The sequence below is a fragment of the Nonomuraea sp. NPDC049758 genome, assembly GCF_040674635.1.
Taxonomy (GTDB): Bacteria; Actinomycetota; Actinomycetes; order Streptosporangiales; family Streptosporangiaceae; genus Nonomuraea.
The window spans coordinates 54409-166105 of sequence record NZ_JBFAMZ010000005.1 but is presented as its reverse complement, the minus strand read 5'-3'; the positions used below and the strand labels follow the sequence as shown (position 1 = coordinate 166105).

At 71.4% G+C, this 111697-nt stretch carries 105 protein-coding genes and 1 tRNA gene (2 of these 106 running past the window's edge); 63 read left to right on the top strand and 43 right to left on the bottom strand.

All coding sequences use genetic code 11. The features are described 5' to 3' along the window. From AB0J46_RS15070 to AB0J46_RS15060, 3 genes are all read right to left on the bottom strand, one after another. Positions 1–1583, bottom strand: partial view of a trypsin-like peptidase domain-containing protein gene (locus AB0J46_RS15070; RefSeq protein ID WP_364331346.1) — the 5' portion only. The gene continues 40 nt to the left of window position 1, outside the view; only the first 1583 of its 1623 coding nucleotides appear in the window; it begins with the start codon at positions 1581–1583; its stop codon lies off the left edge, out of view. A 91-nt stretch (positions 1584–1674) separates the two neighbouring features. Then, positions 1675–2676 (bottom strand): non-homologous end-joining DNA ligase, encoded by a 1002-nt coding sequence (gene ligD / locus AB0J46_RS15065; RefSeq protein ID WP_352358387.1) that lies wholly within the window; start codon positions 2674–2676, stop codon positions 1675–1677. Between the two features lie 48 nt (positions 2677–2724). After that, entirely contained in the window at positions 2725–2919 is a 195-nt protein-coding gene (locus tag AB0J46_RS15060; protein WP_352358385.1) for a hypothetical protein, read from the bottom strand. A 367-nt stretch (positions 2920–3286) separates the two neighbouring features. On the opposite strand from AB0J46_RS15060, the gene hisD reads away from it, so the two are divergent. From hisD to hisF, 9 genes are read left to right on the top strand one after another with little or no spacing between them, the layout of a single operon-like run. Then, positions 3287–4603 carry a histidinol dehydrogenase gene (gene hisD, locus AB0J46_RS15055; RefSeq protein WP_364331342.1) on the top strand — a complete coding sequence of 439 codons (1317 nt, stop codon included), beginning with the start codon at positions 3287–3289 and terminating at the stop codon, positions 4601–4603. Then, positions 4600–5685 carry a histidinol-phosphate transaminase gene (locus AB0J46_RS15050; RefSeq protein WP_364331339.1) on the top strand — a complete coding sequence of 362 codons (1086 nt, stop codon included), beginning with the start codon at positions 4600–4602 and terminating at the stop codon, positions 5683–5685. The genes hisD and AB0J46_RS15050 overlap by 4 nt, the downstream gene beginning before the upstream one ends. Next, positions 5682–6275, top strand: a complete 594-nt coding sequence (hisB, locus tag AB0J46_RS15045) for an imidazoleglycerol-phosphate dehydratase HisB (RefSeq protein ID WP_352326348.1) — start codon at positions 5682–5684, stop codon at positions 6273–6275. Before AB0J46_RS15050 ends, hisB begins: the two co-directional genes overlap by 4 nt. Next, positions 6272–6427 (top strand): hypothetical protein, encoded by a 156-nt coding sequence (locus AB0J46_RS15040; protein WP_358293892.1) that lies wholly within the window; start codon positions 6272–6274, stop codon positions 6425–6427. Before hisB ends, AB0J46_RS15040 begins: the two co-directional genes overlap by 4 nt. After that, positions 6424–7059, top strand: coding sequence for an imidazole glycerol phosphate synthase subunit HisH (gene hisH, locus AB0J46_RS15035; RefSeq protein ID WP_364331334.1), 636 nt, complete (start codon positions 6424–6426; stop codon positions 7057–7059). The genes AB0J46_RS15040 and hisH overlap by 4 nt, the downstream gene beginning before the upstream one ends. Beyond that, positions 7056–7385, top strand: a complete 330-nt coding sequence (locus tag AB0J46_RS15030) for a hypothetical protein (protein WP_364331331.1) — start codon at positions 7056–7058, stop codon at positions 7383–7385. Before hisH ends, AB0J46_RS15030 begins: the two co-directional genes overlap by 4 nt. After that, on the top strand, positions 7386–8108 hold the full coding sequence (gene priA, locus AB0J46_RS15025; RefSeq protein WP_352326353.1) for a bifunctional 1-(5-phosphoribosyl)-5-((5-phosphoribosylamino)methylideneamino)imidazole-4-carboxamide isomerase/phosphoribosylanthranilate isomerase PriA: 723 nt from the start codon (positions 7386–7388) through the stop codon (positions 8106–8108). It abuts the gene before it with no gap. Positions 8109–8140: 32 nt separating this feature from the next. Beyond that, a complete protein-coding gene (locus AB0J46_RS15020; RefSeq protein WP_352326354.1) occupies positions 8141–8530 on the top strand; it encodes a Rid family hydrolase in 390 nt (129 codons plus the stop codon). Further along, a complete protein-coding gene (gene hisF, locus AB0J46_RS15015) occupies positions 8527–9288 on the top strand; it encodes an imidazole glycerol phosphate synthase subunit HisF (RefSeq protein WP_364331327.1) in 762 nt (253 codons plus the stop codon). Before AB0J46_RS15020 ends, hisF begins: the two co-directional genes overlap by 4 nt. Before the next feature lie 58 nt (positions 9289–9346). On the opposite strand, the gene AB0J46_RS15010 is transcribed toward hisF, so the two are convergent. The 3 genes from AB0J46_RS15010 to AB0J46_RS15000 all read right to left on the bottom strand — a co-directional run bounded on the left by AB0J46_RS15010 (position 9347) and on the right by AB0J46_RS15000 (position 11752). After that, complete coding sequence (locus AB0J46_RS15010) at positions 9347–10708, bottom strand: glutamine synthetase family protein (RefSeq protein WP_364331324.1); 1362 nt, start codon at positions 10706–10708, stop codon at positions 9347–9349. Between the two features lie 62 nt (positions 10709–10770). After that, on the bottom strand, positions 10771–10932 hold the full coding sequence (locus tag AB0J46_RS15005) for a hypothetical protein (RefSeq protein WP_185844438.1): 162 nt from the start codon (positions 10930–10932) through the stop codon (positions 10771–10773). 163 nt (positions 10933–11095) lie between these two features. Beyond that, complete coding sequence (locus tag AB0J46_RS15000; RefSeq protein WP_364331321.1) at positions 11096–11752, bottom strand: TIGR03085 family metal-binding protein; 657 nt, start codon at positions 11750–11752, stop codon at positions 11096–11098. 117 nt (positions 11753–11869) lie between these two features. Between AB0J46_RS15000 and AB0J46_RS14995 the strand changes: the two genes are divergently transcribed. Then, a complete protein-coding gene (locus AB0J46_RS14995) occupies positions 11870–13672 on the top strand; it encodes an ABC transporter ATP-binding protein (RefSeq protein ID WP_364332232.1) in 1803 nt (600 codons plus the stop codon). After that, positions 13669–15447, top strand: coding sequence for an ABC transporter ATP-binding protein (locus AB0J46_RS14990; protein ID WP_364331318.1), 1779 nt, complete (start codon positions 13669–13671; stop codon positions 15445–15447). Before AB0J46_RS14995 ends, AB0J46_RS14990 begins: the two co-directional genes overlap by 4 nt. A 10-nt stretch (positions 15448–15457) precedes the next feature. On the opposite strand, the gene AB0J46_RS14985 is transcribed toward AB0J46_RS14990, so the two are convergent. Together AB0J46_RS14985 and AB0J46_RS14980 are read right to left on the bottom strand one after the other, a co-directional pair. Next, a complete protein-coding gene (locus tag AB0J46_RS14985) occupies positions 15458–15847 on the bottom strand; it encodes an ATP-binding protein (protein WP_352326361.1) in 390 nt (129 codons plus the stop codon). After that, positions 15840–16676 carry an MEDS domain-containing protein gene (locus tag AB0J46_RS14980; protein WP_364331315.1) on the bottom strand — a complete coding sequence of 279 codons (837 nt, stop codon included), beginning with the start codon at positions 16674–16676 and terminating at the stop codon, positions 15840–15842. Before AB0J46_RS14980 ends, AB0J46_RS14985 begins: the two co-directional genes overlap by 8 nt. 133 nt (positions 16677–16809) lie before the next feature. On the opposite strand from AB0J46_RS14980, the gene AB0J46_RS14975 reads away from it, so the two are divergent. The 9 genes from AB0J46_RS14975 to trpA all read left to right on the top strand — a co-directional run bounded on the left by AB0J46_RS14975 (position 16810) and on the right by trpA (position 23259). Next, a complete protein-coding gene (locus tag AB0J46_RS14975) occupies positions 16810–17193 on the top strand; it encodes an STAS domain-containing protein (RefSeq protein ID WP_364331312.1) in 384 nt (127 codons plus the stop codon). Positions 17194–17201: 8 nt separating this feature from the next. Beyond that, the gene (gene hisI, locus AB0J46_RS14970) at positions 17202–17537 is read left to right on the top strand and encodes a phosphoribosyl-AMP cyclohydrolase (RefSeq protein WP_364331309.1); all 336 of its coding nucleotides are present in this window, start codon (positions 17202–17204) and stop codon (positions 17535–17537) included. A gap of 10 nt (positions 17538–17547) precedes the next feature. Next, complete coding sequence (locus tag AB0J46_RS14965; protein ID WP_364331306.1) at positions 17548–18207, top strand: TIGR02234 family membrane protein; 660 nt, start codon at positions 17548–17550, stop codon at positions 18205–18207. A gap of 98 nt (positions 18208–18305) precedes the next feature. Next, positions 18306–19007, top strand: a complete 702-nt coding sequence (locus AB0J46_RS14960) for a DUF4190 domain-containing protein (protein WP_364331303.1) — start codon at positions 18306–18308, stop codon at positions 19005–19007. Positions 19008–19151: 144 nt separating this feature from the next. After that, the gene (locus tag AB0J46_RS14955) at positions 19152–19724 is read left to right on the top strand and encodes a CD225/dispanin family protein (protein WP_357968152.1); all 573 of its coding nucleotides are present in this window, start codon (positions 19152–19154) and stop codon (positions 19722–19724) included. 20 nt (positions 19725–19744) lie between these two features. Continuing rightward, positions 19745–20176, top strand: a complete 432-nt coding sequence (locus AB0J46_RS14950) for a DUF2752 domain-containing protein (protein WP_364331300.1) — start codon at positions 19745–19747, stop codon at positions 20174–20176. 119 nt (positions 20177–20295) lie between these two features. Continuing rightward, the gene (trpC, locus tag AB0J46_RS14945; RefSeq protein WP_125630391.1) at positions 20296–21135 is read left to right on the top strand and encodes an indole-3-glycerol phosphate synthase TrpC; all 840 of its coding nucleotides are present in this window, start codon (positions 20296–20298) and stop codon (positions 21133–21135) included. A 38-nt stretch (positions 21136–21173) separates the two neighbouring features. Continuing rightward, positions 21174–22379: a tryptophan synthase subunit beta gene (gene trpB, locus AB0J46_RS14940; protein WP_358294292.1), complete on the top strand. Its 1206-nt coding sequence runs from the start codon at positions 21174–21176 to the stop codon at positions 22377–22379. Positions 22380–22464: 85 nt separating this feature from the next. Beyond that, positions 22465–23259: a tryptophan synthase subunit alpha gene (gene trpA / locus AB0J46_RS14935; RefSeq protein ID WP_352331346.1), complete on the top strand. Its 795-nt coding sequence runs from the start codon at positions 22465–22467 to the stop codon at positions 23257–23259. A 127-nt stretch (positions 23260–23386) separates the two neighbouring features. Here trpA and AB0J46_RS14930 read toward each other — a convergent pair whose 3' ends face one another. Beyond that, positions 23387–25114: a beta-galactosidase family protein gene (locus AB0J46_RS14930; RefSeq protein ID WP_364331296.1), complete on the bottom strand. Its 1728-nt coding sequence runs from the start codon at positions 25112–25114 to the stop codon at positions 23387–23389. A 106-nt stretch (positions 25115–25220) separates the two neighbouring features. On the opposite strand from AB0J46_RS14930, the gene AB0J46_RS14925 reads away from it, so the two are divergent. From AB0J46_RS14925 to AB0J46_RS14895, 7 genes are all read left to right on the top strand, one after another. Beyond that, positions 25221–26060, top strand: a complete 840-nt coding sequence (locus AB0J46_RS14925) for an AraC family transcriptional regulator (protein ID WP_364331293.1) — start codon at positions 25221–25223, stop codon at positions 26058–26060. A 144-nt stretch (positions 26061–26204) separates the two neighbouring features. Then, the gene (locus AB0J46_RS14920) at positions 26205–26714 is read left to right on the top strand and encodes a MauE/DoxX family redox-associated membrane protein (protein ID WP_364331290.1); all 510 of its coding nucleotides are present in this window, start codon (positions 26205–26207) and stop codon (positions 26712–26714) included. After that, a complete protein-coding gene (locus AB0J46_RS14915; protein WP_364331287.1) occupies positions 26686–27450 on the top strand; it encodes a thioredoxin domain-containing protein in 765 nt (254 codons plus the stop codon). Before AB0J46_RS14920 ends, AB0J46_RS14915 begins: the two co-directional genes overlap by 29 nt. Positions 27451–27477: 27 nt before the next feature. After that, positions 27478–28485, top strand: coding sequence for a prolipoprotein diacylglyceryl transferase (lgt, locus tag AB0J46_RS14910; RefSeq protein WP_364331284.1), 1008 nt, complete (start codon positions 27478–27480; stop codon positions 28483–28485). Next, positions 28482–29186 (top strand): VIT1/CCC1 transporter family protein, encoded by a 705-nt coding sequence (locus tag AB0J46_RS14905; protein ID WP_364331281.1) that lies wholly within the window; start codon positions 28482–28484, stop codon positions 29184–29186. Before lgt ends, AB0J46_RS14905 begins: the two co-directional genes overlap by 4 nt. Positions 29187–30208: 1022 nt before the next feature. Further along, the gene (locus AB0J46_RS14900) at positions 30209–31216 is read left to right on the top strand and encodes a hypothetical protein (protein ID WP_364331278.1); all 1008 of its coding nucleotides are present in this window, start codon (positions 30209–30211) and stop codon (positions 31214–31216) included. Positions 31217–31295: 79 nt separating this feature from the next. After that, positions 31296–31886 (top strand): hypothetical protein, encoded by a 591-nt coding sequence (locus AB0J46_RS14895; protein ID WP_364331275.1) that lies wholly within the window; start codon positions 31296–31298, stop codon positions 31884–31886. A gap of 134 nt (positions 31887–32020) precedes the next feature. Here AB0J46_RS14895 and AB0J46_RS14890 read toward each other — a convergent pair whose 3' ends face one another. After that, positions 32021–33562, bottom strand: a complete 1542-nt coding sequence (locus AB0J46_RS14890) for a bis-aminopropyl spermidine synthase family protein (protein WP_364331272.1) — start codon at positions 33560–33562, stop codon at positions 32021–32023. A 313-nt stretch (positions 33563–33875) separates the two neighbouring features. Between AB0J46_RS14890 and gltB the strand changes: the two genes are divergently transcribed. From gltB to pyk, 7 genes are all read left to right on the top strand, one after another. After that, complete coding sequence (gltB, locus tag AB0J46_RS14885; protein ID WP_364331269.1) at positions 33876–38381, top strand: glutamate synthase large subunit; 4506 nt, start codon at positions 33876–33878, stop codon at positions 38379–38381. A gap of 13 nt (positions 38382–38394) precedes the next feature. Further along, complete coding sequence (locus tag AB0J46_RS14880; protein WP_364331266.1) at positions 38395–39873, top strand: glutamate synthase subunit beta; 1479 nt, start codon at positions 38395–38397, stop codon at positions 39871–39873. A 102-nt stretch (positions 39874–39975) separates the two neighbouring features. Further along, positions 39976–40557 carry a helix-turn-helix domain-containing protein gene (locus tag AB0J46_RS14875; RefSeq protein ID WP_364331263.1) on the top strand — a complete coding sequence of 194 codons (582 nt, stop codon included), beginning with the start codon at positions 39976–39978 and terminating at the stop codon, positions 40555–40557. 90 nt (positions 40558–40647) lie between these two features. After that, complete coding sequence (locus tag AB0J46_RS14870) at positions 40648–42093, top strand: MDR family MFS transporter (protein ID WP_364331260.1); 1446 nt, start codon at positions 40648–40650, stop codon at positions 42091–42093. Positions 42094–42233: 140 nt separating this feature from the next. Next, positions 42234–43940, top strand: coding sequence for a S8 family serine peptidase (locus AB0J46_RS14865; RefSeq protein ID WP_364331257.1), 1707 nt, complete (start codon positions 42234–42236; stop codon positions 43938–43940). Beyond that, positions 43937–44287, top strand: a complete 351-nt coding sequence (locus AB0J46_RS14860; RefSeq protein ID WP_364331254.1) for a DUF2784 domain-containing protein — start codon at positions 43937–43939, stop codon at positions 44285–44287. Before AB0J46_RS14865 ends, AB0J46_RS14860 begins: the two co-directional genes overlap by 4 nt. Positions 44288–44322: 35 nt before the next feature. Further along, the gene (gene pyk, locus AB0J46_RS14855; protein WP_352327603.1) at positions 44323–45753 is read left to right on the top strand and encodes a pyruvate kinase; all 1431 of its coding nucleotides are present in this window, start codon (positions 44323–44325) and stop codon (positions 45751–45753) included. A 103-nt stretch (positions 45754–45856) separates the two neighbouring features. Here the strand turns inward: pyk and dapD are convergent, their stop codons facing one another. Both dapD and AB0J46_RS14845 read right to left on the bottom strand, forming a co-directional pair. Next, the gene (dapD, locus tag AB0J46_RS14850) at positions 45857–46819 is read right to left on the bottom strand and encodes a 2,3,4,5-tetrahydropyridine-2,6-dicarboxylate N-succinyltransferase (RefSeq protein ID WP_364331251.1); all 963 of its coding nucleotides are present in this window, start codon (positions 46817–46819) and stop codon (positions 45857–45859) included. 24 nt (positions 46820–46843) lie between these two features. Further along, the gene (locus tag AB0J46_RS14845; protein ID WP_364331248.1) at positions 46844–47266 is read right to left on the bottom strand and encodes a pyridoxamine 5'-phosphate oxidase family protein; all 423 of its coding nucleotides are present in this window, start codon (positions 47264–47266) and stop codon (positions 46844–46846) included. A 232-nt stretch (positions 47267–47498) separates the two neighbouring features. On the opposite strand from AB0J46_RS14845, the gene AB0J46_RS14840 reads away from it, so the two are divergent. After that, complete coding sequence (locus AB0J46_RS14840) at positions 47499–48092, top strand: TIGR03086 family metal-binding protein (RefSeq protein WP_364331245.1); 594 nt, start codon at positions 47499–47501, stop codon at positions 48090–48092. A 98-nt stretch (positions 48093–48190) separates the two neighbouring features. On the opposite strand, the gene AB0J46_RS14835 is transcribed toward AB0J46_RS14840, so the two are convergent. Beyond that, positions 48191–48263: transfer RNA gene (locus AB0J46_RS14835), tRNA-Leu, on the bottom strand. A gap of 89 nt (positions 48264–48352) precedes the next feature. Between AB0J46_RS14835 and AB0J46_RS14830 the strand changes: the two genes are divergently transcribed. From AB0J46_RS14830 to AB0J46_RS14820, 3 genes are all read left to right on the top strand, one after another. Further along, entirely contained in the window at positions 48353–48937 is a 585-nt protein-coding gene (locus tag AB0J46_RS14830) for a response regulator (RefSeq protein ID WP_352327599.1), read from the top strand. 151 nt (positions 48938–49088) lie between these two features. Next, positions 49089–50381, top strand: coding sequence for an ABC transporter substrate-binding protein (locus AB0J46_RS14825; protein ID WP_364331242.1), 1293 nt, complete (start codon positions 49089–49091; stop codon positions 50379–50381). A 254-nt stretch (positions 50382–50635) separates the two neighbouring features. Next, positions 50636–51943, top strand: a complete 1308-nt coding sequence (locus AB0J46_RS14820) for an ABC transporter substrate-binding protein (protein ID WP_364331239.1) — start codon at positions 50636–50638, stop codon at positions 51941–51943. A gap of 3 nt (positions 51944–51946) precedes the next feature. On the opposite strand, the gene AB0J46_RS14815 is transcribed toward AB0J46_RS14820, so the two are convergent. Next, positions 51947–52615, bottom strand: a complete 669-nt coding sequence (locus tag AB0J46_RS14815; protein ID WP_364331236.1) for a hypothetical protein — start codon at positions 52613–52615, stop codon at positions 51947–51949. A 370-nt stretch (positions 52616–52985) separates the two neighbouring features. Here AB0J46_RS14815 and AB0J46_RS14810 point away from each other — a divergent pair, with 370 nt between their 5' ends. Continuing rightward, on the top strand, positions 52986–54281 hold the full coding sequence (locus AB0J46_RS14810; RefSeq protein WP_364331233.1) for an ABC transporter substrate-binding protein: 1296 nt from the start codon (positions 52986–52988) through the stop codon (positions 54279–54281). Positions 54282–54337: 56 nt separating this feature from the next. Here AB0J46_RS14810 and AB0J46_RS14805 read toward each other — a convergent pair whose 3' ends face one another. From AB0J46_RS14805 to AB0J46_RS14780, 6 genes are all read right to left on the bottom strand, one after another. Then, on the bottom strand, positions 54338–54739 hold the full coding sequence (locus AB0J46_RS14805) for a hypothetical protein (protein WP_364331230.1): 402 nt from the start codon (positions 54737–54739) through the stop codon (positions 54338–54340). Between the two features lie 59 nt (positions 54740–54798). Next, positions 54799–55596 (bottom strand): ABC transporter ATP-binding protein, encoded by a 798-nt coding sequence (locus AB0J46_RS14800; RefSeq protein ID WP_358293829.1) that lies wholly within the window; start codon positions 55594–55596, stop codon positions 54799–54801. Beyond that, positions 55593–56531 carry an ABC transporter ATP-binding protein gene (locus tag AB0J46_RS14795; RefSeq protein ID WP_358293827.1) on the bottom strand — a complete coding sequence of 313 codons (939 nt, stop codon included), beginning with the start codon at positions 56529–56531 and terminating at the stop codon, positions 55593–55595. Before AB0J46_RS14795 ends, AB0J46_RS14800 begins: the two co-directional genes overlap by 4 nt. Beyond that, a complete protein-coding gene (locus tag AB0J46_RS14790; RefSeq protein WP_352358296.1) occupies positions 56521–57519 on the bottom strand; it encodes a branched-chain amino acid ABC transporter permease in 999 nt (332 codons plus the stop codon). Before AB0J46_RS14790 ends, AB0J46_RS14795 begins: the two co-directional genes overlap by 11 nt. Before the next feature lie 16 nt (positions 57520–57535). After that, positions 57536–58693 (bottom strand): branched-chain amino acid ABC transporter permease, encoded by a 1158-nt coding sequence (locus AB0J46_RS14785; RefSeq protein ID WP_364331225.1) that lies wholly within the window; start codon positions 58691–58693, stop codon positions 57536–57538. 519 nt (positions 58694–59212) lie between these two features. Continuing rightward, positions 59213–59614, bottom strand: coding sequence for a hotdog fold thioesterase (locus tag AB0J46_RS14780; RefSeq protein WP_352328462.1), 402 nt, complete (start codon positions 59612–59614; stop codon positions 59213–59215). A gap of 80 nt (positions 59615–59694) precedes the next feature. Here AB0J46_RS14780 and polA point away from each other — a divergent pair, with 80 nt between their 5' ends. The 3 genes from polA (at position 59695) to rpsA (ending at position 65276) form a co-directional block, all read left to right on the top strand. Then, positions 59695–62385 carry a DNA polymerase I gene (gene polA, locus AB0J46_RS14775; protein WP_364331222.1) on the top strand — a complete coding sequence of 897 codons (2691 nt, stop codon included), beginning with the start codon at positions 59695–59697 and terminating at the stop codon, positions 62383–62385. A gap of 161 nt (positions 62386–62546) precedes the next feature. After that, the gene (locus AB0J46_RS14770) at positions 62547–63602 is read left to right on the top strand and encodes a polysaccharide deacetylase family protein (protein ID WP_364331219.1); all 1056 of its coding nucleotides are present in this window, start codon (positions 62547–62549) and stop codon (positions 63600–63602) included. A gap of 192 nt (positions 63603–63794) precedes the next feature. Then, on the top strand, positions 63795–65276 hold the full coding sequence (gene rpsA, locus AB0J46_RS14765) for a 30S ribosomal protein S1 (protein WP_352358288.1): 1482 nt from the start codon (positions 63795–63797) through the stop codon (positions 65274–65276). A 415-nt stretch (positions 65277–65691) separates the two neighbouring features. Here the strand turns inward: rpsA and AB0J46_RS14760 are convergent, their stop codons facing one another. Next, on the bottom strand, positions 65692–66474 hold the full coding sequence (locus tag AB0J46_RS14760) for an SDR family oxidoreductase (protein WP_364331216.1): 783 nt from the start codon (positions 66472–66474) through the stop codon (positions 65692–65694). Positions 66475–66571: 97 nt separating this feature from the next. After that, the gene (locus AB0J46_RS14755) at positions 66572–67312 is read right to left on the bottom strand and encodes an SDR family oxidoreductase (protein WP_364331213.1); all 741 of its coding nucleotides are present in this window, start codon (positions 67310–67312) and stop codon (positions 66572–66574) included. Positions 67313–67434: 122 nt separating this feature from the next. Between AB0J46_RS14755 and AB0J46_RS14750 the strand changes: the two genes are divergently transcribed. Further along, positions 67435–68034 (top strand): TetR/AcrR family transcriptional regulator, encoded by a 600-nt coding sequence (locus tag AB0J46_RS14750; RefSeq protein ID WP_364331210.1) that lies wholly within the window; start codon positions 67435–67437, stop codon positions 68032–68034. A gap of 179 nt (positions 68035–68213) precedes the next feature. Here AB0J46_RS14750 and AB0J46_RS14745 read toward each other — a convergent pair whose 3' ends face one another. Beyond that, a complete protein-coding gene (locus AB0J46_RS14745; RefSeq protein WP_358293814.1) occupies positions 68214–68420 on the bottom strand; it encodes a 4-oxalocrotonate tautomerase family protein in 207 nt (68 codons plus the stop codon). Between the two features lie 278 nt (positions 68421–68698). Then, positions 68699–69433, bottom strand: coding sequence for an SDR family oxidoreductase (locus AB0J46_RS14740; RefSeq protein ID WP_364331206.1), 735 nt, complete (start codon positions 69431–69433; stop codon positions 68699–68701). 111 nt (positions 69434–69544) lie between these two features. Between AB0J46_RS14740 and AB0J46_RS14735 the strand changes: the two genes are divergently transcribed. From AB0J46_RS14735 to AB0J46_RS14725, 3 genes are all read left to right on the top strand, one after another. Continuing rightward, positions 69545–70249: a TetR/AcrR family transcriptional regulator gene (locus tag AB0J46_RS14735; protein ID WP_364331204.1), complete on the top strand. Its 705-nt coding sequence runs from the start codon at positions 69545–69547 to the stop codon at positions 70247–70249. 660 nt (positions 70250–70909) lie between these two features. Then, positions 70910–72907 carry an alpha/beta hydrolase gene (locus AB0J46_RS14730; RefSeq protein WP_364331202.1) on the top strand — a complete coding sequence of 666 codons (1998 nt, stop codon included), beginning with the start codon at positions 70910–70912 and terminating at the stop codon, positions 72905–72907. Positions 72908–73004: 97 nt separating this feature from the next. After that, a complete protein-coding gene (locus AB0J46_RS14725; protein WP_364331199.1) occupies positions 73005–73460 on the top strand; it encodes a GNAT family N-acetyltransferase in 456 nt (151 codons plus the stop codon). Positions 73461–73994: 534 nt separating this feature from the next. Here the strand turns inward: AB0J46_RS14725 and AB0J46_RS14720 are convergent. Beyond that, positions 73995–74567: a TetR family transcriptional regulator gene (locus AB0J46_RS14720; protein ID WP_364331196.1), complete on the bottom strand. Its 573-nt coding sequence runs from the start codon at positions 74565–74567 to the stop codon at positions 73995–73997. Positions 74568–74639: 72 nt separating this feature from the next. On the opposite strand from AB0J46_RS14720, the gene AB0J46_RS14715 reads away from it, so the two are divergent. From AB0J46_RS14715 to coaE, 3 genes are read left to right on the top strand one after another with little or no spacing between them, the layout of a single operon-like run. Beyond that, positions 74640–75212 carry a dihydrofolate reductase family protein gene (locus tag AB0J46_RS14715; RefSeq protein WP_364331193.1) on the top strand — a complete coding sequence of 191 codons (573 nt, stop codon included), beginning with the start codon at positions 74640–74642 and terminating at the stop codon, positions 75210–75212. A 24-nt stretch (positions 75213–75236) separates the two neighbouring features. Continuing rightward, positions 75237–75395, top strand: coding sequence for a hypothetical protein (locus tag AB0J46_RS14710; protein ID WP_358293803.1), 159 nt, complete (start codon positions 75237–75239; stop codon positions 75393–75395). A gap of 48 nt (positions 75396–75443) precedes the next feature. After that, positions 75444–76046, top strand: a complete 603-nt coding sequence (gene coaE / locus AB0J46_RS14705) for a dephospho-CoA kinase (protein WP_364331190.1) — start codon at positions 75444–75446, stop codon at positions 76044–76046. Between the two features lie 14 nt (positions 76047–76060). Here the strand turns inward: coaE and AB0J46_RS14700 are convergent, their stop codons facing one another. Next, positions 76061–81655 carry a TIR domain-containing protein gene (locus tag AB0J46_RS14700; protein WP_364331187.1) on the bottom strand — a complete coding sequence of 1865 codons (5595 nt, stop codon included), beginning with the start codon at positions 81653–81655 and terminating at the stop codon, positions 76061–76063. A gap of 75 nt (positions 81656–81730) precedes the next feature. Here AB0J46_RS14700 and AB0J46_RS14695 point away from each other — a divergent pair, with 75 nt between their 5' ends. Then, positions 81731–82885: an SLC13 family permease gene (locus AB0J46_RS14695; protein ID WP_364331184.1), complete on the top strand. Its 1155-nt coding sequence runs from the start codon at positions 81731–81733 to the stop codon at positions 82883–82885. A 12-nt stretch (positions 82886–82897) separates the two neighbouring features. On the opposite strand, the gene AB0J46_RS14690 is transcribed toward AB0J46_RS14695, so the two are convergent. Genes AB0J46_RS14690 through AB0J46_RS14680 form a run of 3 tightly spaced genes read right to left on the bottom strand, consistent with a single transcriptional unit; the run spans position 82898 to position 85406 of the window. Continuing rightward, positions 82898–83677: an inositol monophosphatase family protein gene (locus AB0J46_RS14690; RefSeq protein ID WP_364331181.1), complete on the bottom strand. Its 780-nt coding sequence runs from the start codon at positions 83675–83677 to the stop codon at positions 82898–82900. A gap of 34 nt (positions 83678–83711) precedes the next feature. Then, on the bottom strand, positions 83712–84332 hold the full coding sequence (locus tag AB0J46_RS14685; protein ID WP_358293794.1) for a hypothetical protein: 621 nt from the start codon (positions 84330–84332) through the stop codon (positions 83712–83714). Positions 84333–84341: 9 nt separating this feature from the next. After that, a complete protein-coding gene (locus AB0J46_RS14680; protein WP_364331178.1) occupies positions 84342–85406 on the bottom strand; it encodes a hypothetical protein in 1065 nt (354 codons plus the stop codon). A gap of 180 nt (positions 85407–85586) precedes the next feature. On the opposite strand from AB0J46_RS14680, the gene AB0J46_RS14675 reads away from it, so the two are divergent. Next, the gene (locus AB0J46_RS14675) at positions 85587–86471 is read left to right on the top strand and encodes a PIG-L family deacetylase (RefSeq protein ID WP_364331175.1); all 885 of its coding nucleotides are present in this window, start codon (positions 85587–85589) and stop codon (positions 86469–86471) included. Between the two features lie 34 nt (positions 86472–86505). Here the strand turns inward: AB0J46_RS14675 and AB0J46_RS14670 are convergent, their stop codons facing one another. Genes AB0J46_RS14670 through AB0J46_RS14660 form a run of 3 tightly spaced genes read right to left on the bottom strand, consistent with a single transcriptional unit; the run spans position 86506 to position 90144 of the window. Next, positions 86506–87279, bottom strand: coding sequence for a sporulation protein (locus AB0J46_RS14670; protein WP_364331172.1), 774 nt, complete (start codon positions 87277–87279; stop codon positions 86506–86508). Between the two features lie 10 nt (positions 87280–87289). Then, positions 87290–88531, bottom strand: a complete 1242-nt coding sequence (locus tag AB0J46_RS14665) for an SPFH domain-containing protein (protein WP_364331169.1) — start codon at positions 88529–88531, stop codon at positions 87290–87292. After that, complete coding sequence (locus AB0J46_RS14660; protein ID WP_364331166.1) at positions 88528–90144, bottom strand: SPFH domain-containing protein; 1617 nt, start codon at positions 90142–90144, stop codon at positions 88528–88530. Before AB0J46_RS14660 ends, AB0J46_RS14665 begins: the two co-directional genes overlap by 4 nt. Before the next feature lie 140 nt (positions 90145–90284). On the opposite strand from AB0J46_RS14660, the gene AB0J46_RS14655 reads away from it, so the two are divergent. The 4 genes from AB0J46_RS14655 to AB0J46_RS14640 all read left to right on the top strand — a co-directional run bounded on the left by AB0J46_RS14655 (position 90285) and on the right by AB0J46_RS14640 (position 94614). Then, on the top strand, positions 90285–90518 hold the full coding sequence (locus tag AB0J46_RS14655) for a helix-turn-helix transcriptional regulator (protein WP_364331163.1): 234 nt from the start codon (positions 90285–90287) through the stop codon (positions 90516–90518). Between the two features lie 35 nt (positions 90519–90553). Then, positions 90554–92662: an excinuclease ABC subunit UvrB gene (uvrB, locus tag AB0J46_RS14650; RefSeq protein ID WP_364331160.1), complete on the top strand. Its 2109-nt coding sequence runs from the start codon at positions 90554–90556 to the stop codon at positions 92660–92662. A gap of 183 nt (positions 92663–92845) precedes the next feature. Next, positions 92846–93469, top strand: a complete 624-nt coding sequence (locus tag AB0J46_RS14645) for a PepSY domain-containing protein (protein ID WP_364331157.1) — start codon at positions 92846–92848, stop codon at positions 93467–93469. 200 nt (positions 93470–93669) lie between these two features. Beyond that, a complete protein-coding gene (locus tag AB0J46_RS14640; RefSeq protein WP_364331154.1) occupies positions 93670–94614 on the top strand; it encodes a COX15/CtaA family protein in 945 nt (314 codons plus the stop codon). Between the two features lie 57 nt (positions 94615–94671). Here the strand turns inward: AB0J46_RS14640 and AB0J46_RS14635 are convergent, their stop codons facing one another. Continuing rightward, positions 94672–95544, bottom strand: a complete 873-nt coding sequence (locus tag AB0J46_RS14635) for an RIO1 family regulatory kinase/ATPase (RefSeq protein ID WP_364331151.1) — start codon at positions 95542–95544, stop codon at positions 94672–94674. Positions 95545–95793: 249 nt separating this feature from the next. Between AB0J46_RS14635 and AB0J46_RS14630 the strand changes: the two genes are divergently transcribed. Continuing rightward, positions 95794–96351, top strand: coding sequence for a hypothetical protein (locus tag AB0J46_RS14630; protein WP_364331148.1), 558 nt, complete (start codon positions 95794–95796; stop codon positions 96349–96351). Between the two features lie 34 nt (positions 96352–96385). On the opposite strand, the gene AB0J46_RS14625 is transcribed toward AB0J46_RS14630, so the two are convergent. Next, positions 96386–96709, bottom strand: coding sequence for a transcriptional regulator (locus tag AB0J46_RS14625; protein WP_358293772.1), 324 nt, complete (start codon positions 96707–96709; stop codon positions 96386–96388). Further along, on the bottom strand, positions 96709–97182 hold the full coding sequence (locus tag AB0J46_RS14620; protein WP_364331144.1) for a hypothetical protein: 474 nt from the start codon (positions 97180–97182) through the stop codon (positions 96709–96711). The genes AB0J46_RS14625 and AB0J46_RS14620 overlap by 1 nt, the downstream gene beginning before the upstream one ends. A 175-nt stretch (positions 97183–97357) precedes the next feature. Between AB0J46_RS14620 and AB0J46_RS14615 the strand changes: the two genes are divergently transcribed. Continuing rightward, a complete protein-coding gene (locus tag AB0J46_RS14615) occupies positions 97358–98869 on the top strand; it encodes a hypothetical protein (protein ID WP_364331141.1) in 1512 nt (503 codons plus the stop codon). An 87-nt stretch (positions 98870–98956) separates the two neighbouring features. Further along, positions 98957–99520, top strand: a complete 564-nt coding sequence (locus AB0J46_RS14610) for a dihydrofolate reductase family protein (protein WP_364331138.1) — start codon at positions 98957–98959, stop codon at positions 99518–99520. A gap of 72 nt (positions 99521–99592) precedes the next feature. Here the strand turns inward: AB0J46_RS14610 and AB0J46_RS14605 are convergent, their stop codons facing one another. Both AB0J46_RS14605 and AB0J46_RS14600 read right to left on the bottom strand, forming a co-directional pair. Continuing rightward, a complete protein-coding gene (locus AB0J46_RS14605; protein WP_364331135.1) occupies positions 99593–100168 on the bottom strand; it encodes a Uma2 family endonuclease in 576 nt (191 codons plus the stop codon). 53 nt (positions 100169–100221) lie between these two features. Continuing rightward, the gene (locus AB0J46_RS14600) at positions 100222–100827 is read right to left on the bottom strand and encodes a hypothetical protein (protein ID WP_364331132.1); all 606 of its coding nucleotides are present in this window, start codon (positions 100825–100827) and stop codon (positions 100222–100224) included. A 161-nt stretch (positions 100828–100988) separates the two neighbouring features. Between AB0J46_RS14600 and AB0J46_RS14595 the strand changes: the two genes are divergently transcribed. Genes AB0J46_RS14595 through AB0J46_RS14585 form a run of 3 tightly spaced genes read left to right on the top strand, consistent with a single transcriptional unit; the run spans position 100989 to position 103491 of the window. Beyond that, positions 100989–101786 (top strand): glucose 1-dehydrogenase, encoded by a 798-nt coding sequence (locus AB0J46_RS14595; RefSeq protein WP_364331129.1) that lies wholly within the window; start codon positions 100989–100991, stop codon positions 101784–101786. Further along, positions 101776–102684: an alpha/beta hydrolase gene (locus tag AB0J46_RS14590; protein WP_364331126.1), complete on the top strand. Its 909-nt coding sequence runs from the start codon at positions 101776–101778 to the stop codon at positions 102682–102684. Before AB0J46_RS14595 ends, AB0J46_RS14590 begins: the two co-directional genes overlap by 11 nt. A 12-nt stretch (positions 102685–102696) precedes the next feature. Next, positions 102697–103491 carry an alpha/beta hydrolase gene (locus tag AB0J46_RS14585; protein WP_364331123.1) on the top strand — a complete coding sequence of 265 codons (795 nt, stop codon included), beginning with the start codon at positions 102697–102699 and terminating at the stop codon, positions 103489–103491. Between the two features lie 92 nt (positions 103492–103583). Here AB0J46_RS14585 and AB0J46_RS14580 read toward each other — a convergent pair whose 3' ends face one another. From AB0J46_RS14580 to AB0J46_RS14570, 3 genes are read right to left on the bottom strand one after another with little or no spacing between them, the layout of a single operon-like run. Further along, positions 103584–104720 carry a ScyD/ScyE family protein gene (locus AB0J46_RS14580; protein ID WP_364331120.1) on the bottom strand — a complete coding sequence of 379 codons (1137 nt, stop codon included), beginning with the start codon at positions 104718–104720 and terminating at the stop codon, positions 103584–103586. 60 nt (positions 104721–104780) lie between these two features. Continuing rightward, positions 104781–105386: a DUF4126 domain-containing protein gene (locus AB0J46_RS14575; RefSeq protein WP_364331117.1), complete on the bottom strand. Its 606-nt coding sequence runs from the start codon at positions 105384–105386 to the stop codon at positions 104781–104783. A gap of 4 nt (positions 105387–105390) precedes the next feature. Beyond that, entirely contained in the window at positions 105391–106296 is a 906-nt protein-coding gene (locus tag AB0J46_RS14570; RefSeq protein ID WP_364331114.1) for a phosphotransferase, read from the bottom strand. 68 nt (positions 106297–106364) lie between these two features. On the opposite strand from AB0J46_RS14570, the gene AB0J46_RS14565 reads away from it, so the two are divergent. After that, the gene (locus AB0J46_RS14565) at positions 106365–108743 is read left to right on the top strand and encodes an FAD-dependent oxidoreductase (RefSeq protein WP_364331111.1); all 2379 of its coding nucleotides are present in this window, start codon (positions 106365–106367) and stop codon (positions 108741–108743) included. Here AB0J46_RS14565 and AB0J46_RS14560 read toward each other — a convergent pair. The 3 genes from AB0J46_RS14560 to AB0J46_RS14550 all read right to left on the bottom strand — a co-directional run bounded on the left by AB0J46_RS14560 (position 108700) and on the right by AB0J46_RS14550 (position 111363). Then, a complete protein-coding gene (locus AB0J46_RS14560) occupies positions 108700–109479 on the bottom strand; it encodes a GntR family transcriptional regulator (protein ID WP_364331108.1) in 780 nt (259 codons plus the stop codon). The two genes, AB0J46_RS14565 and AB0J46_RS14560, sit on opposite strands and share 44 nt — an antisense overlap. A gap of 35 nt (positions 109480–109514) precedes the next feature. Continuing rightward, positions 109515–110633: a nitronate monooxygenase family protein gene (locus tag AB0J46_RS14555; protein ID WP_364331105.1), complete on the bottom strand. Its 1119-nt coding sequence runs from the start codon at positions 110631–110633 to the stop codon at positions 109515–109517. Positions 110634–110700: 67 nt separating this feature from the next. Next, entirely contained in the window at positions 110701–111363 is a 663-nt protein-coding gene (locus AB0J46_RS14550) for a DapH/DapD/GlmU-related protein (RefSeq protein ID WP_364331102.1), read from the bottom strand. Positions 111364–111494: 131 nt separating this feature from the next. On the opposite strand from AB0J46_RS14550, the gene AB0J46_RS14545 reads away from it, so the two are divergent. Next, positions 111495–111697 carry the start of a CTP synthase gene (locus AB0J46_RS14545; RefSeq protein ID WP_364331099.1) on the top strand. 1462 nt of this gene lie beyond the right edge of the window, so 203 of the gene's 1665 nt are visible here — the first part of the coding sequence; its start codon is at positions 111495–111497; the stop codon falls past the right edge of the window.

Sequence of the window (111697 nt, the reverse complement as noted above, 5' to 3'; positions counted from 1 at the left end):
TCGCGCTGGGCGGGGTCGAGGCGGGTGGAGGTGACGTGCATGGTGACCGGCAGGGCGGCGTCCGCGTCGCGGCCGACGGAGAGCTTGGCGGAGATGCGGACCGGCCGGCCGGGGTGGATGACGTCGATCACGCATTCGGCCCGGTGGTCGCCGTGGCGGCAGGTGGCGCCGTCGACGGAGGTCAGGGTGGCGCCGGTCGGGAGCGTGAGGGTGACGGGCACCTGGGCGGCGGCCATGAGCCCGCGCATGGTGACGGTCGCGGTGACGGTGGCGGTGCCGCCGCGGCGGACGGGCGCGCCGGGACCGGCGGCGTCGAGGGAGAGGGAGTCGTAGACGCCTTTGGGGTCGGCCTGGCCGACGATCGCGCCGTAGCCCTCCGCGTTGAGCGCGGTGGCGACGGAGTTGCCGTCGGGCTCGCCGTCCTCCTTGCCCGCCGACAGCACGCCGACCAGGTCGTCGCTGCCGCGGACGACCCATGGCCCGCCGCTGTGGCCCTTGGCCAGGTGGCAGTTGTAGGTCTCCATCCGTCCGGCCGGGTCGCCGGTGCCGGCCAGCCGGGCGGCGAGCATGTCGCCGGTGGTGTTCTCGCCGCGGGCCTGCTGGGTGCGGCCGAGGCACCAGAGCTGGTCGCGGCCGTCGTAGGGGCGGCGGCCGAGCACGCCGGGGTAGCCGGTGGTGGCGATGGTGAAGCGGCCGCCCTCGTTGCGCAGGGGGGTGAAGGCGCCGACGGTGTCCTGCAGGGTGCGCTTCCGGCCGCCGACCTCGACGAGCGCGACGTCGTAGACGGAGTTCCAGTCGCCGCCGGTGCGTCCGGTGTAGGCGTCGGGCTTCCAGGCGCGCCGTCCGCCCCATCTGCCGTACGGCTCGCGCTGCGCTGCGGTGGCGGCGCGGCCGTCGTAGGCGGGGACGAAGGCGAAGTTGGTGTGCCAGGTGCCGGACGCGGAGCCGTCGGGGCTGCTGTAGACGCAGTGGGCGGCCGTGATGACCAGCAGCCTGCTGGCCGAGCGGACGACGGAGGCGCTGCAGGAGTCGTCGCGGCCGGTGGCGTTGACGAAGAACAGGCGTCCGGTGGCGCGGCTGTTGCCGTCGGCGGTGTACGGCCGGCGCACGGGGGCGTAGCCGTTGGCGTCGCCACCGGGGGTGAGCCGTTTGGCGCCGGGCACGCTGCGCCGCTCGGCCGCGCTGTTCTGGGCCGCGCTGTTCTGAGCGGCGCTGTGGTCGGCGGCGCTCTGGGCGGCCGTGTCGTGGCCGGTCGTGCTGGGGGGGAGGGCGAGGGCCTTGGCCTTGGCCTGTTTGCCGGGCGTCCAGTAGCGGGCGGCGCGTCCCGGGCGCATGAGCGGCGACGACGCGGCGCCCGGACTGCGGTCCCGGCTCTGCACAGGGCTCTGGGCAGGGCTCTGAGGGCTCTGGGCAGGGCGCTGTGCGGGCCTCTGGGCGGGGCGCTGTGCGGCGGAGGCCTTGAGCGGCGGCGGTTCGGCGGTGGCGGGCGCGGTGACGAGGGCCGTGGCGGGCGCGGTGGTGAGTGCGGTGGCGAGTGAGACGCCGGCGAGCGCGGCCAGCGTGGTGACCAGGGTCTTCGACACGATGTCCCCTTGGGCGGTCCGAAGCGATTTCGATCACTGTAAGTCATGACTTCATCGCTTAACGTGACGCAACGGGACGTGTCGCGCCCGGTCAGCCCGCCGCGGCGTCCCCCGGGGCGAGGAACTCGGCGGTGCTCGCCTCGCCGGGTTCGCGGTCGGGGCGCAGGCCGCGCCAGGAGGGGTGGCGCAGGCGGCCGTCGCCGGTGACCTCGGCGTACTGGACCTCGCCGACGACGCGGGGCTCGACCCAGTGCGCGTGGCGGGCGTGCTCGCGCGGGACGGGCTCGTCGAAGGGCGGGCCGGGGCGTTCCAGGGGCGTGAGGAGGTCCTGGAGGTCGCGCAGCATCTGCTGGGTGAAGCCGGTGCCGACGTGCCCGACGTAGAGCAGGCGGCCGCGCGGGTCGTAGGCGCCGAGCAGCAGCGAGCCGATCATGCCGGACCTTCGTCCGCCGCCGGGGTGCCAGCCGCCGATGACGACCTCGGCGGCGCTGACGTTCTTGACCTTGGTCCATTCGCCGCTGCGCCGGCCGGGCCGGTAGGGGGAGCCGAGCCGCTTGCAGACGATGCCTTCGAGCCCGAGCTGGCGGGAGGAGTCGAAGGCGCGGTCGGCGTGGTCGGCGAACCACACGGGCACCTCCCAGCGGAAGCCGGGGCGCAGGGTGTCCTCCAGCAGCTCGCGGCGCTCGCGGTAGGGGCGGCCGATCACGCTGTCGGCGTCGAGGTGCAGGATGTCGAAGGCCATGAACGTCACCGGCACCGCCCGGGTGAGCTCGGCGACGGTGGCGGGGTTGCGCTGGTGCATGCGGGGCTGGAGGGCGGCGAAGCTGGGGCGTCCGGTCTCGTCGAAGGCGACGATCTCGCCGTCGATCACGGCCGCGTGCCGGCCGGTGGAGCCGGCCATGAGCTGCAGCTCGGGGTAGGCGGGGGTGATGTCCTTGTTGTTACGGGACATCAGGCGGACCGAGCCGCCCTCGACGTAGGCGAGTGCGCGTACGCCGTCCCACTTCATCTCCACGGCCCAGCCCTCGCCCTGGACGGAGGTCAGGGTGCCCAGCTGGGCCATCATCGGCGCGTAGGCCGGCAGCCCCACCATGGATCATGCCGTACCCCGGGGGGTTGCTCGACAGTGGCGGGCCGGGGTCTACAAATGGTCAAGCGGGGTGTCTTCCACCAGTTCGCCGAGGTCCACACCGTGTTCGTCCAGTTCGGACACCGTCTTGCAGTAGCCGCGCAGGTACGTCCGGCCGTTGACGCGGTGGGAGACGCGCAGCAGTGGACGATCATCGAGGATGATCGCCTCCACCAGGATGCCGCCGGGGGCTCGCCACTGTCCCATGCCGCCCAGGGTAGGCGAGTGGACATAATGGACATGTAATGCGAAAGGCGTTACGAACCGCCTACGCCGCGCCGAGCGGGGCAAACAGCCTCAAGGTTATTTTTAACTCACCGAGAGTTTTCTTTGCCGCAGGGTGTTAGACGCCTGCCGGGCCGGGCAGAAGGGGGCCAGGCCATTCCCCCGGCCGTGACCGCGCCCCCGTGGCGGCCACGGCCACTCGGCCCCGGCTTGGCCCGGTCCGGGGCTCCGGCGGCCGCGAGCGCGGTGTCGGCGAACGCCGCGCTCGCGGCCCCCGTAACGCGTCCGGCCTGCGTCCCGCATTCTGGACAGAAGCGGATCCGGGGTCCGGACTCCGTAGACTGTCAGGGTGATTTCCCGTATTGACATGCGCGGTTCCCTTCCTGCGGACCTGCGCGACGTGCTGCCCCGCGCCGAGCTCGACGTCGAGGCCGCCCTGGAGAAGGTGCGGCCCATCTGCGACGACGTGCGCCATCGCGGGGCGGCAGCCGTACGGGAGCTGACCGCCAGGTTCGACGGTGTCGAGATCGCCTCCGCCCGCGTCCCCGTCGACGTCGTCCGGCGGGCGCTCGACGAGCTCGACCCCCGGGTCAGGGCCGCGCTGGAGGAGTCGATCAGGCGGGCCCGGCTGGTCCACCGCGACCAGCGCCGCTCCGACGTCACCACGCAGGTCGTGCCCGGCGGCACGGTGACCGAGCGCTGGGTGCCGGTCGATCGCGTGGGCCTCTACGTGCCCGGCGGCCGTGCCGTCTATCCCTCCAGCGTGGTCATGAACGTCGTCCCGGCCCAGGAGGCGGGCGTCGCCTCGCTGGCCGTCACCAGCCCGGCCCAGAAGGAGTTCGGCGGGCTGCCCCACCCCACCATCCTGGCCGCGTGCGCGCTGCTCGGCGTCGACGAGGTCTACTCCGTGGGCGGGGCGCAGGCCGTGGCCATGTTCGCCTACGGCACCGAGGAGTGCCCGCCCGCGACCATGGTGACCGGCCCCGGCAACATCTGGGTCGCCGCCGCCAAGCGCCTGCTCAAGGGCCGCATCGGCATCGACTCCGAGGCCGGCCCCACCGAGATCGCCATCCTGGCCGACGAGACCGCCGACCCGGTGCACGTCGCCGCCGACCTGATCAGCCAGGCCGAGCACGACACGATCGCCGCCGCCGTCCTGGTCACCACCAGCCTTGAGCTGGCCGAGGCGGTCGAGAAGGAGCTGCCGGGCCAGGTCTCGGCCACCCGCCACTCCGAGCGCATCACCGAGGCGCTGGGCGGCCGGCAGTCGGGCATCGTGCTGGTCTCCTCGATCGACGACGGCATCAAGGTCGTCGACGCGTACGCGGCCGAGCACCTGGAGATCCACACCGCCGGCGCGGCCGAGGTCGCGGCCCGGATCCGCAACGCCGGGGCGATCTTCGTCGGCCCCTACGCGCCGGTCTCGCTCGGCGACTACCTCGCCGGGTCCAACCACGTGCTGCCCACCGGCGGCTGCGCCTGCCACTCCAGCGGCCTTTCCGTGCAGTCGTTCCTGCGCGGCATCCACGTCGTGGACTACACCCGCGAGGCGCTGGCCGGCGCGGCGGCTCATGTGTCGGTGCTGGCCGACGCCGAAGACCTGCCGGCGCACGGCGCCGCGATCCGCGCCCGCTTCGACTGGCGAGTCCCCACGGAGTCAGAGTGAACCCCGCCGATGTGACCCTCGACGACCTGCCGATCCGCGACGACCTGAAGGGCCGCTCGCCCTACGGCGCGCCGCAGATCGACGTGCCGGTCCGGCTCAACACCAACGAGAACCCCTATCCGCCCTCGCCCGCGCTGGTCGCCGACCTGGCGCAGGCCGTCGCCGCGAACGCGGGCGAGCTCAACCGCTACCCCGACCGCGACGCCACCGGGCTGCGCGCCGACCTGGCCGCCTACCTGGGCCACGGGCTGAGCCCCGAGCAGGTGTGGGCGGCCAACGGCTCCAACGAGGTGCTCCAGCAGATCCTGCAGGCCTTCGGCGGCCACGGGCGCACCGCCATCGGGTTCGAGCCGTCGTACTCGATGCACCCGATCCTCACCACCGGCACCAGCACCGAGTGGATCAGCGCCGTCCGCGAGGACGACTTCTCCCTCGACCCCGGCAAGGCCGTCGCGGCGATCGAGGAGCACCGGCCCGACATCGTCTTCCTGGCCTCGCCCAACAACCCGACCGGCACCGCGCAGCCGCTGTCGACGATCGAGGCCGTGCTGGCCGCCGCGCCGGGCGTGGTGGTGATCGACGAGGCCTACGCCGAGTTCGCCCGCCAGGGCACTCCGTCGGCGCTCACGCTGCTGCCGCGGCACCCGAGGCTGATCGTCACCCGCACGATGTCCAAGGCGTTCGCCATGGCCGGCACCCGCCTCGGCTACCTGGCCGCGCACCCGGCCGTGGTGCAGGCGCTGCTGCTGGTGCGGCTGCCGTACCACCTGTCCACGCTCACCCAGACGGCCGCGCGGGTCGCGCTGCGCCACCGCGCCGAGCTGCTCGGCACGGTCGACGCGCTGCGCGCCGAGCGCGACGCCACGGTCGCCTGGCTGCGCGGCAAGGGGCTGTCGGTGGCCGACTCCGACGCCAACTTCGTGCTGTTCGGACGGTTCCCCGACCGGCGCGAGGTGTGGGAGGGGCTGCTGGCACGCGGTGTGCTCATCCGCGAGGTGGGCCCGCCAGAATGGCTGCGTGTGTCGATCGGCACCGGCGAGGAGATGGCGGCCTTCCGCGCCGCGATGGAGGAGGTTCTGTGAGTCGCGTAGGGCGCGTGGAGCGGGCAACGAAGGAGACCTCGGTCCTGGTCGAGGTGGGCCTCGACGGCACCGGCCTGGTCGACGTCTCGACCGGGGTGGGCTTCTTCGACCACATGCTGGCCCAGCTCGGCAAGCACGGTCTGTTCGACCTGACCGTCAAGACCGAGGGCGACCTGCACATCGACTCCCACCACACGATCGAGGACACTGCGCTGGCGCTGGGCGCGGCCTTCCGCCAGGCGCTGGGCGACAAGTCCGGCATCCGGCGGTTCGGCAGCGCGTCGTGCCCGCTGGACGAGTCGCTGGCCCAGGTCACGGTCGACCTGTCCGGGCGGCCGTACCTCGTGCACACCGAGCCCGCGGGCATGGCCCCGATGATCGGCCCCGACTACGACACGACGATGACCCGGCACATCCTGGAGTCCCTGGTGGCCCAGGCGGCCATCTGCCTGCACGTGCACGTGCCGTACGGGCGCAACGCCCATCACATCGTCGAGGCCCAGTTCAAGGCGCTGGCCAGGGCGATGCGCGAGGCGTCCGAGCTCGACCCGCGCGCCTCGGGCGTGCCGAGCACCAAGGGTGTGCTGTGACCGACAACCTCATCGCGGGCGTCATGGTGTTCCTCGGGCTGTTCCTCGGCGGCGGCGTGTTCTCGCTGGCCAAGCAGGGTCTCAAGGTGGGCGCCGCGGTCTGCGCGCTCGGCGCGGCGATGGCGATCACGGCGGGGGTGTTGTGGTGGTGAGCAAGAACATCGTGGTGCTCGACTACGGCTCGGGCAACCTGCGCTCGGCCGAGCGGGCCCTGGCCAGGGTGGGCGCGGACGTCACCGTGACCGCCGACTTCGACGCGGCGCTCAATGCCGACGGGCTGGTCGTGCCGGGCGTCGGCGCGTTCGCGGCCTGCATGGCCGGGCTCAAGGGCGTGCACGGCGACCGGGTCATCGGCCGCCGCCTGGCCGGCGGGCGTCCGGTGCTGGGCATCTGCGTCGGCATGCAGATCCTGTTCGCGCGGGGCGTCGAGCACGGCGTCGAGACCGAGGGCTGCGGCGAGTGGCCGGGCACGGTCGAGCGGCTGGAGGCGCCCGTGCTGCCGCACATGGGGTGGAACACGGTCAAGGCGCCCGCTGACAGCGTGCTGTTCGCCGGGCTCGACGCCGACACCCGCTTCTACTTCGTGCACTCCTACGGCGTGCGCGAGTGGGAGCTGCAGCCGGCCGACCCCGGTTTCGCCGCGCCCGTGGTGACCTGGGCCGAGCACGGCGTGCCGTTCGTGGCCGCCGCCGAGAACGGCCCGCTCATGGCCACCCAGTTCCACCCGGAGAAGTCCGGCGACGCCGGAGCCGCCCTGCTGAGGAACTGGCTAGAGACGGTATGAGCAAGGAGCGGGCGCGCCGGCGGGCCGAGCGGGAGGCCGAGCGGGCGCGCGCGATCCGGCTCAACGAGGAGCGGCAGGCACGGCGCGCCCGGCGCCGCGCCCTGACCGCCCGTCTGATCCCGCGCCCGGTCAGGTTCGCCCGGCAGGGCGGCCTGATCGCCCGCCGCCATCGCGCCCAGAACGTCGCGGTGGCGCTCGGCTTCCTGATCGTGCAGGCGATCGTGTGGCTGGTCTGGGGCTCGCCCGCGGTGAGCCTCGCCGTGTTCGTCTTCTCCCTGCTGCTCGCACCTGTTGTCGTGACCCTCGCTTTCGACCGGAGGACCTGAATGTCGCTCGTATTGCTTCCCGCCGTGGACGTCGCCGATGGCCAGGCCGTACGCCTCGTCCAGGGTGAGGCCGGGACCGAGACCGGCTTCGGCGAGCCGCTCGCCGCGGCGCTGGCCTGGCAGGAGGCGGGCGCCGAGTGGATCCATCTGGTCGACCTCGACGCCGCGTTCGGCAGGGGCTCCAACAAGGAGCTGATCAGCGAGGTGATCGGCAAGCTCGACGTCAAGGTGGAGCTGTCCGGCGGCATCCGCGACGACGAGTCGCTGGCCGCCGCCCTGGCCACCGGCTGCCGCCGGGTCAACATCGGCACCGCCGCCCTGGAGAACCCCGACTGGTGCCGGAAGATCATCGCCGAGCACGGCGACCGGATCGCGGTGGGCCTCGACGTGCGCGGCACCACGCTGGCCGCCCGCGGCTGGACGAAGGAGGGCGGCGACCTGTGGGAGGTGCTCGACCGCCTGGAGGCCGACGGCTGCCCCCGCTACGTCGTCACCGACGTGACCAAGGACGGCATGCTGCAGGGGCCCAACCTCGACCTCTACCGGCGGATCTGCGCACACACCGACAAGCCCGTGATCGCCAGTGGCGGCGTGTCCAGTCTTGACGACCTGGTGGCACTGGCTTCTCTCGTCCCGGACGGAGTGGAGGGAGCCATCGTGGGCAGGGCCCTGTACGCTCACGCGTTCACTCTTGAGGACGCGCTGGCCGCGGTACGCGTTTAGCTTCGCCGGGAGGGGGCGGAATGAGCGTCAGCATGGAAAGCACCGGTCCGAGGGTGTTCTCGGGCGGCATCTGGGAGGAGAAGTACGGGTACGCCCGCGCGGTGGTCGTGGGCGAGCGCGTGATCGTCTCCGGGTGCACGGCCACGATCGACGGCGAGGTGCGCCACGTCGGCGACGCCTACCGGCAGAGCCTGACCGCCATCGACATCGCGCTGGACGCCGTCGAGGTCGGCGGCCTGACCCGCGAGGACGTCGTCATGGTCCGCTACTACGTGGTGGAGCAGCGCCACTTCGACCTCGTCGGCCGGGCCATCTACGAAGTCTTCGGGCACGTGCGGCCCGCCTGCACAGGAGTGAGGGTCGCCGGGCTGGTCGACCCTCGAATGCTGGTCGAGATCGAAATCGAGGCACTGCGAGCATGACCGTAGCGGTAAGAGTGATCCCCTGTCTCGACGTCGACGCCGGGCGGGTCGTCAAGGGCGTCAAGTTCGAGAACATGCGCGACGCGGGAGATCCGGTCGAGCTGGCCAGGCGCTACGACGAGGAGGGCGCCGACGAGCTGACCTTCCTCGACATCACCGCCTCGTCGGGCGAGCGGGAGACCATGCTCGACGTGGTGCGCAGGACCGCCGAGCAGGTGTTCATCCCGCTCACCGTGGGCGGCGGCGTGCGCGCGGTCGACGACGTCAACCGGCTGCTGCGGGCGGGGGCCGACAAGGTGTCCCTGAACACCGCGGCCATCGCCAGGCCCGAGTTGCTGACCGAGGCGTCGCGGCGGTTCGGCGCGCAGTGCGTGGTGCTGTCGGTCGACGCCCGCCGGGCGCCGGGCATGCCCAGCGGGTTCGAGGTGACCACCCACGGCGGCCGGCGCGGCGCCGGCATCGACGCGGTGGAGTGGTCGGCGCGCGGCGAGGAGCTGGGCGTCGGCGAGATCCTGCTCAACTCCATGGACGGCGACGGCACCCTCGACGGCTACGACCTGGAGCTGCTGCACGCGGTGCGCGCGGCGGTGCGGGTGCCGGTGATCGCCAGCGGCGGCGCCGGCCGGCTGGAGGACTTCCCGCCGGCGATCGAGGCCGGGGCCGACGCCGTGCTGGCCGCCAGCGTGTTCCACTTCGGCACGCTGAAGATCGGCGACGTCAAGGAGACGCTGCGGATGGCGGGCCACCCGGTCCGCTGAGGCCACTTGGTCCGCTGAGCCCGCCTGCCGGCCCCGCCCGCGCGGGGCCGGCAGGCGGTCAGAACACCCGCATGTGGTGGAAGAGCTCGTAGGAGGCGTCCTTGGCGGCGAACGCGGCCGCCTCCGAACGTTTGACCGCCAGGTACGCGCTGCGCCGCAACGGCCCGAGCGCCTCCATGAGCACCTCGTCGGCCTCCAGCGCGTCGAGCGCCTCCTCCAGGGAGCCGGGCAGGCGGGGATAGCGGTCCGGCACGGTGTCGGGATCGATGTCCACGGCCTCGCCCGGGTCGAGCTTGCGGCGGATGCCGTCGAGCCCCGCGTGGATGACCGCGCCGAGCGACAGGTACGGGTTGGCCGAGGAGTCCGACGGCTTCAGCTCCAGGTTCGGCTCGCCGCTCTCGCCCAGCGGCGAGCACACGCGCACGGCCGCCTCCCGGTTGTCGGGGCCGTAGACCGCGTACGCGCTGGACCACGTGCGAGGTGAGAGCCGGCGGAAGCTGTTGACGCTGCCGCAGGTCAGGGCGGTCAGGCCGGGCAGGTGGGCGATCAGGCCGCCGATGAAGTGCGCGCGTTCCTGGCCGTCCTCGGCGAACAGGTTCCGGGTGTCGCGCCACAGCGACAGGTGCAGGTGGGCGCCGTTGCCGGCCTGGTCGGCCAGGGGCTTGGGGGCCAGCGAGGCCCACATCGACATGCGCATCGCCACGCCGCGCACGGTCTCCCGGTAGAGCACGTGGTTGTCGGCGGCGCGCAGCGGGGGCGCGTGGTGCACCGACAGCTCCTGCTGGCCGGGGCCGAGCTCGGGGTGGTAGTGCTCGACGCGCAGGCCCTGGGTCTCCAGCGCGCGGATGAGCCTGATCGTGTAGTCGTGCGCGGTGTCGAAGCCCGTGCCGGCGTAGCAGAGAGAGTCGTCGAGCGGCACCAGCCGGTCGGGGCCGCCATTGACGTCGGGCAGGCGGCGGCCGAGCGTGAACTCGGGCTCGAAGGCCGCCTCGATCCGGTAGCCGTCGGCGGCCAGCTCCGCGACGGCGTCCTTGAGGAACGTGCGGGCGCAGGCCTCCCACGGTGAGCCGTCGGGCCGCCGCAGGTCCGACAGCATCGCGGCGGCGCCCGGTGCATGGGGCAACGGGACGAACGTGGCCGGGTCGGGGACAATGCGAACCTCGCCCACCGGACCCAGGTGCTCGACCTCCTGAAGCTGGTCGAGCATGTTCATCGCCATCATGGCCACCGTGTGCCCGATGCCCGAGTTGAGCCGTTCGGCCAACCGGGACCGGGACGCCGCCTTGCCACGGACCACGCCACCGTGGTCGGCGTACAGGAAACGGATCAGCTCGATGCCCTCAAGCTCTGCCCGTTCGAGGACGCGCCGGGCCTGCGGATCGAGCTGATTGATCTTGTTGCCGCTGGGGCGATCTCTCATCCTGCCTGCGTAACACGATCTGTCAGCGCGTGGAAGCACCTAGCGCGGACAGAACGCGAACATCAGGTCAGAACATTCGTAAAGAAGACCGCCAATTGGTTGGCTCCTTGGACAATTCCGTCAAACACGCCGTTGACCGCGGCCGCCGCCTGGGCCGGCCGGGTGAACAGGTAGAAGACCACGAACGCCACCAGAACGTACGTAGCCACCTTCTTGACCTGCATGGGGGGCCTCCTGCAGTCCATTCCCAGCCGTATATACCCGGATCTGGGCGATCACGGTCATCTTCTGTGAAGATGTCCAAGATCCTAACCGGGGGGCTTCTTTCCTGTGCCATCGTACGGGCTGGAGGTTTAAGACGAGGGGTTTCTGGGCCGAGGGTTTCGGTCAGAATCCGAGCCGGGCTTCGGTTGCCCGGCTCACCGCCGCGTCGTCGCCGGTCAGCTCCACCCGGGCGTGCTCCTGCCGGCCGAAGCAGAACAGCAGCAGCTCCTGGGCCGTGCCGGTGACCTGAACCTTGGCGCCTTCCCGAGCCCCGCCGAGCGCCACCCCGCCGCCTGCCGCCCCGCCTGCCGTCCCGCCTCCTGTGCGGCGCAGCACCAGGCGCACCGGCGAGCGGCGCAGCATGATCCGGGCGCCCGCCGACACCCGCTTCCAGATGAGCTCGTCGAGGTCGGCCGGCAGCTCGCGCGGCTCCCATCCGGGCTGCGCGCGGCGCACGTCCTCGTGGTGGACGAAGAACTCCAGCGTGTTGACCGCCTTGTCCAGGAAGGGCAGCAGCCCGTAGACGCCGCCCGGCCGGCGCACGATGCCCACCAGCTCGGGGTAGGGGTGCCGGGCCTTCAGGCCGTTCTGGACCGAGGCGGTGTAGCCCGCCAGCGCGCTGATCCCGATGCCGCCCATGGCGTCCGGCCGGCGCTCGCGCAGCACGAGGTGGGCGGCCAGGTCGTAGGTGGTCCACCCCGCGCACAACGTGGGCGCGTCGGGGCCGAGCCGGTCGAACAGGTCGCAGAGCGCGGTGCGTTCGCCACGAGCGTGAGTCACCCGATCAAGCCTACCTGTGGGAATAAGGAGACGACCGGCCGTGATAGGGACATAGATAGAAATATCGACGTTTGAAGGGAAAAATATCGAGTGGCGAGCAAGGTCACCTCGGCCGTCATGCGTCAAGGACTGCGGGTCCTTGGGGTGGCCATTCGCACGGAGAGAGCCGTGTTCGCGATGGCCGCGCTGGCCAGCGCGGTCTACGGCGGCATGACCGTCGCCTCGGCCTGGGCACTGGGCTGGGCGACGCAGAACGTGGTGCTGCCCGCCTTCGACCAGGGCCGGACCTCCACCGGCGCCATGTGGACCGGCGCGCTGCTGATCATCGGCACCGCGCTGCTCAAGGCGATCGGCGTGGCGGGGCGGCGCATCCTGGCCGGCGTCGTGCAGTACCGCATGCAGGCCAGGTCACGCAGGGACGTGACCAAGCAGTACCTGCGGCTGCCACTGTCCTGGCACCACCGGCACCCGACCGGGCAGCTGCTGTCCAACGCCAGCGCCGACGCCGAGGCCGCCTGGGCGCCGCTCGCGCCGCTGCCGATGGCCGTCGGCGTGCTGGTCATGCTGTTCACCGCGGCCGTCGCCATGCTGTTCACCGACCTCGTGCTCGCGCTGGTGGGCTTCCTGATCTTCCCGGCCATCGCCGTGCTGAACCTGGTCTACCAGCGCAGGCTCAGCCCCCTGGCCACCCGCGCCCAGCAGCTGCGCGCCGAGGTGAGCGAGATCGCGCACGAGAGCTTCGACGGCGCGCTGGTCATCAAGACCCTCGGCCGCGAGGAGCTGGAGACCGACCGCTTCCGCCGCCGCGCCCACGAGCTGCGCGACGCCAACATCGCCGTCGGCCGGGTGCGCGGGCTGTTCGACCCCATGCTGGAGGCGCTGCCCACGATCGGCGTGCTCGCCGTGCTGGGGGTCGGCGCGCTGCGCCTGTCCACCGGCTCGATCGACTCCGGCGACCTGGTGCAGGTCGCCTACCTGTTCACGCTGCTGGCCTTCCCGATCAGGGCGCTGGGCTGGGTGCTGGCCGAGCTGCCGCGCAGCGTCGTCGGCTGGCAGCGGGTGCAGGCCGTGCTCGACGCCGAGGGCTCCATGGACTACGGCGACACGTCCGTGGCCTCGTCCGGGCCCGCCGAGCTGAAGGTGGCCGGCGTGTCCTACGCCTACGACCAGGCCGAGGTGCTGCACGACGTCACCTTCGACGTGCCGCCCGGCCGGACCGTGGCCCTGGTGGGGCCGACCGGGTCGGGCAAGTCGACGCTGGTCCAGCTGCTGGTCCGGCTCGTCGACCCCGGCTCCGGGCAGGTGCTGCTCGACGGCGTCGACGTGCGCGACCTGCCCTACGGCGCCATCGCCGGCTCGGCCGCGCTGGTGCCGCAGCAGACGTTCCTGTTCGACGACACCGTACGCGGCAACGTCGCGCTCGGCCTGGACGCCGGCGACGAGGACGTGTGGGCGGCGCTGCGCCTGGCCCAGGCCGACGGCTTCGTCGGCCGCCTGGGCGACGGGCTCGACACCCGCGTCGGCGAGCGCGGCGCGTCGCTGTCCGGCGGCCAGCGCCAGCGCATCGCGCTGGCCCGCGCGGTGGTCCGCCGCCCGCGCCTGCTCATCCTCGACGACGCCACCTCCAGCGTGGACCCCCAGGTCGAGGCCAAGATCCTGCACGGGCTGCGGGACACCGCGGAGGCCACGACCGTCGTGGTCGTCGCCTACCGGATGGCCACCATCGCCCTGGCCGACGAGGTGGTCTACCTCGACCACGGCCGGGTCGAGGACCGCGGGACCCACGAGGAGCTGCTCGTGCGCTGTCCCGGATACCGCAACCTGGTGACCGCCTACGAGCGCGAGGAGGCCGAACGGGCCGCCATCGACCTGTCGCCGGCCCCGGACGCCGAAGAGGAAGAGGAAGAGGTCAGCGCATGAGCGAGGCGCTCCAGGGCAACGTCGAGCGGTCGGCGCTGGCCACCATCTGGCACGGCCTGTCGCTCACCCCCGAGTTCCGCAAGGGGCTGGCCGGCACCCTCGGGCTGGCCGTCGTGGCGACCATCGGCAAGATCATCGTGCCGATCGCGGTGCAGCAGACGATCGACACCGGCATCAAGAGCGGCACGCCGGACCTGCCGTACATCACCCGGGCCGTCCTGGTGTGCGCCGCGGCCGTGCTGCTGACCGCGCTGGCCGGCTACATCATGAACGTGCGCCTGTACAAGGCCACCGAGTCCTCGCTGGCCAGCCTGCGGGTGCGCGGGTTCCGGCACGTGCACGACCTGTCGGTGCTCACCCAGAACAGCGAGCGGCGCGGCGCGCTGGTCTCGCGGGTCACCAACGACATCGACCAGATCAGCACGTTCATGCAGTGGGGCGGGCTGATGATCATCGTGGCGTTCGGCCAGCTCTTCGTGGCCAGCGTGCTCATGCTGGTCTACTCCTGGCAGCTCACGCTGCTGGTGTGGGTGTGCTTCGTGCCGCTGATGATCGCGCTGCCGCGGTTCCAGCGGCTGTTGTCGCGGGCGTACACGACCGTGCGCGAGCGGACCGGCGACATGCTCGCCGCGGTCAGCGAGTCCGTCGTCGGCGCCGCCGTCATCAGGGCCTACGCCTCCGAGCGGCGTACCGCGGACCGCATCGACAAGGCCGTGGACGCCAACAGGACCGCGCAGATCAAGGCGCAGACCATCGTCGGCTTCGTCTTCCCGCTGACCGAGATCGTCGCCGCGCTGGCCATCGCCGGGATCGTGCTGCTCGGCGTCCGGCTCGGCGTGTCCGGCGACATCACCGCGGGCAAGCTGGTGGCCTTCCTCTTCCTGGTCACGCTGTTCGTCTCGCCGCTGCAGACCGCCACCGAGGTGCTGAACGAGGCCCAGAACGCGGTGGCCGGCTACCGCCGCATCCTGGGCGTCCTGGACACCCCGCCGGACGTCGCCGACCCCGGCGAGAAGGGCGTGCGGCTGCCCAGGGGCCCGATCTCGGTGGCCTTCGAGAACGTGCACTTCTCCTACCCGGGCGGCCCGCCCGTGCTGCGCGAGATCTCGCTGGAGATCCCGCCGCGCTCGCGCGTCGCCGTCGTCGGCGAGACCGGGTCGGGCAAGACCACGTTCGCCAAACTGCTGACCCGGCTCATGGACCCGGTCGGCGGCCGCGTCACGGTGGACGGCCACGACCTGCGCGACGTGCGCTTCTCCTCCCTGCGCGAACGCATCGTCATGGTCCCCCAGGACGGCTTCCTGTTCGACGGCACCCTGGAGGACAACGTCCGGTACGGCAGGCCGCCGGCCACCCGCGAGGAGATCCAGCTCGCGATGACCGAGCTGGGCCTGGCCGACTGGGTCGAGGGCCTGCCCGCGGGCCTGGACACGCCCGTCGGCCAGCGCGGGGAGTCGCTGTCGGCGGGCGAGCGCCAGCTCGTCGCCCTGGCCCGCGCCTACCTCGCCGACCCCGACCTGCTGCTGCTGGACGAGGCCACCTCGGCCGTCGACCCGGCCACCGAGGTGCGCCTGGCCCGCGCGCTGGAGGGCGTCACCAGGGGCCGCACGGCCGTCTCGATCGCCCACCGGCTCTCGACGGCGGAGAACGCCGACGAGGTGCTGGTGTTCGACGCCGGCCGCCTGGTGCAGCGCGGCCCGCACGCCGAGCTGGTCACCCAGCCCGGCGTCTACGCCGATCTGCACGCCTCCTGGGTCTCGGCGGCGCACTCCTGAGCGCGCGTTCCTAGTCGAGGGCGGCGGCGAACGTCACGCTCGTGCCCGCCGGGCCGGACACGATCGTGATGTGGTCGCACAACATCCGGGTCAGCCACAGCCCCCGCCCGCGGAACTCCAGTCCCGCGGGCGGGCGCGCCTCGCCCATCCAGCCGGGCGGCAGCCCCGGGCCCTGGTCGGTGACCTCGCACCACAGCCGTCCCTCGCCCGACCACAACCGCAGCCGCCCCTGGCCGCCGCCGTGCAGGACCGCGTTGGTGGTGACCTCGTTGACCGCCAGCACGAAGTCCTCCAGCCGCCGGCCGCTCAGGCCCTCGTAGGCGGCCTGCTCGGCCACGGCCCTGCGCAGGAACGTGATGCGCCCGCGCGCGAAGGTCGCGCGCAGCACCTGCCTACCCATCGCCCACCCGGCGGACGACGACGTGCGTGTCGGCCCTGACCAGCCGGAGCACCCGGGCCACCCGCTCGGCGCAGACGACCACGGTCGAGCCGTAGGGCCTGGCCGCGGCCGTGACGGTCAGCAGCCGCGCCGATCCTGCGTCGATGAAGTCGAGGTGGGAGGCGTCGATCACGACCTGCCCCGGCTCCTTCTGCAGCGGCGACAACACCGAGCCGAACGCCGGCCTGTTGGTCAGGTCGACGTCGCCCCACACTCGCAGCCCCGGCGGCGAGGAGGTGCTGGCGAAGCGCAGCAGCGCCTGCTCGGGCGCGATGGGGTGCACCGCGGTGGCCCGCTCGATGGCGTCGAGAGGGAACAGCTCGCGGTCGTACTGGCACACCGCGGCCAGCCAGCGCTCGCCGAACAGCTCGTTGGCGGTGGCCTCGAACGCCGCCTGGGCCTGCGCGTCGCGCGCTCCCCAGGAGGCGTCGATCAGCGCGTAGACGCCGTGCTGGCCGTGCCTGCGCGCCCGGTGGTGGGCGTCGGCCAGGGCGTGCAGCAGGCGGTCGGGGTCGAGGCGGCCGTCGGTGAAGTGCGTGTCGGCGCAGGACAGGATCTCCACCTGCCCGGCCGCCTCGGCGTCGTCGAACCCCGGGACGAGCGGCGCCAGCCAGCCCCGGGCGCGCTCAGGGGTCTCCGCATGGGTGATGATCACCACCTTGGTCCGGCGGCGCAGCCCGTTGAGTGTGAACTGCCTGGTCGTCGTCATGCGCTCCCGCTCGCCCTCGAACGGCAGGCAGACGTGGTCCCCCAGATCCGGGTCGAGGACCGAGCCCGCGACGTGCACCACGATGTGTCCTCCCTAGCACGCGTCGCCTAGAAATTACCGTGATGCCCGCGATCACGTAGCGCGTTCTCGGCAAAACACACCGTCACCCGTTCCCGCCGGTGTACGTTTTCGGCGGGGCCGCCCAGGAAGGGTCATGAAAGGCATGGGCGTGGACGTACTGGAGACGACGTACAGCAGGCACGGGGACATCGTGGTGGTCGCCCTCGCGGGCGAGGTCGACGTGGACAACGTCGCCCGGGTCAGGAGGTGCCTCGACGAGGCGATGGCGGCCGACGGCACGCGGCTGGTGGTCGACCTGACCGGGCTGACCTTCATCGACACCACCGGGCTCGGGGTCCTGGTGCGCCAGCTCGCCGCGTTGCGCGACAGGGACGGCACGATGGCGCTGGTGGCCTCCGACGGCCAGGTGCTGCGGCGGCTGCGCAGGACGAACCTGGCGGCCCTGTTCCCCATCCATGACACCTTGTCGCAGGCGCTGGCCCAGCCGGAGGCGGGAGCACGGGGGAGGGCTGGTTGAATGGCACCATGTCCCTCGACCCCGAGATCGCCGCACGGCTGAAGCGCAACGCGGACGGCCTCGTGCCCGCCATCGCCCAGCAGCACGACACCGGCGAAGTGCTCATGATGGCCTGGATGAACGACGAGGCGCTGCACCTCACGCTCACCACCGGCCGGGCCACCTACTGGTCGCGCAGCCGCGACCGGCTGTGGGTCAAGGGCGACACCTCCGGGCACGTCCAGCACGTCAAGAGCGTGGCCCTCGACTGCGACGGCGACACCGTCCTGCTCAAGGTCGACCAGGTCGGCGCCGCGTGCCACACCGGCGACCGCACCTGCTTCGACGCCGGTCTGCTCGGTTAGCGCTCACGGCATGACGTCTGGTGAGGTTTCCGGCAAGGGCTCGGGGAACGGGCGGCGCGAGTTGTGGGCGTGGCTGGCGCTGACCGTCCTGGGCAGCTGCCTGGTGCTGCTGGCGGCCGGTCAGGTCTGGGTGCGGGTGCTCGGCGCGCAGGCCGCCGACGCGGTCGCGCCGACCGGCGGCGACCTGAGCCCCGTGCTGTCGCCGCTGGCGCTGGCGGGGCTGGCGGGCGTGGTGGCCGTGCTGGCCACCAAGGGCGCCGGGCGCCGGGTCGTCGGCGCGCTGGTCGCGCTCTGCGGCGCGGGCGCGGCGGCGGGCACGTGGGCGGGGCTGGCCTCGGCCACCGTGACCGGCTGGCTGCGCGAGCACAACGCGGTCCGCGCGGTGGCCGGCCTGCCCTGGGAGCCGGTGCCGGGCTGGCCGGTGGTGGCCGGGCTCGGCGCGTTGCTGCTCCTGGCCGGCGGCGTGCTGGCCGCGGTGCGCGGCGGCAGGTGGGCGGGCATGTCGTCGCGCTACGACAGGGCCGCTGACGCGACGGACGAGCGGGCGGGAGACGGGGCGGGCGTGGTCGCGGCCACGGCCCGCAGGGGTCATGAGGACCGCGAGTTGTGGGACGCCCTCGACCGCGGCGACGACCCGACGGAGTCCCCGGAGCCCCGCTGGGGTCGGTAGTTACGAAATCTCCACGGTTCTGAACCTCTGTCTGCTTGGCAAACGTTTTCTCAATAAGCTGCCGTTGCAACTCGCCAAAAGACAAGAGGAGCCAGCTCATGAGCTACGGGGACCAGGGCGGCAGCGGGGGCCACGGCGCGCAGCCCCCCGGCGGAGGTTACGGCCAGCAGCCGCCCACCGGCGGCGGCTACGGCCAGGGCCCGGCCTACGGCCAGCAGCCCCAGAGCGGCGGCTACGGCCAGCAGCCCCAGCACGGCGGGGGGTACGGCCAGCAGCCCCAGAGCGGTGGCGGTTACGGTCAGCAGCCGCAGAGCGGCGGGGGCTACAACCAGCAGCCGCCCAGCGGCGGCGGTTACGGCTACAACCAGCAGCCCCCGAGCTACCCCCAGGAGCCTTTGGGGTACGGCCAGCAGCCGCAGCCCCCGAGCGGCGGCTACGCCCAGCCGGGCTACGGTCAGCAGAACTACGGTCAGCAGGGCTACGGCCAGCCCGGCTACGGCCAGTACGGCGCCCCGCAGCAGCCCCGCTCCACCAACGGCATGGCGGTGGCCTCGCTCATCCTGGGCATCGTCGGCCTGGTCACCTGCGGCGCGACCAGCATCGTCGGCGTCGTCCTCGGCCACATCGCGCTCAACCGCATCAAGCGCACGGGGGAGGAGGGGCAGGGCATGGCGATGGGCGGCCTGGTGACCTCCTACATCATGGTCGTGCTGTTCGTGCTGTTCTGGATCTTCTTCGGCGGGTTCTGGCTGACCCTGATCGGCATCGGCTCGGCGGCCTCCGTCAGCGACTACTCGTGAACGGGCGGGGCGCAGCGTGACGCCCCGCTTGCGGTGTGATTACGAATTGTCCGCAACGTGGGCGTTAGTCCACGTAGGGAATGCTTTATCGCTAGGCTGCCGCGCGCAACTCGCTTCACGCTGACGACATGAGGAGTCACGAGCATGAGTTACGGAAACCAGGGCGACGGCGGTTACGGCGCCCAGCCGCCCGGCGGCGGTTACGGGCAGCAGCCGCCGAGCGGTGGTGGCGGCTACGGCCAGCAGCCGCCCAGCGGCGGCGGTTACGGTGGCGGCTACGGCCAGCAGCCCCCGAGTGGCGGCGGCTATGGTGAGCAGCCCCCCGGTGGCGGCTACGGCCAGCAGCCCCCGAGCGGTGGCGGCTACGGCCAGCCCCCTGGCGGCGGTTACGGGCAGCCGCCCGGTGGCTACCCCGGTGGCGGTTACGGCCCCGGTGGCGGCGGCACCCCGCCGGACAACCAGCTGGTCCCGGCGATCCTCACCACCCTGTTCTGCTGCCTGCCCCTCGGCATCGTGGCGATCGTGAAGTCGTCGCAGGTCAACTCCAAGTGGCAGGTCGGCGACATCCAGGGCGCCATGCAGGCCGCCGAGGAGGCCAAGACCTGGTGGAAGCGCAGCCTGATCTTCGGCGCCATCGCCATCGTCCTGCTCATCATCTTCTACGTGGTGGTGTTCGTGCTGCTCGCCGCCTCGACGAGCAGCTACGGCTCGTACTGACGGACTGGGATACTGACGGCATGGACATCGCAACAACCGGGCGGCGGGGGACGGGGCGGCTGAAGGGCCTGCTCGCGCCGCTCGGTGTTGCGGCCGCTACGGGGGCCGTGTTCGGCGTGGTCGGCGTGGTCGACCCCAACCAGCCCGGCCACTACCCGACCTGCCCGTTCCTGTGGGTCACCGGCCTCTACTGCCCGGGCTGCGGCACGCTGCGCACGATCCACGCGCTGGCCCACCTCGACCCGCTGGCCGCCCTGGGGCTCAATCCGCTGGCCGTCGCCATGATCCCGTTCCTGCTGTTCTGGTGGGGCCGGTGGGTCGTGCGGGCGTGGCAGGGCAGGCCGCGGCGCACCACGTTGGCCCATCCGGCGTGGCTGTGGGCCTTCCTCGGGGTCGTGATGGTCTACTGGGTCGTCCGAAACCTCCCCTTCGGGGCGTTCCTCGCGCCGTAGTACGGGCCCTGTGGCGAGGTGACCCCGGTGGGGCCGATACCATCGCAGGACAAGGCCGAGAGCGGACGCGAGGCGAACTCTCTGCCACCCCCACTGTCAACCGGAGGGACCCCAAGCGCGTGAGTGAGCGGACGGAAGGACCGAGTGTCCTCGACGACATCCTCGAAGGGGTGCGCGCCGATCTCGCCGCACGTCAGCAGGCCGTGTCGATCGACGAGCTCAAGCGGCGAGCCGAGCGGGCCCAGGGGCCCAGAGACGCGATGGCCGCCCTCGGGGGTGACAGGATCTCGGTGATCGCCGAGGTCAAGCGGTCGAGCCCGTCCAAGGGCGCGCTCGCCGCCATCGCCGATCCCGCCGCGCTCGCGGCCGACTACGAGGCCGGCGGCGCCCACGTGATCAGCGTGCTGACCGAGCGGCGCAAGTTCGGCGGCAGCCTGGAGGACCTGGCGGCCGTCCGCGCCCGCGTCGACATCCCCATCCTGCGTAAAGATTTCATCCTCACCTCCTACCAGCTCTGGGAGGCCCGGGCCCACGGCGCCGACCTGGCGCTGCTGATGGTCGTCTGCCTGGAGCAGGAGGCGCTGGTGTCGCTGATCGAGCGGGCCGAGTCCATCGGGCTCACCCCGCTGGTCGAGGTGCACACCGAGGAGGAGCTGGAGCGGGCGGTCGCCGCCGGGGCGCGGGTCATCGGGGTCAACGCGCGTAATTTGAAGACTCTTGAGGTCGACCGCGACGTCTTCGCGAAGCTGGCGCCGAAGATCCCGGATAATGTGATCAAGATCGCCGAGTCGGGCGTGCGCGGCCCGCACGACCTGCTCGCCTACGCCAGGGGTGGCGCCGACGCCGTCCTGGTGGGGGAGAGCCTGGTCACCGGCAAGGATCCGCGCAAGGCCGTGGAGGCGCTGGTGACCGCCGGCGCTCACCCGTCGACGCGCCCCGACCACTCAGCAGAGGGATAGCAGTGGCTAACGAAGGCTCCATCCTCAGCGCCGCCGACCTGGCCGGCGGCGCGGCGTACGGCAACGACCCCGACCTGCACGGAAAGTTCGGCATCTTCGGCGGCCGCTACGTGCCCGAGGCGCTGATCCCCGCGCTCGACGAGGTGGCCGCCGTCTACGACAAGGCCAAGACCGACCCCGAGTTCCTGCGCGAGTTCGACCACCTGCTGCGCACCTACGCCGGCCGGCCCACCACGCTGACCGACGTCGCGCGCTTCAGCCAGGAGGCCGGCGGCGCGCGCATCGTGCTCAAGCGGGAAGACCTCACCCACACCGGCGCCCACAAGATCAACAACGTGCTCGGCCAGGCGCTGCTGACCAGGCGCCTGGGCAAGAAGCGGGTGATCGCCGAGACCGGCGCCGGTCAGCACGGCGTGGCCACGGCCACCGCGGCCGCCCTGCTCGGCCTGGAGTGCGTCATCTACATGGGCGCGGTCGACTGCGAGCGCCAGGCGCTCAACGTGGCCCGGATGAAGCTGCTCGGCGCCACCGTGGTGCCCGTCCACAACGGCTCCAAGACGCTGAAGGACGCCATCAACGAGGCGTTCCGCGACTGGGTGACCAACGTCGACACCACCCACTACCTGTTCGGCACCGTCGCCGGGCCCCACCCGTTCCCCGAGATCGTCCGCGACTTCGCCCGCATCATCGGCGTCGAGGCCCGCCGCCAGATGCTGGAGCTGACCGGCGGGCTGCCCGACGCCGTGTGCGCGGCGGTCGGCGGCGGCAGCAACGCCATCGGCATCTTCCACGCCTTCATCGGCGACGAGGGCGTGGCCCTGCACGGCTACGAGGCGGCCGGCCACGGCCTGGAGAGCGGCGAGCACGCGCTCACCCTCACCGCCGGCTCGGTGGGCGTGCTCCACGGCTCGCGCACGTACGTGCTCCAGGACGACGAGGGCCAGACGATCGAGTCCCACTCGATCTCGGCCGGGCTCGACTACCCGGGCGTCGGCCCCGAGCACGCCTGGCTGAAGGACTCCGGCCGCGCCACCTACCACGGCGTCACCGACGACGAGGCCATGGCGGCGTTCTCGCTGCTGGCCAGGACCGAGGGCATCATCCCGGCCATCGAGTCCTCCCACGCGCTGGCGGGCGCGCTGAAGCTGGGCCGCGAGCTCGGCCCCGACTCGACGATCCTGGTCAACCTGTCCGGGCGCGGCGACAAGGACATGGGCACCGCCATGAAGTACTTCAACCTCTGACGCCCCCGGCAGCGCGGCGCGGGTGACCGGACGACGGCCTGCGGCAGGGCATCATGGTGGGACTCGACCTTCGAAACGGACAGACATGACGACTCTTCAGACGGTTTTCGCCAAGGCGAAGGCGGACAACCGGGCCGCGCTCGTCGGCTACCTGCCTGCCGGCTTCCCGTCCAAGGACGGCGCGATCGCCGCCGCCGCGGCCCTGGTCGAGGCGGGCTGCGACGTCATCGAGATCGGCCTGCCCTACTCCGACCCGCTCATGGACGGGCCGACGATCCAGGACGCGGTGCACCGCTCGCTGGTCAACGGCACCCGCATCGCCGACGTGATGCGCACCGTCGAGGGGGTCGCCGCCACGGGGGCCGCCACGCTCGTCATGACGTACTGGAACCCGATCGACCGGTACGGCGCCGACCGGTTCGCCCGTGACCTGGCCAACGCGGGCGGCGTGGGCACGATCACGCCCGACCTGACGCCGGAGGAGTCCGAGCCGTGGCGCACCGCCTCGGCCGAGGCGGGCATCGACACGGTCTTCCTGGTGGCGCCCAGCTCCACGGAGGAGCGCATCAAGGCCGTGGTCGACTGCTGCACCGGCTTCGTCTACGCCGCCTCGCTGATGGGCGTCACAGGCGCCAGGGAGAGCGTGAACTCGGCGGCCGAGGGCCTGGTCAAGCGCACCCGCGCGCACACCGACCTGCCCGTCTGCGTGGGCCTGGGCGTCGGCACGGGCGCGCAGGCGGCCGAGGTGGCCCGCTACGCCGACGGCGTGATCGTGGGGTCGGCGTTCATCCGCCGCATCCTCGACGCGCCCGACGAGGCCGCCGGGCGCGAGTCGATCATGGCGCTGGCCGGCGACATGGCCCGCGGCGTGCGCCGCTGAGCCCTCTCCGGGCTGTCCCGGTCATCACGAAGGGCTGTCCCGGTCATCACGAAGGGCTGTCCCGGTCATCACGAAGGCGCGTCCCCCGAGCGGGGGGCGCGCCTTTCGTCATGTCGTGCCGGCGGGGTCAGCCCAGGTCGGGGTCCGCGCGCAGTTCCAGGGCCGGGCCCACCCGGTCCAGCTCCAGGACGACGATCTCGTTGGTCCCGGCGCGCAGCAGCGGGGCCGGGACGTAGAGGGTGCGCTGCGGGCCGCGGTCCCAGTAGCGGCCCAGGCAGAAGCCGTTCACCCAGACGTACCCCTTGCCCCAGCCGGGCAGCGCCAGGAACGTGTCGGCGGGCTCGTCCACCTCCAGGACGAACCGGAAGAACGACCGGGGCCCGGCCTGCGAGCCGTCGGCGAACGGCACCGCGGAGACGTCCTGCAGCGGGATCGGCCGCGAGCTCCACCCGTTCAGGTACTGCTGGTGGTGCAGGACCCCGCCGGTCAGGCCCTTGGTCTCGCCGGTCAGCGGGCCGTAGTTCGTCCGTCCCATCGACTCCACCAGCAGCTCCACCGTGGCGGGGCCGGACACCGTCACCTCCGGCTCCTCGGCGTCGCGCTCGAACACCCCGGCGAGCCGGCCGTCCACGAACACGTGCGCACGGTCGCGCAGCCCGGGCAGCCGCAGCCGGTACGCGCCGCGCGGTCCCGGCACCTCCGCTCGGTACAGCACCAGCCCGTGCTCCAGCCCCAGCTCCTCGAACGACGGCGGCACCGGCGCGCTCGTCCCCGGCCCCGCCACCGCCTCCAGCGCGTCGGCCAGCGACACCGACTGGACCGGCCGCAACGTCGCCGCCGGCAGCACGGCCGGGACCGGCGGCACCGCCGGCGGCTCGCCCGCGTACCGCGACAACACCCCGCGGAAGCGCCAGAACTTCTCGGTGGGCGCCCCGCGCTCGTCGATCGGCGCGTCGTAGTCGTAGGAGGTGACGGTCGGCCGCCAGTCGCCCATCGCCCGCTCGCCGGCCTGGTTGGCGCCCGCCCAGGTGCCGAAGTTGGTGCCGCCGTGCGCCATGTACAGGTTCACCGACGCGCCGAGTTCGAGAATGCGCTCCAGGACGGCGGCCGCGTCACCGGCGTCCCTGGTCATGTGCTTGTGGCCCCAGTGGTCGAACCAGCCGCACCAGAACTCCATGCAGAACGGCGGGTCGTCCGGCCGGTGCTTGCGCAGCACGGCGAACGCCCGGTCGGGGTCGGAGCCGAAGTTCACCGTGGCCAGCACGCCCGGCAGGGTGCCGCCGGTCAGGTACCAGTCGGCCGGGCCGTCGGAGGTGAACAGCGGCACCTCGACGCCCCTGGCCGTCAGGCCGTCGGCCAGGTGGCGCAGGTAGGCCAGGTCGCTGCCGTAGGAGCCGTACTCGTTCTCCACCTGGACCATGATCACGTTGCCGCCGCGGGTCACCTGCCGCTCGACGACCTGCGGGAGCAGCCGGTCGAAGTAGCGGTCCACGTGGCCCAGGTACTCGGGGTCGCAGGTCCTGATCCGGCCGGTGAGCCAGGCGGGCAGGCCGCCGTTGTCCCATTCGGCGCAGATGTAGGGGCCCGGCCGGACGATCGCCAGCAGCCCCTCCTCGGCCGCCGCGTCCAGGAACGCGCCCAGCTCCTCCATCCGGCGGAACTCGCCCCTGCGCGGCTCGTGCAGGTTCCACGGCACGTACGTCTCGACGGTGTTCAGCCCCATCGCCCGCAGCATCGCCAGCCGGTGCCGCCACTGCCCGGGATGCACCCGGAAGTAGTGCATGGCGCCCGACAACACCCTGAACTCCGTGCCGTCGAGCCGGAACACTCCGTTCTCGACCGAGAACACACCCATAACTGTTCCTCCGATAGGATTTCGCGCCCCGCAACCCTGCCAAGACCGCAGGTCAACGGCCATGGACAAACCCAGACAACCTGTTGGACTCACCCGCGGAGACCGGATGACCCCGCCCTACGACAAGTGGATGCAGTACCTGACCCCCGGGCCCGCCCATCGTGGGCTCGGCCTGGTGTGCCTCGGCGTCGGGCGGCAGGAGGGGCGGCTGCCCACGGTCGGGCCGCGCACCCTGCAGCACCACGTGGCCGTCCTGGTGACCGCGGGCCGCGGCTGGTTCTCCCAGGGAGACGGGCCCGTCGTCGACGTCGTCGCGCCCGCCGTCATCTGGCTCCTGCCCGGCGTACGCCACCACTACGCGCCCGACGAGGCCGGCTGGGACGAGTGGTTCGTCGACTTCACCGGCCCCGCCGCCACCGCCTACCAGGACCTCGGCTTCGTGGACGCCGGCAACCCGGTCACCCCGCTCACCACGGCGGAACCGGCCGCCCACGCCATCGGCCGCATCGCCCAGGCGTGCCGCAGGGGCGGCCCGTACCTGGAGGTGGAGACCTCGGCCATCGTGCACGAGGTCCTGGTCGCCCTCAGGCGCAGCCGCGCCGACGAGGACCCCTACGGCGACCCGGTGCTGGCCGGGCTGGCCAGGGACGCGTGCCTGCCGGTGCCGGTCGCCGAGCACGCCAGGCGCCTCGGCATGCCGCTGACCGAACTGCGCCGCGCCGTGCGCCGGCTGGCCGGGTGCAGCCCCAAGGACTACGTGCTGTCCATCAGGCTCAACCGGGCCAAGGACCTGCTGGCCACGACGGACCTGCCGGTCGCCGCCGTGGCCCGGCGCGTCGGCTACGACGACCCGGCCTATTTCACCAGGTTGTTCACCCGCCGCGCCGGTCTGCCGCCGAGCGAATTTCGGACGCAGCAGTATCGTGGACTTCCTACCATTTCATGAACGGGACTCTGCCTTAGCCGACGCTTATCCCGAGCGTGATCGGATGATGTCCCGGTACTGTGCGCATTCCCGGCGCAGAGAAAGAGGAGATCACCCGTGGCCGCGTCACAACCGTCACACAACGGCAGATCGGCGATACCCTGGGTGACGACCGTCGCCCGGCTGATCCTGGGGGGCGTGCTGATCGCGGCGGGGGCGCTGAAGATCGGCAAGTCGTCCGACTCCGTGGTCGCGGTCAAGGCGTACCAGCTGCTGCCCGAGTCGATCGCCGAGATGGTGGGCCACGTCCTGCCGATCCTGGAGATCGTCGTCGGCGTGCTGCTGGTCGTCGGTCTGCTGACCAGGGTGGCAGCGGTGATCGCCGCGCTGCTCATGTTCGCCTTCGTGTTCGGCATCGCCTGGGCCTGGGCGCACGGCCTGCGGATCGACTGCGGCTGCTTCGGCGGCGGCGGCCAGCTGGAGACAGGACAAGAGCCGGCCTACCTGCTCGACATCCTGCGCGACTTCGGCCTGGTGCTGCTCGGCGCATGGACGGCCCGCTTCCCGCCGGGACGGTTCGCCCTCGACGGGGCGCTCGGACTGGCGGGTGCCGTGGAGGACACAGGTGACGAAGAGGAGATCGAGGATGAGCAAAGCGCAGCGCACCAAGTCTGACGGGAACATGTCGGCGCGCGAGAAGATCAGAGAGCAGCAGGCGGCAGCCCGCGCCCAGGAGAAGCGCAAGAAGCTGGTGACCTACACCACGGCGGCCGTGGTCGCGGTGGCCGCGGTCGGCCTCGGCGCGTGGTACTCGATCAGCTCCTCCAAGTCGGAGCAGGCCGGGGCCGACCTCGCGCCGATCACCCTGCAGCCCGACGGCAGCGCCGTGATGGCCAAGGCGGGCGTGACGCAGCCGGTGGTCGACATCTACGAGGACTTCCAGTGCCCGGTCTGCAAGGAGCTGGAGCGGGTCAGCGGATCGACCTTCAAGAACCTGGCCGCCGAGGGCAAGGCCAAGGTCGTCTTCCACCCGATCACGATCTTCTCCAGGGAGCCGACGAAGGGCAACTCCGTACGCGCGGCGGCGGCCGCCCGCTGCGTCGCCGACGGCAAGCAGTGGATGGCCTTCCACGACCTGATCTACAAGAACCAGCCGGCCGAGACCGTCGAGGGGTTCAAGACCGACCAGCTCGTCGAGTGGGGCAAGGAGGCCGGGGTCACCTCGCCCGATTTCGAGAGTTGCGTCACGTCCCAGAAGCACGCTCCCGCCGTGCTGACCGACAGTTCGAAGATCATGTCGGCGCAGTCGATCGAGGGCACGCCCACCGTGAAGCTCAACGGCACCAGCATCGGCGAGGCGGCGTTCTCGCCGCAGCAACTTCGCGATGCGGTCACGAAGGCCGCCAAGTAGCCGCAGGCTGCGCTACCCTCACCTGACATGCCCCTAGCCTCGATTCCCAGCCCTTCCCAGGGGGTCTGGTATCTCGGAATCATCCCGATCCGGGCCTATGCCCTGTGCATCGTGCTCGGCGTCGTCGTCGCCGTCTGGCTGAGCGAGCGGCGCTGGGTCGCCCGTGGCGGCCAGAAGGGGACGATCATCGACATCGCCGTCCCCGCGGTGATCTTCGGTCTGATCGGCGGCCGGCTCTACCACGTCATCACCGACTGGCAGACCTACTTCGGCAGCCGTGCGATCAAGAAGCCGTACCAGGCCCTGTTCATCTGGGAGGGCGGGCTCGGCATCTGGGGCGCGATCGCGCTCGGCGGCGTCGGCGTGTGGTGGGCCGTGCGCAAGCGCGGCATCTCCATGAGCGCCGTCGCCGACACGGTCGCGCCGGGCATCGCCTTCGCGCAGGCCATCGGCCGCTGGGGCAACTGGTTCAACCAGGAGCTCTACGGCGGCCCGACCACGCTGCCGTGGGGCCTGGAGATCGACGTCGACCACGGCGGCGAGCCGGGCGTGCTGTACCACCCGACCTTCCTGTACGAGTCGCTGTGGGACGTCGCGCTCGGCTTCCTGCTCATCCTGGCGGGCAAGCGGTTCGCGCTGCGGCACGGGCGGCTGTTCGCCCTCTACGTCGCCGGGTACACGCTGGGCCGCTTCTGGATCGAGGGCCTGCGCATCGACCCGGTCGGCGGGGTCGACCACGCGGTGACCTTCCTCAGCCTGCGGCTCAACCAGTGGACGTCCATCGTGCTGTTCGTCGGCGCGCTGGTCTACCTCTGGCTGACCAGGAACAAGGACACCGAGGAGCGGGTCGTGCCGCTCGATCTGGCGGTCGATCCGGCGCACGAGAGCGGCCAGGCCGATCCCGGCTCGTCCGACGCGCCGACCGCCGCGCCGACCGTCGGGACGGCCGAGGCCGCTGAGCCCGCCGAGCCCACCGAATCCTCCGACACCGACGCGGACGACGATGCCGCGACGAAGGAGAAGAACCCGCGATGACCGGCGGCGCGGAGATCCACCATCGCCATCGCGACGTCAGCGGGGGCTGGTTGCGGCCCTCGGTGTTCGGCGCGATGGACGGCCTGGTGTCGAACTTCGCGCTCATCGCCGGCGTCGCGGGCGGCACCGCCACCACCAAGGTCGTCGCCCTCAGCGGCGTGGCCGGGCTGGCGGCCGGGGCCCTGTCCATGGCGGGCGGCGAGTACGTCTCCGTGGCCAGCCAGCGCGAACTGGCCCAGGCCGAGATCGCCGTCGAGCAGCGGGAGCTCGCCGGCAACCCGGAGGCCGAGCTGGCCGAGCTGGCTCAGTCGTTCGTGGACAAGGGGGTGGAGCCCGACCTCGCCGCGGCGGTGGCCGGGCAGATCTCCCGCAATCCCGAGCGGGCCCTTGAGGTCCACGCCCAGAACGAGCTGGGTGTCATTCCCGGCGCGCTGCCCTCGCCGAAGGTGGCGGCGGTGTCGTCGTTCCTGTCGTTCAGTGTGGGGGCGGTGCTGCCGCTCCTGCCGTACCTGTTCGGAGTCGAGGGGCTTACCGTGTCGGCCGTGGTGTCGTGCGCGGCGTTGTTCGGGGCGGGCGCGCTGGTGTCCGCCGTGACGGCGCGCAGCTGGTGGTACTCGGGGTTGCGTCAGCTCGTGGTGGGCGCGGTGGCCGCGGGGATCACGTACGGGCTGGGCAACCTGATCGGGGCGTCAGGACTGTGAGATCGGGACGACGCTCCGGCGACTCCGCCGACTCCTCCGGCACCGGCCCCAACACTCCGGGCACCGGCGGCGCTTCCGGCGGGTATGGCGGTGCTCCTGGGGCTTTTGGCGGTTCCGGCCGTTCTGGCGGTAATCCTGGGGCTTTTGACGGTTCCGGTCGTTCCGGCGGTGGTCCTGGCGCGCCCGGTGCTTCCGGCGCTGCTGGCGGGGCCGGTGGCGGCGGGCGAGCCGGTGGTTCGCGTGGCGGGCGTGGCGCGGGGTCCGGGAGGGCTCGTCGCCGTTCCGCTGCTCGCGCGGCTGAGGCCGCGGCCCCCGAGCAGCCGGCGACCGGTGGCGACGGCGGACAGGACCTCTGGGCGGCCCGCCGCGCCGCCCGCCCCCAACAGCCCGCCGACCCGGGCTGGGCCGCCCGCCCACCCGCCCCCCAGGGGCCCGACGCTTCCTGGCCCTCTCAACCCGCCTCTCAGGGCTCCGACGCACAGTGGGCGGCTCGTTCCGGGTCACAGGGCTCGAACGCGCAGTGGCCCGCTGGTCCCCCCGCCTCTCAGGGCTCGAACACGCAGTGGCCCGCTGGTTCCGCCTCCCAGGGGTCTGACACGCAGTGGCCTGTTGGTCCCGCCGCCTCACAGGGGTCGAACGCGCAGTGGCCCGCCGGCTCCGGCGTGCAGGGGTCGGACGCGCAGTGGGCGGCTCGTGGTGATGTGCAGGGATCCGACGCTCAGTGGGCGGCTCGTGGTGAGCGGAGTGACGGTCAGCGGCCCGCGTCCCCGGCTTCCGATGCCGGATGGGCCGCGCAGCCCGCCGCGCCGGAGGCGTCCACGCCCGCCGACGACGCCGACGCACCGCGCGGCAGACGTTCCCAACGGGGCAGACGTTCCCAGGCAGCCGCGGAGTCCGGCCGGGGCAGGCGTGCCCAGGAGGGCGGAGAGGCGTCCCGGGGGAGACGCGCTCACGACGGTGGGGAGACGGCTCGCGGGAGGAGGCGGGCGCCGGACAACGACGACTCCGTCTGGGCCGCGAGCATGGACGACCTGGCGGAGGCCGCCCGTACGGGCCGTCGCAGCACGGCCACCGACGGCGGCGAGCAGTCCCGTCCGGGACGCAGGAGCGCCCCCGCGGACGGTGGCGGGCACGACGACGCAGCCGAGGGTTTCGCCGCGTTCGGGGCGTCGGGATCGTCCGCGGAGTCCGGAAGGACCGGGGAGTCCGCCGAGTTCCCGACCGGCTCCGGGTCGCGCAAACGGCGCCGCACACCGCGCTCCGACTGGCAGTTCCCGGTGCTCACCGAGTGGGGTCTGCGTCCGGAGCAGCAGCGGTTGATCGTCATCATCGCCACGGTCATCGGCGTCGTCGCGGGCGCGACGGGGCTGGTGGCGGTCGTCGGCTCGCTCGGCGACTACGCCCCCGAGCGGGAGGCCAGCGCCGCCGTCCTCGGCCCGGACGCCGCCATGCCCATGTCCTACCAGGGCTGGAGCTCGCCCAAGCTGTTCGCGGCCCTGGCCGACCGGGCCAAGGACAGCCGGGAGCTCACCGACAAGGAGGTGTTCGGGCAGAGCGAGCTCGCGGTCTCCAAGAAGCTCACGCTCAAGCTCGCCGCCAAGCGCATCGACGCCGACTGCTCGGCCGCCCTGTGGGGCACGGCCCTGCTGGAGAAGGTGGCCGACGCCGACTGCCTCCAGGCGGCCCGCGGCCTGTACGTCAGCTCCGACGGCCGCTACGTCGGCCAGTACACGTTGCTCAACCTCAAGGACGGCCAGTCGGCCGGCGACCTGGTCGAATCCCTGAAGACGCTCTACCGGGGCGGCTGGGCACGGCCGTTGACCTCGTCCAAGGCGGCCTTCCCGGCGGGCGGCTACTCCGAGGGCGGCGGTTACGCGCTCGGCCACTACGTCGGCCTCGTCTGGCTCGGCAAGACCGACGGCCTCGACCCGACCGCCCGGGACGACTTCGTCTCCGTCACCCTGGCCCTGCGCGGCGCCGAGAAGTCCGTCTACCGCCGCGTCGTCGCGATCACGGGCCCGGCCTCGTGACGTCGCCTCGGGCGGTCGCGATCAAGGAAGCGGCCCTGATGTCCCACACCGGGATGGGGTTCGCGGAGGCGGGCGCGTGATGTCCCGTCGTGTGGTCGTGGTGGCGGGGGTGGCCGTGGGGGTGCTGGCGGTCGCCGTGGCCGGGTGGTTGTGGCTGCGTCCGGGGGAGCCGCGGCCGGCCGCCTTCCGGGGCGAGCCCACCTCGGCCTTCTACGCGGCCGTCGACTCCCGTCAGGCCGACGCCGCGCCGCTGACCGCGCAGGAGGTCTTCACCGCTGAGACGCAGACGCTCGGCGCGCTGCGGCGGGTCTCCACGCAGGAGCACGACGACTGCGACGAGGTGTTGTGGGGAGCGTCGGCGTCCGGGTGCACGCAGGTGCTGGCGGCGGCGTACGAGGGTGACGGGCTGGCGGGGCAGTTCGCCATCTTCAACCTGCCCGACGGGCGCGCGGCCGACGCCCTGGTGGCGGCCCTGGGCAAGGACGGCTTCGTCCGGCAGGACGCCGCGTTCGACGCCGCCCGGAGCCGTGCCCAGGCGCGTGCCATGGGCCACTACGTGACGGTCAGCTGGGCGGGCGGCACGGTCTCCGCCGACGGCCTGGTCACGGCCCTGGTCGCCCTCGACGGTCTCGGCCGCGTGGTCCAGAACCGCATCCTCGCCGCCACCTGACCCCCCCCACCCCCCTCCGGCCACCTGCCCGCTCGAAGGGGTGCCGCGGCCGCCTGTTGCTCGGAGGGTTGCGGTCGTCCGGCGGTTCGGCCGTCCTGCCGCTGCTTACTCACAACGCCATGCCGTGCGCGGAGTCAGGGGGTTGTGGTGGTGAGGGCGGTGACGGTGGTGGAGACGGCGGCGGGGAGGTCGGCCAGGCGGTGGAGGGGGGCTTCCAGCGGGGTCAGGTCGTCGGACCAGGGAGCCGTCTGGCGAATGAGGGTGCGGGCCTCGTTCTTGGTGAGCGCCGTGCCCTGGTCGCGGGCCACCGCGATGAGGGCCTCCCGCCAGGTGTTGGCGAGTTTGGCGTGGCCGTTGTCGAGGATCCTGCGCAGCACCGCGTCGGCCGACCCGGCGGGTTGCGGGCGGCGTACGGCGTCGAGCGCCCCGCCCGTCCGGCGGAACTCGTAGACGCCGGACAGCGCCTCGGGCAGCGGCGGCAGGTCGGCCCCCCACACGCGCACGTGCCCGGCGCGGGTGGCGAGCAGCACGCGGGGGAGCGCCGCCTCCAGCCCCGGCGGCAGCGCGACGGCCACCCGCTCGACGGCCGCCGCGTACGGCTTGGCCAGCCAGGTCGCCAGCCGCACCCGGGGCTGGGGCAGCTCCTTGGGCCACTCGCCCACCAGCAGGTCAGCCTCGAACCCGGCCAGCTCGGGCGCCGGGGCCGCCGCCGGAGCCGACTCGACCGACTGGGGGCCCTGCGTGTAGATGGCCGTGGCCTGACGGCCCAGCCGGGCGTTTACCGCCGGGCGGGTCTTGGTCGTGGGACGCAGCAGGTAGAGGTCGGCCGCCGAGCCGATCGCCTCCGCCCCGAAATAGCGATTGAAATCCGGATAGATCGCCTCGTAGGCGAGGTTGAGCTCCGACAACGCCTGCTGGACCTTGAAGGCCAGCATCGGCGTACGCTCGCTGGCCCCGTACGCCACCAGCAGCCGCCCGTCGTCCTTCAGCCCCTCCACGGCGCGCGCCGCGAACAGCCCGATCCCCTCCGGCGTGTACGGCGGGTCGGTGAACGCCAGGTCGTGCTCCCGCGCCGAGGCCGGCAGCCCGAGCCGCAGGTCGGCCCAGCGCGTGCGGACCCCGAGCCCCTGCTCGTCGATGTAGGCCAGGATGCGCTCGTCGACGTCGACCACCGTGACGTCGGTCTCGGGATGGACCAGCTTGACGGCCAGCGAGGTCAGGTCGTGGTCGCCGACGCACAGCAGCCGCGCCCCGGGCAGCCAGAACCGCGCCCCGAGCAGCAGCGCGCGCCGCAGGGCCGTCTCGGGGGTGGCCGAGACGTGGTCGAGCACGTGGCGGGCCCGCGGCGCGCCCGCGACCAGCGCGGTCAGGCGTTCGAGCACGCCGGGGTAGTGGGGGAGCAGGTGGGCCACCGGGTCTTCGGGCGGCGGCGCCATGGCCAGCAGGTCCTGGTAGGCGGGCGTGTCGCCGGGCGGCACCCGGAAGTTCTCGCCCGAGCGCTCCAGGCGCACCTCGCGCAGCAGGGCCTCGACGGTCCGCCGGGAGGTGGCGGTCTCCCTGACCAGGCCGGCCAGGGACCACCACTGGCCGTCGCACAGGAGGGTGAGGGCGTGCCGCAGCCGCCTGCCGTCGACGCCCGCCTCGGCGAGCAGGCGCTCCACGCCGTCACGATCCATGCGCCAACCCTATCGAGGGCCGGGCCCGGCTCCGGCCGCCCGCCGGGCCGGGCCGGGCTCGTCCGCAAGAAGCTTCCGGGGCTCGTGAGGGCCATGGGACAACAGGGGCTTGACCTGGGAATTCTGATGGCCGGGTCCGGGGTTTGGGATGGGAAGTTCGGATGCTGGAACCCTGCGCAATGTTCGCAATGCGGACGTGGCGGGCACCATTCCGGCATCGTGCGGTAATCTCTACCCACGATATGCAGCAGGGCCAACGTCGTCCCCGCCTGTAGAGCAGTTCTTGACAGACGAAGACGACGGGAGGGATTCAATGCCTGCTGCCCACCTCGGATTCCCCGAGCCTCAGGGCCTCTACCACCCCGCCAACGAGCATGATGCCTGCGGTGTCGCCATGGTCGCCGACGTCGCCGGACGCCGTGGGCACACGATCGTGGTCAAGGCACTGACGGCGTTGTGCAATCTCGATCACCGGGGAGCCAAGGGTAGCGAGCCGGACACCGGCGACGGAGCCGGGATCCTGACGCAGATCCCCGATGGGTTCTACCGCGCGAGCGTGCCGTTCGCGCTGCCCGAGGCCGGCGCGTACGCGACCGGCATCGCCTTCCTGCCGGCCGACGAGCAGGCCAGGGCCGTGGCCACCGGCCTGATCGAGGAGATCGCGGCCGAGGAGGGCCTCACGGTGCTGGGCTGGCGGGACGTCCCCGTCGACCGCGCCCTGCCGGGCCCGAGCGCCCGCGCCGTCATGCCGCACTTCGCCCAGCTCTTCGTGTCGAGCCCCGGCGGCGAGCAGGGCCTCGACCTCGACCGGCTGGCCTTCTGCCTGCGCAAGCGGTCCGAGCACGAGGCGGACGTCTACTTCCCCTCGCTGTCGGCCCGCACGGTGGTCTACAAGGGGATGCTCACGCCCGACCAGGTGGAGCCGTTCTTCCCCGACCTGAGCGACGAGCGTTACGAGAGCGCGATCGCGCTGGTGCACTCGCGCTTCTCCACCAACACCTTCCCGAGCTGGCCGCTGGCCCACCCCTACCGGTACGTGGCGCACAACGGCGAGATCAACACGGTCAAGGGCAACCGCAACTGGATGCGGGCCCGCGAGGCGATGCTGGCATCGGCCCACATCCCGGGCGACATCTCGCGGCTCTTCCCGATCTGCGACCCCGACGGCAGCGACACCGCCAGCTTCGACGAGGCCCTGGAGCTGCTGCACATCGGCGGCCGGAGCCTGCCGCACGCGGTGCTGATGATGATCCCCGAGGCGTGGGAGAACCACACCGAGATGGATCCGGCGCGCCGCGCCTTCTACGAGTTCCACTCCTCCCTGATGGAGGCGTGGGACGGCCCGGCCTCGATCACGTTCACCGACGGCACCCTGGCCGGGGCCGTGCTCGACCGCAACGGGCTGCGTCCCGGGCGTTTCTGGGTGACCGCCGACGGGCTGGTCGTGCTGGCCTCGGAGGCCGGCGTGCTGGACTTCAAGCCCGAGGACGTCGTCCGCAAGGGCCGCCTGCAGCCGGGCCGCATGTTCCTCATCGACACCGCCCGCGGCAAGATCATCGAGGACGACGAGATCAAGGCCGAGCTGGCCGCCGCGCACCCGTACGAGGAGTGGCTGCACGCCGGGCTGGTCAGGTTCGAGGAGCTGCCCGCGCGGCAGCGGGAGATCCCCACGCACGAGGCGCTGGTCAAGCGGCAGCAGACCTTCGGCTACACCGAGGAAGAGCTGCGGATCATCCTGTCGCCGATGGCCAGGTCCGGTGCCGAGCCGATCGGCTCGATGGGCACCGACACGCCGGTCGCGGTGCTGAGCGAGAAGCCGCGGCTGCTGTTCGACTACTTCACGCAGCTGTTCGCCCAGGTCACCAACCCGCCGCTGGACGCCATCCGGGAGGAGCTGGTCACCTCCCTGGCCAGCGTGCTCGGCCCCGAGGGCAACCTGCTCGACCCGGGCCCGACCTCGTGCCGCCAGCTCGTGCTGCCGTACCCGGTGATCGACAACGACGAGCTCGCCAAGATCATCCACATCAACGACGAGCACGACCTGCCGGGCTTCCACCCGCACGTCATCAGCGGCCTGTACGAGGTCGCCGGCGGCGGGCGGGCGCTGCTCGGCCGCCTTGAGGAGATCAGGGCCGAGGCGTCGGCGGCCATCGCGAACGGCGCGCGCATCATCGTGCTGTCCGACCGCGGCTCCTCCGACGCGCTCGCCCCGATCCCGTCGCTGCTGCTCACCGGCGCGGTGCACCACCACCTGATCCAGGAGAAGACCCGGACCAAGATCGGTCTCGTCATCGAGACCGGCGAGGCCCGCGAGTGCCACCACATGGCGCTGCTCATCGGCTACGGCGCCGGCGCGGTCAACCCGTACCTGGCGATCGAGACCGTCGAGGACCTGGTCGACACCGGTGTGCTGCAGATCGGCAAGCACAAGGCGGTGCGCAACCTGATCAAGGCGTACGGCAAGGGCGTCATCAAGGTCATGTCCAAGATGGGCGTGTCCACGGTGGCCTCCTACACCGGCGCGCAGATCTTCGAGGCGCTCGGCCTGAGCCAGGAGGTCATCGACGCCTGCTTCACCGGCACGACGTCCCGCCTGGGCGGCGTCGGCTTCGACGTGCTGGCCGAGGAGACCGCCCAGCGCCACCGCCACGCCTACCCGCGGGTGGAGAACGCCCACCGCAGGCTCCAGGTCGGCGGCGAGTACCAGTGGCGGCGCGAGGGCGAGCCGCACCTGTTCAACCCCGAGACCGTCTTCAAGCTGCAGCACGCCACCCGCACCCGCCGCTACGAGATCTTCAAGGAGTACACGAGCCTCGTGGACTCCCAGGCCGAGCGGCTGATGACCCTGCGCGGCCTGTTCAAGCTGCGCAAGGGCCAGTCGATCCCGATCGACGAGGTCGAGCCGGTCGAGAGCATCGTCAGGCGCTTCTCGACGGGCGCGATGTCGTACGGCTCGATCTCGATGGAGGCGCACGAGACGCTCGCCATCGCGATGAACCGGCTCGGCGGCAAGTCCAACACCGGCGAGGGCGGCGAGGACCCCGAGCGCCTGTACGACGCCACCCGCAGGTCGGCGATCAAGCAGGTCGCCTCCGGCCGGTTCGGCGTCACCAGCGAATACCTGGTCAACGCGGCCGACCTGCAGATCAAGATGGCCCAGGGGGCCAAGCCCGGCGAGGGCGGCCAGCTGCCCGGCCACAAGGTCTACCCGTGGATCGCCAAGACCCGCCACTCCACGCCCGGCGTCGGCCTCATCTCGCCGCCGCCGCACCACGACATCTACTCGATCGAGGACCTGGCCCAGCTCATCCACGACCTGAAGAACTCCAACCCGGAGGCCAGGGTCCACGTGAAGCTGGTCGCCGAGGTCGGCGTCGGCACGGTCGCGGCGGGCGTGTCCAAGGCGCACGCCGACGTGGTGCTCATCTCCGGCCACGACGGCGGCACCGGCGCCTCGCCGCTGACCTCGCTCAAGCACGCGGGCGCGCCCTGGGAGCTCGGCCTGGCCGAGACCCAGCAGACGCTGCTGCTGAACGACCTGCGCGACCGCATCGTCGTGCAGGTGGACGGCCAGCTCAAGACCGGCCGCGACGTCGTCATCGCCGCCCTGCTGGGCGCCGAGGAGTACGGCTTCGCCACCGCCCCGCTGGTCGTCTCCGGCTGCGTGATGATGCGGGTCTGCCACCTCGACACCTGCCCGGTGGGCGTGGCCACGCAGAACCCCGAGCTGCGCAAGCGCTTCAGCGGCAAGCCCGAGTTCGTGGTCAACTTCTTCGAGTTCATCGCCGAGGAGATCCGCGAGTACCTGGCCGAGCTGGGCTTCCGCTCGCTCGAGGAGGCGATCGGGCACGTCGAGATGCTCGACACCACGGCCGCCGAGAACCACTGGAAGGCCGACGGGCTCGACCTGTCGCCGATCCTGCACCAGCCCGACCTGCCCGTGGGCACGCCCAAGCGGCGCACCGTCGAGCAGGACCACGGCCTGGAGCACGCCCTCGACAACACCCTGATCCAGCTGGCCGAGGGCGCACTCAACGACGGCACCCCGGTCACGATGGAGCTGCCCATCCGCAACGTCAACCGCACGGTCGGCACCATGCTCGGCTACCAGGTGACCAAGCGGTACGGCGGCCAGGGCCTGCCCGAGAACACCATCGACATCGGCTTCACCGGCTCGGCGGGCAACTCCTTCGGCGCGTTCGTGCCCCGCGGGATCACGCTGCGGCTGACCGGCGACGCCAACGACTACCTCGGCAAGGGCCTGTCGGGCGGGCGGATCACCGTCCGGCCGCACGAGGAGGCGCCGCTCGACGGGCACATCATCGCCGGCAACGTCGCCCTGTACGGCGCCACGTCCGGCGAGGTGTTCGTCCGCGGGGTGGTCGGCGAGCGGTTCTGCGTCCGCAACTCCGGCGCCACGGCGGTCGTCGAGGGTGTGGGCGACCACGGGTGCGAGTACATGACCGGCGGCCGCGTGGTCGTGCTCGGGGCGACCGGGCGCAACTTCGCGGCCGGCATGTCCGGCGGCGTGGCGTACCTGCTCGACCTGCGGCCCGAGCGGGTCAACCGGGAGATGGTCGCCATCGAGACGCTGACCGAGCAGGACGCGGAGTTCCTGAAGGAAACGGTCGAGAAGCACTTCGCCGAGACCGCGTCCCCGGTGGCCAAGCAGCTGCTGGCCGACTGGGACGCCGCGCTCGCCCGGTTCGGCAAGATCATGCCGACCGACTACAAGAGGGTGCTGGCGGCCGCCGAGGCCGCCCGCGCCGAAGGCAGGGACATCGACGAGGCCGTCATGGCGGCTGCGGTTCAGGGCTAGGGAGGCGTACTCGATGGCTGACCCCAAGGGTTTTCTCACGCACGAGCGGGAGCTGCCGGCGCGCCGCCCGGTCGACGTCCGCATCAGCGACTGGCGGGAGGTCTACCAGGACTTCCCGCAGGAGAAGCTGACCAGGCAGGCGGCCCGCTGCATGGACTGCGGCATCCCGTTCTGCCACAACGGCTGCCCGCTCGGGAACCTCATCCCCGAGTGGAACGACCTCGTGTACCGCACCGACTGGCGCGAGGCGATCGAGCGGCTGCACGCCACGAACAACTTCCCGGAGTTCACCGGCAGGCTCTGCCCGGCTCCGTGCGAGGCGGCGTGCGTGCTCGGCATCAACTCCGACCCGGTGGCGATCAAGCGGGTCGAGGTCGAGATCATCGACCGCGCGTTCGCCGAGGGCTGGGTGACCCCGCAGCCGCCGCAGGTGCGCACGGGCAAGAAGGTGGCCGTCGTCGGCTCGGGCCCCGCGGGCCTGGCCGCCGCCCAGCAGCTCACCAGGGCCGGGCACGACGTAGTGGTGTTCGAACGCGCCGACCGCCTCGGCGGCCTGCTGCGGTACGGCATCCCCGAGTTCAAGATGGAGAAGCGCCACATCGAGCGGCGCCTGGAGCAGATGCGGGCCGAGGGCACCAGGTTCCGCACCGGCGTCGACGTCGGCGTCGACGTCACCGCGGCCGAGCTGCGCGAGCAGTTCGACGCGGTGGTGCTGTCGGGCGGCGCCACCTGGTGGCGTGACCTGCCGGTCGCCGGGCGCGAGCTCAAGGGCGTCTACCAGGCGATGGAGTACCTGCCGCTGGCCAACAAGGTCCAGGAGGGCGACTACGCGGTCGCGCCGGTCTCGGCCGAGGGCAAGCACGTCGTGGTGATCGGCGGCGGCGACACCGGGGCCGACTGCATCGGCACCGCGATCCGGCAGGGCGCCGCGTCGGTGACCCAGCTGGAGATCATGCCGCAGCCGCCCGCGTCCCGGCCCGGCAGCCAGCCGTGGCCGACGTTCCCCATCCTGTTCAAGATGGAGAGCGCGCACGAGGAGCTGGCCGACGGCGGCGGGGAGCGCGTCTACGCGGTCTCCACCACCGAGTTCGTCGGCGACGAGGAGGGCAACGTCAGGGCGCTGCGCCTGGTCGAGGTCGAGGGGCCGCAGAACGGCTTCAAGCCGATCCCCGGCACCGAGCGGGAGATCCCGGCCGAGCTGATCACCCTGTCCATGGGCTTCCTCGGGCCGGAGAAGGGCGCCCTGCTGGAGGACCTGGCCGAGGTCGCGGGCGAGGGCTTCTACGACGCCCGCGGCAACGTCGCCCGGGACAAGACGTACATGTCGAAGGTGGACGGCGTGTTCGTGGCCGGTGACATGGGCCGCGGGCAGTCGCTCATCGTGTGGGCCATCGCCGAGGGCCGTTCGGCCGCCTCGGGCGTCGACCGGTACCTGAGCGGGGAGACGGCGCTGCCGTACCCGATCCTGCCGACGGCGCGTCCGCTGGTCTGACCTGTGCGAAGGGCCCCGGAGCCGGACGGCTCCGGGGCCCTTCGTCATTTGCACACTCTGCAAGAGTTGCAGGGTGTGCAAATTCTGCGTAGAGTGCAACGCATGGAGAGTCCGGAACAGCGCCGTGAGCGCCGCCGGGCCGAGAAGCGGCAGGCCATCCGGCTGGCCGCGGTGCGGCTGGCGCTCGACGAGGGTCTCGACGCCGTGACCGTCGAGGCCGTCAGCGCAGCGGCCGACATCTCGCCCCGCACGTTCTTCAACTACTTCGCCTCCAAGGAGGAGGCGCTCGTCATGGAGCCGATCTGGCGGCCGGACGACATCGTCGCCATGCTCGCCGACCGTCCGGCCGACGAGCCCGCCTTCCTGTCGCTCAAGACGGTGGCCCGGGAGCTCGCCGTGCGCGTGCGCCCGGTCTGGGACACCATGCAGCCGTTCATGGAGCTCAACAACCGTTACCCCGAGCTGGCCGCCAGGGCGCGCGCCGCCGACCAGACCCAGATCATGGAGACGGTCCTCGGCGCCGTGCGGGCCAGGCCCGGAGTGACCGGCGGCATCCACGCCCGGATGCTGCTCATCACGACGTTCGGCGCGATGATCTCGGCCATCCAGGAGTCGGCGGCCACGGACGAGCCGGTCGAAGAACTGCTCGACGAGGCGTTCGCACTGCTCGAACGCGGACTCTGACACATCCGGAAAGAAAGCGGCGATCGGGGTGGCACCCCCGACCGCCGCGGATTCCTCCTGCCCTCGCGAAAGAAGCAAGGAGACAACTGAATGGTATCGACAATCGCCCAGGAGGCCGCACCGCGGCGCGGCCTCCTGCTCAGCATGGGCTCGCTCCTGCTGTGCCTGTTCCTGGCCGCCGTCGACCAGACGGTGGTGGCCACGGCCACCCCCACCATCGTGGGCGAGCTGAACGGCCTGGAGAACGTGTCGTGGCTGGTCACGGCCTTCTCCCTGACCTCCGGCATCGTCGCGCCCCTCTACGGCAAGCTCAGCGACATGTACGGCCGCCGCCGCCTGTACCTGTCGGCCATCGCCCTGTTCCTCGCCGGCTCGGCCCTGTGCGGGCTCGCCCAGACGATGGCCCAGCTCATCGCCTTCCGCGCCTTCCAGGGCATCGGCGCCGGCGGCCTGATGGTGCTGACCCTGGCGATCTCGGCCGACATCGCCACCCCGCGCGAGCGCGCCAAGTTCCAGGGCCTGTTCGGCGCGGTGATCGGCGTGGCCGCCGTCCTCGGGCCGGTCATCGGCGGCTACCTCACCGAGCACGTCTCCTGGCGCTGGATCTTCTACATCAACCTGCCGCTCGGGGCGGTCGCGCTGGCGGTCGCGTTCGCCGTCCTCCGGCTGCCGCGGCGCACCTCGCCGCACCGGATCGACTGGCCGGGGGCCGCGCTGATCTCCGGGGTGCTGACCTGCCTGACGCTGTTCGCCTCGTGGGGCGGGACGACGTACGCGTGGACCTCGCCGGTCGTCGTCGGGCTGGGCGTGGGGGCGGTCGTGCTGGCGGGGCTGTTCGTGCTGGTGGAGCGGCGGGCGGAGGAGCCGGTGCTGCCGCTCGGGCTGTTCCGCGACCGCACGCTCACGATCGCCACGGCGACCATCGTGCTGATGGCCACCGGGATGGTCGGGGCGGCCACGTTCCTCCCGCTCTACCTGCAACTGGCCGCCGGGGCCAGCGCGTCGAACTCGGGGCTGCTGCTGCTTCCGCTGATGGCGGGCATGATCGCCGCCTCGGCCGTCGCGGGGCGGGTGGTGACCCGGCTGGGGACGTACAAGTGGGTCGTGGTGACCGGAGCGGTGCTGGCGACGGTGGCCGCGTTCCTGTTCTCGACCATGGGGCTGGGGACCGGGGCGGTCACGTCCGGGCTGTACATGGTGCTGTTCGGGGTCGGGCTCGGCATGGTGCTGCAGAACCTGATGCTGGCCGTCCAGGTCAGCGCGCCCGCCGCCGACCGGGGCGCGGCCACGTCGGTGGTGTCCTTCGCCAGGAACGTGGGCGGCGCCGTGGGGGTGGCCGTGCTCGGGGGCGTCTTCAGCGGCAGGCTGGGGCAGGCGGCCCTGGCCTCGGGGGTCGCGGGCGCGGTGCCCGAGTCCGTACGGCCGGCGTTCGCCGAGGCGGTCACCGGGGTCTTCGCGTGGGTCACGCCGGTCATGCTGGTCGGCGTCGTGCTGCTGGCCTGCCTGCCGAACGTGCGCCTGCACCGCGACGCCTGACTCCGTACGACGCGGGCTCCACACGAAATCCCCTAGAGCCCGCTTAGCCCCCCATCTACCGAAATTTCACACCTAAGTTGCATCAGCCGTTGAGTGTCGGGAAGATGCAGATTCTGCGACAGTCGGTGGATGGGGGAGCAATGCGGCGAGTCGCCTCTGGCCTGACGGCGCTGGCCGTCGCCGCCGCGCTGACCGCGTGCTCGGCCGCCGCGGGCGACCGGGCCACCCCAGAGGAGCCCGCGCAGGACGGCCCCACCAGCTCCGCGCAGCCCACGCAGTCCGGCGCGACGTCCCGTACCGGCCAGAACCAGAACCTGGTCTTCTACGCCGACGGCAAGCAGGGCCAGGCCCTGGCGGCCGTCAAGCGCGCCGGCGGCACGGTCGTCGAGGAGGACGGCAAGCTCGGCTACGTGCTCACCCAGGGCGGCGGCGACGGTTTCGCCGAGAGCGTCGGCGCCGACCCGGCCGTCGTCGGCGTCTCGCCCGACCGCCGCGTCATCGGCTCCACCTCCTCCCGCGCCGCCCGCCCCGCGGGCACGGGCTTCCCCGACGCCGGATCCATGGCGGGGAAGGGCCTGGCCCAGGAACCCCTGGCCCACCTGCAGTGGGACATGAAGATGATCGGCGCCGACCGGGCCAACGCCAAGGCCCCCGGCAGCAAGAAGGTGCTGGTCGGCGTCATCGACACCGGCGTCGACGGCAAGCACCCCGACATCGCGCCCAACTTCGACCGCGAGCTGAGCCGCAACTTCGTCACCGACAAGCCCAAGGACGAGCGCGGCGAGACCCTGGACGGCCCCTGCGAGGTCCCCTCCTGCAAGGACCCCGTGGACGAGGACGACGACGGCCACGGCACCCACGTCGCCAGCACCATCGCCTCCCCGATCAACGGCATCGGCATCGCCGGCGTCGCCCCCGACGTGCGGATCGTCAGCATCAGGGCCGGCCAGGACTCCGGCTTCTTCTTCCTCAAGCCCAGCCTCGACGCCCTCACCTACGCCGCCGACATCGGCGTGGACGTCGTCAACATGAGCTACTACGTCGACCCCTGGCTGTTCAACTGCGCAGCCAACCCGGCCGACACCAAGAAGGAGCAGCTCGAACAGCGGGCCGTCGTCGTCGGCATGCAGCGCGCCCTCGACTACGCCCGCGGCAGGGGCGTCACGCTCATCTCCGCCCTCGGCAACGGCTCCACCGACCTCGGGCACCCCACGGCCGACAAGCAGAGCCCCGGCTACCCGCGCGGCGACGAGAAGACCCGCAAGATAGACAACTCGTGCATCAACGTGCCGGCCGAGTCCAAGGGCGTGATCTCGATCTCCGCCGTCGGGCCGTCCGGACGCAAGGCCGTCTACAGCGACTACGGCCTGGAGCAGACCGACCTGGCCGCCCCCGGCGGCGACGCGCTGGACGGCAAGGGCGCGCAGGCCAGCCGGTCGATCCTGGCCGCCGCCCCCGAGCACGTGCTCAAGGCGGGCGGCCGGATCGACGCCTCCGGCAAGCCCAAGGGCGCCGACGTCGTGCGCGACTGCCACAAGGGCACCTGCTCCTACTACCAGTACCTCGACGGCACCTCCATGGCCGCCCCGCACGCCACCGGCGTCGCGGCCATCCTGATCAGCCGGTTCGGCAAGCCCGGCCCCGGCGGCCTGTCCATGGACCCCGCCACCGTCGAGGACCTGCTCTACCGGACCGCGACGCCCGTGGCCTGCCCGACCCCGCGCGCCTACGTCTACAAGGTGTACGGCGAGAACGAGACCCACCAGTGCGAGGGCGACCAGGCCAAGAACGGCTTCTACGGGCACGGCGTCGTGAACGCCTGGAAGGCGGCCACCATAGAGCCATGATGTACCGCCTGCTCGCGGACGCGGTGATGGTGACGCACTTCGCCTTCCTCGCCTACGTGGCCGTGGGCGGGTTCCTGGCCTGGCGGTGGCGGCGGACGATCTACCTTCATCTCGCGGCCGTCGGCTGGGCCGTGGTGACTCTCGTCACTCATGTGGACTGCCCGCTGACCGTCGCCGAGGACTGGGCGCGGCGCAGGGGAGGGCTGCCGGGCCTGCCGCCGAGCGGCTTCGTCGACCATTACATCGAAGGTGTCGTCTACCCTGAACAGTACGCGAACTTGGTACGGCTGGGACTCGCCGTTCTCGTGTTGTTCTCCTACGCCGGGTACGTTCTCCGTCGTCAGTGACTGCCAAGTGGTCTGTACCAATTAAGGTAGGACTCGTGACTCGTCGCGCGAAAATCGTCTGCACCCTAGGCCCAGCCACTTCGTCCAAAGAACGCCTCCACGAGCTGATCTCCGCGGGCATGGACGTGGCACGGTTCAACCTCAGCCATGGCAACCATGACATGCACAGAGAGGTCTACGACCGGGTCCGGGAGGTGGCGGCCGACCTCGGCCGCGGCGTAGGCGTGCTCGCCGACCTGCAGGGCCCCAAGATCCGCGTCGGCACCTTCGAGGAAGGGCCGGTGCGCCTCGGCTTCGGCGACGTCTTCACCATCACCACCGAGGACGTGCCCGGAGACCGCGAGCAGGTCTCGACCACCTACAAGGGCCTGCCCGGCGACGTGCGTCCCGGTGACAAGATCCTGGTCGACGACGGCCGCCTGGTCCTGGAGGCCACCCGCGTCGACGGCGACCGCGTCATCACCCGCGTCGTCATCGGCGGCATGATCTCCAACAACAAGGGCCTCAACCTGCCGGGCGTCAACGTCAGCGCGCCCGCGCTCACCGACAAGGACGAGGCCGACCTGCGCTGGGCGCTGCGCACCGGCTTCGACATGATCGCGCTGTCCTTCGTCCGCCGTCCCTCCGACGCCGACGTCGTGCGCAACATCATGGAGCAGGAGGCCGTCCGCCTGCCGCTGCTCGCCAAGATCGAGAAGCCGCAGGCCGTCGACCGCCTGCCGGAGATCGTCGAGGCCTTCGACGGCATCATGGTCGCCCGCGGCGACCTCGGCGTGGAGCTGCCGCTGGAGCAGGTGCCGATCGTGCAGCGGCGCATCATCGGGCTGTGCCGCGAGAAGGCCCGCCCGGTCATCGTCGCCACCCAGATGCTTGACTCCATGATGAGCGCCCCGCGCCCCACCCGCGCCGAGGCCAGCGACGTCGCCTACGCCGTCATGGACGGCGCCGACGCCGTCATGCTGTCGGGTGAGACGTCGGTCGGCAGCTACCCGATCGAGTCGGTCGCGACGATGGACCGCATCGCCTGCGCCGCCGAGAAGTCGTCCCTGCACGCCACCCACAGCCTGGAGCGCCTGCCGGAGACCACCGGCGGCGCCATCGCCAGGGCCGCGGCCGAGGTCGGCGCGATCGTCGGCGCCAAGGCGCTGATCGCGTTCACCATGTCCGGCGAGACCGCCCGCCGCCTGGCCCGCTACCGCTCGCCGATCCCGCTGCTGGCCTTCACCTCGGCCCCGCACGTGCGCGGGCAGCTGTCGCTGACGTGGGGCGTGGAGACGTTCCACGTGCCGTTCGTGCACCACACCGACGACATGGTGCGGCAGGTGGAGGCGTCACTGCTGTCGCTCGGGCGGCTGGAGAAGGGCGACAAGGTGGTCATCGTGGCCGGCTCGCCTCCCGGCACGCCGGGCAGCACCAACGCGCTGCGGGTGCACACCATCGGCTCCGCGGTCTCCCACGCGAACTGACCCGCCCACGCTCCGCGCAGGCTCGCCCAGGCGGGTGAGCCTTCGCCGGGACGTCCTGTGGGGCCCCCTCCGTGGCACCGGCCGGCGGAGAGGGCCCTGACGGTCAGTGGGCGTGCAGGGCGGCGTTCAGGGTGATGCCCGAACCCGTGCGGGGCAGGGCCTCCACCGCGCCCGACTGCGAGTTGCGGCGCAGCAGGATCCCGTTGGAGCCCGACAGCTCGGCCGCCTTGACCACCGTGCCGTCGGGCAGCGTCACCCGCGTGCCCGCGGTCACGTAGAGGCCCGCCTCCACCACGCAGTCGTCGCCCAGCGAGATGCCGATGCCCGCGTTGGCGCCCAGCAGGCAGCGCTCGCCGATCGAGATGACCTGCTTGCCGCCGCCCGACAGCGTCCCCATGATCGAGGCGCCGCCGCCGACGTCGGAGCCGTCGCCGACCACCACGCCCGCCGAGATGCGCCCCTCGACCATCGAGGTGCCCACCGTGCCGGCGTTGAAGTTCACGAAGCCCTCGTGCATGACGACCGTGCCCGACGCCAGGTGGGCGCCCAGCCGCACCCGGTCGGCGTCGGCGATCCGCACGCCCTCAGGCAGCACGTAGTCGACCATCCGCGGGAACTTGTCCACCCCGTACACCGTCACCACGCCCTTGGCCCGCAGGCGCAGCCGGGTGCGCTCGAAGCCGGGCACCGGGCACGGCCCGAAGTTGGTCCACACCACGTTGGCCAGCAGGCCGAACTGGCCGTCCAGGCTCACGCCGTGCGGCCGGACCAGCCGGTGGGAGAGCAGGTGGAGCCGCAGGTAGACGTCGTGCGCGTCGACCGGCGGCTCGGAGAGCTTGGCGACGCCCGTGCGCACCGCCACCACCTCGACGCCCCGCGCCGCGTCGCGGCCGGTCAGCGCGGCCAGCTCGCCGGCCTCCTCGGCGGAGATCCGCTCGGTGCCCGTCGCGGGCGGCTCGCCCAGCTCGGGAGCCGGGAACCAGGTGTCGAGAACGGTGCCGTCGTCGGCGATGGTGGCGAGGCCGACGCCGAACGCGCCGGTCGAGGTGGGATCGATTGCAGTCACGAGCCAAAAATACCGGGCGCCCGCTCAGCCCAAGGAGCCCAGGTCCGCCGACAGCCACCGCTCGGGCCGCATCCGGAACGTCACCAGGACGTGCAGGTCCGAGCCGTACACGTAGCCCGACACCGCCTCCTGCGGCAGGTAGCGGGCGGCGATGCGGGTCAGCTCGTCGATCGTCGTGGGGTCGGAGCGCACCACCGGGCCCTCGACCGACACGTACCGGTAGGTCGGGCTGACCCGCTGGACCAGCATCGTGAACCGGCCCGCCTTCGCCACCAGCCGCGCCTTGCGCGACTCGCTGTCGGTCAGGAACCTGATCTCGCCGCCGGGGCTGTAGTCGTACCAGACGGGCACGGCCAGTGGCGACCGCCCCGCGCCCGTCTCCACCGCCAGGCTCGCGATGTGCGGCTCGGCCAGGAACGTCTCCCGCTCGGTCACGCTCAACGGCATCCCCCGCCACCCCCGTCTCGTCCGTCGCAACTCGTCACAGAGGACTGTTCCCGGCGAACCGCCCGCGAAATCCCGCCCGGCCGCCGCTCCGGCTCCTTGATCGCGCCGACGCCCTGCACCGGCGAAAACCACTCGCACCGCCGCCGAGGGTGCCGCCATCATCGACAGGTTGGCCACCCGCGGGCCTGCCGGGCCGGCCGGGTGGGTTCTTCGACGATGACGGGACATCGCCTTGGCAGACATCATCGAGCTCAACCGGCGGTCGGTGCGGGCCACCGTCGACCTGGTGAACACGATCAAGCCCGCCGACCTCGACCGGCCGACGCCCTGCGCCGGATGGGCCGTCCGCGACCTGCTGGCACACCAGATCGTGCAGAACCACGGCTTCGCCCTGGCGGCCTCGGGCGCGCGGTCGGAACTGGCGAGCTGGCAACCGCGCCCCCCGGGCGAGGACCACGTGGCCGAGTACGCCGCCTCCGCGCAGGCCGTCGTCGCCGCCTTCGCCGCGGACGGGGTGCTCGACCGGGCCTTCTTCCTGCCCGAGATCCGCGACGGCGGCCCGTTCCCGGCGGCCATGGCGATCGGCTTCCACTTCATCGACTGCGTCGTGCACGCCTGGGACTTCGCCAGGGCGCTCGGTGTGCCGCCCGGCATCGACGACGACCTCGCCGCGGCCGCTCTCCCGCTGGCCGCGCAGGTGCCCGACACACCGGAGTCGCGCGGTTCGGGGAAGGCGTTCCTGCCCGGCGTCGAGCCCGGCGGCGCCGCCACGCCCCTCGACCGCGTGGTCGCCCTCCTCGGCCGCTCGCCCTCCTGGACGCCCTGACCCGGTCAACGTTTTCGGGCCTGCCTGTCGATCCGGCAGTCAGCGGGTGGAGAACGAAAAACCGCCCGGCCTATGAGGGAGCCGGGCGGTCAGGCCGGTGCCCCGGGTGGGATTCGAACCCACACTGTATGGATTTTGAGGCCATCGACTCTGCCGTTGGTCTACCGGGGCGACTTCGTCCGGTTTGTGATCTCGCAGCGTAATGCCCGAGGCCGCACCGGCGTGGATCTAATCTACCGGACGTCTGTACTCTTCTGCTCGTGAGTACGCAGCGGCGAGTAGTGATCGCGGAAGACGAGGCCCTGATCCGCCTCGACCTCAAGGAGATGCTCCAGGAGGACGGTTACGTCGTCGTGGGCGAGGCCGGTGACGGGGAGCAGGCGATCCAGCTCGCCGCCGACCTGCGGCCCGACCTCGTCATCCTCGACGTGAAGATGCCCGTGCTCGACGGCATCTCGGCGGCCGAGCGCATCGTGGCCGACCGGATCGCGCCGTGCCTCATCCTCACCGCCTTCTCCCAGCGTGACCTGGTGGAGCGGGCCCGCGACGCGGGGGCGATGGCCTACCTGGTCAAGCCGTTCACCAAGGCAGATCTGGTGCCGGCGATCGAGATGGCGGTCAGCAGGCACGAGGAGATGGTGGCGCTCAGCGCGGAGGTGTCCAGCCTTTCCGAGCGGCTGGAGACCCGCAAGCTGGTCGAGCGGGCCAAGGGCCAGTTGATGGCCCAGCACGGCTGGACCGAGCCGCAGGCGTTCCGGTGGATCCAGAAGGCGTCGATGGACCGGCGGCTGAGCATGCGGGAGGTTGCTCAGATCGTTATAGACGACGCGGCCGAGCGGGCATGAAAAGCGCCTATATCAGGTGATTTAGCCCCGCGGGTTGTGGCCCGGTCACGACTGGGCATCCAACCGGCTTCGGCTTCTTTCTGCGCAGGCGTCCCGGCGCATGCTGATGGGCGGACGGAAGGTCCGCTCATCTCGAACGGAGACGCTTTCGATGATCCGCATTTCCCGCGCGCTGGCCGTCGCCACAGCGACGAGCCTGGCACTGGCGGCGTGTTCGACCGGCGGCACGACCGCCGGGACGGGCGCCACCGGCGCCGCGTCCGTGAAACCCTCCTCGGCCGCCGCGGTCAAGGGGGACGGCACGCTGACGATCGGCACCGTGCTGCCCCAGACGGGCAATCTCGCGTATCTGGGACCACCCGAGTTCGCCGGGGTCGACCTGGCGCTCAAGGAGATCAACGACGCCGGGGGAGTGCTCGGCAAGCCGGTGGCGAAGATCGACACCGACTCGGGCGACACCACGACCAACATCGCCTCGCAGTCGGTGGACAAACTGCTCGGCCAGAAAGCCGACGCGATCATCGGCGCGGCGTCCTCGTCGGTGTCGGAGTCGATCGTGGACAAGATCACGCGGGCGGGCGTGGTGCAGTTCTCGCCGGCCAACACCTCCGACAAGTTCACCACGATCAACGACCAGGGCCTGTACTTCCGCACGGCGCCGCCGGACAAGCTGCAGGGCCGCGTGCTGGGCGACCTGGTGGCCGCCGACGGCAACGACACGGTCGCCGTCCTGGCCATGCAGGACTCCTACGGCTCCGGCCTGGCCGACCAGGTGACCAGGACGGCCGAGGAGGCCGGCGCGAGCGTGGTCGAGCGGGTCGACTACGACCCCAAGGCGGCCGAGTTCTCCGCGGACGTGGCCAAGGTCAAGGCCAAGAACCCGAAGGCGATCGTGCTGATCGGCTTCGAGGAGACGGCGAAGGTCGTGCAGGAGCTGGTCAAGCAGGGTCTGACGGCCGACAAGGTCAAGTGGTACATGGTGGACGGCAACATGTCGAACTCCAACTACCTCAAGATGCCCAAGGGCACGCTCAAGGGCGTGAAGGGCACGATCCCGGGTGCCGCGGCCCCGGAGGCGTTCCAGAAGCGGCTGCTGACGGTGAACCCGAAGCTGACGAACTACACCTACGCGGCGGAGTCGTACGACGCGACGACCCTGATCGCGCTGGCGGCCGAGGCGGCCAAGGACGACTCGGGCACCGCGCTGGCCCCCAAGCTGATCGAGGTCAGCAAGGGCGGTGAGAAGTGCCAGGACTTCAAGTCGTGCGCCGACCTGCTCAAGGCGGGCAAGGACATCGACTACGACGGCGTGAGCGGCCCGGTGGACTTCAACGACGCCGGTGACCCGTCGGTCGCGACGATCGGCGTCTACCAGTACGACAAGGACAACAAGTACGACGCGGCCAAGGCGCTCGAATATCGCAAGGGCAACATCGCCGGCTAGGCAGTGGCCGCACCCCAACCCGGACAACCCGCCATACAACCACCCCAGTCCCGAAATTTCGGGCTGGGGTGGTTCATATGGAGTCAGGGCCGTAACGCTGATGAAACATGCAATTACAGAGGGTGATTGCGACATTACAAATTAGCATAAAAGTACCCGAAATCCCCACATCTCCCCGTCAAAGAGGCATGCTGAGCTCGGAAAACGCAGCGAGGGAGATCGTTCCCCCGCTGGGAATAAGGGGAGTCTCTTTTATGATCCGCATTGCTCCAGCAGGGCGCTTCCTGGCCGTCGCGGCAGCGGCGAGCCTGGCCCTGACGGCCTGTGGCGGCGGTGGCGACACGGCCGCGCAGCAGACCACGTCCGCGGCGCCGTCCTCGTCGGCCCCGGCCACCCAGACGGAGGCGGCCAAGGGCGACGGCACGCTCACGATCGGCACCGTGCTGCCCCAGACCGGCTCGCTGGCGTTCCTCGGCCCGCCCGAGTTCGCCGGCGTCGACCAGGCCGTCAAGGAGATCAACGACGCGGGCGGCGTGCTCGGCAAGCCGGTCACCAAGGTCCACACGGACTCGGGTGACACCACCACGAACGTGGCCTCGCAGTCGGCGGACAAGCTGATCGCGCAGAAGGCCGACGCCATCATCGGCGCCGCCTCCTCGTCGGTGTCGGAGTCGATCATCGACAAGGTCACCGGTGCCGGCGTGGTGCAGTTCTCGCCCGCCAACACCTCTGACAAGTTCACCACCATCAGTGACCAGGGCCTGTACTTCCGTACCGCGCCCCCGGACAAGCTGCAGGGCCGCGTGCTGGGCGACCTGATCGCCGCGGACGGCAACGACACCATCGGCATCCTGGCCATGCAGGACTCCTACGGCTCCGGCCTGGCCGACCAGGTGACCAAGACCGCCGAGGCGGCCGGCGCCAGCGTCGTGGAGCGCGTGGACTACGACCCCAAGGCGGCCGAGTTCTCCGCGGACGTCGCCAAGATCAAGGCCAAGAACCCGAAGGCGATCGTGCTGATCGGCTTCGAGGAGGGCGCCAAGGTCATCCAGGAGCTGGTCAAGCAGGGCCTGACGGTCGACAAGGTCAAGTGGTACATGGTGGACGGCAACATGTCGAACACCAACTACCTCAAGATGCCCAAGGGCACGCTCAAGGGCGTCAAGGGCACGATCCCCGGCGCCGAGGCTCCGGAGGACTTCCGCAAGAAGCTCCTGGAGATCAACCCCAAGCTCGAGGACTACACCTACGCCGCCGAGTCCTACGACGCCGCCATCCTCATCGCCCTGGCGGCCGAGGCCGCCAAGGACGACAGCGGCAAGTCCATCGCCGCCAAGCTGCCCGAGGTCAGCAAGGGCGGCGAGAAGTGCAAGACCTTCAAGGAGTGCGCCGACCTGCTGAAGGCCGGCAAGGACATCGACTACGACGGCATCAGCGGCCCGATCGAGTTCAACGACGCCGGTGACCCCGCCGTGGCCACGATCGGCGTCTACCAGTACGGCGACGACAACAAGTACGCGCCCAAGGCCCTGGAGTACCGCACGGGCAACATCGAGGGCTGACCCTCACCCGCCGCCCAGGCCGCACACTCGCAACGAGTACTGGATCAACCGGTCCTGCAGCGGCTTGGGCGGCACCACGATCACCACCCGCTCGGGCCCGCCGTCCACGGTGGCCCGCACGGGGAACAGGAACGCCTTCTTGGCCTCGGCGAAGGCGTGCGGGTCGCAGCGGCCGGGGGTGAGCGTCACCGGCACCTCCGTCCGCTGCTGCCCGCTCTCCAGCACGGCCACGGGCCGCCCGCCGGCGTCCGGCGTGATGATGTAGTGCGTGGTGCCGTCGAGCTCGGTCAGCGTCACCTTGCCGGCGCCGCGCCGGGTGACCACCAGCTTGCCCCGCATCTCCTTGCCCACCTGCTTCCAGTCGGGCCCGAACTCGATGCCGGCGGCCTCCTTGATGAGGAATTCCGAGCATTCGTCCCGTAGCAGGCGGGTCAGCAGCGGGCTGGGGTGCGGCACCTTGAAGACCGCCCGGCGCGGCTGCTCGGCGCCGGCGCGGATGTTGGCCACCACGGTGGCGGGCTGGAGCTGCGGCAGGCCCGCGGGCAGGCAGTTGGCCGCGCCGTAGGTGATGCGCAGGTCGGTGCGCTCGGTCCGCTTGATCGTGGCGTCCGTCTTTTCCGGCGGCAGCGTTTTGAACGACGGCGTCACGAGCTGGACGTCGGCGAAATACACGGGTATGCCACTGGTATTACGGACGGCCACCTCCAGCGCGTGCACGGGCTCGTCGGAACGCCATTGCTCCAGCGTGACCGATACGCCGGCGGGAGGATCCGAGGAAGGCGGCGGGGGCGGCGGCGACGAGGCGCACCCGGCAAGAAGGACCGCCGTGACTAGGACTGGCGTAAAACGCTTCACCCGTCGCACATTAAGCCTGCTAGCGCAGGTCCGTAAGTTGAGGACTGATTACGACTCCGCATCCAAGTGCCGACAGTTCACCCCGCCATCTGGTTCGAGTACACAGCGATTTTGTACGTTTCCGTCATTCGATCGGGAGCGCTCGGCGGTGCTGACGATCCCGGCCTGGAAATGAAGGAGACACTTCATGATCCGCATTGCTCCCGTGGGACGGGCGCTGGCCGTCGCGGCCGCCACCAGCTTGGCCCTGACGGCCTGCGGCGGTGGCGGCAGCAACACCGCCACGCAGTCCTCGCAGCCGGCCGCGCCATCCTCGTCGGCTCCCGCGGCCAAGGGCGACGGCACCCTCACGATCGGTACGCTGCTGCCCCAGACCGGTTCGCTCGCCTTCCTCGGCCCGCCCGAGTTCGCCGGCGTCGACCTGGCCATCAAGGAGATCAACGAGGCCGGGGGCGTGCTGGGCAAGCCTGTCACCAAGTACGACACCGACTCGGGCGACACCACCACGAACATCGCCTCGCAGTCGGTGGACAAGCTGCTGGCCCAGAAGGCCGACGCCATCATCGGCGCGGCGTCCTCCTCGGTGTCGGAGTCGGTGATCGACAAGATCACGGGCGCGGGCGTCATCCACTTCTCGCCCGCCAACACCTCCGACAAGTTCACCACGATCGAGGACAAGGGCCTGTACTTCCGCACGGCGCCGCCGGACAAGCTGCAGGGCCGCGTGCTGGGCGACCTGGTGGTCGCCGACGGCAACGACACGGTCGGCATCCTGGCCATGCAGGACTCCTACGGCTCCGGCCTGGCCGACCAGGTGCAGAAGACGGTCACCGACGGCGGTGGCGAGGTCGTCGAGCGCGTCGACTACGACCCCAAGGCCGCCGACTTCTCCGCCGACGTGGCGAAGATCAAGGCCAAGAACCCCAAGGGCATCGTCCTGATCGGGTTCGAGGAGACCGCCAAGGTCATCCAGGAGCTGGTCAAGCAGGGCCTGCCGGCCGACAAGCACAAGTGGTACATGGTCGACGGCAACACCTCCAACACGAACTACATCAAGATGCCCAAGGGCACGCTTGACGGCGTCAAGGGCACCATCCCGGGCGCGGCCGCTCCGGAGGAGTTCCGCAAGAAGCTCCTCGCCATCAACCCCAAGCTGGAGGACTACAGCTACGCCCCCGAGTCCTACGACGCGATGAACCTGCTCGCGCTGGCCGCCGAGGCCGCCAAGAGCGACGCGGGCACCGACATCGCCGCCAAGCTGGCCGAGGTCAGCAAGGGCGGGGAGAAGTGCAAGGACTTCAAGAGCTGCGACGACCTGCTCAAGGCCGGCAAGGACATCGACTACGACGGCGTGAGCGGCCCGGTCGAGTTCAACGACGCCGGTGACCCCGCCGTGGCCACCATCGGCATCTACCAGTACGGCAAGGACAACAAGTACGCCACCAAGGCGCTGGAGTACCGCACCGGCAACATCGCCGGCTGATCAGCCTCCCGCAGCACCCCGACAAGGGCCCGGTCCGCGCGGACCGGGCCCTTCCGTCATGCGCAGCCGGCCACGATCTGTTCGGCGGCGGCCCGGTACTGCCGCAGCAGCGCGACCTGCCGCGCGTGCGGCACGTCGTTCCTGGACAGGCCCGCGGTGGCCGTCTCGACGCTCTGGACGGCGGCGTGCAGCGAGGCCGGCAGCCGGTCGCCGAACTGGAGCGTGATGCCGCGCAGCTCGGCCAGCCGGCCGATGACGGCGTCCTCGAAGTACTGCTGCTCCTCCTGGCCCTTCGGCCTCAGCATCAGTTCGGCGTAGCCGATGGCCGAGACCACGCGCGCGCACGGACTGTCGGTCGGGTCGCCGCCGGTGCTGTACCGCTGCGCAGAGGAGGCGTCCTCCTGGCAGCCGACGAGCAGGACGGGCAGGACGAGCGCCACTGTCAGCATTCGTTTCACAGCGTTCATTAAAAAACGGAGAAGGGGCCCCGGGGGAGCCCCTTCTCCGTTCGATCCGGTTACGCCTTGGCCAGCGTGCCCAGGTACAGCTCGATGACCTTGGGGTCGTTGGCGAGCTGCCTGCCGGTGCCGGTGTAGGCGTTGCGGCCCTGGTCGAGCACGTAGCCGCGGTGGCAGATCTGCAGGCAGCGGCGGGCGTTCTGCTCCACCATGATCACCGTCACGCCCGCCTTGTTGATCTGCTGGGCCTGGATGAAGACCAGGTCCTGGAGCTTGGGCGACAGGCCCGCCGACGGCTCGTCCAGCAGCAGCACGGACGGCTCGGTCATGAGCGCCCTGGCCATGGCCACCATCTGCCGCTCACCGCCGGACAGGGAGCCCGCGCGCTGCTTGCGGCGCTCCTTGAGCGCCGGGAACAGCTCGGCGACGAACTCGAAGCGCTCCTTGAACTTGCCGGGCACCTGGAAGGCGCCCATCTCCAGGTTCTCCTCGATGGTGAGGCTGGGGAAGACGTTGTTGGTCTGCGGCACGTAGCCGACGCCGCGGGAGACCAGCGAGTGCGCCTTCATGTTCGTGATGTTCTCACCCTTGAGCAGCACCGTGCCGCTGCGGATGTTGACCAGCCCGAACATGGCCTTCAGCAGCGTCGACTTGCCGGCGCCGTTGGGGCCGATGATGCCGATCAGCTCGCCCTCTTTGACGTAGAGGTCGGAGCCGTTGAGGATGTTGACGCCCGGCAGATAGCCGGCGATCAGCTCGTCGCACCGCAGCACGGCGTCTTCGGCGCCTTCCAGGTGCGCGGCGCGGTCGGTGACGGCCGCCTGCGACTCGGGGGCGGCCTCGGGGGCGTCGCTCACTTCTGCGTCTCCTCTTCGATCTCGGCCTCCAGGGCCGCCTCGGCCTCGTGGAGCTGCGACTCCAGCTCGGTGTCCGAGAGCGGGGCGTCGTGGTGGGCGCCGAGGTAGGCGTCGATCACGCGCTCGTCCGACATGATCGTGTCGGGCGGGCCCTCGGCGATCACTGCGCCCTGCGCCATGACGATCACCCAGTCGCTGATGTCGCGGACCATGTCCATGTCGTGCTCGACGAACAGCACCGTCATGCCCTGCTCGCGCAGGTCCTTGACGTGGCCGAGCAGCGACTGGGTCAGGGCCGGGTTCACGCCCGCCATGGGCTCGTCCAGCATGACCAGCTCCGGCTGGACCATGAGGGCGCGGGCCATCTCCAGCAGCTTGCGCTGGCCGCCGGACAACGAGCCGGCGAAGTCGTCCCGCTTGGCGCCCAGCTTGAAGCGTTCGAGGAGCTCCTCGGCGCGGACGGTGATCTCGTCCTCCTGGCCGCGCCACATCGACGGGATGAGCGCCCGCCAGAACGTCTCGCCCTTCTGCCGCTGGGCGCCCAGGCGCATGTTCTCCATGACGGTCAGGCGGGACAGCGCCTTGGTGAGCTGGAAGGTGCGCACCATGCCGGCGCGGGCGACCTTGTGGGCCGGCACCCCGCTCATGCTGCGCCCGTTGAACGTCCACGAGCCGGAGTCGGCGGTGTCGAAACCGGTGAGCTGGTTGAAGAAGGTCGTCTTGCCGGCGCCGTTGGGGCCGATCAGCGCGGTGATAGAACCCCGCTGGATCTCGACGTGGGCGACCTCGACCGCGGTCAGGCCGCCGAAGCGGCGCACGACGTTGTCGACGGTGAGGATCGGGTCCGGCTTCGGCACGCCCGGGTCGCGGGCCAGGTCCTTGAAGGCGGCCAGCGCCGCGGCCTTGCGCTCGGTGGCCGTGGTTTCAGCGTGCATTGATTGCTATCTCCCTCTTGTCGCCGAAGATGCCCTGTGGCCGGAAGATGAGCAACAGGACGAGACCCAGGCCGACCAGGATCCAGCGGACGGCGCCCACCTGGTTCGTGTCCATGAAGGTGATGATCCCGGCGCCGACGGCCTCGGACAGCACGCCGTAGATCAGGACGAGCAGCACCCAGAAGATCGACGCGCCCACGACGGGGCCGAGCACGCGGGCGGCGCCGCCGAGGATGACCATCGTGTACGCGTAGAACGTCGTCTCGGTGCCGAAGATGTCGGGCTGGACCGAGGCGTAGGCCAGGCCGTAGATGAAGCCGCCCAGGCAGCCCACGACGCCGCCCAGGATGAGCGACTGCATCTTGTAGGAGAAGACGTTCTTGCCGAGGCTGCGCACGGCGTCCTCGTCCTCGCGGATGGCCTTGAGCACGCGGCCCCAGGGGCTCTTCATCAGCAGGTAGACCAGCCCGCAGCACAGGGCGATGAGCACCCAGCCGACGGTCAGCACCCACAGCACCCGGTGGTTGAAGAACAGCGGGACGGAGCCGAGGTTGAAGCCGTACTGGCCCTCGGGGTAGGGGTTGAGCGCGTAGAAGCCGTCGGAGAAGCCGCGCTGGCCGTCCGAGCCGCCGAAGACGCTCTTGAACGCCACCGAGCGGAACACCAGCCGGACGATCTCGGCCGCCGCGATGGTCACGATGGCCAGGTAGTCGGCGCGCAGCTGGAGGGTCGGGATGCCGAGCAGGATCGCCAGGAGCACCGCGGCGAGCAGGCCGACGATGATGCCGACCCAGAACGGCAGGCCCATGACGGTGACGGTGACGGCCAGGCCGTAGCCGGCCACGCCCATGAACGCCGCCTGGCCGAAGTTGAGCAGGCCGGTGTAGCCGAATTGGATGTTGATGCCGATCGCGGCGAGCGCGTACAGCACGGTCTCGACGCCGACCGCGGACTTCAGCGTCGTGCTGATGATCGTGATCCAGTCCATTCTGATCCTCCCCCGATCAGCCGATTCGCTCGCGGCGGCCCAGGATGCCCTGGGGCCGGACGAGGAGCACGATGATGAGCACGACCAGCGCGCCGACGCTCTTGAGCTCCGGCGGCACCCACAGGGTGGAGACCTGGATGAACAGGCCGACCACCAGCGAGCCGACCAGCGCGCCGAAGGCGGTGCCGAGCCCGCCGAGCGTGACGCCGGCGAAGATGAGCAGCAGGATGTCCTGGCCCATCGTGTACTTCAGGTTCTGCGAGAGCCCGAGCATGATGCCGGCCAGCGCCGCGATGGCGCCACCCAGGGTCCAGATGATCCGGATGACCCGGTCGACGTTGATGCCGGACGAGGCCGCGAGCGCGGGGTTGTCCGACACGGCCCTGGCCGCCTTGCCGGTACGGGTGCGCAGCAGGGCGAAGCCGACCAGGAGCAGCACGGCCAGCTCGATGCCCATCGCCACGAAGTTCTTGGGCGCCGCGGAGATCGGCCCGACCTCGATGCCCGGCTGGGCCGTGTACTGGGCGTAGGCCTCGTTCTGGCCGCCGAAGAAGATCAGCATGACGTAGCGCATGACCAGCGCGACGCCGATGGAGACGATCATCATGGCGACGATGCCGGTGCCGCGCCTGCGCAGCTGGCCCCAGAAGAGGCGGTCCTGGGCGTAGCCGAACGCGCCGCCCAGCGCCACGGCGAGCACCGCGGCGGGTATGAGATGGAGGCCGAAGCCCACGTTGAACATGTAGGCCAGCACCGCGCCGAGCGTGACCAGCTCGCCGTGGGCGAAGTTGGTCAGGCCGGTCGTGCCGTAGATCAGCGACAGGCCGAGCGCGGCCAGGGCGATGATCAGACCGAGGTTGAGCCCCTCGAAGGTGAGCTGCGCCGCGGTGTCCCAGACGCTGCTCTCCCCGCTCTCGTCTCCCTGCGGCTGCCCGGCGACACCCTTGGCCTGCAACGCGAACAGCACGGTCGAGCAGTTGCCCTCGAAGACGGTCGGCGTGCGCACATTGCTGCCACCGCGCACCTCGGCGTTCTTCGGAAGGGAGTTCGGGTCAAGGGTGACCTTGAACTTGCCCTTGTCGGTAGGAACTTCCCACGTGCCCTGTGCGTTGGTTGTGACCTCCTTGACGGGTTGTCCGCCCTCGGTGGTCACGACGATTTTGACGCCGTTCACTGGCTGGCCTTGGAGTTTGAGCGTCCCCTTCAAACCCTGGCATCCGGCCGGCCCCGCCTGCGCGGGACTGGCCAGCAGGAAGATGAGTCCACCCAGGAAGGCCGTGAACGCGATCACGGCTCTGCGCAATGGTGCTCCCTCAAATAGGTCAAGGCGGGGTTGTACCCCTCCATCTCGACACGCGCGCATCGCAGGCACAACTGGGATGCAATGGCGGGAGCTTATTCCGCAGACGCCCGTTTCAGTATGGTTCGTCACCAATTAGTGACATGCGTGTGCCACACATGTGAGCAAACAACGCGGCAGGTCAGGGGCTAAATGAGGGAAGACGCCTGGCCCACGCCGAAAACGAAACGGTAACAATGGGGAGAAAACGTGGACGAGCCCGCGGAGCGGCCTTTGGGGCCATGTAGGGCTTCCCCGGCCGCACACGTTATCTACCGGGCCTCCCCGCGGGCTCTGTTCGGACAACCGTAGCGATCGATGGGGCCGCTGCGCAAAGGTTCGGTCAAAGTGACGTCAGGGACGCTGGTCGCGCAGCATGCACGTCAGTCTGGAGGTGCACACCCGCCGTCCCTCCTCGTCGGTGATCTCGATGTCGTACGTCGCCAAGGTGCGTCCGCCGTGCAACCGCGTCGCGACCCCGGTCACGTATCCGGAGGTCGCCGAGCGGTGGTGGGTGGCGTTGATCTCGATGCCGACGGCGATGCGGCCGGGGCCGGCGTGGATCGCCGCGGCCACCGAGCCCAGCGTCTCGGCCAGCACCGCCGACGCGCCGCCGTGCAGCAGGCCGTAGGGCTGGGTGTTGCCCTCGACCGGCATCCTGCCGACGACGCGCTCGGGCCCGGCCTCGACGAACTCGATGCCCATGCGGTGGGCCAGCGTGCCCTCGTGCACCGCGCCGTACGCGGAGAAGTCCAGCGGATCGGTCTGCGTCAAGGGGATGTCTCCACTCTTCCGAGCTCGGGTTTTCTGTCGTTGACGCAGACTAGGCTGCGTACGTGCCGAAGAGTGAAGTGACCCCCAGCCGCCCGTGCCTGTTGCTGCTTGACGGGCATTCCCTGGCCTACCGCGCCTTCTACGCGCTCAAAGACGCCAACCTCATGACCACCGACGGTCAGCACACCGAGGCGGTCTACGGGTTCACCTCGATGCTGACGAACATCCTGCGCGACGAGCAGCCGACCCACGTGGCGGTGGCCTTCGACCGGTCGGAGCCGACGTTCCGCCACGAGGAGTACTCCGACTACAAGGCCAACCGGAGCGAGACGCCCGAAGACTTCCGCGGCCAGATGCAGCTCATCTACGAGCTGCTCGACACGCTGCGCATCCCGCATCTGTCCAAGGCGGGCTTCGAGGCCGACGACCTCATCGCCACCCTGGCCACCCGCGCGGCCGGCGACGGGATGAACGTCCTGATCGTCACCGGCGACCGCGACGCCCTGCAGCTCGTCAACGAGCACGTCACCGTGCTGATGACGCGCCGCGGCATCAGCGACATGACCCGGTTCACCCCCGAGGCGGTCGAGGAGAAGTACGGCCTGACCCCGGCCCAGTACCCCGACTTCGCCGCACTGCGCGGCGACCCCAGCGACAACCTGCTGTCCATCCCCAGCGTCGGCGAGAAGACCGCGGCCAAGTGGGTGCGCGAGTTCGGCTCCCTCACCGCGCTGGTCGACCGCGTCGACGAGGTCAAGGGCAAGGTCGGCGACAAGCTGCGCGAGCACGTCGCCCAGGTGCTGATGAACCGCCGCCTGACCGAGCTGCTGCGCGACGTGCCGCTCGACGTCGAGCTCGGCGACCTCACCCAGGGCACGTGGGAGCGCGAGGAGATCAACAAGCTGTTCGACACCCTGCAGATCCGCGGCGAGCTGCGCGAGCGCGTCTTCAAGGTGCTCGGCACCGGCGAGGCGGAGCCCGAGCAGGGCTTCGAGGTCGAGACCGTCATCCTCGGCCCCGACCGGGTGGCCGGCTGGCTGGCGGCGCTCCCGCAGGGCCGCGCCGGGCTGGCCTTCAAGGGCTCCTACGGCAGCGGTTCCGGCCGCATCGACGGCATCGCCGTCGCCTCGCCCGACGGCACCGCCGCCCACATCGACCCCGTCAAGCTCACCGAGGCCGACGAGGCGGCGCTGCGGGCCTGGCTGGGCGACGAGAGCAGGCCCAAGGCCGTCCACGACGCCAAGGGGCCGATCCTGGCCCTGTGGGCCCAGGGCATGGAGCTGCGCGGCCTGAGCTGCGACACCGCGCTGGCCGCCTACCTCGCCATGCCGGGCCAGCGCACGTTCGCGCTGGAGGACCTGGCCAGGCGCTACCTCCACCGCGACCTGCGGGCCGAGGAGGAGTCCGGCGGCCAGGCCGCCCTGTTCGGCGACGACGAGGACGCGCCGGCCAAAGACCTCGCGCTGCGCGCCCACGCCGTGCGCGAGCTGGCCGACTCCCTCGAGGGCTTCCTGGCCGGCCGCGGCGGCACCCAGCTCCTGGCCGACGTCGAGCTGCCGCTGCTGTCGGTGCTGGCCGAGATGGAGCGGGCCGGCATCGCCGTCGACAGCCAGTACTTCGCGGGCCTGGAGGCCGAGTTCGGCGCCGCGGTCAAGCACGCCGTGGAGGAGGCCCACCGCTCCGTCGGCGAGCAGTTCAACCTGGGCTCGCCCAAGCAGCTCCAGGAGATCCTGTTCACCCGGCTCAACCTGCCGAAGACCAAGAAGATCAAGACCGGCTACAGCACCGACGCCGACCAGCTCGCCTGGCTCGCCACCCAGACCGAGCACGAGCTGCCGACGATCATGCTGCGCCACCGCGACCAGCAGAAGCTGCGCACCACCGTCGAGGGCCTGATCAAGGAGGTCGGCGACGACGGGCGCATCCACACCACGTTCAACCAGATCATCGCCGCCACCGGCCGCCTGTCGTCGGAGAAGCCCAACCTGCAGAACATCCCGATCCGCACCGCCGAGGGCCGCCGCATCCGGCAGGGCTTCGTGGTCGGCGAGGGCTACGAGCGGCTGCTGACGGCCGACTACAGCCAGATCGAGCTGCGCATCATGGCCCACCTGTCCGGCGACGAGTCGCTGATCGAGGCCTTCGAGTCCGGCCACGACTTCCACCAGGCCACCGCGGCCCGGGTGTTCGACCTGCCGCCCGAGCAGATCGACAGCGAGCTGCGGGCGCGCATCAAGGCGATGAACTACGGCCTGGCCTACGGCCTGTCCGACTTCGGCCTGTCCGGGCAGCTCAACATCCCGGTCTCGGAGGCGCGGGCGCTGAAGGAGGAGTACTTCACCGAGTTCGGCGGCGTGCGCGACTTCCTGCAGGCCATCGTGGCCCAGGCGCGCACCGACGGCTACACCGAGACGATCATGGGCCGCCGCCGCTACCTGCCCGACCTGACCAGCGACAACCGCCAGCGCAGGGAGATGGCCGAGCGCATGGCGCTCAACGCCCCCATCCAGGGCTCGGCGGCCGACATCATCAAGGTCGCCATGCTCCACGTCCACCAGGCCATCGCCGAGGAGGGGCTGGCCTCGCGGATGTTGCTGCAGGTCCACGACGAGCTGGTGTTCGAGGTCGCGCCGGGCGAGCTGGAGACGCTGCGGCAGCTCGTGTGCGACCAGATGAACGCCGCCTACCACCTGCGCGTTCCGCTGGAGGTCTCGGTGGGCGTCGGGCGTACGTGGCAGGACGCCGGCCACTGACGATGTTTATCCCGACACGGCGGGGCAGTCCGACATATCGCGAACGGCGTGGCCCCGCCGTCTCCGGGGCTTCTCGTCTACGCTGATGACAGTTTGGCCGAGATGTCGGGAGATTTGTGCGGGTACCAGCGTCCTTCACGCGGATCATCGCAATCGCGAACGTGGCCGTGGTGACCGTGGCCGTCGTCGGGCTGAGCCTCTTACCTGACGGTGAGACTCCTACTACCCAGGCGTCGGCCCGGGTCGGCGTGATCGCCCCCGTCTCACCCCCGCAGGGGCAGCCGCAGGACACCTCCCAGCCCCCCGGCGTGGTCGCCACCCCCGAGTTCGCCCGGCAGGTGCGCGCCAACGAGGCGGGCCTGGTGCCGGTCATCATGTACCACCGGATCCTGCGCAAGCGCGTGGCCTCCATCGACCGCACCCCCGCCCAGCTCAGGCAGGAGCTGGAGAAACTGGCCAGGCAGGGCTACGTGCCCATCACGGCCAGGGAGTTCGCCACCGGCGACATCCGGGTGCCGGCCGGGCGGTTCCCGGTAGTGCTGACGTTCGACGACGGTCACCCGAGCCACTTCGCGCTCGACGACGCGGGCAACCCCAAGCCCGACACCGCCGTCGGCGTGATCCTCGACGTGGCCGCCCGTTACCCCTCGTTCCGGCCGGCCGCGACGTTCTGGATCACCCGTGAGCCGTTCGGGCTGCGCGACCAGGAGCGGCAGGCGGCCGCGGTGCGGTGGCTGGTCGATCACGGCTTCGAGGTCGCCAACCACACCTGGTCCCATCCGGACCTGCGGCGGCTGGGCAAGAAGAAGGTGCGCGAGCAGATCGTCCGGCTGGAGCGCCTGCTGAAGAAGCTGGGGGCGCCGCCCGACAAGACCCTGGCCCTGCCGTACGGGTCGCTGCCGCGGCCCAAGAAGCTCGCCCGTACCGGCTCCTGGGACGGAACCCGCTATGATTTCGCGGGCGTGTTCCTCGCCGGGGCCCAGCCGTCCCTTTCGCCCTTCGCGAAAGACTTCGACCGTGGGGCGATCCAGCGGATCCAGAGCAACGGCAAGCGGGGAGAGTGCCGCAAGTGGTGCTCGCAGTACTGGCTGGAGTGGCTGAACAAGCACCCTGGCGAGCGCTACGTCTCGGACGGCGATCCCACGCGGATCTCCGTCCCGCGCAGACTACGGGGTAATATCAACCCCAAGCGGGAGTCCCAGATCATCGGGTACTGATGTGCCTCCGGATTGACCCCGTGGCCAAGGTCTCATATGCTGATCGCTGCGCTGTGGGCTCGCGCGCGCCTCAGACGGAGCGGGCTCGCGCTCGGTCACGTCGATGTCGTAATTCCTCGGCTTGATGCGGAAGAGGGCCTGCCGCGCATCCGCCACATCGACATCCTGTCCGCGTTCGGAGCAATTCCACACATGACGTCCAGCACTGAGGCCACCTCGAGCACCCCGCAGGTAGCGGTCAACGACATCGGGTCCGAGGAAGCCTTCCTCGCAGCGATCGACGAGACCATCAAATACTTCAACGACGGCGACATCGTCGAGGGCACCGTCGTCAAGGTCGATCGAGACGAGGTCCTTCTCGATATCGGCTACAAGACCGAGGGTGTCATCCCCTCGCGCGAGCTTTCGATCAAGCACGATGTCGACCCTGCTGACGTCGTGGAGGTCGGGGAGCACGTCGAAGCCCTGGTTCTCCAGAAGGAGGACAAAGAGGGCCGCCTGATCCTGTCCAAGAAGCGCGCCCAGTACGAGCGCGCCTGGGGCACGATCGAGAAGATCAAGGACGAGGACGGCATCGTCACCGGTACCGTCATCGAGGTCGTCAAGGGTGGTCTCATCCTCGACATCGGCCTGCGCGGCTTCCTCCCCGCCTCCCTGGTCGAGATGCGACGGGTCCGCGACCTGCAGCCGTACGTCGGCCGCGAGCTCGAGGCGAAGATCATCGAACTCGACAAGAACCGCAACAACGTGGTTCTCTCCCGCCGCGCCTGGCTGGAGCAGACGCAGTCCGAGGTTCGCCAGACGTTCCTCAACACCCTGCAGAAGGGCCAGGTCCGCAAGGGCGTCGTCTCTTCGATCGTCAACTTCGGCGCCTTCGTCGATCTCGGCGGGGTCGACGGTCTGGTCCACGTGTCCGAGCTGTCCTGGAAGCACATCGACCACCCGTCCGAGGTTGTCGAGGTCGGCCAGGAGGTCACGGTCGAGGTCCTCGACGTCGACATGGAGCGCGAGCGCGTCTCCCTGTCGCTCAAGGCCACGCAGGAAGACCCGTGGCAGCAGTTCGCCCGTACCCACCAGATCGGCCAGGTCGTGCCGGGCCGCGTCACCAAGCTGGTGCCGTTCGGTGCGTTCGTCCGGGTCGAGGAGGGCATCGAGGGCCTGGTCCACATCTCCGAGCTGGCCGAGCGCCACGTGGAGATCCCGGAGCAGGTCGTCCAGGTCGGCGACGAGATCTTCGTGAAGATCATCGACATCGACCTCGACCGTCGTCGCATCAGCCTCTCGCTGAAGCAGGCCAACGAGGGTGTCGGCACCGAGGTCGAGTTCGACCCGACCCTCTACGGCATGGCGGCCACGTACGACGACCAGGGCAACTACATCTACCCCGAGGGCTTCGACCCGGAGACCGGGGAGTGGCTCGAGGGCTTCGACAAGCAGCGTGAGGAGTGGGAGCGGCAGTACGCCGAGGCCCAGACTCGCTTCGAGGCTCACCGCAAGCAGATCGAGGAGGCCCGCAAGGCCGAGGCGGAGGCCGGCGAGGCCGCTCCCTCGTCCTACAGCGGCGAGACCGCTCCTCCGTCGGGCAGCTCGTCGTCGGCTCCGGCCAGCGGCGCGCTCGCCTCTGACGAGGCGCTCGCAGCCCTCCGCGAGAAGCTCGCGGGCGGCCAGAGCTAAGGCTCAGCCTTGAAAGGCCCCGCACGGGTTTCCGTGCGGGGCTTTTTCATGCCCTTCTCTGGGACGGGTCTCGCGGAGGAGCCTTGCCGTAGGGGATCGCCGGGTGGTCATGAGCTGGGCCGCCGTGACGGCGACGGCTTGGTGGTGCTCGTGCCGCCGCCGACGCGGACACACCGTGCCATGTCCGGAGCGATCTCCTTGAGCAGGAGGTCGTCCTCCGAACCACTCCCACCGGACGCCGGTCTGCGTCCACCACGGTGGCCGCGCTCTGCGAGCAGGGGGTGATGACCGCGCTCGTTCCGTGAGCGGAGGTCGTGGCCGCCTCAGGCAAGATCAGCGACACGACGACACGCTCATGCAACACCTCGCTGATTCGCGCAGCCAAGACTGTCGGCGGGCCGCTGACGAACGGAGGTCAGTAGGCGAGTTCCCCGATGCCGCCATCGACGCGCAGGACGGTGCCGGCGGTGTAGGCGGACTCGTCGGAGGCCAGGTAGACGGCCGCCTTCGCCACCTCGGTGGTGGTGCCGATGCGATGCAGGGGCACGGTCCGCCGGAGTTCGTCGTAGATGGCGGCCTGTCGCTCGGGGCCGAGCGACTTGAACGCGTCCGTGAGGGTCGGCCCCGGGCTCAGCCCGTTGACCCGGATGCCCCGGTCCTTCAGCTCATGGGTCAGCCCGCGGGAAAGGGACAGCAGGCCCGCCTTGGCGGCACCGTAGACCGCCGCGTTCTCGTGCCCGACGTAAGCGGAGACCGAGCCGACGACAATGACCGAGGCCTGCTGTGACAAGAGCGGAAGCAAAGCTCTGACCAGGAAGAACGGCCCCTTGAGATTGGTGGCGACGAGCGTGTCGAACGCCTCCTCGCTCCATTGCTCGATCGGGAGATGGGTGACGTCGGCGGCGTTGCTCATCACGATGTCGACCTTCGGCCATTCCTGCTGCAACCGCGCCGCGAGCGCCGCCTGGCCGGGGACGTCGCCGGCGTCGCTGACGATGGGCAGCAGCGGGCCGTCCAGCTGCCGGGCGGTCTCGGCCAGCCGTTCCCGTGAGCGGCCGGTGATCGCGACGATCGCTCCCTCGGCGAGGAACTGACGAGCTGTCTCCCGCCCGATGCCGCTCGTCCCGCCGGTGATCAGTGCGTGCTTTCCTGCAAGACGACCCATGGAAGTCATCCTCCTGACTGGCGCAAGGCGCATGGTTGTGGTGATGACGACGGGCCGTCCCGCCGTCGTGAGGCATCCGCCGGAGGCCGGCCCCGTACTGCGGACGTGGCTCTGGCCGGTGCGTTCGGGGTCAGATGGCGGTGCGTCCGCCGTCGGCGGCCACGACGGCGCCGGTCACATAGCTGGCCTGGTCTCCGGCGACGAAGGCGATGACGCGAGCGACCTCGGCCGGGGCGGCGGCGCGCCTGAGCGCGGTCGTCAGGCCCATGCCGCCGACGTCCGGTCCCATCACCGCCACCACCTTGGAGGTGGTCATCGGGCCGGGCGCCACGGCGTTGACGCGTACGCCGGAGGCGGCGAACTCGGCGGCCCAGGTGCGGGTCAGGGACTCCAGCGCCGCCTTGGTGGCGCCGTAGACCGCCATCGGCGGCATGCCCAGGCCGGCGGCGGTGGAGGTGACGTTGACGATGCTGCCGCCCCCGCCGGCGGCCATCTTCGGTGCGAGCTGGGCGACCAGGATGAACGGCGCGCGCACGTTGACCGCGAAGGCCGCGTTGTAGGCGGCGAGGTCCTGGTCGGTGGTCGCGCTGAACGGGACGACACCGGCGTTGTTGACGAGGATGTCCACCGCCCCGGCCTCCTCGGCCAGCCGCCGCACGGCCTGCGGGTCGGCCAGGTCGGCGCCGATGAAGCGTACGGAGCCGGTCGCGCCGGTCCGCACGTCGTCCACGACCTGGGCGCCGCGGCCCGGGTCGGTGCCGGTGATGATCACGTTCGCCCCGCCGGCGGCGAGAACCTTCGCCGTGGCGTGCCCGAGCCCGCCGATGGCGCCCGATCCGGTGATCAGCGCCGTCTTGCTGTGAAAGTCCATGGGGTTCTGCCTTTCTCCGCCGGTGCGAGAGCCGACGACTTCTATGCAGCCGTTCAATAAGTCGCTCGGCCTTCAACGTACATACTTTTGTGCAAGCGGTCAAAAAGTCGTAACCTGGGCACATGGCACGGACAGGACGCCCTCGCGCATTCGACAAGGACCAGGCGCTGCAGCGCGCGCTGCTGCTGTTCTGGTCGCGGGGCTACGGAGAGACCTCCATCCAGGACCTCGTCGAAGCGCTGGATCTGGAGCGGGGCAGCCTGTACGGCGCCTTCGGCGACAAGCGGCAGTTCTACCTGGCGGCGGTCCAGCTGTACTGGGACACCTACGAGCGCGAGCTGATCGCGGCGCTGGCGTCCGGGCCGGTGCTGCCGGCGCTGCGCGAGGTGCTCGCCAACCCGGCCCGGGCGCAGGAGTACGCCTCCGAAGCCGGCGTTCCGCAAGGGTGCATGATCGGCAACACCACCGCCGAACTGGTTCCGCAGGATGCCGAGGCCCGCGAGATCGTCGCCCGGTCGCACGGCCGCTTCACCCGGATCGTCGCCGACGCCCTGCGCCGCGCGCAGGCCGAAGGCGAGGTCGCCCGGGCCGCCACCCCCGAGGCCCAGGCGCAGCTCCTGCTGTTCACCGTCCAGGGCCTGTCCCTGGTCTCCCGCGCAGGACTCGACACCTCCGTCGCGCTCGCCGCCGTGGACACCCTGATCGACGCCCTCCGCGCCTGATCTGCGGCCCCCGGCCCACCCGACCCCGGGTGCGGTCACTCGCCGCGGCTCGCCCTGCTGTCCGGGATGGCGCGGTACATCCGTGACTTGGTTGGGCGATTCGGGACAGGTCAATCGGTCTCTATGTGCGTGGTGGGGGGGTAGAGCCGGGCCGGGGGCGGCCCGGCGTCCTGGACGGGTCAGCTGCGGCCGAGCATGTCCGCGGTGAGGATGTTGCCACCCAGACCCCAGCCGCCGTCCGGAACCTCCTCCAGGAGGACCAGGGTGGTGGCCCGAGCTCGTTCTCCGTAGACGGTGGCATAGGCGTCGGTGACTGCGTCGATGAGCTTCTTCTTGGACTCGGGGGTCAGGGTGTCGGCGGGAACCTTGAGGTTGGCGAACGGCATGTCGGTTTCCTTTCGTGTGGGGATTCAGAGTGAGGCCGCGGATGGCCGGAGGTCTGCGCTGCCGGCGCGGCGGTAGGACTCGGCGCGGATACGGTCGGCGACGATCGAGACGACCTCGCTACCGTCCTGACGGCTCGACCCTGGCGCGAGCTGGGCACACCGTCGGCGTCGGCATGAGGCGAATCGCGGACCGCAACGCGCCCGCCGCTCTGGAACGGCTCGCCGGCCGAACCCGCTGGAGGCCCCGGTGGCGACGATGGCCTGTCGCGCGGCGGCCATCAGATGATCCCGCCGTTGGCGCGCACGACCTGGCCGTTGATCCAGTGCCCGGCCGGGCTCGCCAGGAACGCGACGACCTCGGCGATGTCCTCGGGGGTGCCGAGCCGTTCCAGCGGCGGCTGCTTGGCGAGCTGCTGGATCGTCGCCTCGGTCTTGCCGTCGAGGAACAGCTCGGTGGCGGTCGGGCCGGGCGCGACCGCGTTGACCGTGATGTTCCGCCCGCGCAGCTCCCGGGCGAGCACCAGTGTCATCGCCTCGACGGCTCCCTTGCTGGCGGCGTACGCCCCGTAACCCGGGAACTGCAGGCCGACCACGGAGGTGGACAGGTTGACGATCGCGCCACCGTCGCGCACGCGGCGCGCGGCCTCGCGGGCCATCACGAACGTGCCGCGGATGTTGGTGCGGTGCAGAGCGTCCAGCTCGTGGAGGTCGAGGTCCGCGATCGGGGACAACGACAGCCGCCCCGCAGAGTTGACGACCACATCGACCCCGCCGAAGGACTTCTCCGTCGCCTCGAACATCTCCGCGACGGCGTCACCGTCGGCCACGTCGGCCTGAACCGGGATGGCCTGGCCGCCGGATGCCGCGATCTCCTCGACCACCTGCGCCGCGGCGGAGACCGACCCTTGGAACCCCACTGCGACCGCACAGCCCCGTGCCGCCAGCGCCACCGCGATCGCCTTGCCTATCCCGCGGGAACCGCCGCTGACGACGGCCACACGCTGGTCACTCATGGAAACTCCTTGGGCTTCTAGCGCCGATACGGGATTTCCGTATCGGCGTTACGAGAATCGACGGTAGCACATGTCGTATCGCCGCTATTGATTGGCGCTATCATCGATCGCATGGCAGAGACGGACCCGCTTCGCGCGGCGATGATCGAGGCCGCAGAGCGGCAGCTGGCGTCGTCCCTGGATCACGAGGTGGCCACGCGCGCGGTCTGCGAGGCGGTCGGCGTGAGCCAGCCCGTGCTCTACCGGTTGTTCGGTGACAAGCGCGGGCTGCTGGACGCCGTCGCCGACCACGGCTACGAGCAATATGCCGCGCTCAAGGCCGCCCAGGAGCAGACCGGCGACCCGGTCGCCGACCTGCACGCCGGCTGGGACGGCCACATGGCCTTCGCCCGGGCGAAGCCGGCCCTCTACCAGTTGATGTTCACTCCGCGGCCGTGGTCACACTCGACGGCGCGAGATCGCGTGATGGACCTGCTGGTGGCGGCGCTCACGCGGTGCGCGGCGGCGGGGGTGTTGAAGGCCGAGCCGCAGACCGCCGCTCAGCTGATCCTGTCGGCGAACGTCGGCACCGCCCTCGACCACATCGCCAGACCGGCTCTGTTCGACGACCCCGCGCTGTCCCACCGCATGCGAGACGCCGTGTTCTCGCACGTCCTGACCGGGCCGGCCGCTCAGAACGACGCCGACCCGCTGTACGCCGCCGCGCTGCGCCTGCACGCACAACTCGATCTCACCGGGACCGAGGCCCTGGAACCGGCCGAGACCGCCCTTCTGCGGCGATGGCTTGAGCGCATCACGCAACCCGTCCGAGGATGACGGCCACGCTCAAGAACACGCTGCCCGCTCGGTCGCCGGCTTTCGCGGCGTAGCGCCCCGCTGCCCGGGTTTGCCTTCTCGCCGTTTCCCCACCAGGTACGGACGGCAACGACGCGGAGGCGCTGGTGCCACCCCGGCATGTGGCGCGTCGCGTCCCTCAAGAGTGGCCTGTGGCGGGGAGGCTGAGCCGCAGGGGGGCTGGGCAGCCCTTGAGGGTCTGATTACAGCCGATCTGTCTTTTCCCTCCTCTGGCCCGAGCGGGGTTCTGTGAGGGGGCGAGGGTTCGGTGGCACGGAGAATCGCCGAGCGGGCGCGAGATTTTACCCATCGACCTTTTACGACTTCTCTACCTGCGAAGACGGCCGCTGGGAAACTGACATGCGGCTGGAGGTACGAGCGTTCGGGGGCGATGCGGTGCGTATGGTTCGGCGCGTGATCCCGGTGGTGGCGGCGGTCACCGTCCTGGTTTCGGTTGCAGGCGGGGGAGTCGGGCGGGCGATGCGCCTGGTCGCCTCGCCCACCCCATGGCCGGAACGCGACGTGACCGAGCTCACGGAGCCGCAACCTGAGGCGGCCTGGCCTGAGAAGCCGGAGAAGGATGCGACCGGGTCGGCTGGAGCGGTCTTGGGAGCGACCAGATCGGCCGACTCGGAGCTTGGGGTGGCCGGATCGGCAGGGCAGGAGCCGGGAGCGTCGGAGCTCGGGGCGGCGGGGCTGGAGGAGCGGGGCGTTGCCGGGGCGGTGCGGCCGGCACCTGGGCGGGAGACGCTCGCCTGGTCCGAGTGCGGCGGCGGGATGCGGTGCGCCACGTTGCCCGTCCCCGCCGACTGGGCCAGGCCGCGCGAGGGCCGCGTGGCCGTCCAGCTCGCCATGATGCCCGCCCAGGACCCGCTGCGGCGGCTCGGCGCGCTGGTGGTCAACACGGGGTCCGCGTCGGTCGTACGAGAGGTCGCGGCGCGGCCGGACACCGTGGGCGAGCTGGCCAGATGGTTCGACGTCGTGCTGGTCGAGGCGCGCGGGGCCGGGGATGGGGGGCACGCGGGGGCGTGCCCCCGCCCCCGGCCGGACCCGGCCCGGCTGCAGGTGGCCGAGGGGCGGACGGCCTGGCGCGCGTTCGCCCGGGACAACGCCGTCTACGACCGGGCCTGCCGCGCCGCGCTCGGGCCCGACTACGCCGGGCTGACGTCCTGGCAGGTCGCCCACGACCTCGATGCCGTACGTGCCGCGCTGGGGGAGTCGCGGCTGCGCTACCTCGGCAACGGCTACGGGAGCGTGTACGGGCAGGCGTACCTGGAGCTGTTCCCCGGCCGGGCCGGGCGGATGTACCTGGAGGGGCTGCCCGACCACACCGAGACCGGGCTCGAACGGCGGCTGCTCGCCCACGCCCGCGCCCAGGAGCGGCAGCTCGGGTACTTCCGCGACTGGTGCCGGAACCGTCCCGGCTGCCCGCTCGGCCGCGCGGACGCCGTCCGGGTGTTCGACGGTCTGGTCAGGCGCGCGCCTCTGCGGCTCGGTGGCGGCGAACGTACGGTGAGCGGCCACGAGATCGCCGCCGCCGTATGGGCGGGCCTCACGCCCGCACGGTGGCCGGCGCTCGCGCAGGCCCTCTCCAGAGCCCGAACGGGCGACGCCACGGGCCTGGCCGCCCTGCTCCCCGCCGAGCCCCCACAGCCCACCCCTCCCGCCCCGACGGCAACAACCCCCGGCCCGGGCCAGGCGCCCCCCGCAGGTACGGCCGGAGCACGCCTCGGTGCGGGCGAGGCGGCCCCCGAAGGTGCGGTGGGAACACCCCTCGGCGCAGGGCAGACGCCTCCCGCACCGGCCGGCACCTGGCCCTCTGAGGCGCTGCCGGGGAGGTCGGGGGCGACGCCTCAGGGACCGGCTGGGGCGACCTCTCGGCGCGGAGCGGCAGTTCCTGGAGCGGCGGTCCCGGACACGGCCGTCCCGGACACGGCCGTCCCGGACACGGCGGTTCGGGACGCGGCGGTTCGGGACGCGGCGGTTCGGGACGCGGCAGTTCCTGGAGCGGCGGCTCCTGGTACCGCAGCCTCTAGGGCGGTGGCCTCGGGAGTGGCGGGGGGAGGCGTCGCGTCCGATGTGCGGGGGGCTTCAGGGACGGCGGGGGCGGTGTCGCAGCCTGGGGAGGCGGTTCCCGGTGTGGTGGGGGGAGTGGCGTCCGAGGTTGGGGAGGTGGGGCCGGCAAGTGCGGAGGGGGTCAGGTGGTGTCATGACTTCGGGTTGGCGGTGCCCGGTTATCGCCGTTTTCTCCAGGTGGAGGCGCGACTGCGGAAGGCGGCCCCCCGGGTGGGGTGGCTGAGTGGGCGGGCGGAGGTCGCCAGGTGCCTGGGGGTGGCACGTTCGCCGGGCTGGGCGCCGCACCCGTTGCCAGGCGGGCTCAAGGTGCCCCCGGTGCTGGTCGGCGTGGGACGGCTGGACAACGAGACCCCGTCCTCCGGGGCGGCAAGGGCGGCCGGGCAGATCCCCGGGGCGAGGGTGCTGTGGCACGGGGACGGGCAGGGCGCGTACCTGGCGCAGGGCGTGAGCAAGCTGCGCGCGGCCTGCCTGCGTACGAAGGTGCACGACTACCTGGTCAACGGCGTCCTGCCGAAGCAGGGCACGTTCTGCCCGGGCGAGCTCACGGCGGGCAACGCTCCCTAGCCGGCAGCGCGAGAGGGCCGTCCAAGGCCGGGGAGCGGGCGGTCGGAGGGCGGGGAAGCGGCAGTGGCGGTGGGAAGGCAGCAGATAGGGTGCTGGCGTGAAGATCGAACGGGCGGTGGCGGCGGACGCGGGCGAGATCCTCACCCTGCAGCGGGCGGCGTACGTGAGCGAGGCCCAGCTCTACGGCGACCCCTACATCCCGCCGCTCGTGGAGTCGCTGGAGCAGGTGCGCAAGGCCGTCGAGACGGGCGTCGTGCTCAAGGCCGTGGACGCCGGCCGGATCGTCGCCGCAGTGCGCGGGCAGGTGGCCGGCACCACCTGCCTGGTCGGACGGCTCGTGGTCGCGCCCGACCGGCAGGGACAGGGGCTCGGCACGGCCCTGCTCGCGGCGTTGCACGAGCAGGTGCCGGAGGCGGGGGCGTTCGACCTGTTCACGGGGCATCTGTCGGAGGGGAACCTGCGGCTGTACCGGCGGCTCGGCTACCGCGAGACCCGGCGGGAGCGGATGGACGACCACCTCACCCTGATCCACCTGCGCCGCAGCGCAGACTGATCGTTTCCCGCGGGCGCACATGGCCTTCGCCTGCGACGCCGCTGTTCCACCCTGCCCGGACCCACGGCCACATCTGCTCGATGGCCACCAGCGGCGTCCATGGCGCGGGCGTACGGCACGGCCTCCGCCCTGTCCGGTGCCCGACGCCACGGCGTCCGGGCAGGCGGGAGCGGGCGGGATTGTGGTGATCCCGAGGTCGAAGAGCTCGCCTTGCGGCCCGGTGCTCTCCGCGGCCCGTCTCATCATCCTGGACGCCATGACGGCTCCCGATGGGAGCGTCACCGACCCGATCGGTAAGCAGTCGCAGGCGGGTGACCGCTTCGGGCAAACGGTCAAGGTCCTGGACGTCACGGGCGCCCCGGCCCAGAACGGCCGCGCAGGCACGCTCGTCGTCCTGCGCGGCTCGTCCGGCGGCGTCTCCGCCCGCCACCGGCACCCAGGTCCTCCACACGGACCAGTTCGGCCTCGCCTCGCCCGACACCGCCTTCGGCAAGCTCCCGGCCCGGTGAACGGGGCCCACCGGTCCGGGCGTTGTCAGCCGTTCAGTGACCTCCGCACGGCGGCGTCCACGAGCTGGCGGACCTCCTGCTCGCTGAAGATGTCCGGCAAAGTCAGCCGTTCGACGATGAGCCAGTTCAGGGCGAGGTAGAGCAGGATCACCGAGGTCGAGTCGCCCGGCAGGCCCGACATCGCGTGGTAGCCGATGTTGGCGTCGATGTCCTCGCGGATGCGCTTGGTGAGCACGGCGCGCAGCTCAGGACGCCGGGTGGACTCCAGCCGCAGTTCGAGCAGGGCCAGGTAGCCGGAGTTGAAGGCGGTGACCCGGTCCACCAGCTCGTGCATGAGCTCGGCGTAGCGGGTCTCGTCCTGCACGCCCTCGTGGCCGCGGGCGAGCGTGGCCTCGTCGGGCAGCAGACGTTCGTAGATGCGTCCGCCGACCTGGGTGAACAGGTCGTCGCGGTTGGCGAAGTAGTTGGAGGCCGTGCCGGGGGGCACGGCCGCCTCGGCGTCGACGGCCCGGAACGTCAGCCCGCGCGCTCCCTCCCTGGCCAGCACCTCGATGGCCGCGTCGATCAGCGCCTGCCTCCGCTCGGGGTTCTTCCGCACTTGACACCACTCCAGACGTAGTACTATGTTCAAACCACTTCAGTCATAGTACTACAGCAGGAGTTGCTCCGAATGCGAAAGCTTGTCTACTACATCGGCGTCTCCCTCGACGGCTACATCGCCGGACCCGGCGCCGAGTTCGACTTCTACCCCGTGTCCGCCGACATGGCCGACTGGATCAACACCCGCTATCCCGAGACGCTGCCCACCCACGTCCGCAGGCTTGTCGGCCTTGAGGGCGTGCCCAACAAGGTGTTCGACACCCTGGTGATGGGCCGCGGCACCTTCGAGCCGGCCCTGGAGGTGCCCACCACCAGCCCGTACTCCCACCTTCGCCAGTACGTCGTCTCCAGCACGCTGACGATCGACGACCCCACGGTGCACGTGGAGAAGGGCGACCCGGTCGAGCTCGTCCGGCGGCTGAAGGCCGAGGACACCGGCATGGACATCTACCTCTGCGGCGGCGGCAAGCTCGCCGGCTCCCTGCTCCCGGAGATCGACGAGATCATCCTCAAGCGCTACCCCGTGGTGGCCGGGGCGGGCATCTCCATGTTCTCCGGCCGGTTCAGCCCCACCCTGTTCACCCCGACCAGGCGCGAGTCCTTCGACAACGGCGCCCAGGTCACCTGGCTCACCCGCGCCTGACCCACACCCCCAAGGAGAAAAAGTATGCAAATCAAACTTCCCGCCACGATCACCCAGGCCAAGTCCGACCAGCAGGCCCGCTCGCCGCACCGGCACGACCAGCCGGCGCGCGACCTCAAGCCCACGGGCCGGGCCAACCCGTCCCGCCGCCCGACCGCCGCCCCACGCCGCGGCGGGTACTGAGCGGGACGGCGGGATGACCGGGTACGCCGGGATGGGTAGTCTTTTCCGGTGCTGAAGATTGGGCTCACCGGCGGCATCGGCTCCGGCAAGAGCGAGGTGTCCAGGCGGCTGTCGGCCAGGGGCGCCGTCGTCATCGACGCCGACAAGATCGCGCGAGAGGTGGTCGAGCCCGGCACGGTGGGGCTGTCCCGGGTGGTGGCCGCGTTCGGGGAAGGGGTGCTGCGCCCCGACGGCTCGCTGAACCGGGAGCGGCTGGGCGCGGTGGTCTTCGCCGACCCCGACCGGCTGGCCGCGCTCAACGCGATCGTGCATCCGCTGGTGGGGGAGCGGGTGGCCGAGCTGCAGGGCCAGGCGGCCGACGACGCGATCGTGGTCTACGACGTGCCGCTGCTCGTGGAGAACAAGCTGGCGCCCATGTACGACGTGGTGATCGTGGTCGACGCGGCCGACGAGGTGCGGATCCGGCGCCTCGCCGACCACCGCGGCATGCCGGAGGCCGACGCCAAGGCCCGCATCGCCGCCCAGGCGAGCCGGGAGGACCGCCTGGCCGCCGCCGACCTGGTGATCCCCAACGAGGGCTCGCTCGACGACCTGGAGGCCCGGGTCGACGAGGTCTGGCACGAGCTCGTACGCCGCGCCGCCCGCGGTTAGTCAGCCACCTGCGGTCAGAAGGGCGAGTCGAGCGGCACCTGACTCACCTCCGGCAGGTACGGATCCAGCTCTCCCAGCTCGAACCGTGACATCCCGATGACGTGCCAGAACTGCCCGCCCGGCTCGCCGTGCACCTTGTACCGCCCGTCCGGCGCCAGGGCGGCCCAGCCCTCGGGCAGCCCCAGCAGCGTCGCCCGCCGCTCGCCGCCCTCCCAGAGGATCACCACGCCGTCGTCGCCGGCGCTGGCCAGCAGGTCCGACGTGGGGCTGTAGGCCACCGACCACACCCGGCGCGCGTGCCCGGTGAGGGTGTGCCGCAGCTGCCCGGTCGCGGTCTCCCACACCCGCACGGTCATGTCGTCGCCGCCGGTCGCCAGGTGGCGGCCCGTGGCGTCGAAGGCCAGGCTCCACAGCCGGCCTTCGTGCTGGGTGAGCGTGTGCGCCAGGCGCGGCTGCCAGGGCTGGCCGGGCCGCAGCTCCCACACCAGCGCGCGGCCGTCGTTGCCGGCGCTGGCCAGGTAGCGGCCGTCGGGGGAGAAGGCCACGGAGTACACCCGGTCGGTGTGGCCCTCCAGCGTCGCCACCCGGCCGCCGGAGGAGACGTGCCACAGGCGGACGAGCTTGTCGTCGCAGCCGGTGGCCACGTAGTCGCCGAGGGGGCTGAAGGCGATCGAGCGCACCCGCCCCCGGTGGTCGACCAGGTCGACGGCCATGCGGCCGGTCGGCCGGTACCAGATCTTGACGCTGTCGTCGTCGTTGGCGGTGGCCAGCATGTTGCCGTCGGGGCTGAACGCCTCGGCCCACACATGGTCGGTCTCGGCGTGCAGCTCGCGCTCGTAGTCGCCGGTGGTGGCGTTCCAGAAGTGCACGCCGCCGTCGTTGCTGGAGGTGGCCAGCACCGGGCCGGCGGGCGAGAACAGCGCGGAGATCAGCCGGTCGGCGGTGCCGGTGAACTCCCGCAGCCGCCGCCCGGTGCGCGGCTCCCACACCCGGACGACGCCGTCGTTGCCGCTGGTGGCCAGCATCGAGCCGTCGGCGCTGAAGCGCACCGACGAGATCCGCCGGCCGTGGCCGCGCAGCACCCGCTGGCACTGCCCGGAAATCGGGTCCCACAGCCGGACGGTGCCGTCGTTGCTGCTGGTGGCCAGCTGCTGGCCGTCGGGACGGAACGCGAACGGCCAGACCGAGCTGCGATGGCCGGTCAGCTCGACGCGCTTGCCGCCGCCCACGGGCTGCAGCCGGACCGTGCCGCCGGAGTCGCCGCTGGCCAGCGTGCGGCCGTCGGGGCTGAAGGTCACCTGGTAGACGGACGCCGTGTGGGTGGTGTGCACGCCGAGCGGCTCGCCCGACGCCTCCCACAGGCGCACGCTGCCGGACGTGTCGCCGCTGGCCAGCATCGAGCCGTCGGGGGAGAACGTCAGGCAGTAGACGCTGCCGGTGTGGCCGGTCAGCTCGTGCCGGGGGGCCCAGGTGGCGGTGTCCCAGAGCCGGATCGTGCCCGCCTCGTCGCCGGTGGCCAGCAGGGTGCCGTCGGGGCTGTGCACGGCCCGGTAGACGCTGCCGCGGTGGCCGTCGAGGGTCACGGCCGTCTGCCCGGCGCTCAGGTCCCAGACCCGGACGACGCCCGCGGAGTCGCCGGTCACCAGCTGGGAGCGGCCGAAGGAGGCGGTGTAGACCGGCGCGCGGTGGCCCGGGAGCTCGTGGACCAGCCGGCCGGTCGCGGTCTCCCACACGCGGACCACGCCGTCGCCGCCGCCGGCCGCCACCAGCTCGCCCGAGGCGCTGAGGCGTACCGGCCACACGCCGTCGGGATGGCCGGTCAGGGTGTGCAGGCGCCGGCCGGTGAGGGTGTCCCAGAGCTGGACCGTGCCGTCGCTCGCGCCGGTGGCCAGCAGGTCGCCGGCGAAGGTGACGGCGTAGACGCGGCCGCGGTGGCCCTGGAGGGTGCGGACCGGGGAGCCGCCGGCGCACAGCAGCACGCCGCCGTCCTCGTTGCCGATGGCGATGGTCGAGCCGTCGGGGCTGTAGGCGATGGGCTCGGGCAGGCGGGAGGTCTGGAAGTGGTAGCCGTACGGGACGCCGATGCCGGCGGGCGCGAACCCCACCTCCACCGGCTGGCCCGGCACCACCGCCGCGCCCGGCAGGTGCGGCAGCGTGCCGGTGACGTTGATCAGGGACGCCCGGTGCCAGCGGGCGCCCTCGACCGTGACGTCGCTCAGGTCGACCTGCGCCAGCCGCGCGCCCGACAGGTCGGCCCCGGTCAGGTCGGCGCCGGTCAGCCGGGCGCCGTCGAGCCGGGCGCCGGCCAGGCTCGCGTCGCGCAGGACGGCCCTGGACAGGTTCGTGCCGGCGAGGGTGGCCTCCGACAGGTCGGCGCCGGTCAGGTCGACCTCCTGCAGGTCGCGCGCCGACAGGTCCTCGCCCTTGAGGTTCGCGCCGCGCAGGTCGGCCTTGGCCGGGGTGCGCAGCCTGGCCGCGATCTTGACCGCGTTCGCCATGGCCACGTCGTCGGCGGGCGGGTCGGCCACCCAGGCGCGCAACGCCCGTACGTCGGCCAGGTCGCACAGGAACTCGACGGTCAGCGCCGACAGCGGCCGGCGGGTCAGCGGGAGGGGATTGTCGAGGTTCGCGGCGATGTGGCGGGCGATGAGCCATTCCATCACCGAGGCGTGGATGAACCCGAACATGCCCTCCTCGGTGCGCACGAGCAGGCTGCCCGAGCCCATCGCGTGCGCGGCGTGCGCGGGCGAGAGCTGGCCCGAGGCCAGGTCGCTCAGCGTCTCGCCGATCTCGGTCAGCTCGTCGACGCCGAGCAGCGTCTCGCCGCTGTCCCACAGGCGCAGCGCCAGCGCGGTCACCACCCGCCACAGCTCGCCGATCGACAACGCGCCGGGCGAGCCGGGGACGCGGGCCCGCCGCTCCTCGAAGGCCAGCCAGGTGCTGAGGATCTCCTCGTACAGCAGGGCCGGGCTGAGGGTGTGCTGGGCGCCGGCGACCGTGCGCAGGCGGTCGGCGTCGAGGTCGGCGATGAAGCTGAGCATGCGCGGGTTCTGGGCCAGCGCCAGCAGGTCTTTGATCTCGCCCATGAGCGACATGCGGGCGCCGGCCTCGTCGCCGTCGTCGAACCGGTTGGCCAGGTAGGAGCGGATCTGGTCGTGCGTGAAGTCCTCCACGCTGAGCACCCGCCGCTGCGGCAGCACGCCCACCATCTCGCCGAGCGAGGTCAGCACCTGGCTGTGCGACTTGAAGTGCTGCGTACGGCTGGCCACCACGATCTTGGCCTTGTCCTCGGCCGCGGCCAGCAGGGTGGCCAGGTGGTCGGCCGCCCGGTCGTAGGTCAGCCGGGTGACCAGCTCGTCGAACCCGTCGAACAGCAGCACGATGCGCCCCTGCCGGAGCAGGTAGCGGAACGCCTTGAGGTCGATGAACTCCTCGCCGTGCCCGGCCAGGTGCGCGGCGACCAGGGCGTCGACCGAGTGGGCCTTGTCCAGGGCGCGCAGCTCGATGAAGATCGGGGTCAGGTGCGGCAGCTCGGCCGGGATGCGCCTGGCCAGCTCGCGCAGCGCGAACGTCTTGCCGTGGCCGAAGTCGCCGAGCATCAGCAGGAACCGGCCGTGGTCGGCGGCCAGCAGCCGCATCAGCTCGTCGGTGAGCCCCTGCCTGATCTGGCTGCCCGGCCGGTCGAGCTCGCGGTAGCGCTGGGGGACGTACAGGCCGGGCGGGTAGCGGCGGTCGCCGGTGAGCCGGGCGGTCTGCTCGGCGACATATCCCGACAGGTCGAGCAGGCCCTGGAACTCCAGGAAGCTGCGCACCCGCACGCCCTTGCGCATGAGGTCGTCGCGGAGCGCGCGGGAGGCCGGCGGGCCCTGGTAGATCAGCTCGGCGGCCAGGTCGGCGGCGTGGGCGCGGCGGGCGAACCCGGTCGCGGCGGCCTCGGTCAGCTCGCCGACGTGCGCGCCGATCATGAGCTGCCGGACGAACCCGTCCTCGGGATGGGTGACCACCAGATGGTCGGGGAAGCGCCGGATCTTGGCCCGCTCGTGCCGGGCCTCGCAGACCTCGGCGATGCGGTCGAGCAGCAGCTCCACGGGGCTCGGCTCGCGCTCCTCGGGCTGGGGGGCGGGCGGCGGGGTGCCGGGGGTCTCGCCGGTGAACGTGGCCCGCACAGCCCGCCAGCCGTGCCGGGCGCGTGCGGGCTTGCCGGTGTCGGGCGTCCAGGTGCGCATGCCGTCGGGGGAGATCTCGATCACCTGGTGGCGGCCGGAGCGCGGGGCCGCGACCGCGGCGAAGCCCGGCCGCGGCCCGGCGGCCGGGACGCCCGGGCCGGACCCGTGGAAGAGCAGGTTGAGCCGGTGGGTGAGCAGCCGGTCGAACGTGGGCGCGTCCCGCAACGCGGCGGGCGGATGGCCGATCGCGCCCAGCCGCAGCCAGGCGCTCTCCTCGTAGGGGCGCAGCCGCTCGGCGAACCAGGCGGCCTGCGCCTCGCCCAGCAGCGCGTACGCGTCGCGCTCCAGATGGCTCATCGCCATCGTCGAGTTGAGCCCGGCCACGACCACCCTCAGGTCGGGCACCTCGAACAAGGTCCAGGGCTGGCCACCGTCGAACACCCGGTCGTCGAGCCCCTGGTACACCTCGCGGAACAACCCGGCGAAATGCCGCCACTTGGGCCAGTAGGGGGGCTGCGGGCTCACGTCGTCGGCCTCGCAGGTCATGAAGTACGCGCTGGCCGCGGCCTTGGTGACGTCGCGCGGGCCGGGCAGCAGCACCAGCCGGTGGGGCTCCAGCCCGATCAGCAGCCGCAGGTCGGTGACGAACTGCGTGGCCTGCGCGAACTGCCCGAGGCTGCCGGACTCGGTCAGGTCGCCGCTGACCACCATGAGGTCGGGACGCGGCATGCCCCGGTCGTACATGGCCGTCAGGTCGGCCCAGATGCGGGCCTGCATGTCCTCCGGCGTGAACGGCTCGCCGGGATCGGGCAGCGCCCGCCCGAACCTCGGCCCGCCGATGTGCAGGACGTTGACCGACTCGCGCCCGCGGTCGTCGCCGCCCGAGGGCGGGAACTTGGGGGCCGTCACCGGGGTGCGGCGGGCCCTGGCCAGGTCGGTCGTCGGGGGCAGCGTCGGGACGGCCGGGGCCGGGACGACCCGGCCGGAGGGGAAGACGGGGGCGGCCGCCGGCTTGGCCCGCCCGGCCAGCGCCTCGCCGACCCGGCCCAGCAGCAGCGCCCTGGCCTGCCCGGAGTCGGTGACGCCGAGCAGGTCGACCCAGGTGATCGTGGACAGCAGGCCCTCCAGCTGCACGTCCTCCAGCCGGATCGTGACGAGCTTGTTGGAGGGGTTGTCGGGGTCGGCGCGCATGGCCGCCTGCCACTCCATGCGCCCGTAGCGCGAGGTGAGGTAGTTGCGCGAGAGCACGGCCACGACGAGCTGCGCCTCACTGACCCCGCGGTCCATGAAGTCGATGAAGTTGGTGCCGGGCACGAAGTCCCAGGCTTGGATCATGGTCCGGTAGCCGGCCGCCTCCAGCTCCCAGGCGATCCAGGTCGCCCAGGCGGTGTCGGCCGGGGAGTAGCTGACGAAGATCTCGGTCGGCCTGCCGTCACGTGCCATCTGCTCAGTATCCACCGAGGAATCGGTGATTTGGAGTCAGTGTGCGATCATCGTCGAGTGTGGCGGCGTCTGGCTGTGCTCGATCTGATCCGGATCGGGCTGCTTGCTCTCGGTCTGATCTTCGTGGCGACCGGTCTGCTGCCGTGGCGCGACGCGGTCGAGAGCCTGGAGACGATCGGGCCGCTGCTGATCTTCCTGGTCGCCATCATCGTGCTGGCCGAGCTGACCAAGGAAGCGCAGGTCTTCGACGCCATCGCGGCCCGGATGGCGGTGCTCGGCCGCGGTAACTACACCGCACTTTTCTTTCTTTGTACGGCTTTCGCGTCATTTGTCACGATTTTTCTGAACCTTGACACGACCGCCGTCCTGCTCACCCCCGTCATGCTCGCCCTGGCGCCCCGGGCCCGCATCGCCGCCCTGCCGCTGGCGATGACCACCATCTGGCTGGCCAACACCGCGAGCCTGCTGCTGCCGGTCTCCAACCTGACCAACCTGCTCGCCATGGACAAGCTCGGCCTCGACGCCCAGGGCTTCGCCGCCCGCATGTGGGCCCCGCAGATCGCCTCGATCGCGGTGACGATGGTGTTCCTGTGGGTGTTCTTCTGGCGCCGGGGCGAGCGCCGCGACCTGCGCTACACCCCGCCGGTGCTGGAGCCGGTGGCCGACCGTGTGCTGTTCGGCGCGGCCTCGGCCGGCTGTTTGCTGTTCATCGCCCTGCTGCTGCTCAAGGCGCACGTCGCCGTCGCCGCCACCGCCGCGGCCGTGCTGGTGGTGGCCGCCTTCCTGGTGCGCGACCGGGCCAAGCTGACCTGGAGCCTGCTGCCCTGGCAGCTCGTCGTCTTCGTGACCGGGCTGTTCCTGGTGGTGCCCACGCTCAGCGCCCACGGGCTCGACGCGCTGATGACGTGGATGATCGGCACGGAGGGCGACCCGTACCGGACGGCCGCGGTGGGCGCGGGCCTGTCCAACGCGATCAACAACCTGCCCGCCTACCAGGCCGTCTCGCAGGTCATCCCGGCCGCCGACCAGGACCGCCTGCTGGCCCTGCTCGTGGGCACGAACGTGGGCACGGTGATCACCCCGTGGGCCTCGCTGGCCACGCTCCTGTGGTTCGAGTCGTGCCGCCGCCACGGCGTCGCGGTGCCGCTGCGCCGCTTCCTGCTCACCGGCACCGGCCTGGCCGTCACCGGGCTGCTGGCCACGGTCTGGGCCCTGGTCACGTTCGGCTGAGCGCCGGGGGCGTCAGCCGGGCAGCAGCGACATCAGCCCGGGAAGCGCGCGCGGGTGGGCGGCCACGAAGCTGCGGTCCTCGGCCGTGCCGTCGATGCTCTCCTCGAACGGGCCGCCGTCGAGCGCCCTGATCTCGATCCCGGCCTCCTGGGCCAGCAGCGCGCCGGCCGGCAGGTCGACCGCCTCGGCGCGGTAGCCGACGATGCCGTCGATGTCGCCGCGGGCCAGCATCGCCCACGACAGCAGCGGCGCCCACAGTTGCAGCACCCGCCGCGCGCCCGCCTCCAGCGCCGCCTTCAACGCCAGCACGGTGGCGTCGCCCCTGCTCACGCCGTACCCCTGGGTCCAGGCCAGCAGCGGGCCGTGCGGGCTGGCCGTGTACGGCGGCGCCAGCCGCGCCCCCGTGGACGCCACGGCCCCGCGCCCCCGGATCGCCGACCACGTCTGGGTCGTCACCGGGTCGTGCACCACGCCCAGCACCGGCCGCCCGGCCCGGCACAACGCCACCCCCACGACGTACGTGGGCAGCCCGATGGCCACGTTGTTGGTGCCGTCGAGCGGGTCGACCAGCCACGTCCACTCGCCGCCCGCCGCGCCGATCAGCCCCGACTCCTCGGCCACGATCGTGTGCGAGGGGAAGGCCGTCAGGATGCGCTCGACCAGCAGCTTCTCCGAGGCCAGGTCGAGATCGGTGACGACGTCGCCGGCGTCGCCCTTGGCCCGGATGCCGACGGCCCCACGCGTGCCCGCCGCGAGCAGCGCCCCGGCGGCCTGGGCGGCCTCGACGGCCACAGAGCGAGCGTGATCCAGGTCCATCGGGCACCCCTCAGGTCAGGTGGGCGGTGATCAGCCGGACGGCCAGCGCCGTCTCCTCGGCGTTCAGCGGTTCCCGGGGAACGTGGTGGCCGCCCGCCCCGAGCGGGCCGAGCGACAGGTCGCGGCTGCCGGGCCGGCCGCGCCCGAGCGCGATCGTGGCCGCCTCGCCGCCCTCCGGCACCACGCTGCTGTGGAAGCGGTCGGCCGGCAGGGTGTAGGTGTCGCCGGGGCCGAACAGCTCCACCAGCCCGGTCGCGTGCCGCACGGTGCGGCGGGTGGGCGAGATGCGGTCGCCGTCGGCGCCGCTGACCACCTCGAACACCCGGTGCGTGGCGTCGGGCCCCGCGTCGGTGACCACCGCGTGCACGTTGCGCACCTGGCCGTAGAGCACGTGGCTGACCAGGTCCCAGCTGTGGCAGTGGATCTGCGAGGTGGTGCTCTCGGCGTGCTGGAGCGAGTCGGACCACAGGTGGAGGCATACCCCCTCGCCGCCCTCACGCTCCAGCGGCAGGCAGACGAAGCCGAGCGGATGGCGTACGGCCCTGGGGCGCGCGGTTTCCCTCAGCACGCCGAGCGCCCACGACCTGGCCTGTCCGTCGCGGACCCGCTGGAAGACCGACCGATAGCTCATGAGCCGCACTCACGTTCCGTCTCGTCGGAGGGCCGCAGGACGCGCCTCGCCGTAGGGATCGACGGCGCGCAGGGCCTTGCGCGCGATGTCCACGACGTCGCGGCCGTCGTAGGCCTTGGGAAGGGGCACCCCGATGCGACCGAACAGGTCCTGGACCTCCTCGATCGTGGGCTCGTCGCCGAGCGGCGCCTTCTTGTACATGTCCATCGGCACCCGCCGCGCCTGCTCGAAGCTGAGCCGCAGCTCGGTGTCGCAGTTCTCGTAGTAGAACGTGCCGGCCAGCGCGGTCATGGCGCGGTTGGGGTCCTCCACCGTCATGATCAGCCGGGTGGCCGACAGGTCCCAGCGGAACGTCGTCATCGACGACGACAGGCCGACCTCGATGTCGAGCAGGCCGTAACGCTGGCGGTACCAGAAGGCGGCCAGGATCGTCGCGTACGACTCCTTCCTGACCCGGTCGGTCGTCCACGTCTCGCCGGTCGCGTCGGGGGAGTCCGACAGGGAGCGCCGGTAGTGGGCGTACGTCTCGCACACCTCGACGTTGGACGGGTCGATCACCTCGACCCGCACCACGAGGTGCCGTTTGTCCCGGCGGGCGGCGGCCACGCACTCGGGCAGGGTGACCGCGCGCAGGTAGGTGCCGGTGCCGCCCTTGAAGCTCCACCGGGTGGTGTCCTTGCGCGCCTCGGCGTGCATCTGGGCGATCTCCTGCTTGCTGCCCAGCACCCTGACCAGCTGCAGCGCGTCGAGGGCCTTGCGGGTGCCGTGGACGAGCGTCTCGATCTCCTCCAGCCGCGACAGCCGGACCGGCAGCTGGGCCAGCGCGCCGGAGGTGATGGTCTCCTCCACCGGGGCCTGACGGGCGCGGTCGCGCAGCAGGGCGGTGGCCACCAGCGCCATGATCACCAGCGTCGCGGCGTTGACGAGCTGGGTCTGCACATCGGTCGGCACCACCGTGTCGGGCATGATGCCGAGCACGCCGATCACGATGGCCAGTAACAACGCGATGGCGCCGTCGGCGTTCTGGGCCGCCCATGGGGCGACCCGCTTCAGCGCCGCCATGAACCGTGCCATCGTTCGCCCACCCGTCCGACGATCAGTCAATCCCTAGGTCATCGTAACGACCGCCGGCATGCGACTTCCAGCGCACGGGAAGGAGGTATCTCCTACCCGGGAATGACATGACATCTCCCCCTGGCAGCTCAGGACCGGGACCTGACCAGGTTCGATACTGGAATCGCACGGGGGTGGGGGATGAAGGGGATCAGGATGTTCTCGGCGGCCGCGCTGGCGCTGGTGCTGGTGGCCTTGCTGGCGTGCCCGGCCCCGCCCGCGGCGGCGTGGGCGGAGGTCCACCGGCCGTCGTCGTCGGAGCGGTTCATGCAGGTCGTGGCCCATCCGGACGACGACCTGCTGTTCATGAGCCCCGACCTGTACGGCGCCGTCCAGTGGCACCGCCCGACGGTGACCGTCTACCTGACCGCGGGCGAGGGCCAGGCCGGCTGGGACGACGACCGCGACCCCGTCGCCTACGCCCGGGACCGCGCGCGGGGCCTGCGGGCCGCGTACGCCTTCCTGGCCGGCGCGCCCGACGTCTGGCGGGTCACGACGATCACGGCGGGCGGCTTCCCCGTCCGCCTGGAGGAGCTGGCCGACAGGCCGGCCGTCAGGCTCGCCTTCGTCGGGCTGCCGGACGGCGGCGACCCGCGCGCCGACGGCGGCCGCGACGCGCTGACCAGGCTGTGGCAGGACCGCTCCTGCGTGCGCCGGTTCGGCGCCGGCCCCGAGCCGCGCTGCGTCGGCCGGCGGGACGTGGTCGGCGTGCTGCGCGCGCTCTACGCCCGCTTCCGTCCGACGGTGCTGCGCACGCTCGACCCCGAGCCGCCCACCGGCCGGGGGTTGTGCGACCACCCCGACCACGTCGCCTCGGCCCGCTTCGCGCTGGCCGCGGCGAGCGGGCTGGGGCTGCGGGCGGTCTCCTACCGCGGCTACCCGATGACCGGCTGGGCCCCCAACGTCGCGGGGGCGCTGCGCGAGCTCAAGCGCCAGGTCTTCGGCGTCTACCTGGGCCACGACTACCGCGTCGGCCACACCTGGCGCTACCGGGCCTGGACCGAGCGCATGTACCGGGTCCCCTGAGCCGGGACGCCGCCCGGCTCAGGGGAGCGCCCGGCTAGAACCAGCCGCGGCGGCGGGCCATCTGCTCCAGGCCGTGCTGCAACGCCTGGTCGGCCGCGCCGGGGTGGTCGTCGTAGCGCACGGTGAAGCGGTTGTAGGTGTCGTGGCTGGAGGTCAGGAAGCCGCCGCGCTTGTCGGCCTCCAGGATGACGTCCATCTGCCGCGGCCCGGCGATGAACGTCAGCTCCAGCTCGTTGAAGTGCCGCCGCCACTGGCCGCCCGCGTAGTACTCGATCTCCTGGAAGAACGGCATCGTCGAGCCGTAGAGCGTGCCGCGCTCCAGGTCGGCCTTCTTGAAGCCGAAGCCCAGCCGGTCGAGGGCGGCGATGACGTGCTCCTGGGCCGGCAGCGGGCTGACGAACAGCGGGTCGAGGTCGCCCTTGTCGATCGCGCCCGCCAGCGCCAGCTCCGTCTGGACGCCGAGCCGCATGCCGTGCAGCGGGTGGCCGCCGATCGCGCTGATCGGCGTCTCCCACGGCACCATGAGCTCGAACGGCTGCTGGTGCTGGGCGCCCGAGGCGAGCTGGAACGTCCCGGCCACCTGCTGGCGCAGGAAGCTGTAGGTCGTCTTGTACTCGTTGTCGCCGCTCTCGACCTCCACCACGGCGGTCAGGTCGAGGTAGATGCCCTCGACCTTGTAGTCCGAGCCGCCGCTGCGGAAGTGCACGACGCCGCGCAGCGGCTCACCGGGACGCACGGTCGCGTCGGTCAGCACCGTGTCGACCTCGACGCCCGCGCCGAAGGCGGCCATCAACTTGCGGAACACCATGGGGTCTCTCCTATGCGGTGGGGGTCTGGCCGTTGACGGCGACGTGTCCCATGCCCGAGATGCGGGGGAGCAGCTGGGCCAGGACGAGGGTGGACAGCGCAGAGTCGGCCTGGCCCTGCTGGGTCCGTACGACCAGCGGCTGGGGGGCGTTCTCGGCGAGCTTGGCGCCCACGTCCAGGCGCCGGCGGGCCAGCTCGTACTGCAGCACGGCCCGGTTGTCGCGGTAGGACTCGGCCAGCCTGCGCAGGGCCTTGGCCTCGTTCTCGGCGGCGGTCAGGTCGGCCCTGCCGCGCGCCTCGATCTCCCACGTCACGCGCTGGGCCTCGGTCTCCTGCTCCTCCAGCATGCGCGCCACGTTCTTGCGCGCGGTGTTGTGGGCGGCCTTGACCTCGACCACGCGGGCGTCGCGGGTCTTCTTGGAGCGCTCGATCTCCATGAGCAGCGTGTCGATGCGGCGCTTGCGGGTCAGCTCCCACTCGCGCTCGTAGGCCGACAGCTCCTTGGCGACCTTCTCCCGGGTGGCCAGGTGCTGCTGGTACTGGTCGGGGAGCTGGACGTCGGGGATGTTGGCGCCGGTGACGCGCACGCCGTACCGGCCGAGCTGGCGGTTGAGCGCCTCCTGCATGTCGCCGACGTCGGAGCCGCGCAGGTCGTAGGCGCGCTCGGTGTTGACCCGCCGGCTGCGCTGCCTGATCGCGTCCTGCACGGCGCTGGAGAGCACGAGGTCGAAGTTGCCCGCGCCGATCGTCCGGACGAACGCCACCGGGTCCACGATGCGGAACTTCAGGAAGAACTCGATCGACTTCAGCGGCACGTTCTCGGCCGTCGGGCAGGCCACGATCGGCGCCGAGTACGGGATCTCGGTGGAGGTGTCCACGACCGCGTCCACCCGGTCCCAGGGCAGCCACAGGTAGTGGCGGCCCGGCGGGAGCGTGCCGGTGATCGCGCCCCAGCGGCTGCGCACGCCGGTGGTGCCCTCCTCGATCTCGATGATCGCCTGGCGCCAGATCGTGACCAGCGCCACGACCAGGAAGAACAGCGCGGCCAGCGTGGCGGGCAGGGTGAGGTCGGTGAGCGCGGCCATCCCGGCGAAGTACAGGGCCAGCAGGACGAGCGCCATCCAGGCGAAGCCGCGCCGGTCCTTGGGGATCACCACCGGCACGAGCTGGCCCTGCTCGCCGCCGCGCAGCAGCTGGCGGATGTCGGACCAGGAGGCCAGCGACTCCTTGATCTTCGAGAACTCGCGGGTCATCGGACCTCACCCTCGCTCAGGCGGCCGGGCAGCAGGCGCTCGACCGTGCTTTCCAGGTCGTGGTCGGGCTCAGGCGTCGCCTGCGGCTCGCTCACGTCGGCGGCGGCCTTCTTCAGCAGGGCCGCGATCTCGTCCTCGCGGCCGCTGACGCGGGCGGCGATCTCGCCGAGCCGGCCGCGGATGGCGGCCATGTCCTCGGCGGAGAACAGCGCCGCGCCCTTGCCGCCCACGAGCTGCTGGGCCAGGGCCAGGAAGTCGATGTCGGTCTGCTCGCCCACCTGCACCACCTGCGGCAGCCGGGTGGCCACCGACTCCAGCTTGGTCAGCAGGTCCTGCTGGAAGCGGTAGTCGAGGATCTCGGGGGCCTCGGCGGCCGACAGCGCCCGGATGTCCAGGGCCTGGGCCTCCAGGAGCGCGGCGTTGGCGTTGGCCGTGGACTCGGCCTCGACCAGGCGCTGCCTGGCCTGCGCGGTGGCCTGGTGGCTGGCGCGTTCGAGCGCGGTGTCCATCCGGGCCTGGTAGCCGGCGATCTCGGCCTGGATGGCGCTCAGCGTCTCCTGCAGCCCCGCCAGCTCCTTGACCAGGTCGCCCTCGTTCTGCTCCTTGCGGAGCTGGAGCTCGTACTCGTAGGTGTAGGCCTCCTTGGCCACCCGGACCATCTCGGGGGCGGCCAGGTCCATGCGGTACTCCTGGCTGGACGGCTCGGCGTGGGTGATGTTCACGTCGGTGAGCCGTACGGCGGGCAGGAACTGCTGGTTCAGGTTCTCCAGCATGCCGAGGGTGCTCTCGCCCACCAGGTCGTAGATGTCCTCGGCCCGCTGGGCGTAGATCAGCGAGCGGGTGACCTCGCTGATGGCGTTCTGCAGCTTGGACTGGAAGCCGCTGACCGAGCCGAGCACGAAGATGAACTCGGCCGGGTTCTCGATCCTGAACTGCAGGAACAGGTCGACGCTGGCCTTGACGCCCTGCTGGGTCGGCGCCTCTCTGATAGGGGCGTTGAACGGGTACTCGCGGGTGGTGTTGACGATGTAGCTGACCCGCTTCCACGGGTTGAACAGCGTCACCCGGCCCGGATCGGCGATGTGCACCAGCTTGCCGAACTTGGTGATCAGCGCCTTGCAGCCCTCGGGGACCATCACCACGCTCCGGCGCCACCACAGGAACGCGGCGGCCAGCACCAGCACCACCCAGTAGTGCGGGCCGAAGAAGATGTCCGACCCCGGCACGATGCCGCCGAGCGCGCCGATCAGGCCGAGGACCACCAGGACCGTCAGCGGGATGACCACCTTGGCCGTGCTGCCCTTGGGGATCACCACCGGCGAGATGACGTGCATGCCGTTCTCGGCGAAGCTGCGGTTGACGATCTCGCCGGCCTCGTTCAGCGAGGCGGACCTGGCCTCGATCAGCGTGCCGACGGAGGCGCCGCCGTCGCGGGCGGCGGCGAAGTCGTGCGGGTTGAGCGCGAAGCCGGGGGCCTGGCCGGCGAGCTGGCCGGCCTGGTCGGTGACCTGGCCGATCGCCTGGCTCATCGCCTGCCGTACGTCACCTCCTTGAGCGACCGCTTGGGCTATGCCCTGACCTGCCTGGATCAGTGCCTCTCGGGGTCGTGACATCGAACCTTCCTTTTCCGCTACAGGCGAATCCGACCGTATCGGGTATGACTTGCTGTTCGCTTGCAATGTGTCGTCATATGACTGTTACGTCCCATAGCAGGGGTGTTATGGATGGAGCAGGTCTGCTACCTGGAGGGTTGATGAGTGAGACCGTCCACAACCGCATCGCGCTGCTGCGCGCCGAGCGGGGGGTGAGCCGCAGGCAGCTCGCGCAGGCGCTGGGGGTGCACTACCAGACCGTGGGATACCTGGAGCGGGGCGAATACAGCCCGAGTCTTCACCTGGCGTTGCGCATGGCCGCATACTTCGAGGTGCCGGTCGAGGTGGTGTTCTCCACCACGCCGTTCCCCCGGATCGGGCAGCCCACGGCCTGACGGTTTCTGTCGGTGGCGCCGCCTACAGTGGCAGCATGCGTCCGGTCACAGATTTGCAGCGGAAGGTGGCGCCTTTCGAGGTCGTCACCGAGATGACTCCATCCGGCGACCAGCCGACGGCCATCGCCGAGCTGGAGCGCCGCGTCCGGGCCGGGGAGAAGGACAGCGTCCTGCTCGGCGCCACGGGCACCGGCAAGACGGCCACGATCGCCTGGCTGATCGAGCGCCTGCAGCGGCCCGCGCTGGTCATGCAGCCCAACAAGACGCTCGCCGCCCAGTTCGCCAACGAGCTGCGCGAGATGCTGCCCAACAACGCGGTCGAATATTTCGTCTCCTATTACGACTACTACCAGCCCGAGGCGTACGTGCCGCAGAGCGACACGTACATCGAGAAGGACTCCTCGATCAACGACGAGGTCGAGCGGCTGCGCCACTCGGCCACCAACTCGCTGCTCACCCGCCGCGACACCATCGTGGTCGCCTCCGTCTCGTGCATCTACGGCCTGGGCACCCCGCAGGAGTACGTCGACCGCATGGCCAGGCTCCGCGTCGGCATGGAGATCGACCGCGACCAGCTCCTGCGCCGCCTGGTCGACATGCAGTACACGCGCAACGACCTGGCCTTCACCCGGGGCACGTTCCGGGTGCGCGGCGACACGATCGAGATCATCCCGAAGTACGAAGAGCTGGCCGTGCGCATCGAGATGTTCGGCGACGAGATCGAGAAGCTCGCCACCATGCATCCGCTGACCGGCGAGGTCATCACGGAGGACGAAGAGCTCTACATCTTCCCCGCCTCCCACTACATCGCCGGCGAGGAGCGCATGGCGGCGGCCGTGGCCGGCATCGAGGCCGAGCTGGCCGCGCGCCTGTCGGAGCTGGAGCGGCAGGGCAAGCTGCTGGAGGCCCAGCGGCTGCGCATGCGCACCACCTACGACATCGAGATGATGCGCCAGATCGGCACCTGCTCCGGCATCGAGAACTACTCCCGCCACCTCGACGGCCGCGCCGCCGGCACCGCGCCCAACACGCTGCTCGACTACTTCCCCGAAGACTTCCTGCTGGTCCTCGACGAGTCCCACCAGACCGTGCCGCAGATCGGCGCGATGTACGAGGGCGACGCCTCGCGCAAGCGCACGCTGGTCGACCACGGGTTCCGGCTGCCGTCCGCGCTGGACAACCGGCCGCTGAAGTGGGAGGAGTTCCTGGAGCGCATCGGGCAGTCGGTCTACCTGTCGGCCACGCCCGGGCCGTACGAGCTGGGGCGGGTCAAGGGCGACGTCGTCGAGCAGGTCATCCGGCCCACCGGCCTGGTCGACCCCGAGATCGTCGTCAAGCCCACCAAGGGGCAGATCGACGACCTGGTCCACGAGATCCGCGAGCGCGCCGAGCGCGACGAGCGCGTCCTGGTCACCACGCTGACCAAGAAGATGTCCGAAGACTTGACCGACTATCTCCTGGAGCTCGGCATCCGGGTGCGCTACCTGCACAGCGAGGTCGACACGCTGCGCCGCATCGAACTGCTGCGCGAGCTGCGCATCGGCGAGTTCGACGTGCTGGTCGGCATCAACCTGCTGCGCGAGGGCCTCGACCTGCCCGAGGTGTCGCTGGTGGCCATCCTCGACGCCGACAAGGAGGGCTTCCTGCGCTCGGAGACCTCCCTGATCCAGACCATCGGCCGCGCCGCCCGTAACGTCTCCGGCCAGGTCCACATGTACGCCGACAAGATCACGCCGTCGATGGAGCGGGCCATCGACGAGACCAACCGGCGCCGGGCCAAGCAGATGGCCTACAACGAGGCCAACGGCATCGACCCCCAGCCGCTGCGCAAGAAGATCGCCGACATCCTCGACTCCCTCCAGCGCGAGGACGCCGACACCGACAAGCTGCTCGGCGGCGGCCGTCAGCAGTCGCGCGGCAAGGCCCCGGTGCCCGGCTTCGCCGCCCGCCAGGCGGGTCAGCACGCCAAGGCCATCGCGGGCGAGATGCCGCGGGCGCAGATGGAGTCGCTGATCGAGTCGCTGACCGAGCAGATGCACCAGTCGGCCGCCGACCTTCAGTTCGAGGTGGCCGCGCGGCTGCGCGACGAGATCAAGGAGCTCAAGCGCGAACTGCGCGACATGCGCGAAGCAGGCGTCAAGTAGTGGCCGGCGACATGCGCGAAGCGGTCATCCAGTAGTGGCCGACAGCACGGGCGAAACGGGCGTCCAGTAGGGGCCGGTGGGCCGGCGGCGGGTCCCCGCGTGGCGCGCTTCGCCGGCCCCGGCCGTGGCCCAGGGTTCTGACCTGCGGGAATGAAGGCGGGTTCCTGGGGCAGCGGTCCAGGTATGAACAAGTCGATCATCGGGGCACTGGTCGGTGCGGCGCTGCTCGCAGCCGGCTGCGGCGCCGTACGGGAAGTCGGCCAGTTCGCCGTCGAGCCCACGCCGGGCCCCACCATGGGAAGCCCGTCTCCGTCGATGGAAAGCCCGCCCGAAACGGGGACCATGTCCCCCTCGCCGGGCGCCACGTCCATGAAGCCAGGAGCCGGAGAGCTCAAGGACGCCGCCAAGGTCGCGATGGCCGCGGTGCCCGGATCCAAGGTCGTCTCCGTCGAGAGCAAGGAGAACGGCATGGTCTGGGAGGTCAAGGTCGTCGGCTCCGACGGCACGGAACATCAGGTCGACGTGAAGTCCGGCAAGGTCGTCAAGGGGCCGACCGCCGAGCAGATGGACGAGCAGGAGAAGGCCAAGATGCACACCCGCATCACCGAGGCCAAGCTCGACTACGCCCAGGCCGCCGACAAGGTCGCCGCGGCCGTACCGGAGGGACACGTCGCCAAGCTGAAGCTCGACACCGAGAACGGCAAGACCGTCTGGCAGTCGGACGTGATGACCCCGGACGGGACCAAGCACGAGGTGATGGTCGACGCCGCCACCGGTGAGGTCACCAAGAAGATGGAAACCAGCTGACCCACGGGGGAGCAGGCCACCTCCGGCCATCGGCGGAGGTGGCCGTCCCGCGGCCTCAAGCGGGTGCCGCACGGCGCCGGACGCCTGCCGAGGAGGCGGAGCCGGGAGGGGTGCTCTACAGGTTGTAGAGTAAGGTCTTGATCGTGTTTGCGGCCGCCACCCGCGGCGGTCCGCCGAGCAGCAGAGAGACCTCTTCCCCCATGACCACTCCCTTCCAGTGGCTCGCCGCCCGGGTCGCCTTCGAACGAGCCGCCCTGCGACGGGCCGCGGGCGCGGCGCTGGCCACCAGCCTGATGATCATCGTGACCGGCGGAGTCGTCCGCCTGACCGGGTCCGGGCTGGGCTGTGACGGGTGGCCGCGCTGCTCGGAGGCCGGTTTCGCGGCCACGCCCGAGCTCGGCGTCCACGGCGCGATCGAGTTCACCAACCGGGTGTTGTCCGGGGTCGTGTGCGTGGCCGTCGGCTGGCTCATCGTCGTCGCCCGGCTGCAGCGCCGTCCGGTGCCCGAGCTGACCCGGTGGGGGTGGGTGCAGTTCTGGATCGTCGTGCTGAACGCGGTCGTCGGCGGCCTCACCGTGTGGGCGCGGCTGAGCCCGTACCTCGTCGCCGCGCACTTCCTGGCCGCCGTGCTGTTCCTGACCGCCACCACGGTCGTCTGGCACAAGGCCCGCCTGCTCGACCGGCCCGCGCGGCCGCCCTCCGTGCCGGTGGGCCGCCTTCCGGCGGCGCTGGTGGCGTCCGTGGCGGTGCTGGTGGTGGCGGGCACGATCGTCACCGGCGCCGGGCCACACGCGGGTGACTCCTCCGACGTGCCGCGCATGCCGTTCAACTGGACGGCGATGGTGTGGCTGCACGGGGTCGCCGCCGCGCTCAGCCTCGGCCTGGCCGTCGCCCTGTGGCTCAGGACCCGGCGCGAGGCGGGCTCGGCGGCCCACCAGCGCACCACGTTGTTCCTCGCCGTGCTGCTCGGCCAGGGGCTCGTCGGCCTGACGCAGATCGTGACGGACCTGCCCGAGGTCGTCGTCCTCGCCCACCTGCTGGGCTCGGCAATGGTGTGGGTGGGCGCGGTACGCGTCCTCCTCGACACCCGGCTCCCGGCGGTGGCAGGGGAGGAACGGCCCCTGCCCGCCCCCGCCCGTACGTAGCCGATCCGCGCGGACGGGCCCGGCGCTCCGGCGGCCGGGCCGCGCGCGTTCCGCCGGTCACGTCCGGCCTGACTCCTTGCGGAGCAGGTCGGCGAGCGCGTCGGGGTCCGCGGCGGCCACGCCCTTGGCGGCGAACCAGGTGGCCACGTTGCGGGCGTCCCGTTCCAGGTACGACGGGCCCGTGGGATGGGCGATCACGTCGACGATCTGCGGCAGGTCGATGATCACCAGTCGTCCCTCGTGCACCAGCAGGTTGTACGGCGACAGGTCCCCGTGCGCCAGCCCTTCCGCCGCCAGCGTCACCATGGCCGCCACGAGCTGCTCCCACAGGTCGTCGAGGCCGTCGGAGACCTGGGCCAGGCGCGGTGCGGCGTACCCGTCGGGGGTGCCGACGAACTCCTCCAGGATCTCCGTCCCCACGATCTGCACCGGGTACGGCACCGGCACCCCCAGCTCCCAGAGCCGGCAGAGCGCCGTGAACTCGGCCACCGCCCACTGCGCGGCGATCACCTGCTTGCCGAAGGCGGTGCGGTTGGCCATGGCCCGGTTCATCCGGCTCTCGCGGGCCCTGCGGCCCTCCAGGTAGCCGGAGTCCCGGTGGAACAGGCGGTGCTCGGAGGAACGGTAGCGTTTGGCCGCCAGCAGGCAGACCCGGTCGGTGCCCGGCACGCCCCGCGAGATCAGGTGGACGTCGGCCTCCTTGCCGGTCTTGAGCAGGCCGAGCTCGGTGTCGACGGCGGCCAGCTCGGTGACCAGCCAGCCGGGGTACGGCTTCGGCCCCTTCTCGGTGGGCGTGCTCTGGTCCCAGGTGGACCAGCGGTCGCCCTCGGGCGGCCCGTCATCGGTCTCGGGGGTGCTTTCGAGCCATTCGAGGTCGTCGGCGTCGAGCGCGAACTTGCCACGGCGGCGGTGTTGCGAGTGCTTGGGCACGGTGAGATGTCTCCAGTTTCGAGGCCCCACCGGCTCGCCGGACGGATCAGGTCAGCGGACACCTGGTGGGAAGGTCTGAGGTCGCGGAAAACGGCACGCGGGCAACGGTCGTCACGGTCTCAGCCTCCCTTCGTCTCGCTGCGATCGACGCGGACGAGTATGCCGGGTCCGGCACGGCACTCGCAATCGAATAAACGACGGCCCGATAACCGAGTGCGTCGCGATATGCCCGGCTTGTACGGTTCTGCCATGCGGCGATGTGAGGTGTGCGGACACCAGGAACCCGCCGGCGCGCCGGACTGCGACCGCTGCGCCGGGCTGGTGGACGAACTGGTCGAGGAGGGCTGGCGCGCCTTCCTGCTGGCGGAGTTCGGCGCCGTGGCCCCGCCGGACGAGCAGCTCATCGCCCGCATGGTGGTCGACGAGCCGGACAAGCACCCGTGGCGGGTCGTGGACGCCGCCTACGACCGCCTGACGTGCCCCGAGTGCGGCGGCCGATTGAGCCGCGGCCCGGCCGGATGCGCCTCCTGCGACCTCGCGAACGGCTTCCGCTACTCGGCCGTCGAGATCGACCGCCCCGGCGTGCCGCCCGGCAACGAGCACGCGCTGCGGGTCAACGTGGCCGTGACGCGCCGCCCGTACGGGATCGCGGCCACGGAGGTGCTGGTGCGCCGGCTCTCGCTGCCCGTGCTGATCGAGGGCCGCCTGCCCACGACGGCCCAGGCCCAGGCCACCAAGGCCCTGGCCCGCAAGGGCGCCACGGAACAGGAACTGGCCGCCGTGATCTACGCGGACTGGAACAGTTGAGCGTGACGCGCTGCCGGGCCCGGCGGTGCGTCCGTCACTTCTGGTCGGCGGCGGGGCGGGCGGCGGAGTCGCGGGCGAGGGCGACGATCCGTTCCAGGGCCGCCGCATGCCGCTGGAAGGCCGACCGCCCCTGCGGGGTGAGCTGCACGTACGTCCGCCGCGCCCGTTTGTCCTGGTCCTTGCGGACGACCACATACCCGGCGGCGGCCAGCGCGGAGACCTGCTTGGACAGCGCCGAGTCGCTGGTGCCGACCGAGTCCCTGAGGAAGCCGAAGTCCACCCACTCGGCCGGCGCCAGCAGCGCCACGATGGACAGACGCGCCGGGACGTGCAGGAACTCGTCGAAGAGCGGATCCATCAGGCGACCCCGCCGTCCTGCCGCACGATCGACCTCATGACCAGGCGGTTGACGGGCGTGGCCGCGACGTACACCAGGGCCGCCACGACCGCGCCCGCGACCGCCTGCGACACCAGCCCGTGCGGCGGCAGGTCGAACAGGGCGAAGGAGGCGATCCGGCCGATGCCGAAGCCCACCATGACGCAGGCCAGCAGCACGCCGTGGAACAGGGCCTCCCGGCCGGTGGCCTTCCGCCGGACCGAGGCCCGGTGCTCGCAGACGATCCCCACGCCCGCGTACACGACCACCCCGAGCGCCGCGCCGAGGTAGAACCACGGGCTCGGCAGGTCCATGGCCGCGAGCATGACGAAGAGGCCGAGCGCGGAGACGATCACGCGGGGGAGCGCGAAGCTCTGGCGGACGATCTGCTGCCGGGTCCTGGCCTGGAGGCGGTGGATGTCGTCGAGGGAAGTCTGGGCGTCGTGCTGGTTCATCGGCCTTCTCCGGGGGCGACTACTGCTTTCCTGTAAGGAAAGTAGCATCTGTTTTCCTCTCGGGAAAGTCGTCCGCGGCCGAACGGCCCGGTGTCGGAGGTGAGACATGTCTCTTTGATCTCCGGTGTCGGCGGAACTAGGGTCGCTGCATGGTCAAGGCCAGAGGTGATGAACCGTGATCGGCCGCGCAAAGCTCGCCCTCGGGCGGCCGCTCGGGCGTGAGGGCCAGGGAATGGTCTACGAGGAGCTCAGCGGCAGGATCAACGGCCGGCCGGGCGTCGCGTACAAGGAGATCGACTACGACGTCCGACCTGGCCTCGACGTCGCCGTCCTCACCGCGATGACGCAGCTGGCCGGCCGTCTCTCCCCGTCGGACGTCGCCTGGTTGGAGGAGCGCGCGGCCTGGCCGGCCGAACTGGTGGAGGAGAACGGCGCCGTCGTCGGCTTCCTGATGCGGACCGTGCCTCAGCGGTTCTTCCGCGAGACGCCCGGCCAGCCCGGCGCCGTACGCCGGCTCGCGACCCTCGACCGCCTGTTCGGCCAGGAGGACGTCACCGACCGCGACCGCTCGCTGATCCTGGCCGATCTCGCCGACACGCTCGCCCGCCTGCACGCGGCGGGCGTCGTCGTCGGCGATCTGTCCCCGGAGAACGTGCTGTTCACGACAGAGCCGCCGCCGGGATGTTTCCTCATCGGCTGCGACGCGATGGGGCTGGGCGGAGCGCGGGCGCTGCCGCCCGTGGAGACGCCGCCCGACCGGCGGATCCCCGCCGGGGAGCAGCCGGGGACGCCGCAGGGTGACGCCTACCAGTTCGCGCTGCTGGCCATCCGCGTCTTCGCCCGTGACCCGTCCACCACCGACGTGTCCGCGCTGGCCGCCGTCCATCCCGGCCTGGCGGAGTTCGCCACGACCGCGCTCGACCAGCCCCCGTTCAGCCGTCCCATGCCCGCGCAGTGGGCCGCGCGATTACGCGAGGCCGCCCAGCCGGAGCCGGTATCGCCGCCTGCCCGGCAGGCCGAGGCGGCCTCGGGTTCCGGACGGTCGAAAATGGTCGGCATCGGGGCCGCGGTGGTGGCCGTCGTGCTGGTGGTGCTCGCGGTGGTCGCGAAGAACGTGATCAAGAACAACGTACGCGAGGCCCTGACCGGCTCTTCGACGGCCACGACCGAGCCCGCCGAGACGTCGTCGTCGTTCCCCGCGCCCACCGACTTCCCCACCCAGGCGGCACCCACCTCGGCCCCGACCGTGGCCCCAACTGTGGCCCCAACTGTGGCCCCGACCTCGGCGCCGAGCGAGCCGGTGGCCGCCTTCGAGGTCGGCGACTGCCTGTCCGGCCTGCCGGACGCGCCTGTGGTCGACGGTTGCAAGCAGGGCGCGCCCTATCGGGTGGCCGCCATCACCACTCCCTCCGGACTCTGCGACGGCGAGACCAACCACCGCTACCTCGTCCACAACGACGTGCTGTACTGCCTGGCCTACCAGTTCGGGCGGAACTACTGCTACAAGTGGTCGAAGAACGACGAGTACGTGGACTTCGCCCGGAAGTGCCGAGCGCCGAAGACGTTCACCGTGCGGCGCGTTCTGCGGGGGAACGCCGACAAGGACGCCACCGCCTGCGATGGCGTGACCAGACATTCCTGGACGTGGCCCGTCCCCGCGCTGACCATCTGCGTCGACAAGTACTGAGCGGCGGCCGGCCGGACACCGATGATTTCCGGGCGGCTCCGGTGTCGTACGTGTCACCGGACGACCCGCGACCACGGAGATGCGATCATGCGGAAGCTCATAGCGACGGTCTTCAACTACTCCCTCGATGGCCTGCTCGCCGACGAGGGCACCGACTTCTGGAAGTTCTGCTTCGACCTGCCCGAGAACGACCGGCCCGACTCCCCGGCCTACCTCGACTTCCTGCGGAGCGCGCACGCGCACGTCATGGGCCGCAACGCCTACGAGGGCATCGCCAAGGGCATGACGACCGCCACCGACCACCCGTTCGCCGACATCCTGACCGCCGGGCGCAAGGTCGTCTTCTCCCGGACCATGAAGACGGCCGACTGGGCCAACACCACCGTCGCCGACGGCGACACGGCGGAAGAGATCGACAAGCTCCGGCTGGACGGCGACGGCCACATCCTGGTCTGGGGCGGTGTCGGCCTCTGGCGGTCGCTCATGCGGCTCGACCTGATCGACGAGTTCCGGCTGAGCGTGTTCCCCTACGTCGCGGGCGAGGGCACCCGGCTGTTCGACGGCTTCCCCAAGTCCTACCGGCTCGACCTGGTCTCCAGCTTCGCCTCGGACGGCGGGATCATGGAGCTGCAGTACCGCCGGCACCGCTGACCCCGGCCGCGGCCGGTCCGCGCCGCCGAGGGGCCTCAGGAGCGCCTGGGCCCCTCATGGCCACGCCCGGAGCTAGGCGGGCGGCCATTCCAGGCCGAGGTCGATGTCCACGTCGAACCCGACGGAAGCTCGCAACTGCTTGCGATGGATGCCGGTGGGGACATAGGCCTTGACTGTGGGTTCCAGCTCAAAGGTGTAGACAACGGGTAGGCCATCTTCCTGCTCCACCCGCCAGAAGTGTTTGATGCCGGCATCGGAGTATTTGATCGGTTTGGTGCTGCGATCCCGCTCCTTGGACTCCTCAGAAACCACCTCGGCGACAAGGTGCACATCCTCTGGGCGGAAGGAAGTCGTCTTCGGCCCGATCGCTGACTTCTCCACCACCAGGATGTCCGGTTCCGGCCGCTGCCGTAGGCCCAGAGTGACGGTCATTTCACGGACTACCGCGAGATGCGCGGGCGGTTTCAGGGCATTCTCCAGCAACCTGATCGTGTATAGGTGGAAGGCGGTCTGCGGCGACATCATGATGAGCGACCCATCGATCAGCTCGACGTGCCGGGGCGCGCCGGGGGGAAGGTGATCGAGCATGTCGGCGGTCCAACCGCCGGGTGGGCCGGGGTAGAACCACTCAGGAAGGGCTGTACTCATGCGCGCCTCCTAAGGTTTACTCGGCGAGCCTATTGTGTCACAGACAGTGACGCTCAGGAGTGGTCTTTGCGCTGCTCCATCGAGCGGCGGTAGAGCTCGTCGATCTGGTCCAGCGGGTCCGGGGGACGGCGGCGGGCCTCGATCTCCAGCTCCGTGCGCGAGTACAGCTCGTCGATGCCGGAGGACGCGTGGTGCATCTGGTCGCCCAGGAGGTCGGCGCGGATGCGGGCGCACATGGCGGTCAGCTTGGCCTGGTGCTGGCGCAGCCGGTCGAGGGCGGCGTGGTCGACGTACGGCGAGACGCGGCGCTGCTGGGCGTACGTGGCGAGCTGGCCGTCGTGCACGTCGGCCTGGGCCGACAGGTCGGCCAGCAGCCGGGGCAGGTCGCCGAGGCCCCAGCCGCGCTGCTGGGCCTGTTCGACGGCCTGGCGGGTGAGGGTCACCTCGCGGCGCAGGTCGAGGCGGAGGCGTTCGACCTCGGCCGCGTCGCCGGTGCCCATGGCGTTGACGTGCGTGGTCAGCCGGGTGGTGGCCTGCCGGGCCTTCTTGGCCGCCTTCTTGCCCACCTTGACCAGCAGATAGACGCCCACGCCGGTCAGCAGCAGGAGAAACGCCAGGATGGCCAGCACGATGACAAGGAACTCGCTGATCTCCGCCACCTCCCGTTGGGTTGTTGCCTAGAAGGATAGTTCGACCCCCAAGGGGTTCAACGCGCGACGGGGATCCCGGGTTCCGGCGACTGCGCCGAGCAAGCTCTTGATCGGGGACGTGGACGCGTGTTTCAGTGCACATGTTCGGTCGTCTCGGATGAGGGGTGCGCGTGCTCGACGGCAAGGTAGTGATCATCACGGGCGCCGCCCGGGGCATGGGCGCGGCCACGGCGCGCCGGTGCGCGGCGGCCGGGGCGCGGGTCGTGCTCACCGACGTCCTCACCGAGGAGGGGACGGCCACCGCCAAGGACGTCGGAGGCACGTTCGTCCCGCACGATGTGACGGACCCAGAGCAGTGGGCGGCCGTCGTGGCCGCGACCGTCGAGGCGCACGGGCGGCTCGACGGGCTGGTGAACAACGCCGGGATCGTCACCGTGCGGACCATCGAGCAGCAGACCCTGGCGGAGTTCGAGCGGGTGCTCCAGGTGAACCTGGTCGGCGTGTTCCTCGGACTGAAGGCCGTGGCCGGGGCCATGCGGGCGTCCGGCGGCGGGGCCGTGGTGAACCTCTCGTCGGTCGCGGGGCTGACCGCCCTGCCCGGCACGGGCGGGTACGGCGCGTCGAAGTGGGGCGTACGCGGGCTGACCAAGATCGCGGCGCTGGAGTTCGGGCGGGACCGCATCAGGGTGAACTCGGTGCATCCCGGGATGATCGTCACCCCGATGACCGCCTCGCTGGGGGCGGTCTCGGGCGAGGGCACGTTCCCGCTGGCCGCCGCCGGGCGATGGGGTGAGCCCGAGGAGGTCGCCGAGGCCATCGCGTTCCTGCTGTCCGACGCGGCCTCGTACGTCACGGGCGCGGAGCTGGCGATCGACGGCGGCTGGACGGCGGGGGAGACGGCCCTGCTCGGCTCCGTCCCGCGCGAGGCCGCTCCCGCCGCGGCGGAGGAGGCCGCAGATGGCCGTTGACGAGCCGACCCGCGCGGTCATCGACCTGATGAGCGAGTTCTTCCCCAAGGGCGAGGGCCCCTGGGACCCGGTGGCGGCGCGACAGGTGCTGGCCTCGGTCCCGAGCCCGGAGCCGATGCCCGTGGGCCGGGTGGAGGACCGCGACGCGGCGGGCGTCCCCGTGCGGGTCTACTGGCCACCGGAGGACGCCGAGGGGCGGCCGCTCGTCGTGTACTTCCACGGCGGCGGCTTCACCCTGGGGTCGCTGGACAGCCACGACGGCGTCTGCCGGCAGATCTGCGCCGGGTCCGGGGCGGTGGTGGTCGCCGCCGACTACCGGCTCGCGCCCGAGCACCCCTATCCGGCCGCCGTCGAGGACGCCTTCGCCGTCACCCGGTGGGCCCACGAGCACGCGGCCGGGCTCGGCGCCGACCCGGGGGCGCTGGTGGTGGCGGGCGACAGCGCGGGCGGCAACCTCGCCACCGTCACCTGCCTGCGGGCGCGCGAGGAGGGCGGGCCGCCGATCGTGCTGCAGGTGCTGGTCTATCCCGCGACGGACGGCGTCCGTCACTGGCCCTCGTACGACCAGAACGGCGAGGGATATTTCCTGACGACGGCGCACATGCGGTGGTTCTGGGACTGCTACCAGCCCGACCGGGAGCGGCGCGGGGAGCCGTACAGCTCGCCCCTGGGCGCGGACGTGAGCGGACTGCCGCCGGCCCTGGTGATCACGGCCGGGCACGACCCGCTGCGCGACGAGGGCGAGGCGTACGCCCGCCACCTGCGCCACTCCGGGGTCGAGGCGGAGTGCGTCCGGTACGAGGGCCTGTTCCACGGCTTCTTCGGCACGGGCGCGATCCTGCCCGCCGCCGCCGACGCCACGGACCGGGTGTGCGCCGCCATCCGCGCCGTCAAATAAAGGGGATTTTTCATGCCGTACGCCGAAATTTCGGCAACCACCAGCCTCTTCTACACCGACGACGGCGCCGGCGACCCGCCGCTGCTGCTCGTGCACGGCTGGGGCGCCGACTCCCACCAGTGGTCCTGGCACATCGACGCCCTGGCCGCCCGCCACCGCGTCATCGCCGTGGACCTGCGCGGCCACGGCTACTCATCGGTCCCGGAGACCGGCAACACCCCGCAGGCGATGGCCGAGGACCTGAACACGTTGCTCGACCGCCTGGACGTCCCCGAGGTGATCGCGGTCGGCCACTCCATGGGCGGCCAGGTCGTCTCGATCCTCGCGGTCGAGCATCCGGGACGCGTACGGGCGCTGGTCACCCTCGACCCCGGTTACGGCATGAGCCGGGACCTCGCCGCGGGCTTCCCCGGCATGATCGCGGCCCTGCGCGGCGCGCACCCGCACGCCGCCGCCGAGGAGATCGACCGGTGGTGCACCACCTCCGCGACCCCCGCCGTCATCCGGCGCTGGCACAAACGCCGCCTGTACGGCATGCCCCCGCACGTGCTGGCCGAGGCGTTCGAGGCCATGTTCACCGGCCCAGGGGCCATCGGCGTGCGCCCGGCCAGCGACGAGTACCTGGCCCGTCGGCGCTGCCCGGTGTTGTCGATCTGGGCCGACCCGGGACGCGCGGCGTGGGAGTCCGGGCTGCTCAAGCATCCGGACTCGAAGGTCGTGTGCTGGGAGGGCTCGGGTCACCGGCTGCACGAGGAGCGCCCGGCGGAGTTCGTCCGCGTGCTGGAGGGCTGGCTCAGGGGGCGGTGAGGACATGGTGAAGGGCCCGGCAGCGCGGACGCTGCTGCCGGGCCCTCCGTGTGAGCGCGCCACGGGGGTTGGGGGCCATGGCGCTCACACGTCTATGCGGGCAGCTCCACCCGGACGATCTCGCCCTTGCCGGGGGTGAAGCCCTTGTTCGACACGTAGACCGAACCGTCGCCGGCGACCGCCATGCCCAGCGGCACGGTCAGCGTGCCCGGCTTGAGCAGCTCGGTGCGCGTGCCGTCGGCCTCGATGCGGTAGAGCGACGTACGGGGCTGGTGGTCGGCGGGCACCGGGCCGACCGAGCCGAGCACGAGCAGGCGGCCCGAGTCGTCGAAGGCGACGTCGACCGCGGTGGTGAAGCCCTTGACGGCGGTCTCGGCCTTCTTCCCGGCCAGCCTGAACACCCTGGCCACGCCCTCGGGCTGCGGGAACCCGGCGTGCTCGGCCACGTAGTAGGAACCGTCGGGGGCCGCCGCGATGCCCATGGGCACCGACTGCATCGGCACCTTGCTGCCCTTGGGCAGCTTGAGCATGGCCGGGGCCGCGACCTTGCGCGCGTGGAACACCGCCCGGAGCGTCACCTTGCCCGACGCGCTCACCTGCAGCACGTCGTTGCCGCCCACGTCCGTGACCAGCGCGCCGCCCTGCGGGGTCGGCACGACCGCGAACGGGTACGAGTCGATCGCGCTGCCCTTGTCCTTCTTGTCGGGGTTGTGCTTGACCTCGAACGCCAGCAGGTCGCCCATGACGGACGACTTCCCGTCCTTGATCTTCAGCAGCGTGCCGAGGGTGCGGCCCTTGGGGCCGAGGTCGGCCCGCAGTTTGCCGTTGCCGCCCAGGCCGACGGGCACCAGCATGGAGCCGTCCGCGGCGAAGGCGACGTCGTGCGGGCCGGTGCCGAGGCCGTCGGAGCCGGCCGAGGGCAGGTCCTTGACCACGGTGGTCAGCGTGCCGTCGGCGAGCTTGGAGATCTTCCCGGTGAGGCCGAGGCACACCTTGCTCGCCTCGCCGCCCGGCTCGGCGGGCACGGTCGCGCACTTGATCTTCCCGCCGGAACCGGACTCGGCGACGTACAGGGCGCCGTCGGGGCCGAAGGTCAGGCCGCGCGGGCCGTCGAGCTTGGCGGCGACGACCGTGACGCTCGCCTGCGCGGACGCCGACGCCGGGACGGGCGCGACCGACGCGGCCAGGCCGAGAGCAGCGACTCCCCCCGTGATGATGACTCGCTTCATGAGGGAACACCGTAGAAGCGCGGGACGGGGCGGCGAATCAGCCCGCAGGGTGAGGCGTACTCAGCCTGCGGGTGGATTCCTCCTGATCCTGCGCCGGGCGCGCAGCCGGCGTACCCGCCGGAAGGTCCACCACGCGAGCACGACGAACAGCAGCAGCGCGACGATCACCAGCACCGGCAGGAACACCGCGATCAGGCTCATGCCGAGGGAGCCGGCGTCCTCGGCGGTGCTCACCACGGGCGCGCCCACCCCCGCCGTGCCCGCGTTGATCACCGGACGGGCCGTCGCCTTCAGCGTGTGGACGGCCAGCGCCATCACGATGCCCAGCAGCCAGCCGGCCCACGGGTTCTCGGTCATCCAGGTCGAGTGGTCGAACTCGGCGGCGGCGTTGGTGGCGGAGAAGACCACGCCGCCCGCGGCCGGGCGCACCACGGTCTGGATGGCGTCGTTGACGGTGTCGACGGCCGGCACCTTGTCGAGCACCATCTCGGCGAGCAGCAGCACCGCGATGATCGCCAGCACGCCCCAGTTCGACAGCCAGGCGTAGCCGTCGGGCAGCTTCACCTTGTCGGTGAGGTTGGCCAGCACGCCCACGACCAGGAGCGGGATGTAGGCGTTAAGGCCGGCGGCGGTGGAGAGGCCGAGGCCGGTCAGCGCGGCGAACATCCCCCTAGTCTGCCCCCGCCGCGGCCTCCATCACGCGGGCCAGGCCCGGCCGGGTGAACTCGGCCGCCGCACGCTCGTACTTCTCCATGCCCCAGGACCAGAAGTCGAAGTCGATCGTGTCGTTGGCGCCGTCCTGGATCGAGGCCCACAGGGTCCAGCCGTACTTGGACATCAGGCCGAGCAGCCGGGCGCGGGCGATCCTGTGGCGCAGGCGGCGGCCGTAGTAGGCGGTGACGAGCTCCTCCAGGTGGCCGGGCGGCAGGTCGGCCTCGCTCCAGAGGTTGCCGAGCTCGAAGCAGGGGTCGTTGTTGCCGGCGTACTCGTAGTCGATGAGGTGCAGGCGGTCGCCGCACTCGACGATGTTGCCGGGGAGGAGATCGTTGTGGCAGGGGACGGTGGGCTCGGCGCGTACCGCCAGACATTTCCTGATTTCTGCGGCGGCGGGCATGAAATCCAGATATTTCGCAGGAAGTCGGAAACCTCGTTCCTGGACGATCCGCAGATACCCCCGCTGCACCTCGAACATGTCGAAATCGCGGACGAAGCGCGGCCCCGCGTGCAGCCGCCGGCACACCTCCGCCACCCGCGCCAGGTTCGCCGGCTCCCACAGGTCGGCCTCGGTGAACGTGCGGCCCGGCAGGAACCCGATCACCAGCACGCCCGCCTCCGGCAGGTAGCCGTGCACGGGCGCCCCGACCCCGGCCCGTGCGGCGGCGAGCGAGTCGGCGTGCTCGGCGTCCTTGTCGATGCCCAGCAGGGAGCCGTCGCTGGCGGCCACGCGCACGACGTAGACCCCGTCCGGGGTGGTGACCTTGTAGTTGCGGTTGGTCATCCCGCCGGGCAGCTCCTCGACGGAGCGCGGCAGGCCGGACAGCAGCGGGATGCGGTCGAGGACCCGGGCGATCGCCATGATCGATGCTAGCTCCGCCGTCCTAAACGGTCTAGACCTTTTAGGGTACGCGGGTTAGCCTCGCGACCATGAGCGACTCGGCCCGCATCGTGATCATCGGCGGCGGGGTGGGCGGCGCGTCCGTCGCCTACCACCTCACCCGGCGCGGCGAACGCGACGTCGTCCTGCTGGAGCGGGACGAGCTCACCAGCGGCTCCACCTTCCACTCGGCGGGCCTGGTCGGCCAGCTCCGCTCCGACCCCACCCTGACCCGGATGAACCAGTACTCCGTCGAGCTCTACCGCACCCTGGACGCCGGCTGGACCGAGTGCGGCGGACTCAAGCTGGCCTCCACCCCCGAGCGGATGGCCGAGATCCGCCGCCAGATCGGCTGGGCCAGGACGTTCGGGCTGCCGCTGGAGGAGATCTCGGTCGCCGCGGCGGTGGAGCTGTTCCCGCTGATGGACCCCTCCGGGGTGGTGGGGGCGGCGTACCTGCCGACCGACGGCCAGATCGACCCCTCGATGCTGTGTCACGCCCTCGCCGCCCGCGCCCGCGAGGGCGGCGCCCGCCTGCGCACCCGTACGCGGGTGCTGGGCGTCGACGTCGAGCGCGGGCGGGTCACCGGCGTGCGCACCGACCAGGGGGACATCGCCTGCGAGATCGTGGTCAACTGCGGCGGCATGTTCGCCGCCGAGATCGGCCGCATGGCCGGGGTGCGCATCCCGATCGTGCCGATGTCCCACCAGTACGTCGTCACCGACGCCTGCCACGACCACCCCGTCCTGCCCACGCTGCGCGATCCCGACCTGCTCGTCTACTACCGGCAGGAGGTGCGCGGCCTGGTCATGGGCGGCTACGAGCGCACCTGCGCCCCCTGGACCGCCTCCGCGACCTCCTACGACTCCGTGCCGGCCGACTTCAACGGCAGGCTGCTGCCCGAGGACTGGCCGCGCCTGGAGGAGATCTCCGCCAACTCCCGGATCCGGGTGCCCGCGATGGCCGACGTCGGCATCCGCAAGCTGATCAACGGGCCGGAGGCGTTCACCCCGGACAACGAGTTCTGCCTGGGGGAGACCGAGGTGGGCGGGTTCTTCGTGGCGGCCGGGTTCTGCGCCCACGGCATCGCCGGCGCGGGCGGCATCGGCAGGGTCATGGCCGACTGGATCGTCGACGGCGAGCCCGGCATGGACGTCCACCACATGGACGTACGCCGCTTCGGCCGCCAGTACCGGTCGCCGTCGTACACGGTCAAACGCTCGGTCGAGAACTACGAGACGTACTACGACATCCGCTACCCGGGCCACGAGCGCGCGGCCGGGCGCCCGCTGCGGGTCTCCCCCGCCTACTCCTGGCACGCCGCCCACGGGGCCGTCTTCGGCGAGAAGGCGGGCTGGGAGCGGGTCAACCACTACTCCGCCGCCCCCGACGCCGCGGACGAGCGCCCTCGCGGCTGGGCCGGACGCCTGTGGTCGCCCGCCGTCGGGGCCGAGCACCGCGCCACCCGCACCGCGGCCGGGCTGTTCGACGAGAGCTCCTTCGCCAAGATCGAGATCACCGGTCCGGACGCCGCCGCCCTGCTGGAATGGGTGTGCGACAACCACGTGGCCCGCCAGGTGGGCGCCGTCACCTACACGCAGGCGCTGAACCGGCGCGGCGGCATCGAGTGCGACTTCACCGTCACCCGGCGCGGCGAGCAGGAGTTCCTGATCGTCACCGGCACCGCGTCGGGCTCCCGCGACCTCGCCTGGCTGCGCCGCCAGGCCGCCCTCACCGGCTCGACGGCCAGGATCGCCGACGTCACCGGCCAGTACGCCTGTTTCGCCCTGTGGGGCCCCAAGGCCCGGGACATCCTGGCCGGGCTGACCCCGGACCCGCCGGACCTGCCGTTCATGTCGGCCCGGGAGCTCACCGTGGGCGACGTGCCCGCGCTGGCGCTGCGGGTGACGTTCGTGGGGGAGCACGGCTGGGAGCTGTACTGCTCCAGCGAGTACGGGCTCGCGCTGTGGGAGACGCTGTGGCGGGCGGGCGAGCCGTACGGGCTGGTCGCGGGCGGCTACCGGGCGATCGACAGCCTGCGGCTGGAGAAGGGTTACCGGGTGTGGGGCGCCGACATCGGACCCGAGACGACGCCGTACGAGGCCGGGCTCGGGTTCTGCGTCAAGCCCGGCAAGGACTTCCTCGGCCGCGACGCCCTCGACCCCCACCCGGCCCGCCGCCTGCGCTGCCTCACCCTGGCCGACCCGCGGGCGGTCGCCCTGGGCAACGAGCCCGTCCGGGTGGACGGCCAGGTCGTGGCCCGGGTCACCTCCGGCGGCTACGGATACACGGTCGAGCGGTCGATCGCCTACGCGTACCTGCCGGTCGGGCCGGGGGCCGAGGTGGAGGTCGAGGTCGAGGGGGAGTGGGTGCCGGGCGTCGTGGTCAGGGAGCCGCTGCACGACCCGGCGGGGTCGCGGGCGCGGTGACGCCGCTGCGCACCGACAGGCGCACCCGGTCGGGGCGGAACAGGTCGCGGGCGTACTCGACGGGGGTGCCGTCGGCGGCGTAGGCCGTGCGCTCGATCAGCATGAGCGGCGCGCCCGCCGCGATGCCCAGCTCGGCCGCCTCCTCCGGACCGGCGATCACCGGGTCCAGGTGCTCGACCGCGGTCCGCGGCTCCAGCCCGTAGCGGCCGCCCAGCAGGGCGTAGAGCGAGCCGCCGAGGTCCTCGTCCAGGAAGCCGGGCAGCGCGGGGAAGAAGGACCGTTCGAGCGCCACCGGCGAGCGGCCCGCCGACCGCACCCGGGCCACCTCGTGCACCGGCTCGCCCGGCACGACGCCGAGCGCGGCGGCCACGGCCGCCGGCGCGGGCACGGTGGCGGCCGTCAGGATCCGCGCCTCGGCCCGCAGGTGGGCGCGGCGCATCTGCTCGGTGAACCCGGCCAGGCCCGTCAGGTCGCACTCGATGCGCGGCTCGGCCACGAACGCGCCGCCCGACCTGCCGGGGAGCCTGATCAGCACGCCGTCGCGTTCGAGGGTGGCCAGGGCCTGGCGCAGGGTCATCCGGCTCACGCCGAGGCGGGCGGCCAGCTCCCGCTCGCCGGGCAGCCGGTCGCCCGGGGCCATCTCGCCGGAGGAGATCGCCGCCAGCAGCCACTGCTCGATCTGCGTGTGCGCGGGAACCCCGGTGCCACGCTCCAGCTCAGGCGGTGTCCCGACCACACGCGCATGCTATCGGGCCATCCGGGAGGAACCACTCAGGACGACGAGAGGCGGGTCACGGCGTCGGTGAACTCGCTGATCATGTCGTACACCACGTCCCGGGCCGGCCGCACCCGGTCGAGCTGGCCCACCACCTGGCCCACGTAGTAGGTGACGAGCTCCACGGCCCCGGGGTCGCCGCGGTCGGCCGCCGCGCCGATGCGGGCCATCGCCCCCTCGGCCAGCAGCAGTTGCAGGGGCATGCCCAGCGGCCCCGGGCTCTCCGGCCCGGAGTCCCACTCCTCGGTCCAGGCCGACCTGAGCTGCCGCGCCGGCTTGCCCGTACGCGACCGGGACCGCACGGTGTCCAGCGACGAGGCGGCCAGCAGCTTGCGCCGCAGCGCGGGCGACGTCTCCGCCTCCTCGGTCGTCAGCCACACCGAGCCGCACCAGACGCCCTCGGCCCCGAGCGCCATGGCCGCGGCCATCTGGCGTCCCGAGGCGATGCCTCCCGCGGCCAGCACCGGGACCGGCGCGACCGCGTCCACGACCTGCGGCACGAGCACCATCGTGGAGATCTCGCCGGTGTGGCCGCCCGCCTCGGTGCCCTGGGCCACGACGATGTCCGCCCCGGCCGCCACCTGCCTGCGGGCGTGCTCCACGGTCCCGACCAGCGCGGCCACCGGCACGCCCGCCTCCCTGGCGCCCGCCACCATCTCCGGCGGCGGCGGTCCGAGCGCGCTGGCGATGAGCCCGATCGGGTGCTTGAGCGCCACGTCGACCAGCGCGGTCGCGCCCGGCGCCGTCACCCGCCGGCCGAACTCGTCGGCCACCGCGCTCAGGGGTTGCGGCGGCGCGTTCACGCCGTACTTGGACAGCAGGTGGGCGACGAAGTCGCGGTGGCGGTCGGGCACGAAGTCCAGCAGGTGGGCCCGCAGGTCGAGCGCGGAGGCGTCGATCCGGCCGGGGACGAGCACGTCCACCCCGTAGGGCCGCCCGCCCACCCGCTCGTCGATCCAGGTCAGCTCGGCGTCCAGCCGCTCCGGCGAGTACGCGACGGCTCCCAGCACCCCGAACCCGCCCGCGTTCGTGACCGCGGCCACCACGTCGCGGCAGTGGCTGAAGGCGAACAACGGGAACTCGACGCCCAGGCGCTCACAGATGGCGGTCCGCATGCATCGACGCTAACCTCCAGAAGCTTGTTCGGTCCATCCCCGTTCCCGGGTCCGCGCGTCCCGGACCTCAGGAAGGCCCGGTCTGCCCGTCGAGCGCCAGGGCGATCGCGGCAGCCGCCTCGGCGGCGCCGGGGGCGTGCCAGCCGAGCTCCGGCGTGTACCCGCGGACGCGCCTGGCGGGCACCCCGGCGACCACGCTGTGGTCGGGGAACTCGCCGCGCACCACCGCGCCCCCCGCCACCACGCACTGCCGCCCGAGGACCGTGCCCGGCAGGATGATCGCGCCCGTGCCGAGCCAGGACCCGGCGCCGATCGAGACCGGGCTGTTGCGCGGCCACTGCCGCCCGATCGGCGTCTCGGGGTCGTCGTAGACGTGGTTCTGGTCGGTGATGTAGACGTACGGGCCGGTGAAGACGTGGTCGCCGATGTCGATCGACTGGTGGGCCACGATGTGCGAGCCCCTGCCGATCGAGCACGAGCCGCCGATCCGCAGGATCGAGTCCGGGCCGAGCTCGACGCCCGGCCACATGCCGCAGGAGATCGACACGCGCTCGCCGATCAGCGTGTGCTCGCCGATCTCGATCCACCGCTCGCCGAAGATCGCCCCCGGCGGGAAGGCGATGCTGACTCCCTCGCCGATCCGGCGGAAACGGTAACCCGCCGTGGAGTCCGGGGAGATAGCCCCGGCGTGGCGGATCGCCGCGTACGCACGGTGAATCAGTGCGCCCATGGCCCGGCGTACTAGTGACATAGGGCCCAAAGTTACCGCTAGGTCATGCCGTTCGGGCATGTGAGGGGCGTTGTTTGATATCCTGAGAGCCCGTGGACACTTCGGCCACCATTCGAGCCACGGGAGCCCCTTTGCGCAGCGCATCGCAAACCAAGCATCTGTTCGTCACCGGCGGTGTCGCCTCCAGTCTCGGCAAGGGGCTCACGGCCTCCAGCCTCGGCCGGCTGCTCAAGGGGCGCGGTCTCCGGGTCACCATGCAGAAGCTCGACCCTTACCTCAACGTCGACCCCGGCACGATGAACCCGTTCCAGCACGGCGAGGTCTTCGTCACCGA

Bases quoted from the DNA above. Each gene is read 5' to 3' on its own strand.
- AB0J46_RS14750 (WP_364331210.1), top strand. From the start codon at position 67,435: ATGGCACGGACAGGACGCCCTCGCGCATTCGACAAGGACCAGGCGCTG.
- AB0J46_RS14820 (WP_364331239.1), top strand. From the start codon at position 50,636: ATGATCCGCATTGCTCCAGCAGGGCGCTTCCTGGCCGTCGCGGCAGCG.
- AB0J46_RS14565 (WP_364331111.1), top strand. From the start codon at position 106,365: ATGAGCGACTCGGCCCGCATCGTGATCATCGGCGGCGGGGTGGGCGGC.
- AB0J46_RS14655 (WP_364331163.1), top strand. From the start codon at position 90,285: ATGAGTGAGACCGTCCACAACCGCATCGCGCTGCTGCGCGCCGAGCGG.
- rpsA (WP_352358288.1), top strand. From the start codon at position 63,795: ATGACGTCCAGCACTGAGGCCACCTCGAGCACCCCGCAGGTAGCGGTC.
- priA (WP_352326353.1), top strand. From the start codon at position 7,386: ATGTCGCTCGTATTGCTTCCCGCCGTGGACGTCGCCGATGGCCAGGCC.
- AB0J46_RS14755 (WP_364331213.1), bottom strand. From the start codon at position 67,312: ATGGACTTTCACAGCAAGACGGCGCTGATCACCGGATCGGGCGCCATC.
- AB0J46_RS14745 (WP_358293814.1), bottom strand. From the start codon at position 68,420: ATGCCGTTCGCCAACCTCAAGGTTCCCGCCGACACCCTGACCCCCGAG.
- AB0J46_RS14845 (WP_364331248.1), bottom strand. From the start codon at position 47,266: ATGCCGTTGAGCGTGACCGAGCGGGAGACGTTCCTGGCCGAGCCGCAC.
- AB0J46_RS14955 (WP_357968152.1), top strand. From the start codon at position 19,152: ATGAGTTACGGAAACCAGGGCGACGGCGGTTACGGCGCCCAGCCGCCC.
- AB0J46_RS14825 (WP_364331242.1), top strand. From the start codon at position 49,089: ATGATCCGCATTTCCCGCGCGCTGGCCGTCGCCACAGCGACGAGCCTG.
- AB0J46_RS14975 (WP_364331312.1), top strand. From the start codon at position 16,810: ATGAAAGGCATGGGCGTGGACGTACTGGAGACGACGTACAGCAGGCAC.
- AB0J46_RS15060 (WP_352358385.1), bottom strand. From the start codon at position 2,919: ATGGGACAGTGGCGAGCCCCCGGCGGCATCCTGGTGGAGGCGATCATC.
- AB0J46_RS14965 (WP_364331306.1), top strand. From the start codon at position 17,548: ATGACGTCTGGTGAGGTTTCCGGCAAGGGCTCGGGGAACGGGCGGCGC.
- hisI (WP_364331309.1), top strand. From the start codon at position 17,202: ATGTCCCTCGACCCCGAGATCGCCGCACGGCTGAAGCGCAACGCGGAC.
- AB0J46_RS14895 (WP_364331275.1), top strand. From the start codon at position 31,296: ATGTCCCGTCGTGTGGTCGTGGTGGCGGGGGTGGCCGTGGGGGTGCTG.
- AB0J46_RS14715 (WP_364331193.1), top strand. From the start codon at position 74,640: ATGCGAAAGCTTGTCTACTACATCGGCGTCTCCCTCGACGGCTACATC.
- AB0J46_RS14875 (WP_364331263.1), top strand. From the start codon at position 39,976: ATGGAGAGTCCGGAACAGCGCCGTGAGCGCCGCCGGGCCGAGAAGCGG.
- uvrB (WP_364331160.1), top strand. From the start codon at position 90,554: ATGCGTCCGGTCACAGATTTGCAGCGGAAGGTGGCGCCTTTCGAGGTC.
- AB0J46_RS14795 (WP_358293827.1), bottom strand. From the start codon at position 56,531: ATGCACGCTGAAACCACGGCCACCGAGCGCAAGGCCGCGGCGCTGGCC.
- AB0J46_RS14610 (WP_364331138.1), top strand. From the start codon at position 98,957: ATGCGGAAGCTCATAGCGACGGTCTTCAACTACTCCCTCGATGGCCTG.
- AB0J46_RS14640 (WP_364331154.1), top strand. From the start codon at position 93,670: ATGACCACTCCCTTCCAGTGGCTCGCCGCCCGGGTCGCCTTCGAACGA.
- AB0J46_RS14585 (WP_364331123.1), top strand. From the start codon at position 102,697: ATGCCGTACGCCGAAATTTCGGCAACCACCAGCCTCTTCTACACCGAC.
- AB0J46_RS14735 (WP_364331204.1), top strand. From the start codon at position 69,545: ATGGCAGAGACGGACCCGCTTCGCGCGGCGATGATCGAGGCCGCAGAG.
- gltB (WP_364331269.1), top strand. From the start codon at position 33,876: ATGCCTGCTGCCCACCTCGGATTCCCCGAGCCTCAGGGCCTCTACCAC.
- AB0J46_RS14625 (WP_358293772.1), bottom strand. From the start codon at position 96,709: ATGGATCCGCTCTTCGACGAGTTCCTGCACGTCCCGGCGCGTCTGTCC.
- AB0J46_RS14900 (WP_364331278.1), top strand. From the start codon at position 30,209: ATGGACGACCTGGCGGAGGCCGCCCGTACGGGCCGTCGCAGCACGGCC.
- AB0J46_RS14870 (WP_364331260.1), top strand. From the start codon at position 40,648: ATGGTATCGACAATCGCCCAGGAGGCCGCACCGCGGCGCGGCCTCCTG.
- AB0J46_RS14665 (WP_364331169.1), bottom strand. From the start codon at position 88,531: ATGACCCGCGAGTTCTCGAAGATCAAGGAGTCGCTGGCCTCCTGGTCC.
- AB0J46_RS14865 (WP_364331257.1), top strand. From the start codon at position 42,234: ATGCGGCGAGTCGCCTCTGGCCTGACGGCGCTGGCCGTCGCCGCCGCG.
- AB0J46_RS14905 (WP_364331281.1), top strand. From the start codon at position 28,482: ATGACCGGCGGCGCGGAGATCCACCATCGCCATCGCGACGTCAGCGGG.
- hisF (WP_364331327.1), top strand. From the start codon at position 8,527: ATGACCGTAGCGGTAAGAGTGATCCCCTGTCTCGACGTCGACGCCGGG.
- AB0J46_RS14700 (WP_364331187.1), bottom strand. From the start codon at position 81,655: ATGGCACGTGACGGCAGGCCGACCGAGATCTTCGTCAGCTACTCCCCG.
- AB0J46_RS15020 (WP_352326354.1), top strand. From the start codon at position 8,141: ATGGAAAGCACCGGTCCGAGGGTGTTCTCGGGCGGCATCTGGGAGGAG.
- AB0J46_RS14740 (WP_364331206.1), bottom strand. From the start codon at position 69,433: ATGAGTGACCAGCGTGTGGCCGTCGTCAGCGGCGGTTCCCGCGGGATA.
- AB0J46_RS14660 (WP_364331166.1), bottom strand. From the start codon at position 90,144: ATGTCACGACCCCGAGAGGCACTGATCCAGGCAGGTCAGGGCATAGCC.
- AB0J46_RS14710 (WP_358293803.1), top strand. From the start codon at position 75,237: ATGCAAATCAAACTTCCCGCCACGATCACCCAGGCCAAGTCCGACCAG.
- AB0J46_RS14995 (WP_364332232.1), top strand. From the start codon at position 11,870: ATGCGTCAAGGACTGCGGGTCCTTGGGGTGGCCATTCGCACGGAGAGA.
- AB0J46_RS14990 (WP_364331318.1), top strand. From the start codon at position 13,669: ATGAGCGAGGCGCTCCAGGGCAACGTCGAGCGGTCGGCGCTGGCCACC.
- AB0J46_RS14790 (WP_352358296.1), bottom strand. From the start codon at position 57,519: ATGGACTGGATCACGATCATCAGCACGACGCTGAAGTCCGCGGTCGGC.
- AB0J46_RS14605 (WP_364331135.1), bottom strand. From the start codon at position 100,168: ATGAGTACAGCCCTTCCTGAGTGGTTCTACCCCGGCCCACCCGGCGGT.
- AB0J46_RS14580 (WP_364331120.1), bottom strand. From the start codon at position 104,720: ATGAAGCGAGTCATCATCACGGGGGGAGTCGCTGCTCTCGGCCTGGCC.
- AB0J46_RS14985 (WP_352326361.1), bottom strand. From the start codon at position 15,847: ATGGGTAGGCAGGTGCTGCGCGCGACCTTCGCGCGCGGGCGCATCACG.
- AB0J46_RS14555 (WP_364331105.1), bottom strand. From the start codon at position 110,633: ATGCGGACCGCCATCTGTGAGCGCCTGGGCGTCGAGTTCCCGTTGTTC.
- AB0J46_RS14810 (WP_364331233.1), top strand. From the start codon at position 52,986: ATGATCCGCATTGCTCCCGTGGGACGGGCGCTGGCCGTCGCGGCCGCC.
- AB0J46_RS14960 (WP_364331303.1), top strand. From the start codon at position 18,306: ATGAGCTACGGGGACCAGGGCGGCAGCGGGGGCCACGGCGCGCAGCCC.
- AB0J46_RS14575 (WP_364331117.1), bottom strand. From the start codon at position 105,386: ATGTTCGCCGCGCTGACCGGCCTCGGCCTCTCCACCGCCGCCGGCCTT.
- AB0J46_RS14670 (WP_364331172.1), bottom strand. From the start codon at position 87,279: ATGGTGTTCCGCAAGTTGATGGCCGCCTTCGGCGCGGGCGTCGAGGTC.
- AB0J46_RS14645 (WP_364331157.1), top strand. From the start codon at position 92,846: ATGAACAAGTCGATCATCGGGGCACTGGTCGGTGCGGCGCTGCTCGCA.
- trpA (WP_352331346.1), top strand. From the start codon at position 22,465: ATGACGACTCTTCAGACGGTTTTCGCCAAGGCGAAGGCGGACAACCGG.
- AB0J46_RS14860 (WP_364331254.1), top strand. From the start codon at position 43,937: ATGATGTACCGCCTGCTCGCGGACGCGGTGATGGTGACGCACTTCGCC.
- AB0J46_RS14620 (WP_364331144.1), bottom strand. From the start codon at position 97,182: ATGAACCAGCACGACGCCCAGACTTCCCTCGACGACATCCACCGCCTC.
- AB0J46_RS14550 (WP_364331102.1), bottom strand. From the start codon at position 111,363: ATGGGCGCACTGATTCACCGTGCGTACGCGGCGATCCGCCACGCCGGG.
- AB0J46_RS15030 (WP_364331331.1), top strand. From the start codon at position 7,056: ATGAGCAAGGAGCGGGCGCGCCGGCGGGCCGAGCGGGAGGCCGAGCGG.
- AB0J46_RS14675 (WP_364331175.1), top strand. From the start codon at position 85,587: ATGAAGGGGATCAGGATGTTCTCGGCGGCCGCGCTGGCGCTGGTGCTG.
- AB0J46_RS14950 (WP_364331300.1), top strand. From the start codon at position 19,745: ATGGACATCGCAACAACCGGGCGGCGGGGGACGGGGCGGCTGAAGGGC.
- AB0J46_RS14880 (WP_364331266.1), top strand. From the start codon at position 38,395: ATGGCTGACCCCAAGGGTTTTCTCACGCACGAGCGGGAGCTGCCGGCG.
- AB0J46_RS14570 (WP_364331114.1), bottom strand. From the start codon at position 106,296: ATGGCGATCGCCCGGGTCCTCGACCGCATCCCGCTGCTGTCCGGCCTG.
- AB0J46_RS14685 (WP_358293794.1), bottom strand. From the start codon at position 84,332: ATGAGCTATCGGTCGGTCTTCCAGCGGGTCCGCGACGGACAGGCCAGG.
- AB0J46_RS15010 (WP_364331324.1), bottom strand. From the start codon at position 10,708: ATGAGAGATCGCCCCAGCGGCAACAAGATCAATCAGCTCGATCCGCAG.
- AB0J46_RS14630 (WP_364331148.1), top strand. From the start codon at position 95,794: ATGCGGCGATGTGAGGTGTGCGGACACCAGGAACCCGCCGGCGCGCCG.
- AB0J46_RS14890 (WP_364331272.1), bottom strand. From the start codon at position 33,562: ATGGATCGTGACGGCGTGGAGCGCCTGCTCGCCGAGGCGGGCGTCGAC.
- AB0J46_RS14925 (WP_364331293.1), top strand. From the start codon at position 25,221: ATGACCCCGCCCTACGACAAGTGGATGCAGTACCTGACCCCCGGGCCC.
- AB0J46_RS14680 (WP_364331178.1), bottom strand. From the start codon at position 85,406: ATGGCACGGTTCATGGCGGCGCTGAAGCGGGTCGCCCCATGGGCGGCC.
- AB0J46_RS14760 (WP_364331216.1), bottom strand. From the start codon at position 66,474: ATGCGCCTTGCGCCAGTCAGGAGGATGACTTCCATGGGTCGTCTTGCA.
- AB0J46_RS14590 (WP_364331126.1), top strand. From the start codon at position 101,776: ATGGCCGTTGACGAGCCGACCCGCGCGGTCATCGACCTGATGAGCGAG.
- lgt (WP_364331284.1), top strand. From the start codon at position 27,478: ATGCCCCTAGCCTCGATTCCCAGCCCTTCCCAGGGGGTCTGGTATCTC.
- AB0J46_RS14930 (WP_364331296.1), bottom strand. From the start codon at position 25,114: ATGGGTGTGTTCTCGGTCGAGAACGGAGTGTTCCGGCTCGACGGCACG.
- ligD (WP_352358387.1), bottom strand. From the start codon at position 2,676: ATGGTGGGGCTGCCGGCCTACGCGCCGATGATGGCCCAGCTGGGCACC.
- AB0J46_RS14915 (WP_364331287.1), top strand. From the start codon at position 26,686: ATGAGCAAAGCGCAGCGCACCAAGTCTGACGGGAACATGTCGGCGCGC.
- AB0J46_RS15005 (WP_185844438.1), bottom strand. From the start codon at position 10,932: ATGCAGGTCAAGAAGGTGGCTACGTACGTTCTGGTGGCGTTCGTGGTC.